The 110,756-nt window shown below is 67.5% G+C and carries 113 protein-coding genes, 1 tRNA gene and 1 pseudogene (1 of these 115 running past the window's edge); 58 read left to right on the forward strand and 57 right to left on the reverse strand.

What is annotated here, in order from left to right; translation table 11 throughout:
• The 4 genes and pseudogenes from ILT46_RS06155 to ILT46_RS06170 form a co-directional block, all read right to left on the reverse strand.
• Positions 1 to 363: pseudogene (locus tag ILT46_RS06155) on the reverse strand (hypothetical protein); the annotation flags it as partial.
• 124 nt (positions 364 to 487) lie between these two features.
• Positions 488 to 3,925 (reverse strand): TonB-dependent receptor, encoded by a 3,438-nt coding sequence (locus tag ILT46_RS06160; protein WP_199503766.1) that lies wholly within the window; start codon positions 3,923 to 3,925, stop codon positions 488 to 490.
• A 252-nt stretch (positions 3,926 to 4,177) separates the two neighbouring features.
• Positions 4,178 to 5,101, reverse strand: coding sequence for an isopenicillin N synthase family dioxygenase (locus ILT46_RS06165; protein ID WP_199503767.1), 924 nt, complete (start codon positions 5,099 to 5,101; stop codon positions 4,178 to 4,180).
• 16 nt (positions 5,102 to 5,117) lie between these two features.
• Positions 5,118 to 6,431 carry a NupC/NupG family nucleoside CNT transporter gene (locus tag ILT46_RS06170; RefSeq protein ID WP_199503768.1) on the reverse strand — a complete coding sequence of 438 codons (1,314 nt, stop codon included), beginning with the start codon at positions 6,429 to 6,431 and terminating at the stop codon, positions 5,118 to 5,120.
• A gap of 139 nt (positions 6,432 to 6,570) precedes the next feature.
• Here ILT46_RS06170 and ILT46_RS06175 point away from each other — a divergent pair, with 139 nt between their 5' ends.
• Positions 6,571 to 7,269 carry a queuosine precursor transporter gene (locus tag ILT46_RS06175; protein ID WP_199503769.1) on the forward strand — a complete coding sequence of 233 codons (699 nt, stop codon included), beginning with the start codon at positions 6,571 to 6,573 and terminating at the stop codon, positions 7,267 to 7,269.
• On the opposite strand, the gene ILT46_RS06180 is transcribed toward ILT46_RS06175, so the two are convergent.
• On the reverse strand, positions 7,189 to 8,748 hold the full coding sequence (locus ILT46_RS06180; protein WP_199503770.1) for a GTPase domain-containing protein: 1,560 nt from the start codon (positions 8,746 to 8,748) through the stop codon (positions 7,189 to 7,191). The genes ILT46_RS06175 and ILT46_RS06180 overlap by 81 nt on opposite strands.
• Positions 8,745 to 10,229, reverse strand: a complete 1,485-nt coding sequence (locus ILT46_RS06185) for a DUF2868 domain-containing protein (protein WP_199503771.1) — start codon at positions 10,227 to 10,229, stop codon at positions 8,745 to 8,747. The genes ILT46_RS06180 and ILT46_RS06185 overlap by 4 nt, the downstream gene beginning before the upstream one ends.
• Positions 10,230 to 10,381: 152 nt before the next feature.
• Here ILT46_RS06185 and ILT46_RS06190 point away from each other — a divergent pair, with 152 nt between their 5' ends.
• Both ILT46_RS06190 and ILT46_RS06195 read left to right on the forward strand, forming a co-directional pair.
• Positions 10,382 to 11,626 (forward strand): putative DNA modification/repair radical SAM protein, encoded by a 1,245-nt coding sequence (locus ILT46_RS06190; RefSeq protein WP_199503772.1) that lies wholly within the window; start codon positions 10,382 to 10,384, stop codon positions 11,624 to 11,626.
• On the forward strand, positions 11,623 to 13,083 hold the full coding sequence (locus ILT46_RS06195; RefSeq protein WP_199503773.1) for a UdgX family uracil-DNA binding protein: 1,461 nt from the start codon (positions 11,623 to 11,625) through the stop codon (positions 13,081 to 13,083). The genes ILT46_RS06190 and ILT46_RS06195 overlap by 4 nt, the downstream gene beginning before the upstream one ends.
• 1 nt (position 13,084) lies before the next feature.
• On the opposite strand, the gene ILT46_RS06200 is transcribed toward ILT46_RS06195, so the two are convergent.
• The 4 genes from ILT46_RS06200 to ILT46_RS06215 all read right to left on the reverse strand — a co-directional run bounded on the left by ILT46_RS06200 (position 13,085) and on the right by ILT46_RS06215 (position 15,407).
• Positions 13,085 to 13,160: transfer RNA gene (locus ILT46_RS06200), tRNA-Lys, on the reverse strand.
• A 14-nt stretch (positions 13,161 to 13,174) separates the two neighbouring features.
• Entirely contained in the window at positions 13,175 to 13,594 is a 420-nt protein-coding gene (gene folK, locus ILT46_RS06205) for a 2-amino-4-hydroxy-6-hydroxymethyldihydropteridine diphosphokinase (RefSeq protein WP_370592360.1), read from the reverse strand.
• A 74-nt stretch (positions 13,595 to 13,668) separates the two neighbouring features.
• On the reverse strand, positions 13,669 to 14,532 hold the full coding sequence (aguB, locus tag ILT46_RS06210) for an N-carbamoylputrescine amidase (RefSeq protein ID WP_199503774.1): 864 nt from the start codon (positions 14,530 to 14,532) through the stop codon (positions 13,669 to 13,671).
• Positions 14,529 to 15,407, reverse strand: a complete 879-nt coding sequence (locus ILT46_RS06215) for a class I SAM-dependent methyltransferase (RefSeq protein WP_199503775.1) — start codon at positions 15,405 to 15,407, stop codon at positions 14,529 to 14,531. Before ILT46_RS06215 ends, aguB begins: the two co-directional genes overlap by 4 nt.
• Positions 15,408 to 15,482: 75 nt before the next feature.
• On the opposite strand from ILT46_RS06215, the gene msrA reads away from it, so the two are divergent.
• Complete coding sequence (gene msrA, locus ILT46_RS06220; RefSeq protein WP_233397060.1) at positions 15,483 to 16,061, forward strand: peptide-methionine (S)-S-oxide reductase MsrA; 579 nt, start codon at positions 15,483 to 15,485, stop codon at positions 16,059 to 16,061.
• 17 nt (positions 16,062 to 16,078) lie between these two features.
• On the opposite strand, the gene ILT46_RS06225 is transcribed toward msrA, so the two are convergent.
• The gene (locus ILT46_RS06225; protein ID WP_199503776.1) at positions 16,079 to 17,311 is read right to left on the reverse strand and encodes an RsmB/NOP family class I SAM-dependent RNA methyltransferase; all 1,233 of its coding nucleotides are present in this window, start codon (positions 17,309 to 17,311) and stop codon (positions 16,079 to 16,081) included.
• Positions 17,312 to 17,357: 46 nt separating this feature from the next.
• On the opposite strand from ILT46_RS06225, the gene ILT46_RS06230 reads away from it, so the two are divergent.
• On the forward strand, positions 17,358 to 17,528 hold the full coding sequence (locus tag ILT46_RS06230; RefSeq protein WP_199503777.1) for a DUF1674 domain-containing protein: 171 nt from the start codon (positions 17,358 to 17,360) through the stop codon (positions 17,526 to 17,528).
• Here the strand turns inward: ILT46_RS06230 and hemH are convergent.
• The 3 genes from hemH to ILT46_RS06245 are packed head-to-tail and all read right to left on the reverse strand — an operon-like array spanning position 17,525 to position 21,758.
• Entirely contained in the window at positions 17,525 to 18,547 is a 1,023-nt protein-coding gene (gene hemH, locus ILT46_RS06235) for a ferrochelatase (RefSeq protein ID WP_199503778.1), read from the reverse strand. The genes ILT46_RS06230 and hemH overlap by 4 nt on opposite strands.
• Complete coding sequence (locus ILT46_RS06240) at positions 18,544 to 20,793, reverse strand: molybdopterin cofactor-binding domain-containing protein (RefSeq protein WP_199503779.1); 2,250 nt, start codon at positions 20,791 to 20,793, stop codon at positions 18,544 to 18,546. The genes hemH and ILT46_RS06240 overlap by 4 nt, the downstream gene beginning before the upstream one ends.
• Before the next feature lie 2 nt (positions 20,794 to 20,795).
• Positions 20,796 to 21,758, reverse strand: a complete 963-nt coding sequence (locus ILT46_RS06245; protein WP_199503780.1) for a P-loop NTPase — start codon at positions 21,756 to 21,758, stop codon at positions 20,796 to 20,798.
• 75 nt (positions 21,759 to 21,833) lie between these two features.
• Here ILT46_RS06245 and hflK point away from each other — a divergent pair, with 75 nt between their 5' ends.
• The 3 genes from hflK to ILT46_RS06260 all read left to right on the forward strand — a co-directional run bounded on the left by hflK (position 21,834) and on the right by ILT46_RS06260 (position 25,522).
• On the forward strand, positions 21,834 to 23,003 hold the full coding sequence (gene hflK, locus ILT46_RS06250; protein WP_233397061.1) for a protease modulator HflK: 1,170 nt from the start codon (positions 21,834 to 21,836) through the stop codon (positions 23,001 to 23,003).
• A 1-nt stretch (position 23,004) separates the two neighbouring features.
• The gene (hflC, locus tag ILT46_RS06255) at positions 23,005 to 23,850 is read left to right on the forward strand and encodes a protease modulator HflC (RefSeq protein ID WP_199503781.1); all 846 of its coding nucleotides are present in this window, start codon (positions 23,005 to 23,007) and stop codon (positions 23,848 to 23,850) included.
• A gap of 130 nt (positions 23,851 to 23,980) precedes the next feature.
• Entirely contained in the window at positions 23,981 to 25,522 is a 1,542-nt protein-coding gene (locus ILT46_RS06260; RefSeq protein WP_199503782.1) for a Do family serine endopeptidase, read from the forward strand.
• 55 nt (positions 25,523 to 25,577) lie between these two features.
• Here ILT46_RS06260 and ILT46_RS06265 read toward each other — a convergent pair whose 3' ends face one another.
• From ILT46_RS06265 to ILT46_RS06285, 5 genes are all read right to left on the reverse strand, one after another.
• Positions 25,578 to 27,785 (reverse strand): transglycosylase domain-containing protein, encoded by a 2,208-nt coding sequence (locus ILT46_RS06265; protein ID WP_199503783.1) that lies wholly within the window; start codon positions 27,783 to 27,785, stop codon positions 25,578 to 25,580.
• A 2-nt stretch (positions 27,786 to 27,787) separates the two neighbouring features.
• A complete protein-coding gene (msrB, locus tag ILT46_RS06270) occupies positions 27,788 to 28,192 on the reverse strand; it encodes a peptide-methionine (R)-S-oxide reductase MsrB (protein WP_199503784.1) in 405 nt (134 codons plus the stop codon).
• Positions 28,193 to 28,210: 18 nt separating this feature from the next.
• Positions 28,211 to 28,882, reverse strand: a complete 672-nt coding sequence (locus ILT46_RS06275) for a glutathione S-transferase family protein (RefSeq protein WP_199503785.1) — start codon at positions 28,880 to 28,882, stop codon at positions 28,211 to 28,213.
• A gap of 73 nt (positions 28,883 to 28,955) precedes the next feature.
• On the reverse strand, positions 28,956 to 29,429 hold the full coding sequence (locus ILT46_RS06280) for a hypothetical protein (protein ID WP_199503786.1): 474 nt from the start codon (positions 29,427 to 29,429) through the stop codon (positions 28,956 to 28,958).
• A gap of 82 nt (positions 29,430 to 29,511) precedes the next feature.
• Complete coding sequence (locus ILT46_RS06285; RefSeq protein ID WP_199503787.1) at positions 29,512 to 29,913, reverse strand: hypothetical protein; 402 nt, start codon at positions 29,911 to 29,913, stop codon at positions 29,512 to 29,514.
• A 107-nt stretch (positions 29,914 to 30,020) separates the two neighbouring features.
• Here ILT46_RS06285 and ILT46_RS06290 point away from each other — a divergent pair, with 107 nt between their 5' ends.
• The 5 genes from ILT46_RS06290 to ILT46_RS06310 all read left to right on the forward strand — a co-directional run bounded on the left by ILT46_RS06290 (position 30,021) and on the right by ILT46_RS06310 (position 35,197).
• On the forward strand, positions 30,021 to 31,451 hold the full coding sequence (locus ILT46_RS06290; RefSeq protein ID WP_199503788.1) for an NAD-dependent succinate-semialdehyde dehydrogenase: 1,431 nt from the start codon (positions 30,021 to 30,023) through the stop codon (positions 31,449 to 31,451).
• 16 nt (positions 31,452 to 31,467) lie between these two features.
• Entirely contained in the window at positions 31,468 to 32,580 is a 1,113-nt protein-coding gene (locus ILT46_RS06295) for an S-(hydroxymethyl)glutathione dehydrogenase/class III alcohol dehydrogenase (protein ID WP_199503789.1), read from the forward strand.
• 16 nt (positions 32,581 to 32,596) lie between these two features.
• A complete protein-coding gene (locus tag ILT46_RS06300; RefSeq protein ID WP_199503790.1) occupies positions 32,597 to 32,977 on the forward strand; it encodes a VOC family protein in 381 nt (126 codons plus the stop codon).
• A 5-nt stretch (positions 32,978 to 32,982) separates the two neighbouring features.
• Positions 32,983 to 33,813: an S-formylglutathione hydrolase gene (gene fghA / locus ILT46_RS06305; RefSeq protein ID WP_199503948.1), complete on the forward strand. Its 831-nt coding sequence runs from the start codon at positions 32,983 to 32,985 to the stop codon at positions 33,811 to 33,813.
• Between the two features lie 112 nt (positions 33,814 to 33,925).
• Positions 33,926 to 35,197, forward strand: a complete 1,272-nt coding sequence (locus ILT46_RS06310) for a methyl-accepting chemotaxis protein (protein ID WP_199503791.1) — start codon at positions 33,926 to 33,928, stop codon at positions 35,195 to 35,197.
• Positions 35,198 to 35,403: 206 nt separating this feature from the next.
• Here the strand turns inward: ILT46_RS06310 and kynU are convergent, their stop codons facing one another.
• The 7 genes from kynU to dksA all read right to left on the reverse strand — a co-directional run bounded on the left by kynU (position 35,404) and on the right by dksA (position 41,090).
• Positions 35,404 to 36,621 carry a kynureninase gene (kynU, locus tag ILT46_RS06315; protein WP_199503949.1) on the reverse strand — a complete coding sequence of 406 codons (1,218 nt, stop codon included), beginning with the start codon at positions 36,619 to 36,621 and terminating at the stop codon, positions 35,404 to 35,406.
• A gap of 2 nt (positions 36,622 to 36,623) precedes the next feature.
• Positions 36,624 to 37,256, reverse strand: a complete 633-nt coding sequence (gene kynB, locus ILT46_RS06320; RefSeq protein WP_199503792.1) for an arylformamidase — start codon at positions 37,254 to 37,256, stop codon at positions 36,624 to 36,626.
• Complete coding sequence (locus ILT46_RS06325) at positions 37,253 to 38,044, reverse strand: tryptophan 2,3-dioxygenase (protein ID WP_199503793.1); 792 nt, start codon at positions 38,042 to 38,044, stop codon at positions 37,253 to 37,255. Before ILT46_RS06325 ends, kynB begins: the two co-directional genes overlap by 4 nt.
• Positions 38,045 to 38,081: 37 nt before the next feature.
• On the reverse strand, positions 38,082 to 38,504 hold the full coding sequence (locus ILT46_RS06330; RefSeq protein ID WP_370592373.1) for a DUF4112 domain-containing protein: 423 nt from the start codon (positions 38,502 to 38,504) through the stop codon (positions 38,082 to 38,084).
• A gap of 81 nt (positions 38,505 to 38,585) precedes the next feature.
• Entirely contained in the window at positions 38,586 to 39,989 is a 1,404-nt protein-coding gene (locus tag ILT46_RS06335; RefSeq protein ID WP_370592361.1) for an ABC transporter substrate-binding protein, read from the reverse strand.
• Between the two features lie 147 nt (positions 39,990 to 40,136).
• Positions 40,137 to 40,553, reverse strand: a complete 417-nt coding sequence (locus tag ILT46_RS06340; protein WP_370592362.1) for a PilZ domain-containing protein — start codon at positions 40,551 to 40,553, stop codon at positions 40,137 to 40,139.
• Positions 40,554 to 40,631: 78 nt separating this feature from the next.
• Positions 40,632 to 41,090, reverse strand: coding sequence for an RNA polymerase-binding protein DksA (gene dksA / locus ILT46_RS06345; protein ID WP_199503794.1), 459 nt, complete (start codon positions 41,088 to 41,090; stop codon positions 40,632 to 40,634).
• A 278-nt stretch (positions 41,091 to 41,368) separates the two neighbouring features.
• Between dksA and ILT46_RS06350 the strand changes: the two genes are divergently transcribed.
• The gene (locus ILT46_RS06350) at positions 41,369 to 41,701 is read left to right on the forward strand and encodes an SEL1-like repeat protein (RefSeq protein ID WP_199503795.1); all 333 of its coding nucleotides are present in this window, start codon (positions 41,369 to 41,371) and stop codon (positions 41,699 to 41,701) included.
• Here the strand turns inward: ILT46_RS06350 and ILT46_RS06355 are convergent, their stop codons facing one another.
• From ILT46_RS06355 to ILT46_RS06375, 5 genes are read right to left on the reverse strand one after another with little or no spacing between them, the layout of a single operon-like run.
• A complete protein-coding gene (locus ILT46_RS06355) occupies positions 41,702 to 42,841 on the reverse strand; it encodes a GNAT family N-acetyltransferase (protein ID WP_199503796.1) in 1,140 nt (379 codons plus the stop codon).
• A complete protein-coding gene (locus tag ILT46_RS06360; protein ID WP_233397063.1) occupies positions 42,838 to 43,614 on the reverse strand; it encodes a glycerophosphodiester phosphodiesterase family protein in 777 nt (258 codons plus the stop codon). The genes ILT46_RS06355 and ILT46_RS06360 overlap by 4 nt, the downstream gene beginning before the upstream one ends.
• The gene (locus ILT46_RS06365) at positions 43,595 to 44,056 is read right to left on the reverse strand and encodes a RidA family protein (protein ID WP_199503798.1); all 462 of its coding nucleotides are present in this window, start codon (positions 44,054 to 44,056) and stop codon (positions 43,595 to 43,597) included. Before ILT46_RS06365 ends, ILT46_RS06360 begins: the two co-directional genes overlap by 20 nt.
• A complete protein-coding gene (locus tag ILT46_RS06370; protein ID WP_199503799.1) occupies positions 44,053 to 44,682 on the reverse strand; it encodes an HAD family hydrolase in 630 nt (209 codons plus the stop codon). Before ILT46_RS06370 ends, ILT46_RS06365 begins: the two co-directional genes overlap by 4 nt.
• Positions 44,679 to 44,987, reverse strand: a complete 309-nt coding sequence (locus ILT46_RS06375; RefSeq protein ID WP_370592363.1) for a DUF3572 family protein — start codon at positions 44,985 to 44,987, stop codon at positions 44,679 to 44,681. The genes ILT46_RS06370 and ILT46_RS06375 overlap by 4 nt, the downstream gene beginning before the upstream one ends.
• Positions 44,988 to 45,031: 44 nt before the next feature.
• On the opposite strand from ILT46_RS06375, the gene ILT46_RS06380 reads away from it, so the two are divergent.
• The 23 genes from ILT46_RS06380 (at position 45,032) to ILT46_RS06490 (ending at position 63,744) form a co-directional block, all read left to right on the forward strand.
• Complete coding sequence (locus ILT46_RS06380; RefSeq protein ID WP_199503800.1) at positions 45,032 to 45,421, forward strand: response regulator; 390 nt, start codon at positions 45,032 to 45,034, stop codon at positions 45,419 to 45,421.
• A gap of 72 nt (positions 45,422 to 45,493) precedes the next feature.
• On the forward strand, positions 45,494 to 45,733 hold the full coding sequence (locus ILT46_RS06385; RefSeq protein ID WP_199503801.1) for an acyl carrier protein: 240 nt from the start codon (positions 45,494 to 45,496) through the stop codon (positions 45,731 to 45,733).
• A gap of 4 nt (positions 45,734 to 45,737) precedes the next feature.
• Positions 45,738 to 46,994: a serine palmitoyltransferase gene (gene spt / locus ILT46_RS06390; RefSeq protein WP_199503802.1), complete on the forward strand. Its 1,257-nt coding sequence runs from the start codon at positions 45,738 to 45,740 to the stop codon at positions 46,992 to 46,994.
• 193 nt (positions 46,995 to 47,187) lie between these two features.
• Positions 47,188 to 47,979 carry a hypothetical protein gene (locus tag ILT46_RS06395; RefSeq protein WP_199503803.1) on the forward strand — a complete coding sequence of 264 codons (792 nt, stop codon included), beginning with the start codon at positions 47,188 to 47,190 and terminating at the stop codon, positions 47,977 to 47,979.
• Entirely contained in the window at positions 47,963 to 49,300 is a 1,338-nt protein-coding gene (locus ILT46_RS06400) for a DNA-packaging protein (RefSeq protein WP_199503804.1), read from the forward strand. The genes ILT46_RS06395 and ILT46_RS06400 overlap by 17 nt, the downstream gene beginning before the upstream one ends.
• A 250-nt stretch (positions 49,301 to 49,550) precedes the next feature.
• Positions 49,551 to 50,717, forward strand: a complete 1,167-nt coding sequence (locus tag ILT46_RS06405; protein WP_199503805.1) for a phage portal protein — start codon at positions 49,551 to 49,553, stop codon at positions 50,715 to 50,717.
• Positions 50,714 to 51,019 carry a DUF6127 family protein gene (locus ILT46_RS06410; protein ID WP_199503806.1) on the forward strand — a complete coding sequence of 102 codons (306 nt, stop codon included), beginning with the start codon at positions 50,714 to 50,716 and terminating at the stop codon, positions 51,017 to 51,019. Before ILT46_RS06405 ends, ILT46_RS06410 begins: the two co-directional genes overlap by 4 nt.
• A complete protein-coding gene (locus tag ILT46_RS06415; protein ID WP_199503807.1) occupies positions 51,016 to 51,441 on the forward strand; it encodes an HK97 family phage prohead protease in 426 nt (141 codons plus the stop codon). Before ILT46_RS06410 ends, ILT46_RS06415 begins: the two co-directional genes overlap by 4 nt.
• A gap of 108 nt (positions 51,442 to 51,549) precedes the next feature.
• Positions 51,550 to 52,713, forward strand: coding sequence for a phage major capsid protein (locus ILT46_RS06420; RefSeq protein WP_199503808.1), 1,164 nt, complete (start codon positions 51,550 to 51,552; stop codon positions 52,711 to 52,713).
• A 114-nt stretch (positions 52,714 to 52,827) separates the two neighbouring features.
• Positions 52,828 to 53,373, forward strand: coding sequence for a head-tail connector protein (locus ILT46_RS06425; protein ID WP_199503809.1), 546 nt, complete (start codon positions 52,828 to 52,830; stop codon positions 53,371 to 53,373).
• On the forward strand, positions 53,370 to 53,540 hold the full coding sequence (locus tag ILT46_RS06430; protein ID WP_199503810.1) for a hypothetical protein: 171 nt from the start codon (positions 53,370 to 53,372) through the stop codon (positions 53,538 to 53,540). Before ILT46_RS06425 ends, ILT46_RS06430 begins: the two co-directional genes overlap by 4 nt.
• A gap of 5 nt (positions 53,541 to 53,545) precedes the next feature.
• Complete coding sequence (gp17, locus tag ILT46_RS06435) at positions 53,546 to 53,938, forward strand: tail completion protein gp17 (protein ID WP_199503811.1); 393 nt, start codon at positions 53,546 to 53,548, stop codon at positions 53,936 to 53,938.
• A 127-nt stretch (positions 53,939 to 54,065) separates the two neighbouring features.
• Entirely contained in the window at positions 54,066 to 54,473 is a 408-nt protein-coding gene (locus ILT46_RS06440; protein ID WP_199503812.1) for a phage major tail protein, TP901-1 family, read from the forward strand.
• Positions 54,470 to 54,793 (forward strand): gene transfer agent family protein, encoded by a 324-nt coding sequence (locus ILT46_RS06445; protein ID WP_199503813.1) that lies wholly within the window; start codon positions 54,470 to 54,472, stop codon positions 54,791 to 54,793. Before ILT46_RS06440 ends, ILT46_RS06445 begins: the two co-directional genes overlap by 4 nt.
• The gene (locus ILT46_RS06450) at positions 54,790 to 54,990 is read left to right on the forward strand and encodes a phage tail assembly chaperone (RefSeq protein WP_370592364.1); all 201 of its coding nucleotides are present in this window, start codon (positions 54,790 to 54,792) and stop codon (positions 54,988 to 54,990) included. The genes ILT46_RS06445 and ILT46_RS06450 overlap by 4 nt, the downstream gene beginning before the upstream one ends.
• On the forward strand, positions 54,977 to 55,579 hold the full coding sequence (locus ILT46_RS06455) for a tail tape measure protein (protein ID WP_370592365.1): 603 nt from the start codon (positions 54,977 to 54,979) through the stop codon (positions 55,577 to 55,579). The genes ILT46_RS06450 and ILT46_RS06455 overlap by 14 nt, the downstream gene beginning before the upstream one ends.
• A 4-nt stretch (positions 55,580 to 55,583) precedes the next feature.
• The gene (locus ILT46_RS06460; RefSeq protein WP_199503814.1) at positions 55,584 to 57,923 is read left to right on the forward strand and encodes a DUF2460 domain-containing protein; all 2,340 of its coding nucleotides are present in this window, start codon (positions 55,584 to 55,586) and stop codon (positions 57,921 to 57,923) included.
• Positions 57,920 to 58,738: a DUF2163 domain-containing protein gene (locus tag ILT46_RS06465; protein ID WP_199503815.1), complete on the forward strand. Its 819-nt coding sequence runs from the start codon at positions 57,920 to 57,922 to the stop codon at positions 58,736 to 58,738. The genes ILT46_RS06460 and ILT46_RS06465 overlap by 4 nt, the downstream gene beginning before the upstream one ends.
• Complete coding sequence (locus ILT46_RS06470) at positions 58,735 to 59,157, forward strand: peptidoglycan endopeptidase (protein WP_199503816.1); 423 nt, start codon at positions 58,735 to 58,737, stop codon at positions 59,155 to 59,157. Before ILT46_RS06465 ends, ILT46_RS06470 begins: the two co-directional genes overlap by 4 nt.
• Complete coding sequence (locus ILT46_RS06475) at positions 59,157 to 61,328, forward strand: phage tail protein (protein WP_199503817.1); 2,172 nt, start codon at positions 59,157 to 59,159, stop codon at positions 61,326 to 61,328. The genes ILT46_RS06470 and ILT46_RS06475 overlap by 1 nt, the downstream gene beginning before the upstream one ends.
• A 13-nt stretch (positions 61,329 to 61,341) precedes the next feature.
• On the forward strand, positions 61,342 to 61,794 hold the full coding sequence (locus ILT46_RS06480) for a DUF2793 domain-containing protein (protein ID WP_199503818.1): 453 nt from the start codon (positions 61,342 to 61,344) through the stop codon (positions 61,792 to 61,794).
• A 209-nt stretch (positions 61,795 to 62,003) separates the two neighbouring features.
• Complete coding sequence (locus ILT46_RS06485) at positions 62,004 to 63,113, forward strand: OmpA family protein (protein WP_199503819.1); 1,110 nt, start codon at positions 62,004 to 62,006, stop codon at positions 63,111 to 63,113.
• Positions 63,114 to 63,207: 94 nt separating this feature from the next.
• On the forward strand, positions 63,208 to 63,744 hold the full coding sequence (locus ILT46_RS06490; protein ID WP_199503820.1) for a superoxide dismutase family protein: 537 nt from the start codon (positions 63,208 to 63,210) through the stop codon (positions 63,742 to 63,744).
• On the opposite strand, the gene ILT46_RS06495 is transcribed toward ILT46_RS06490, so the two are convergent.
• The 7 genes from ILT46_RS06495 to ILT46_RS12335 form a co-directional block, all read right to left on the reverse strand.
• Positions 63,741 to 65,306, reverse strand: coding sequence for a spinster family MFS transporter (locus tag ILT46_RS06495; RefSeq protein WP_199503821.1), 1,566 nt, complete (start codon positions 65,304 to 65,306; stop codon positions 63,741 to 63,743). The two genes, ILT46_RS06490 and ILT46_RS06495, sit on opposite strands and share 4 nt — an antisense overlap.
• Before the next feature lie 8 nt (positions 65,307 to 65,314).
• The gene (queC, locus tag ILT46_RS06500; RefSeq protein ID WP_199503822.1) at positions 65,315 to 66,019 is read right to left on the reverse strand and encodes a 7-cyano-7-deazaguanine synthase QueC; all 705 of its coding nucleotides are present in this window, start codon (positions 66,017 to 66,019) and stop codon (positions 65,315 to 65,317) included.
• Between the two features lie 52 nt (positions 66,020 to 66,071).
• Positions 66,072 to 66,485, reverse strand: coding sequence for a hypothetical protein (locus ILT46_RS06505; protein WP_199503823.1), 414 nt, complete (start codon positions 66,483 to 66,485; stop codon positions 66,072 to 66,074).
• Positions 66,486 to 66,560: 75 nt separating this feature from the next.
• Positions 66,561 to 67,454 carry an Hsp33 family molecular chaperone HslO gene (gene hslO, locus ILT46_RS06510; RefSeq protein WP_199503824.1) on the reverse strand — a complete coding sequence of 298 codons (894 nt, stop codon included), beginning with the start codon at positions 67,452 to 67,454 and terminating at the stop codon, positions 66,561 to 66,563.
• A gap of 46 nt (positions 67,455 to 67,500) precedes the next feature.
• Positions 67,501 to 68,433: an ornithine carbamoyltransferase gene (gene argF / locus ILT46_RS06515; protein ID WP_199503825.1), complete on the reverse strand. Its 933-nt coding sequence runs from the start codon at positions 68,431 to 68,433 to the stop codon at positions 67,501 to 67,503.
• The gene (locus ILT46_RS06520; RefSeq protein WP_199503826.1) at positions 68,430 to 69,614 is read right to left on the reverse strand and encodes an aspartate aminotransferase family protein; all 1,185 of its coding nucleotides are present in this window, start codon (positions 69,612 to 69,614) and stop codon (positions 68,430 to 68,432) included. Before ILT46_RS06520 ends, argF begins: the two co-directional genes overlap by 4 nt.
• A gap of 114 nt (positions 69,615 to 69,728) precedes the next feature.
• Positions 69,729 to 70,529 (reverse strand): cold-shock protein, encoded by an 801-nt coding sequence (locus ILT46_RS12335; RefSeq protein ID WP_199503956.1) that lies wholly within the window; start codon positions 70,527 to 70,529, stop codon positions 69,729 to 69,731.
• Positions 70,530 to 70,787: 258 nt separating this feature from the next.
• On the opposite strand from ILT46_RS12335, the gene ILT46_RS06530 reads away from it, so the two are divergent.
• The 5 genes from ILT46_RS06530 to ILT46_RS06550 are packed head-to-tail and all read left to right on the forward strand — an operon-like array spanning position 70,788 to position 74,964.
• Entirely contained in the window at positions 70,788 to 71,585 is a 798-nt protein-coding gene (locus ILT46_RS06530; protein WP_199503827.1) for a TerC family protein, read from the forward strand.
• A complete protein-coding gene (locus ILT46_RS06535; RefSeq protein WP_199503828.1) occupies positions 71,582 to 72,025 on the forward strand; it encodes a TIGR01244 family sulfur transferase in 444 nt (147 codons plus the stop codon). Before ILT46_RS06530 ends, ILT46_RS06535 begins: the two co-directional genes overlap by 4 nt.
• Before the next feature lie 5 nt (positions 72,026 to 72,030).
• Positions 72,031 to 72,438 carry a hypothetical protein gene (locus ILT46_RS06540; RefSeq protein ID WP_199503829.1) on the forward strand — a complete coding sequence of 136 codons (408 nt, stop codon included), beginning with the start codon at positions 72,031 to 72,033 and terminating at the stop codon, positions 72,436 to 72,438.
• A gap of 5 nt (positions 72,439 to 72,443) precedes the next feature.
• A complete protein-coding gene (locus tag ILT46_RS06545) occupies positions 72,444 to 73,349 on the forward strand; it encodes a sterol desaturase family protein (protein ID WP_199503830.1) in 906 nt (301 codons plus the stop codon).
• 28 nt (positions 73,350 to 73,377) lie between these two features.
• Positions 73,378 to 74,964 carry a GMC family oxidoreductase gene (locus tag ILT46_RS06550; protein WP_199503957.1) on the forward strand — a complete coding sequence of 529 codons (1,587 nt, stop codon included), beginning with the start codon at positions 73,378 to 73,380 and terminating at the stop codon, positions 74,962 to 74,964.
• Between the two features lie 232 nt (positions 74,965 to 75,196).
• Here ILT46_RS06550 and ILT46_RS06555 read toward each other — a convergent pair whose 3' ends face one another.
• From ILT46_RS06555 to ILT46_RS06600, 10 genes are all read right to left on the reverse strand, one after another.
• A complete protein-coding gene (locus ILT46_RS06555) occupies positions 75,197 to 76,495 on the reverse strand; it encodes an ammonium transporter (protein ID WP_199503831.1) in 1,299 nt (432 codons plus the stop codon).
• A gap of 124 nt (positions 76,496 to 76,619) precedes the next feature.
• On the reverse strand, positions 76,620 to 77,318 hold the full coding sequence (locus ILT46_RS06560; protein WP_199503832.1) for an endonuclease/exonuclease/phosphatase family protein: 699 nt from the start codon (positions 77,316 to 77,318) through the stop codon (positions 76,620 to 76,622).
• Between the two features lie 20 nt (positions 77,319 to 77,338).
• The gene (locus ILT46_RS06565) at positions 77,339 to 78,859 is read right to left on the reverse strand and encodes a peptide chain release factor 3 (protein ID WP_199503833.1); all 1,521 of its coding nucleotides are present in this window, start codon (positions 78,857 to 78,859) and stop codon (positions 77,339 to 77,341) included.
• Between the two features lie 9 nt (positions 78,860 to 78,868).
• Entirely contained in the window at positions 78,869 to 79,642 is a 774-nt protein-coding gene (locus tag ILT46_RS06570) for an SDR family NAD(P)-dependent oxidoreductase (protein WP_199503834.1), read from the reverse strand.
• The gene (pheT, locus tag ILT46_RS06575) at positions 79,639 to 82,161 is read right to left on the reverse strand and encodes a phenylalanine--tRNA ligase subunit beta (protein ID WP_199503835.1); all 2,523 of its coding nucleotides are present in this window, start codon (positions 82,159 to 82,161) and stop codon (positions 79,639 to 79,641) included. Before pheT ends, ILT46_RS06570 begins: the two co-directional genes overlap by 4 nt.
• On the reverse strand, positions 82,158 to 83,246 hold the full coding sequence (gene pheS, locus ILT46_RS06580; RefSeq protein ID WP_199503836.1) for a phenylalanine--tRNA ligase subunit alpha: 1,089 nt from the start codon (positions 83,244 to 83,246) through the stop codon (positions 82,158 to 82,160). Before pheS ends, pheT begins: the two co-directional genes overlap by 4 nt.
• Before the next feature lie 91 nt (positions 83,247 to 83,337).
• Positions 83,338 to 83,697 carry a 50S ribosomal protein L20 gene (gene rplT, locus ILT46_RS06585; protein WP_199503837.1) on the reverse strand — a complete coding sequence of 120 codons (360 nt, stop codon included), beginning with the start codon at positions 83,695 to 83,697 and terminating at the stop codon, positions 83,338 to 83,340.
• Between the two features lie 29 nt (positions 83,698 to 83,726).
• Positions 83,727 to 83,930, reverse strand: coding sequence for a 50S ribosomal protein L35 (gene rpmI, locus ILT46_RS06590; RefSeq protein ID WP_199503838.1), 204 nt, complete (start codon positions 83,928 to 83,930; stop codon positions 83,727 to 83,729).
• Between the two features lie 123 nt (positions 83,931 to 84,053).
• Entirely contained in the window at positions 84,054 to 84,857 is an 804-nt protein-coding gene (locus tag ILT46_RS06595; RefSeq protein WP_199503839.1) for an inositol monophosphatase family protein, read from the reverse strand.
• Positions 84,858 to 84,988: 131 nt separating this feature from the next.
• Positions 84,989 to 85,924, reverse strand: coding sequence for a ribose-phosphate pyrophosphokinase (locus ILT46_RS06600; protein ID WP_199503840.1), 936 nt, complete (start codon positions 85,922 to 85,924; stop codon positions 84,989 to 84,991).
• A gap of 178 nt (positions 85,925 to 86,102) precedes the next feature.
• Between ILT46_RS06600 and ILT46_RS06605 the strand changes: the two genes are divergently transcribed.
• Positions 86,103 to 86,399, forward strand: coding sequence for a GIY-YIG nuclease family protein (locus ILT46_RS06605; protein ID WP_199503841.1), 297 nt, complete (start codon positions 86,103 to 86,105; stop codon positions 86,397 to 86,399).
• 872 nt (positions 86,400 to 87,271) lie between these two features.
• On the opposite strand, the gene glpX is transcribed toward ILT46_RS06605, so the two are convergent.
• Entirely contained in the window at positions 87,272 to 88,255 is a 984-nt protein-coding gene (gene glpX, locus ILT46_RS06610; protein ID WP_199503842.1) for a class II fructose-bisphosphatase, read from the reverse strand.
• A gap of 74 nt (positions 88,256 to 88,329) precedes the next feature.
• On the opposite strand from glpX, the gene ILT46_RS06615 reads away from it, so the two are divergent.
• Positions 88,330 to 88,833: a hypothetical protein gene (locus tag ILT46_RS06615; RefSeq protein WP_199503843.1), complete on the forward strand. Its 504-nt coding sequence runs from the start codon at positions 88,330 to 88,332 to the stop codon at positions 88,831 to 88,833.
• Here ILT46_RS06615 and ILT46_RS06620 read toward each other — a convergent pair whose 3' ends face one another.
• Both ILT46_RS06620 and ILT46_RS06625 read right to left on the reverse strand, forming a co-directional pair.
• A complete protein-coding gene (locus ILT46_RS06620) occupies positions 88,834 to 90,144 on the reverse strand; it encodes a homoserine dehydrogenase (protein ID WP_199503844.1) in 1,311 nt (436 codons plus the stop codon).
• A 108-nt stretch (positions 90,145 to 90,252) separates the two neighbouring features.
• Positions 90,253 to 91,104, reverse strand: coding sequence for a hypothetical protein (locus ILT46_RS06625; protein ID WP_199503845.1), 852 nt, complete (start codon positions 91,102 to 91,104; stop codon positions 90,253 to 90,255).
• Positions 91,105 to 91,436: 332 nt separating this feature from the next.
• Here ILT46_RS06625 and ILT46_RS06630 point away from each other — a divergent pair, with 332 nt between their 5' ends.
• The 4 genes from ILT46_RS06630 (at position 91,437) to ILT46_RS06645 (ending at position 94,151) form a co-directional block, all read left to right on the forward strand.
• Positions 91,437 to 92,132, forward strand: a complete 696-nt coding sequence (locus tag ILT46_RS06630; protein WP_199503846.1) for an energy transducer TonB — start codon at positions 91,437 to 91,439, stop codon at positions 92,130 to 92,132.
• Between the two features lie 62 nt (positions 92,133 to 92,194).
• Positions 92,195 to 93,061 (forward strand): MotA/TolQ/ExbB proton channel family protein, encoded by an 867-nt coding sequence (locus tag ILT46_RS06635; RefSeq protein WP_199503847.1) that lies wholly within the window; start codon positions 92,195 to 92,197, stop codon positions 93,059 to 93,061.
• 82 nt (positions 93,062 to 93,143) lie between these two features.
• Entirely contained in the window at positions 93,144 to 93,677 is a 534-nt protein-coding gene (locus ILT46_RS06640) for an ExbD/TolR family protein (RefSeq protein WP_199503848.1), read from the forward strand.
• 36 nt (positions 93,678 to 93,713) lie between these two features.
• On the forward strand, positions 93,714 to 94,151 hold the full coding sequence (locus tag ILT46_RS06645; protein ID WP_199503849.1) for an ExbD/TolR family protein: 438 nt from the start codon (positions 93,714 to 93,716) through the stop codon (positions 94,149 to 94,151).
• Between the two features lie 64 nt (positions 94,152 to 94,215).
• On the opposite strand, the gene ILT46_RS06650 is transcribed toward ILT46_RS06645, so the two are convergent.
• The 4 genes from ILT46_RS06650 to ILT46_RS06665 are packed head-to-tail and all read right to left on the reverse strand — an operon-like array spanning position 94,216 to position 99,259.
• A complete protein-coding gene (locus ILT46_RS06650) occupies positions 94,216 to 96,684 on the reverse strand; it encodes a ligase-associated DNA damage response DEXH box helicase (RefSeq protein WP_199503850.1) in 2,469 nt (822 codons plus the stop codon).
• A 38-nt stretch (positions 96,685 to 96,722) separates the two neighbouring features.
• Positions 96,723 to 98,126 (reverse strand): phosphoglucomutase/phosphomannomutase PgmG, encoded by a 1,404-nt coding sequence (gene pgmG / locus ILT46_RS06655; protein WP_199503851.1) that lies wholly within the window; start codon positions 98,124 to 98,126, stop codon positions 96,723 to 96,725.
• Positions 98,123 to 98,428 (reverse strand): molecular chaperone DnaJ, encoded by a 306-nt coding sequence (locus ILT46_RS06660; protein ID WP_233397064.1) that lies wholly within the window; start codon positions 98,426 to 98,428, stop codon positions 98,123 to 98,125. Before ILT46_RS06660 ends, pgmG begins: the two co-directional genes overlap by 4 nt.
• 12 nt (positions 98,429 to 98,440) lie before the next feature.
• Positions 98,441 to 99,259 (reverse strand): division plane positioning ATPase MipZ, encoded by an 819-nt coding sequence (locus ILT46_RS06665; RefSeq protein ID WP_199503852.1) that lies wholly within the window; start codon positions 99,257 to 99,259, stop codon positions 98,441 to 98,443.
• A gap of 64 nt (positions 99,260 to 99,323) precedes the next feature.
• Here ILT46_RS06665 and panC point away from each other — a divergent pair, with 64 nt between their 5' ends.
• From panC to ILT46_RS06715, 10 genes are all read left to right on the forward strand, one after another.
• On the forward strand, positions 99,324 to 100,184 hold the full coding sequence (gene panC / locus ILT46_RS06670) for a pantoate--beta-alanine ligase (RefSeq protein ID WP_199503853.1): 861 nt from the start codon (positions 99,324 to 99,326) through the stop codon (positions 100,182 to 100,184).
• A 37-nt stretch (positions 100,185 to 100,221) separates the two neighbouring features.
• A complete protein-coding gene (locus ILT46_RS06675; RefSeq protein ID WP_199503854.1) occupies positions 100,222 to 100,980 on the forward strand; it encodes a class I SAM-dependent methyltransferase in 759 nt (252 codons plus the stop codon).
• Positions 100,981 to 100,991: 11 nt separating this feature from the next.
• Positions 100,992 to 101,330 (forward strand): hypothetical protein, encoded by a 339-nt coding sequence (locus ILT46_RS12135; RefSeq protein WP_233397065.1) that lies wholly within the window; start codon positions 100,992 to 100,994, stop codon positions 101,328 to 101,330.
• 1 nt (position 101,331) lies between these two features.
• Positions 101,332 to 103,605 carry a catalase gene (locus ILT46_RS06685; protein WP_199503855.1) on the forward strand — a complete coding sequence of 758 codons (2,274 nt, stop codon included), beginning with the start codon at positions 101,332 to 101,334 and terminating at the stop codon, positions 103,603 to 103,605.
• A gap of 117 nt (positions 103,606 to 103,722) precedes the next feature.
• Complete coding sequence (locus tag ILT46_RS06690; protein WP_199503856.1) at positions 103,723 to 104,133, forward strand: CBS domain-containing protein; 411 nt, start codon at positions 103,723 to 103,725, stop codon at positions 104,131 to 104,133.
• A 40-nt stretch (positions 104,134 to 104,173) separates the two neighbouring features.
• Positions 104,174 to 105,238, forward strand: coding sequence for an HWE histidine kinase domain-containing protein (locus ILT46_RS06695; protein ID WP_199503857.1), 1,065 nt, complete (start codon positions 104,174 to 104,176; stop codon positions 105,236 to 105,238).
• Positions 105,231 to 105,626, forward strand: a complete 396-nt coding sequence (locus ILT46_RS06700) for a response regulator (protein ID WP_199503858.1) — start codon at positions 105,231 to 105,233, stop codon at positions 105,624 to 105,626. Before ILT46_RS06695 ends, ILT46_RS06700 begins: the two co-directional genes overlap by 8 nt.
• A gap of 67 nt (positions 105,627 to 105,693) precedes the next feature.
• Positions 105,694 to 106,599, forward strand: a complete 906-nt coding sequence (gene cysD, locus ILT46_RS06705) for a sulfate adenylyltransferase subunit CysD (RefSeq protein WP_199503859.1) — start codon at positions 105,694 to 105,696, stop codon at positions 106,597 to 106,599.
• A complete protein-coding gene (cysN, locus tag ILT46_RS06710) occupies positions 106,599 to 108,521 on the forward strand; it encodes a sulfate adenylyltransferase subunit CysN (protein ID WP_199503860.1) in 1,923 nt (640 codons plus the stop codon). The genes cysD and cysN overlap by 1 nt, the downstream gene beginning before the upstream one ends.
• Positions 108,518 to 109,267, forward strand: coding sequence for a 3'(2'),5'-bisphosphate nucleotidase CysQ (locus ILT46_RS06715; protein ID WP_199503861.1), 750 nt, complete (start codon positions 108,518 to 108,520; stop codon positions 109,265 to 109,267). Before cysN ends, ILT46_RS06715 begins: the two co-directional genes overlap by 4 nt.
• Here the strand turns inward: ILT46_RS06715 and ILT46_RS06720 are convergent.
• Positions 109,259 to 110,191 (reverse strand): bifunctional riboflavin kinase/FAD synthetase, encoded by a 933-nt coding sequence (locus tag ILT46_RS06720; RefSeq protein ID WP_199503862.1) that lies wholly within the window; start codon positions 110,189 to 110,191, stop codon positions 109,259 to 109,261. The genes ILT46_RS06715 and ILT46_RS06720 overlap by 9 nt on opposite strands.
• On the reverse strand, positions 110,188 to 110,756 hold the end of the coding sequence (locus ILT46_RS06725; protein ID WP_199503863.1) for a dipeptidase. The gene runs 598 nt beyond the window's last position; only the last 569 of its 1,167 coding nucleotides appear in the window; its start codon lies off the right edge, out of view; its stop codon occupies positions 110,188 to 110,190. The genes ILT46_RS06720 and ILT46_RS06725 overlap by 4 nt, the downstream gene beginning before the upstream one ends.

The following is a 110,756-nucleotide window of genomic DNA, read 5'->3' on the forward strand; positions in this document are numbered from 1 at the left end:
CGCCGCGCCCGAGCGGTCGGCCCGCCCGGTCGAGGCGGCGCGCGGGGCGGCGCTGGGCCGCGGCACCGGCACGCGCGGGGTGGGCGCGGCTACTTCGCGCGGGGTCGCTTTGGGCGCAGGCGCGCCGGCGGCCCCTTCATCGGGCGCGCTGTTCTCTTGTGCCGGCGGCGGGGGTGGCGGTGGGGGGGCAGTGACGGTGACGCTGAAGGTGGACAGCACGCTGTCCTCCACGCTGCGGGTGATGTCGGGCGCGAACGCCCGCACGAGCCCGTAGAACACCGCGAGGTGGAACAGCGCGATCAGCACCAGCGTGCCCGGCTTCAGCCGGCGCCTCCCGTCGGTAAACCTACCCTGTTCGCTCATTCGCGCTGCCCGCCCTCGCCAGTTACGCGTTATCCCTACCCCGCTTCGCCGCGCGACAAAAGAGAACGGCGGCAACCCCGCAGGGCTGCCGCCGTTGCTGAACCCTCGCGGGTGGTGTTGGCGCTTAGAATTCGTAGCTGACGCCAACCTTCAAACGCCATGCCGACGAGCTGACATTGACGAAATTGTCGCCCGCAATGTCGTCCGCCCCGTTGAACGCGGTAAAGATATAGCGACCCTGCGGATCAACCCCGCTGACGCGCGCCACATCCTGCAAACCGCTGAAGTTCCGCCGACGCTGGAGGTTCCAGCTATTGTCGAGGAAGTTCAGGAAGTTGTCCATCGTTGCATATAGCTTCAGCTTGTCGTCGCGGCCGAACAGCCGGCCCGGGCCGGGGATTTCCTGCGAAAGCGACAGATCGAGGTCGTAGTACCAGTCGTTGTCGCACGTGTTGCGCTCGATCGTGCGGCCAGCATATCCGGCGGCGCAGCTCTCGGTCGCGGCCCAGGCGGCGAAGGCATCCGCCACGCCGGCAGTCGACAGCGGCGAGACATTGGGATCGCCCGCCCCGGTCGGGATATAGGCCAGCGCGTTGTCGCTGCCCGACGCGTCATCGTTGAAGATGCCGCTGCCACCGAACGTCAAGCTGTACGGACGGCCCGAACGCGCCACGAAGGTGAAGGCCAGCCGGGTCGAGAGGTCTTCAAAGAACTCCTCGCGGAAGGCGAGACGGCCGGTGATGTTGTGCTTGCTCGAATAGAAGCCGCGGCTCGGCGCCGGGTTCTGCCGGTCGAACGCGGCCGAAAGGTCGTAGTTCGAGCCCGCAGTCGAGCTGTACATGTTCCGCCGGTCCTGCGCGTCGGAATAGGAATAACCGATGTTGAAATCGACATTTCCGCCCGGCGTCAGCAGGCCGCCTTCGAAGCTCTTCGACAGGATGATCGATGCGATGTGGCTTTCATACCCATCGGCGTTGGTCAGCTGCAACTCGTCATCGCGGCTGGTCGCGAAACACGGCGCGTTGACGCCCTGGAACACCGGTGCCGGATTCAGATCGACCAGCTGCGCCGTACATCCGACATTGTTGGCATCGATCGCGCGATAGATCGGGCGCCCGTCGATGGTATACCCATTGAGGCCCAGCGCCGGGTTCACCACCTGCGACAGGTCGACGATGGTGAACGGATTGCGATACTTGCTGTAGATGTAATCGAGGTTGAGGTTCCAGCCGTTGAAGAACCCGCCCTCGCCGGTGCCGAGCAGCGCCTGGAAGCCGACATTGGCCCGCAGTACCGAAGGCTGCTGGATGTTCGGGCTGATTGACTGGGTATCACCCAGCCCGCGCGCGGCCGAGGCCGAGGCGGATTGCTGGAAACAGGTCGGCAGGCCGGTAAAGCGGCCGTTCTGGACCACGTCGATCCGCGCAGTGCCGCAAGCGGCGTCCTGCGTGGTGCCGGTGGCAAAGCCGCGGCCATCGTTCTGGAAGGCATTGCCGAACCACACCAGCGGGTCACCGCCCGAGAAAATGCCGACGCCGGCGCGCAGCTTGGCAAAATCCATGAAGCCGAGCTGGCCGACATCATAAGTCAGCGCGAGGCGCGGCATCACCAACGGATCGAGGTTGCTGAACCCGGCATTGTTGTTGATACCGTACCGATCGACGAACACCGTGTTGAGCGCCGGGCGGCCACCATCGTACCAGTCGACGCGCACGCCGAACACCGCCTCGAGCCGGTCGCTGACCTGCCATTCATCCTGCGCGAAGATTGAGAAGATCGTGCGCGTGAACTTGGCCGCGGCGTCGTTGACATCGCCCGTCGCCGAGAAGTTGCCGAAGGCCCCTTCGGTAGCGCCCGAAACAACGTTGGCCGGCGTCGTGCTGGTCTGGAAGTTGCCCGTGCCGGGCGACAGCAGCCCTTCGCGCAGGTCAGCGATGTTGCGGAAGACCAGCGTGCCGGTAGCGTTCTGGACGAACAGGTTGAACAGATCGGCGTGGTTCACTTCCGCGCCGATCTTGAACTTGTGATTGCCGGCAAAGATTGTCGCCGCGGCGCGGAACTGGTCGATCGTGGTGCGCAGATCGTTGCCCGAACGCGAGATACCGGGGCCGGCGAGGACGGTGCCGTCGCGGCCGGTCGGGTTGTCGATACCGACAATAATGCGCGGGATCGGATTGTCCGACTGCGCTTCACCGCCTCCGATCGGATCCTGCAGATCCTGCACCTCGGCCCGCGAATAGCGCAGCTCGGTGTTGAACCGGTCGCTCCAGGTGGAATAGAGGCGCGCCGAATAATAATCCGACTTCGTGCCGCTGATCCGGAAGGTGTTCTGGCCGATAGCCTGGGGCGAGGTGCCGGTGAACAGATCGTCCGGCAGGGTCGAGCTTTCCTCGAGCCGCTGATACGTCCCTTCAAGACGGTGATCATCGGTGATCTGCAAGTCGCCGCGCACGAAATAGCGGTCGTTCTTAAACGGGCGACTGGTCACCAGCGGGCCGGTGTCGATCCCGTACACGGTACGCAGCACATCGGAGATTTCGTTGAACTGCTGGACCGTGATGCCCAGCTGTTCGTTAGCATAGCCGGCGCCGACCGGGCCATCGTCCTGCGACTGGCCGGCTTCCTGATGTTCATATGCGCCGAACAGGAACAGGCGGTCGCGAATGATTGGGCCACCAATCCACGCACCCCAGTTCTTTTCCGGTTCGATCGGCGCGACGGGAATGATGGTGCCATTGTTGTCGAGCGTATCGCCACGCATCCCGCTGTCGGAATATTCGAAGAACCCGCCGAAGCGGATGTCGTTCGAGCCCGACTTGGTAACCACGTTGATCGCGCAACCGGTAAAGTTGCCGTAATCGACATCGAACGGGGCGAACTGGACCTGCGTTTCGCGCACCGCGTCATACGGCAGAGGGGTCGACGAGCGCGAAGAGAAGCCGGTGTCGTTAAGGCCGAACACGTCGCCCTGGCTGATCCCGTCAACGGTGAAGGCGTTGCCGCGGTCATTGCCGCCAAGGCACGAGATGCGGTCCTGGCCCGAACCACCATCGTCACGGTCGAGGCTGACGCGCGGGTCGAGGCGGATGATATCGCGGATATCGCGGCGGAAGCTCGGCGCGCTGACCAGCGTTTCGGTGGTGAAATTGGTGCCCGGGCCAACGGCGAGCTGGGTGACCCGCACCCGCGCGGCGGTCACGACGATTTCACCGCCGCCAGCCGTCAGGTTGAAGGTGAGGTTGGTCGCACCCTGGAGCGAGGTGTAGATATCGTTGATCGTCTGGCCTTCGAAGCCGTCAGCATTGGCGGCAACGGTGTACGGGCCGCCGGTGACGAGGCCCGTGGCGTTGAAGGTGCCGCCCGCGCCCGTGGTGATGGTGCGCGCTGCGCCTGTACGGGTATCGGTGATGGTCACCGTCGCGCCGCTGACCGGGTTGCCAGCGTCGTCATAGACAGTGCCCTGAACAGCCGAGGTGATCTGCTGCGCCATAACAGGCGCAGGCATGATGGCCGTGGCGGAGAGGCTGACAACGCTCGCGGCGAGGAGGTATTTGAGCTTCATCGCAAAGTCCCTGTGTTTGCCGTTTGCCATAGCTGGCCGGCCGGATCAGAAATCTGTGGCCCCGTTAGGAGCGATGCGCGACGCACAGAAGTATGTTTTGTTACCGCCGCGTGACAAAACGCTGCCAAAATGCGGCTGCGCCCATAGACGCATATTTTGCGTTACACTTCAACGGTTTACCGCTGTTGCGTCAAAGCCACAGTGGATAAGATTTTCGCGCAGGCGAAAGGCATGCCGCGCACCGCGTCGCGATCAGGTCAGATTGATCTCGCGCAGGCGCTGCATCAGGAAATCGTGGCTGGAAATCGGGGCCGGATGCGATTCGCCCTTCGCGATGCACGAAGGCAGCGTCTCGATCGTATAATCGGGCCGGAAATGGAGGAAGAAGGGCATCGAATAGCGCGCCCGCCGCGCCGCCTCACCGCGCGGATTGACCACCCGGTGCGTGGTCGAGCGCAGCCGGCCGTTGGTCAGCCGGTCGAGCATGTCGCCGATATTGACCACCAGCGCGCCCTCCGGCGGGTCGATCGCCAGCCATTCGCCCTGCCGGGTCAGCAGCTCCAGCCCGGCCTCCTCGGCCCCGAGCAGCAGGGTGATGGTGTTGATGTCGCCATGCGCGGCGGCGCGGATCGCGCCCTCGGCATCGGCGCCGGTCAGCGGCGGATAATGCAGCAGACGCATCACCGAATTGCCATCGGCCACCGTGGGCGCGAAGAAGGTCTGCGGCAGGCCCAGATGCAGGGCCACGCCTTCCAGTACGCGGCCCCCGGCAGCGTCGAACGCGGCGTAGAGCGCCTCGAATGTCTCGCGGAATCCCGCCACCTCATCGGGCCAGACATTGGCCGGCATATATTCGCCGAGCGGGTGGCCCGCCGGCAGCGAACGGCCGATATGCCAGAACTCCTTGAGGTCGTGGACCTCGGCGTCCTTGGCCTTCTCGGTGCCGAACGGCGTATAACCGCGCGCACCGCCGCCACCGGCGATGTGATAGGTGCGCTTGGCATCATCGGGCAGCGCGAAGAACTGGCGCGACAGGGCCTCGGCGCGGGCAATCAGGTCGGCCGGGATGCCGTGGTCGCGGATCACCGCAAAGCCGTATTCCGCGAAAGAGCGGCCAAGCTCCGCTGAAACCTCCTCCAGCGGGCGGGCGAGCGAGACGGTGGCGATGGTGTCCATGAGAGATACTCGAAGGTCAGGCGGGGAGGAACAGGCCGGCGAGCGCGGCGCTCATCAGATTGGCGAGGCTGCCCGCCGCCAGCGCGCGCAGGCCGAGGCGCGCGATCACCGGGCGCTGGTTGGGCGCAAGGCCGCCCGTCACCGCCATCTGGATCGCGATCGAGGAGAAATTGGCAAAGCCGCACAGCGCGAAAGTGACGATCGCCCGGCTCCGTTCGCTGAGCGCCGCCGCATCTAGTGCGCCCAGATCGATGAAGGCGACGAATTCGTTGAGCACGATCTTGGTGCCGAACAGCCCGCCGGCCGTGCCCGCTTCGGTCCACGGTACGCCGATCAGGAACATCACCGGCGCGAATACCCAGCCAAGGATGCGCTGGAACGACAGGTCGGGATAGCCCGCCAACCCGCCGGCCCAGCCGAGCAGGCCATTGGCGAGCGCAACCAGTGCGACAAAGGCGAGCACCATCGCGCCCACGGCAACCGCCAGCTTGACGCCGGTCTGCGCGCCCTGCGCGGCGGCTTCGATCACATTGGCCGGCTTGTGTCCGTCCTCGAACGTCTCGGCGACTTCAACCTCGTGCGGGCGCCCGCTCTCGACCAGCGCCGCCGGTCCTTCGGCGCTGATCCGCGCTTCGGGCAGTTCGATCGGCCCGTCCTCGAGCGGCGCCGGGGATGCATCGTCGGGCATGATGATCTTGGCCATCAGGATCCCGCCCGGCGCAGACATGAACGCCGCGGCCAGCAGGAACGGCAGATAGCTGGGGCCGAGCAGCCCGGCATAGGCCGCCAGGATCGTGCCCGCGACGCCCGCCATGCCGACGCTCATCAGGGTGAACAGCCGCGACGGGGTGAGCGCGGCGAGATAGGGGCGCACCACCAGCGGGCTTTCCGACTGACCGACAAAGATGTTCGCCGCCGCGCCCAGCGCCTCGACCTGGCTGACCCCGGTCACCTTGCCGATCGCCCCGCCGACCCAGCGCACGATCAATTGCATGATCCCGAAATAATAGAGGATCGAAACCAGCGCCGCGAAGAACACGATCACCGGCAGCGCGCCGAAAGCAAAGGTGTTGGCGAGCGGGTTTTCCGCGCCGAACAGGAAGGCGGTGCCGGCATTGGCGTAGGACAGGAGCGCCGCCACCCCGTCGCTCATCGCGCCGATCACCCGCCGGCCGATGGCGGTGCCCAGCACCAGGAACGCCATCAGCGCCTGAAGGGCGAAAGCCGAAAACACGATCCGCGGATTGATCCGCCGCCGGGCGGTGGACAGGACGAACGCGATCAACAGGATCGCGAGGATGCCGATCAGGCTCATCACTACGGGCGGCATAGATTATCCGGACAAGAGCGCGCCCCCAATCCGGCGCTGAGCCCCTTTTGCGCTTTTGGCGGAAAACTACAAGATGCGGGCGGAGGAGGCGGCCGGCGCAGGTCTTCCCTTTTGCCGCCCCGCGCAATAGGCACCGGCGATGGACCTGCCCGACCACCACGGCGCCGCCGGCGCCCCGCGCTCCTTCCCCCGTGCCCTGTTCGTCATGCTGTTGCTCTATGGCGGGATGACCGTGCTGGCCGGCTTCCTCGCCTTCAAACAGGTCGCGCTGCCGATTGCCGAACTGGCGGTCGAGGCAGGGATCTTTGCCTTCCTGTTGCTGGTGGTGATCGCCAGCACGGTGACCCAGCTTTACGGCGAGCGGATTGCCAACCGGCTCGTCTGGTGGGGCTTCCTGCCGCTTGCGGTGTCGATCTTCCTGATGACCGTGGTTCTGGCGCTGCCGCCCTCGCCCGACATGATCGCCAGTCGCCCCGGCGCGGCGGAGGCGTTTGCACTGGTGCATGGCCAGTTCTGGCGCGTGGTTGCCTCGGGCCCGGTGGCTTACCTGGTCTCGCTGCTGCTCAACATCTGGATCTTTTCGCGCCTGCGCGGCAGCGGTGCGGGGCAGAACACGCTGGGGCTGATGGTGCGCGGGGCGATTGCCAGCGCGCTCAGCCAGGCGATTGATTCGGTGATTTTCATCACGCTCGCCTTCTATGGCGAGTTTCCGATCACCAATCTCCTCATCGGTCAGGTGATGGCCAAGGTGGTGCTGTCACTGATCCTCGTGCCGCCGTTGATCGCGCTCGCCGTGCGGCTCGCCCGCCGGCTCGACCAGCGCCCGCTCGCTTTCTGAGACGGCATCGGCCGCGCGCACCAGATGCGCGGCGGCGGGATAGAGCCGGGCCAGCAACGCCTCGGCCCGCGCCTGCAGGAAGGCGGTAAAGCCGGCGGCGCTGTCGGTATCGGCCCCGCGGCTGGCGCTGCGGCGCAGCGCACGCAATTCGCTCTCGTGCGCGGCTACTTCGCGCTGGACCATCTCGGGCCAGAACGGCGGATGCTCGCCTTCCGACCAGTCACCCCGCCCGCGCCCGAAATGGGCCACCGCGAGATAGCGCAGCAGCGCCGAGACGGCGAGTTGCTCGGTAAACTCTTCGGACCAGCCGAGCGTCGAATTGTCCTCGCCGCGCGCCATGTTGACGCCCTTGGCCACCCCGGTGGCGCCCAGTGCCCCCAGAATACCGCCAACGATCATCCCGCCGCCCAGCGTCAGCCCGCCCGCGGCAAGATCGGCCGCCAGCCCGCCGACCGCGCCCGAGACCAGCCCGCCCAAAGCCGCCGCCGGCCCTTCGGGCGTGGGCGCGGCATGGGCATAATCGCTCGCCACCCGGTCCATCACCTTTCGCGCGGCATTGCCGGTCAGCGCATGGAGGCGGATCAATTCCTCGGTCGAACGGGCGGTCTCGTCGCTCAGGCGGCCGGCCAGCGCCTTCATCGCGCGGCGCACCTCGCCGCTGCCACCACGCGCACCGGCCAGGCTCTGCACTAGCTTGTCGCGCCAGCCGGGTTCGTCCACCGGCTCGCGGTCGGCAGTGGCCTGCGCCATGAAGCGGCCCAGCACCGCCATCGATTTGGCAAAGCGCGCAGCGTTGAGCGCGTGCCAGCGCGCCGTCAGCCCGGCCATCGCCGGCGCCTTGGCAGGCGGCAGCAGCGGGGCGATCGTTTCGAGCAGCACACCTTCCTGCACCCAGCAGCGGGCAAAGGCATCGAGCGGCAGCACCGCGCGAACCAGCTCGCTCCCCACCGCATCGCGCCACAGATCGATCTCGCGCGCATTGTCGGCCCGCGGCGCGCCCATCTGGTTGAGCAGCAGCACCACCGGCTTGCCGATCCAGCCGAGCACCTCCATCTCGAGCTGGACATAACGCGCCGCCGCCGGGTCTTCGGCGGCATTGACCATATAGAGGATGACGTCGGCTTCCTCGCGCGCGTTCTTCACCGCCTGCTGGCTCGACCATAGCGGGCGCTCGCGAAAGCGGTCCCACACCTGGCTGAGGAACCAGCCGGTCGGATTGCCCGCCATGCGCAGCCGCGACAGCAGCCGCGCCGTATCGCCGAAGCCGGGCGTATCCCACAGCATCAGCGTATCGGCGCCGTCCTGCACCAGCACATAGCCGGTGGAGATATCGGTCACATGCGCCTCGTCGCGGACTTCGCCGATATCGCGCCCTAGCAAGGTGCGCGCCAGTGTCGTCTTGCCGACATTGGTGTGCGATATCAGGCTGAGATTGACCGTTGTGCCGCCCGCCGCGGGCACGGTTTCATAATCGCTCATCGGCCGGCCCCCATCAGCGCATCGGCGGCGAGCGCGCCTTCCATCTGGCGCAGCAGCGCATCGCCCTCGCCGGCAAGGTCGGTGGTCAACTGCTCGACGCCGGCTTCGGCGAGCACCGCCGCCCAGGCGCGCTGGCGGCTGGCGAGCCGCTCGGCCAGCTCGTCCTGCCCGGCGAAATGGCGGCGGAAAGCGCTGTCATCGACCAGCGCGACGACCCGCGTGCCGGGCGTGCGTTCGGCGCGCAAGCGGGCGAGGCGGGCCGCCATCTCGCCGTGATTTTCCGCCTCGGGAGTGGCTGAAAGGCTGAACAGGAGCAAATGATAATCCTCGTCCGGGTCGAGCGTCACTGTGCCCGCCCACGCCTCTTCCTCGCCATAGCCGACCGGCGGGTCGATCCGCACCTCGGCCCGGTCGCCCAGCGCCCCGCGCAAGGCGGCGGCGAGCGCGGCGCGGATATCCGCCGCCGGGGTATAGGCATAGGGCGTCACGCGGATCGCCGGCGCCGTGCCGCCGGCATCGCGCAGCAACCGGCGGACATAGAAATCCTCGCGCCCCGGCACGGGAAAACGGCGCGCCATACGCCAGGCGCTGAGGCCGTGCCATGTGCTGAGGAGCAGGCGCGGCACCGCCACCGCGCCCAGCAGCGTCACCACCCACAGATGAATCCACGGCGCGGCATTGACCCCGCCGCCCGCCGCGCCCGTCAGCGGGCCAAGCCAGCGCATCGCGGCAATCTCGGCCACTGGCGGGATCGCCACCCCGGTCAACAGGCTCGCCGGGCCGAGCACCGCGGCCAGGATCGCGTGGACCGCCTCCGGCCCCAGAAAGGTGCTTTCCCACCCGGCGCGATATTCGATCACCAGCGCGCGCAGATAGATACCGCCCGCCAGCCCCAACGCGAACAGGGCCGCGCCCAGATGCAGCGTGCGGGCATAAAGATGCGCGGTCAGCGGCGCGCTCGCCGCCAGCCAGTCGCGCCGGAACCGGGCGACCCCGCGCTGGACCACACTGCCTTCGCCCGGATCGATCGCGCCCGCCAGCCGGCGCAGCACGAAGTGCGGCATCGCCGGCTGCCGCGGCAGCGCGCCGATCAGCGTCCACAGATAGACCGCGAGGTTCCATGCAATCGTGCCGAGCAGCGGCACCGCCAGCAGATCGAGCCGCCGGCTGTTGCCGAACTCGTTGGCGGCAAACCCCGCGGCCAGCGCCAGCACAGGGAGGACAATGCCCAGCCAGCGCGGGAAGCTGCGCCCGGCGAGCAGCCGCTCGATCCCCGGATGCCGCGTGGCGAGGCGCCCGGCGGCAAAGTCGGCGCGCCGCGCCAGCCAGCCCTCGGCCGCCCGCGCGCCGCTGCCGCCGCGATATTCGCCAGCATGGCGCACCGCCTGTGCGCGGTCTTCGGCCGTGAACAGCGTGCCCTCGCGGTCCTCGATCTCGACCGCGCGCACCAGCAGCATCTTGCGGGCTTCGTTCTCGTTCAACTTCAAGCGTCCCCGTGTCCGCGCGCTGCGCTGTAGCCGCCTAACGCGCCGGGCGGCAATGTGGCACCGGCGGCGCGGGCCATTGTTGGAAACAACGCTGCCGATGCGCGTTCGTTCTCGACAGCGGTATCAGCGGAACATATAGCGAACCAATGCGTGATGCGCCGATTCTCGAACGGTTGGAAGTGCTCGCCGATGCGGCGAAATATGATGCGTCCTGCGCGTCATCGGGCACTGCGAAGAAGAATTCGCTCGGCGGGAAAGGCATTGGCTCCACAGAGGGAATGGGCATCTGCCATGCCTATGCGCCCGATGGCCGCTGTATCTCGCTGCTCAAGATCCTGCTCACCAACCAGTGCATTTTCGACTGCCATTATTGCATCAACCGCAAAAGCTCGCACGTACGCCGCGCGCGGTTCACTCCTCAAGAGGTCGCCGACCTCACCATCGCATTCTATCGGCGCAATTATATCGAGGGGCTGTTTCTCTCCTCGGGGATCGTCAAAAGCTCGAATCACACGATGGAGCAGCTGATCGAAACCGCGCGCATCCTGCGCGAGGATTACGATTTTCGCGGCTATATCCATCTCAAGACCATCCCCGAAGCCGACGCCGAGCTTGTCCATCAGGCGGGGCTTTATGCCGACCGGGTGTCGATCAATGTCGAATTGCCGACCGATGCCGGGCTGACGCGGCTCGCACCCGACAAGGATGGCCGCCAGATCGAAGGGGCGATGGGCGGGCTGAAAGAGGCGATTGTCGAGGCGAAGGATGCGCGCCGGCGTTTCCGCCATGCGCCGCGCTTTGCGCCCGCCGGGCAATCGACCCAGATGATCGTCGGCGCCGATGCGGCGAGCGATGCCGATATCGTCGGCAAGGCGAGCCGGCTGTATGACAATTTCCGCCTGCGCCGCGTGTATTATTCGGCGTTCAGCCCGATCCCCGATGCAAGCGCTGTGCTGCCGCTGAAGCGCCCGCCGCTGATCCGCGAACACCGGCTTTACCAGTCGGACTGGCTGATGCGGTTCTATGGCTACCAGCCGGGCGAGGTGATGCAGGCGACCGGGCCCGACGGCAATCTGCCGCTCGATATCGATCCTAAGCTCGCCTGGGCGCTCAAGTTTCGCGAGACCTTTCCGCTCGACGTCAACCGCGCGCCGCGCGAAATGCTGCTACGCGTACCGGGGCTGGGCGTGACGGCGGTCAACAGGCTGATCGCCGCGCGCCGCCATCGTGCGCTGAGGCTCGATGATGTCGCCCGGTTGACCGTCTCGATCACCAAGGTCCGCCCGTTCATCTGCACGATCGATTGGCGGCCGACGCTGCTGACCGACCGCGCCGATCTGCGTGCCTTGCTCGCGCCCAGGCAGGAGCAGCTCGAACTGTTCGCTGCATGAGCAGCGCGCGCCCCGCTGCCGACCTCGCGCCGCATTACGCGGTCAGCCTGCCCGCGCCCGACGATTTCGACGCCTGGCGCGATGCCGCGCGTCAGGCGATCCAGTGCGGCATCCCGCCCGAACGGCTCGCCTGGCTCGAACCCGGCACCACCAGCGATCTGTTCGGCACCGCCGGCACCCCGCTCCCCACCCCGCCACCTGACGCCCCTGCCGTGCGCGCCAGCAAGCCGTTCCTCGCTATTGCCCGCGACGCCGCGCTCCATAGCGACCCGGCGCGGTTCGACGCGCTGTATGCGCTGCTCTGGCGGCTGCAGGCCAATCCCCAGGCGATGGAGGATAAGGCCGACCCGCACGTCCGCAGAGTGGAGGAATGGGCCAAGGCTGTGCGCCGTGACAGCCACAAGATGCACGCCTTTGTCCGGTTCAGGGCCGTTTCTGTTACGGATAACGCTGCCATGGTCGATGACGGTCAGCATTATGTCGCGTGGTTCGAGCCCGATCATCACATCGTGCGCGCCAATGCCGGCTTTTTCGTTCGCCGGTTCGCCAATATGCGCTGGTCGATCCTGACCCCGCGCGGCTCGCTTCATTGGGACGGCGAGACCCTCTCGGAAGGCCCGCCCGCGCAGCGCAGCGATGCGCCCGGCGGCGATCCGACCGAGGATCTGTGGCGCAGCTATTATGCCTCGATCTTCAACCCCGCGCGGCTCAAAGTGGGCGCGATGCTCAAGGAAATGCCGCGCAAGTACTGGAAAAACCTGCCGGAAGCCGAGCTTATCCCGCAATTGATCGCCGGCGCGCAGGCGCGCGAGGCGGTGATGGTCGCGGCCGGCGAACAAAGCTTCGGCGATAGGCCGCGCAGCGCCACCGAAATCGCCGCCGGCTCAGCGCGCTGCCGCGCCTGCCCGATCGGCTCACTGGGCACGCAGGCCGTCCCCGGCGAAGGCCCGCTCGATGCGCGGTTGATGATTATTGGCGAACAGCCGGGTGACCAGGAAGACATCGCCGGGCGCCCCTTCGTTGGCCCTGCCGGGCAGGTCCTCGACCGCCATCTCGCCGCCGCCGGCATCGCGCGCGATGCGGTCTATCTGACCAATGCGGTGAAGCATTTCAAATACGTCCCGCGCGGCAAGCGGCGCCTGAACCAGACCCCGACGGCCAAGGAGATCGACATCTGCCGCTGGTGGCTTGACGCCGAGCGGTCGGTCGTGCGCCCGCCGCTGGTGCTCGCGCTGGGCGCCAGCGCGGCGCGCGGCCTGCTGGGCCGCACCGCCAGCATAGCGCGCGAACGCGGCCGCGCACATATGTTGGACGATGGCAGCGAGCTGTGGATCACCGCCCACCCCTCCTACCTCCTGCGCCTCGAAGGCGAGGCGCAGGCGCGCGAAGACGCCGCCTTCGCCGCCGATCTCGCCGCGGTGGCGCAGCGTTTGCGTACGCTGGAGAGTGCTGGGTGAATGGTGAGCCCTGCTGGGTTCGAACCAGCGACCTACTGATTAAAAGTCAGTTGCTCTACCGACTGAGCTAAGGGCCCGACCGGGTGCGCACTTAGGGAGCGGGGCGGGGCCGGTCAAGGCGCGTGGCGAGGTGCCGGAGGGTCAGCCCGGTAACCCGATCGCGCCAGCGCGGGGCAATGCGCGCTGCGGGCCCCACCACGAAGCGCCGCGAGCGGAATGCCGGATGCGGGATGATCAGATGCGGCGTGGACCAGGCTCCGCCACTCCACAGCACGATGTCGAGATCGAGCACCCGGGCCTGCCAGCGTGCCCCGCGCCGCCTGCGGCCGAACGCACGTTCGAGCCCTTGCAGAATGTCAAGCAGCGCATCCGGCGCGAGCGTGCTCTCCACCAGCACCGCGCCATTGGCATAGTGCCGCCGCGAGGGGCCCAGCGGCGCGCTGGTGATGATCGGCGCAGCGGCGATAATCCGCAGGCCGGCAGCCTCGATCGACCGCATCGCTGCGCGCACCACCGCCCGGGGCGCGCCGTGGTGCGGGTGGCGGACGTTCGAGCCCAGCGCGATCAGATAGGTCTGCAGCGCGGTCAGATATCCTCGCAGATCCGGCCATAGAGCTGCGGCCGCCGGTCGCGGAAGAAGCCCATCCCGGCCCGGTGCCGCGCCGCCCGCGCGAGGTCGAGCGTGGTGACCAGCACGCCCGTTTCCCCCGCCCCGAATTCGGCCACCCGATCGCCCCATTCGTCGGTGATGAAGCTGTGGCCGTAGAAACGCTGGCCGCCTTCGTTGCCTATCCGGTTGGCGGCGATCACCGGCATACAGTTCGACACGGCATGGCCTTCCATCGCGCGGCGCCACATCCGGCTGGTGTCCAGCTCCGCATCATAGGGCTCGGAGCCGATCGCGGTCGGATAAAACAGCACTTCGGCCCCCATCAGCGCCATCACCCGCGCGCATTCGGGATACCACTGGTCCCAGCAAATGCCGACGCCGATCCGGGTGGTCCCGCCCGCATGGGGCACGTCCCACACCTTGAACCCGTCATTGCCGGGCCGGAAATAGTATTTTTCCTCATAGCCGGGCCCGTCCGGGATGTGGCTCTTGCGATAGGTGCCCATGATGGCACCATCGGGGCCGATCATCGCCAGCGTGTTGTAATAATGATGCCCGTCACGCTCGAAAAAGCTGGTCGGGATGGTGACCTTGAGCCGCGCGGCCAGCGCCTGCATCGCCAGCACCGAGGGGTGCTCAGCGGTCGGGCGGGCGAGCGCGAACAGCGCTTCGTCCTCCTCGCGGCAGAAATACGGGCCGGCAAACAGCTCAGGCGGCAGGATGATCGCCGCCCCCTCGCCCGCCGCTTCCTCCACCAAAGCGGAGACAGCGGCGATATTGGCCTGCTCGTCCGCCGCGCCGAGCGGCAATTGCAATGCAGCGACGATGATCTGGGTCATGACCGCTTGCGGAACAGCAGCGTCATGCGGTCGCTTTCGCCCACTGCGCGCAGCTCTTCGCGCTTGGTGCCCCAGGCCGGCGCCAGTTCCCACACGCCGCGCGGGTAATCGGCGGTGTCGCGCGGGTTGGCGTTGATTTCGCTGGTACCGACCAGTTCGAACCCGTGCGCTTCGACCAGCGCGATCACGTCGCGTTCGCGCATATAGCCCTTGCTGCCGTCGGTATACGCGGCGCTCGCCCAGGGCCGGGCGCGGTGCTGGACGATGCCGAGCATCCCGTCATCCTTGAGCAGACGGCGCAGGCGCGTCAGTTCGTGATGCATCACCCCGTTGCGAAACAGATTGTGCATTTCGCGGAAGATCAGCACCCGGTCGATAGTCCCGTCGAGCGCGGCAAGCTCTGCCGCATCGGACGAGGCGACGCTGAACGGCGCTCCGTTGAGCGACCAGCCGGGGGCGGCATCGGCAAAGCTCTGGTTGAGGCGCCCGGCATAGGTGCGGAACCCCTCATTATCGGCCATCGCCGGCGCAGGATTGATCCCGATATATTGCCCCTGGGCGCCCAGATACGGCACCAGCACGCGGGTGTACCAGCCGCCGGCGGGCATGTAATCGACCACCTTCATCCCCGGCCAAACCTGAAAGAATGCCAGCGTTTCGACAGGATGGCGCGCGGCATCACGGGCGCGGTCAGCCTCGCGGCGCGGATCGGCCAGCGCCGCATCGAGCGCGGCGCGGGCGGCCATGTGGCGGGCGTGCATGGTGTCGGAATGGCCGGCGCTGCCCTGTGCGGGGGCGGTCTGCGCGGTGGCAGCGGCCGGCAGCGCGGCGAGCGCGCAGGTGGCGGCAAGCAGGATCGAGCGGACGGCCAGCATGATAAGCTCCTCGACGGCAAAAGGGTTCGCCCGCGTACCTTAGGCATGGCAGCGCCGATGACAAGCGGGCCGGCGATGCCTATCTCGCTGAGCGAACAAGGAGAGATCAGCGAGATGGCAAGCGAACAGGCAATTGTGGCAGGCGGATGCTTCTGGTGCACCGAAGCGGTGTTCCGCGATGTTATCGGCGTCAGCGCGGTCGAGAGCGGCTATATCGGTGGCACAGTCGCGGACCCGAGCTACAAGCAGGTGTGCAGCGGCACCACCGGCCATGCCGAGGCGGTGCGGGTGACCTACGACCCCGCCGTGCTCAGCTATGGCGATTTGCTCGACATGTTCATGGGCACGCATGACCCAAGCCAGCTCAACCGGCAGGGCAATGATGTCGGCACGCAATATCGCAGCGCGATCTTCCCGCTGGACGACGGCCAGCGTGCCGAGGCCACGGCGGCAATCGCCCGGTGGGACGCAGACCACCCCGGCCAGCGCGCCGTGACCACCATTGAGGGGCCGGCCGACTGGTATCCGGCCGAGGACTATCATCAGGAATATTGGGAGGGCGAAGGGCAGCGCAATCCCTATTGCCTGGCGGTCATCCCGCCCAAACTGGCCAAGCTGCGCAAGAGCTTCGCCGAGCGGGTCAAGGCAGGCTGAGCGACCCTCAAAGGCACTTAGCCGCGCCAGCGGGCGATGAAAAAGCCGTCGAGCGCGCCATCATCGGTCAACATCCCGGGATCGGTCCGTAGCCAGCCCTGAGCGGTGGGCGCGAGGCCCGCGGGTAGCTCCTCGGGGCGGATGGGATCTGGGGAGAGTTGCAAGCCGGCGACTTGCTCTTCGCCCTCGGCCGCTTCCAGCGAGCAGGTGGCATAGACCAGCGTGCCGCCCGGTTTCAGCCAGCCGCCGGCGCGGGCCAGCAGCGCGGCCTGCAACTCGGCCATCGCGGCGATTTGCGGGGCGTGGATGCGGTGGAGCACATCCGGGTGTCGGCGCGCGGTGCCGGTCGCGGTGCACGGCGCGTCGAGCAGGATGGCGTCGAACGGTTCGGCAGGCGCCCATTCCAGCGCATCGGCCACCACCAGTTCGGCGACAAGGCCGGTGCGGGCGAGATTTTCGGCCATCCGCTCCACCCGGCGGGCCGCCTGGTCGAGCGCGGTGACTTGCCAGCCGGCGGCGGCGAGCTGCATCGTCTTGCCGCCCGGCGCGGCGCACAGATCGAGCACGCGGCGGCCTTCTCCCGCTGCGCCGAGTAATCGTGCGGGCAGGCTGGCGGCGAGATCCTGCACCCACCAGCGCCCCTCGGCAAAGCCGGGCAGTTCCTCCACCCGGTCTCCGCGGGCCAGACGGACATGGCCGGGGGCGAGGCTGATGCCGCCAAGTTCCTCGGCCAAACCCGCCGTCTCCGCCGGCTCGCGCAAGGTGAGATCAAGCGGCGGCGGCACGGCGAGGCCGGCGGCGATTGGGTGTGCCCGTTCGCCCCAGCGCGCGGCCACCTCTGACGGCAGCGTGGGCACCGCCGGCAGCGAAGCCCCATCCCGCAACAATGCTGCGAACACCCCATGCGCCAGCCGGCGCGGCCCGCCCGACAGCAGCGGCAGCCCGGTCGCCACCACCGCATGCGGCGGGGTGCCGAGCCGCAGCCAGCCGGCCAGCATCAACCGCAGCACCGCGCGCGGCTTGGCATCATCGGGCAGAGTCTGGCGCGTGGCGCTGTCGATCAGCGCGTCGAAATCGGTCAGCCAGCGCAGCACCTCGCCCGCCAGCGCGCGGGCCAGCGCCTTGTCGGCCCCGCTCGCCAGCCCCTGCGTCGCGCCGCGCCCGGCCTGATCGAGCGTCTCGCCCCGGCGCAGCACGGCATCGACCAGCTTGAGCGCGGCGCGGCGGGCGGGGAGACCGGGAACATCCATCGCGCCGCCCCTAGCCAGCGCGGCCGGCAATGACTAGCATGGCGCAATGAACAGGCCTGCACCCGACCGGCCCGGCAGCTTCGTCAAGCCGGCCTACTGGACCGATACGCCCCCGCCTGCGCCCGCGCCGATCGATCCCGAACTGTCCGATCCCGCCGGCCCCAACCCGACCCGCTATGGCGATTGGGTGAAAAAGGGCCTGGCGATCGATTTCTAGAGCCAGCCGGACAGTTCGCGGCGGATGATGGTTTCGAGCATCGCCATGCCCGCCGCGCTATCATTGAGGCAGGTGAGCGCGGCAAAGTGCTCGCCACCGGCGGCCAGAAACTGGTCGCGCCCCTGGATCCCCAGCTCCTCCAGCGTTTCGAGGCAGTCGGCACTGAATCCCGGGGCGGCAATCGCCAGCCGCTTGGTCCCCCGGGCCGCCTCGGCAGCGATTGTCGCATCGGTCGCCGGTTCGAGCCATTTGGCCCGCCCGAAGCGCGACTGAAAACTGGTTTCGCAGCGCAGCCCCGGCCGCGCGAGCGCCGCTTCCAACAGCCGCGCGGTCTTGCGGCACTGGCAGTGATAGGGGTCGCCCAGTTCGAGCGTGCGCTGCGGCATCCCATGAAACGACAGCAGCAGCACCTCCGGCGTAAAGGGCAGCGCATCGAGCTGGCGGCCGATATCCTCGGCCAAGGCCGCGATATGCGCCGGGTCGTCATAATAGGGCGGCAGGCTGCGCAGCGCGTGCTGCCAGCGCATCGCCCGCAGCGCATCGGCGGTCTTGTCGGCCACGGTCGCGGTGGTCGCGCCCGAATATTGCGGATAGAGCGGGGCGAGCAGGATGCGGTCGCAGCCGGCGGCCTGCATCGCGCCGAGCCGCTCGGCAATCGCCGGCTGGCCATAGCGCATCGCCCAATCGACCAGCGCGCCCTCGCCCAGACGTTGTTGCAACGCGGCCGCCTGCCGGCGCGTGATCGCGGCCAGCGGCGAACCCTCTTCGGTCCACACCTGCGCGTAGGCATGGGCGGATTTCTTGGGCCGCGTGTTGAGGATCACCCCGCGCAGGATCGGCTGCCAGACCAGTCGCGGAAGCTCGACCACGCGCGGATCGGACAGGAATTCGGCCAGATAGCGCCGCACGGCTGCGGGTGTCGGCGCGTCGGGCGTGCCGAGATTGACCAGCAGCACACCGATGCGCGCCGTGGCGACGGGCGGATGGGGGGTGGGCAGACTTTGCGGCTGGTGGGTCATGCAGGGCTCATCATGAAGGGCAGGCGGCGCAGGCGGATGCCGGTCGCAGAATAGAGCGCATTGCCGAGGGCCGGCGCAGCCACCGCCACCGGCAGCTCGCCCGGATCGAAGGGCGGGGCATCGCTGGCGATGAAATCGACGCGGATGTCGGGCGAGCCGGCCAGCACCGGCAGCGCCAGTTCGCGCAATTTGCCATGCGTGGGCAGGCCGCCGGCATAATGGGTCGCGCTGCCGAGCGCGAGCGACAGGCCGTAGATCAGCCCGCCTTCGACCTGCTGCACGGCGATATCGCGATTGATGACCCGGCCGATATCCAGCGCAGCGGCGAGATGCATCACCTCGATACCGCGTGGCCCCTGCCGGGCAGTGGCGACACAGGCAATGCGCCCGCTGGTTTCGCCCAGCCGCATCCAGTGGCAGGCGAGACCCTGCCCGCTGCGATTGCCGCCGCCATCCCAAGCGCCCAGCCGCGCGGCGGCCTGCAGGCAGGCGACCATCCTCAGATCGTGCGCCAGCAGGCGGATGCGATAGGACAGGGGTTCCTGCCCCAGCCGGGCGGCGAGTTCGTCCACAGCGGTTTCGGTGACGAAGGCGGTGATGCCATGCGCCCCGCCGCGCATCCGGCCAGCCGGGACCATGCCGGCGACCGGCACATGATCGAGCACCGCATCGGGGATGCCGTATTCCGGCAGGCCGCCCTCCACCGCCAGCGCATCGGCGGTATCGGCCACGTCGGCCAACGCCTCGGCCGCGCTGCTGTCGGCAAACAGCCGCGCGCCCAGCTCCTGCGTGCTCGCCTGCGTGGCGATGCGGGTGCGCCATGCGGCGATCGCGCCGCCGGTGGCCAGCCGCACGCCGACGGTCGCCGCCGCCGGGGCGCGCGGGCGGGTCAGCAGTGTCTCCTGCCAGCGGGTGAGCGTCAGGCTGACGGGGCGCCCGGCCGCTATCGCCAGCCTGACCGCGATCCCCAGCTGATCATGCTCCAGCCGCCGGTCGAAGCTACCGCCGGCCGGCATCGGATAAAGCACCGTGCGAGCGGGGGAGATGCCGGCGGCCGCGGCGGCGGCCAGCCGGGCCTGTTCGGGGGCCTGGCTCGCCACCCACACTTCCAGCCGTCCATCGGCCAGCCGGGCGGCTGCGCTGGCATTTTCGAGCGGCGCGTGCAGCGCGGGGGCAAAATCGTAGCGCGCGCCGAAATCGACCTTGTCCAGCGCCGCATCGCCCGCGCCGCGCTCCGCAATGCGGGAGCCCGCGCCATGCCGGATCGCATAATCGAGCGTCGCGTCGATCCCGCTGGTGGCGGGAGCGCCGGTGACGATGAAGCGCGGGGCGGCGGCGGCCAGCACGCGCTCTGCGCTCCAGCTATCGGCGGCGGCAGCGGCGAGCCAGTTGTCGCCTTCGGCCAGCGCGATGAAGCCCGGCACCTTTTCGGCGGCGGTGCGGTCTAATCCGGTCAGCGCGCTTTCGCCCAGCGGACCACAGCGCACCGCGCCGAACACCATGTCGGGCAGGCGGACATCGCCGGCGAACAGATAGGATCCGTCCGACTTGCTCGGCAGGTCGAGCCGGGGGAAGACCGACAGCGCGCCATCCTCGATCGGAATCTCGGCATCACTCGGCGCCTGCGCGCGCAGCGGCGGCGGGTCGGGCGGGGGCAGGCGCGCGGCATCGTCGGCCAGCGCGCCGAAGCGCAGCGCCTTGCCCTGATGGCGGACCGTGCCGCCAATGACCTCGCACGCTTCCCAGTCGACGTCCCAGCGCTCGGCCGCGGCCATCGCCAGCATCGCCCGCGCCGCCGCGCCCGCCTCGCGGCAGGGCTGTTCATAGGCGGCGAGCGTGGTGCCGGCGGCGGTCGCGGTGAAATTGCCATTGGCCGCCCAGCGTGCCGCCCCGAAGCTGCCGCTGCCGGGCGTTGCCCACAGCGCTGACCAGTATTCGGCCAGCGCGACATTGGGATAGGCGCCGCTCGGCGGGACCGGCTCGACCGCGATCTGGCGCCAGTCCGCGCCCAGTTCCATCGCCACGATCTGCGGCAGCAGCGTCGATACGCCCTGCCCCATTTCGAGCTGCGGCAGCGCGATGGTCACGATCCCGTCGCGCCCGATCCGCAGCCACGCGCCGAACGCGCTTTCGCCCGCGCGCGGGGCCAGCGGCGCGTCATATCCGCGCGGCAGCAGTGCAAAGGCGATCAGCAGCCCGCCGCCGGCCGCCGCGCCCGCCAACAGCCCCCGGCGCGACAGATGCATCGTCAGCCGATCTCGGTCAGTCGCGCCGCCACCCGCGCGGCGATGGCGGCGAACGCCTGCCCTTCGGCGCTGTCCGTCGCCGCCGAGGGCGTGCCGGCGTCGCCGCCGGTGCGGATGGCCATAGCCAGCGGCACCCGTCCGAGGAAGGGCACCCCCATCTCGGCCGCCGCCGCCTCGACCCCGCCGGCGCCGAACGGATCGCTGATCTCGCCGCAATGCGGGCAGGCATAGCCGGCCATGTTCTCGACCAGACCAAGCAGCGGCACCTTGCCCAGTTCGAACAGAGCGGCGGCGCGGCGCGCGTCGATCAGCGCAAGGTCTTGCGGGCTCGACACGATCACCGCGCCCGCCGGCTTGTATTTCTGCAGCATGGTCAGCTGGATGTCGCCCGTGCCCGGCGGCAGATCGACCAGCAGCAATTCGACATCGCCCCAATGCGCGTCGATCAGCTGGCCCAGCGCGCCGGCAGCCATCGGCCCACGCCAGGCGATCGCCTGCCCGGCTTCGGCCAAATGGCCCATCGACAGCGCCGGGATGCCCGCCGCGCCGATCACCGGCATCAATTTGTCGTCACGGGCAATCGGTCGCTCGCCTGCCGAGGCGAGCAGTGTCGGCACCGATGGGCCGTGAATATCGGCATCGACCACGCCGACCTTGTGCCCCGCGCGGGCCAGCGCCACCGCCAGATTGACCGTCAGCGTCGATTTGCCGACCCCGCCCTTGCCCGAACCAACCGCGATGATCCGCCGCGCGGTCTTGGCGGCGAGCATCGCGATGCGCGCTTCGGCAATTGCCGGGTGCGCTTCGAGCGCGGCGCGGGCGGCCTGTTCCATCGCCTCGCGCGCGGCCGGGTCGAGCCCGGTTGCGTCGATCACCACGATTGCCCGCCCATCGGCCAGCCGCGCGCTGCTGGCGCGCGCGGCGATTGCGCCGGGGAGGAGCGCCTTGAGAGCTGCCTCGTCCATCGCCGCTGCCTCTAGCAGCAAAATTGCCGCCGCCACCCCTGTTTTTCCCGGCGCACTGTCTCTACATGGCGACGCATGGAGATGATGGACGGATGGAAACGGCGGATCGCGCTGGGGATGGCCGGCAAGAGCCCGTGGGGCGGCAAGGGCGACACGCCGTCGCCGGAACCCGGCGCTGGTGAACCGGGCCCGCCGCCTGCCGCCGACAATCGGGGCGGACCGCGCAATCCGTGGCTGCCAGGCGGCACCGGCAGCAGTGACGAGACGCCGCGCCGTTCGGCCAGTATCGAGGATATCTTCCGCCAGCGTGTGCGCGGCCCCGCGCCGGGCGGCGGTGGTGGCGGCGGAAGCAATTTCCGCCTGCCCGAACGGCCCGGCGGCAAGAGCTGGTTCCCGCTCGCCATCGCCGGCATTGCCGGGCTGTGGCTGCTGGTCTCGAGCACGCATCAGGTCGCCCCGCGCGAGGAAGGGATCGTCACCACTTTCGGCAAATACAGCCGGACGCTCGATTCCGGGCTCAATTTCACCCTCCCTTGGCCGGTCCAGCAGGTCGATGTGACCGACGTGACCTCGATCCGGTCGGAAAAGATTCCCGAAGGCGGCGAACAGAAGCTGATCCTGACCAGCGACCAGAACCTCGTCGATCTGAGCTATGTCGTGCGCTGGAATATCAAGGACTTGAAGCAGTACAAGTTCCAGCTGGCCGAGCCCGAAGAAACCGTGCGCGAGGTGGCCGAGGCAGCCATGCGCGCCTCGGTGGCAGAACAGTCGCTCGACGCGACAGTCTCGGGGGCGGGCCGCGCGGAAATCGAACAGAACGTCCGCAGCCGGATGCAGGCGGTGCTCGACGCCTATCGGTCGGGCATTGCCGTACAAGGCGTCGAAATCGAACGCACCGACCCGCCCGAACGGGTGGTCGAAGCCTTCAAGGACGTGTCTGCCGCGCAGCAGGATGCCGATGCCGAAATCAACCGCGCGCGCGCCTATGCCCAGCAGGTGCTGGCGCAGGCGCAGGGTGATGCCGCGGCGTTCGACAAGATCTACGAGGAATATCGCCTCGCCCCCGAAGTGACCCGGCGACGGCTGTATTACGAAACCATGGAAAGCGTCCTCGCCAAGACCGACAAGGTGGTGGTCGAGGCCGACGGGGTGACACCATATCTGCCGTTGCGCGAAATCCAGCGCCGGGCCCGCCCGGCGGAAGGTGCCGGCGCCGCGCCCGCCGCCCCGGCACAGGAGCAGTAAGATGACCAACCTGTGGCAGAACCACAAAGCATCGCTGCTGGCGCTGGGTGCGCTGGCCATCGCGCTGATGAGCGCGGTCGTGGTGGTCCCCGAAACCCAGCAGGCGGTGGTCGTGCGCACAGGCGATCCGGTGCGCGTGATCAACCGCTTCCGTCCCGACACGCCCTATGGCCAGACCGGCGCGGGGATGGTGTTGCGGATCCCGTTTTTCGAGCGCGTTCAGCGGATCGACAAGCGGGTGATGGACCTCGACATGGACCGCCAGCAGGTGCTGTCGAGCGATCAGCAGCGGCTCCAGGTCGATGCCTATGCGCGCTATCGGATTATCGATCCGGTGCGCATGGTCCGCACATCGGGCACGACCGACAATCTGGTCAACCAATTAAACCCGATCTTTACATCCGTCCTGCGGCAGGAACTCGGCCGTCGCCCGTTCGCCGCCATGCTGACTGCCGAGCGGGGCACCGCGATGCAGAACATCCGCGCCACGCTCGACCGGCAGGCGCGGCAATATGGCGCGCAGATCATCGACGTCAGGATTAAGCGCGCCGATCTGCCCGACGGCCGCCCGCTCGAAGCGGCCTTCACCCGGATGGAAACCGACCGCGAGGAAGAGGCGGCGACGATCCGCGCACAAGGCCGCAAGAACGCGCAGATCATCCGCGCCGAGGCCGAGGCCGAGGCCGCCCGCACCTATGCCACCGCGTTCGGCAAGGACCCGCAATTCTACGATTTTTACCGCGCGATGGAGAGCTACCGGCGGACGTTCGAACAGGGTCAGGGGGACAGCTCGTTCGTCCTCTCGCCCGACAACGAATATATGCGCCAGTTCCGCGGCCAACGCTGATCGGGCGCCGTGGCCCGTTGGTCGGACCAGCGGGCCGCCATTCAATGCCGGTTCAGGGGTGCTCGCCTGAATCCGGCACGGGCCCGGCAAGATTGGCGGGCGGGAAGGACAGGAAAAGGACGTGAGACGCGTGCGCTATGCTTATGGACTGACAACCGCGCTGCTGGTGGGCGGTGCGGCGCTTTCGCTGGTGACCGGCCATCCCGCCGGCGCTCAGGTGGCCCAGAATGACGGCAGCGAGATTGCCCGGGTGGTGCCGCGCGCCGGCGCGCCGGCGAGCTTCGCCGATCTGACCGCGCAATTGCAGCCGGCGGTGGTCAATATCTCGACCCGCCAGCGGATCGAGGTGCAGCAGAATCAGAACCCCTTTGCCGGCACGCCGTTCGAAGGGCTGTTCAACCAGCGTAACTCCCAACCCCAGCGCCCGCAGACGCAGGAAGCGCAATCGCTCGGCTCGGGCTTCATCATCTCGGCCGACGGGGTGGTGGTAACCAACAATCATGTTGTCACTGCCGGAGGGCGCGCGCGGATCGAAAGCATCACCGTGACCATGCCCGACGGTACCGAATATCCGGCCGAACTGGTCGGCGCGGATGCCGCGTCCGACCTTGCGGTGCTGAAAATCTCGCGGCGCGAGCCATTCCCGTTCGTCAATTTCGGCGATTCCAGCCGGACCCGGGTGGGCGACTGGGTGATCGCTATTGGCAATCCCTTCGGCCTCGGCGGAACGGTGACCAGCGGGATCATCTCGGCGGTTTATCGCAATACCGGCATGGGCGGCGCCTATGACCGCTATCTCCAGACCGATGCGGCGATCAACCGCGGCAATTCGGGCGGCCCGATGTTCGACATGCAGGGCAATGTCATCGGTATCAACAATGCGATCTTCTCGCCGTCCGGCGGCAGCGTGGGCATCGGCTTTGCCATTCCGGCCGAAACCGCCGCTCCGATCGTCGAGCGGCTCCGTCGCGGCCAGGCCATCGAGCGCGGCTATCTCGGCATCCGCATCGCGCCGCTGAACGAGGATCTCGCCGCATCGCTCGGCCTGCCGCGCAACCAGGGCGAATTCGTCCAGGCGGTCGAGCCCGGCCAGCCGGCCGAGCGCGCCGGCATTCGTGCGGGCGACGTGGTGCTGAGGGTCAACAACCAGCCGGTGACGCCCGAACAGTCGTTGTCGTTCCTGGTCGCCAATGTGCGGCCCGGCACCCGCATTCCGGTCGAACTGGTCCGTGACGGGCGACGGATGACCGTCACTGCCGAGGTCGCCCGTCGGCCGAGCGACGATGAATTGCGCCAGCAGCAGATGTTCAACGGTAACGAGGGCGACGATACGCCGCCGCCGGCCGAAGGCGACACCAACACGGTGATCGAAAGCGGGCTGGGCCTGAAAGTGCTGGCGCTGACTCCGCAGATTGCCGGGCAGCTTGGCGTCGGCCCCGAAACGCGCGGGGTGGTGATCGGCGCGGTGGACCAGAACTCCGATGCAGCGCGCAAGGGGCTTCAGCGCGGCGACATCATCCTCAGCGCCAATTACCGCGACGTGACCGACGCCGCGCAGCTTCAGGCGGTGATCGAGGAAGCCCGCCGCTCAGGCCGCGCGGCCGTGCTGCTGCGCGTGCAGCGGCGCGGGATGCCGGCGGCCTATGTCCCGGTGCGGCTCGGCAGCGGCTGACCTCGCATAGCCTGCCTGAAAAGCCCCTCCCGCCGGCATCGGCGTGGAGGGGTTTTTACTGCCGCGGGGCGGGTTCGATCACCACCGGCGGGCGCCCGGGCGGCAGCTTGGTGCTGCCCTGCGAGGGGATCAGCGGGCCTTGTTGGCCCTGCGGCGGCGCCCTTTCTGCCGGTACGGGGCCGCGCGGCTGTGCGCGGCCAGTCGCCCGCTCGAGGAAATCGTCGCTCGCCGCCTGCTCGGCCTCGTCCACCGCGCGCGGCCGATCAGCTGCCGGCCGCTCACCCTCCACCGGGAACGGATCGCGCCCACTACCTGGCAGATCCGGCCCGGTCGGTTCGACCAGATTGCCCTGATCGTCCATGTAATAATAATCGTCAGGATTGCCGTACTGGTATTCGTCATCGGGCTCGAGCCGCCATTCGGGCAGCTTCACCTCCGTCACGAATTGTTCGACCGGGCGATCTTTCACCGCATAGCGCATGAAGGCGGAAAACGCCTGCGCCGGCGCCCGCCCGCCCTGCAGGCCAGCCACTGGCCGCGCATCATCGCGGCCCATCCACACGCCGGTGGTGATCCCGCTCGAAAAGCCGAGGAACCAGCCATCCTTGTTCGAATTGGTCGTGCCCGTCTTGCCCGCCACCGGGCGGCCGATCTGCGCCGCCCGGCCGGTGCCGTTGTTGACCGTGGTCTGCAACAGGTCAGTGATCCCGGCGGCGACATAATCGGGCACCAGCCGCACCGCTTCCTTGGGCTGGTGCTGATAGAGCACTTCGCCGCTCGCGGCGGTGACCTTGACGATGCCATAAGGTTCGACCGAGATGCCCCCGGCCGAGATCGAGGCGAAGGCGCGGGTCATGTCGATCACCCGCACTTCGGAGGTGCCCAGCACCATCGCCGGGAAGGCGGAAACGGGCGTGGTAATCCCGAAACGGCGCGCCATCGAGGCAACGGTCCCGAAGCCGACCTCGTTACCGAGCTGCGCAGCGACCGTGTTGGTCGAATAGGCAAAGGCGGTGCGGATATCGATTTCGCCGGCATAGCCGCCGGTCGAATTGCGCGGGCTCCAGCCGTTGATCGTCACCGGCTTGTCGACCACTCGGTCTTCCGGGCGATAGCCGGCTTCGAGCGCGGCGAGATAGACGAACAGCTTCCAGGCCGAACCCGGTTGGCGCAGCGCGTTAGTGGCGCGGTTATAGCTCGTCTCGACGTAATTGGTCCCGCCGACCATCGCGAGGATCGCCCCGTCGCGGTCAAGGCTGACCAGCGCCCCTTGCGCGCCCTTGGGCACGTTGGCGCGGATCGCGGCGGTTCCGGCCTGCTGCATACCGGGGTCGAGCGTGGTCAGCACATCGATCGGCTCGAAAGTTTCGGGCAGCAGGATTTCGAGCTGCGGCAGCACCCAGTCGGTGAAATAGCGCGCCGAGTTCTGGCTGCGATCTTCCTTCAGCCGCACCGTACCCGGATCGACCGCCGCCTGGCTGGCCGAAATCATCCCCTGTTCGCGCATCAGCCGGAGCACGACATTGGCGCGGCCCACCGCGTCATCGACATCGGCGGTCGGCGAATAGCGGCTTGGCGCCTTGACCAGCCCGGCGATGATCGCCGCCTCGGCCGTGGTCAGCTCGGTCGCCGGATGGCTGAAGAACTTGCGGCTGGCCGAATCCACCCCGTAGGCCCCGCCGCCGAAATAGACCTTGTTGAGATAGAGCTCGAGGATCTGGTCCTTGGAGAACTTGGTTTCCAGCGCCATCGCCAGCACCGCCTCGCGCAGCTTGCGGTCGAGCGAGCGGTTGGAATTGAGGAACACATTGCGGGCGAGCTGCTGGGTGATGGTCGAGGTGGCGGAAATGCGGCGGTCGCCCTGCACCGCAGTATAGACCGCGCGCGCGAGGCCCAGCGGATCGACCCCCCAGTGCGAATAGAACCGCCGGTCCTCGACCGCGATCATCGCGTTCTTCATCACCTCGGGGATCTGGTCATGGTCGAGCCACTCGCCGTAATTGGGCCCGAGTTCGACAATCACCGATCCATCACGCGCGCGCACGACGATGGTCTGCGCGGTTTGCGTCGCCATCAGCGCACTGTAGCTGGGCAGGGATCGCGCCGCGAACATGACCGCAATGCCAAGAAAGATCGCGCCGAGCAGCGCCAGAAACGCGCCCCAGCCGATAATCCGCCGCAGCCACACGCCCACGCTACCCGGCGGCGCTGCGCCTTGCGCTCTGCGCGCAGAAGCAGCCCGGCGCGACCCGCGCTGCGCCATCTTCAGTCCTGCTTCTCGGGCGCAAAATCGAGCGCGGCGCTGTTGATGCAATAGCGCAGGCCATCAGGCCCCGGCCCGTCGGGGAAGACATGGCCCAGATGCCCGCTGCACCGCGCGCAGGTCACTTCGGTGCGGATCATCCCGTGCGATATATCGCGCCGCTCATCCACCGCGCCCTCGGCCGCCGGGGCGGTGAAACTGGGCCAGCCCGATCCGCTGTCATATTTGGTCGCGCTGGCAAACAGCGGCGCGCCGCAACCGGCGCAGCGATAGAGGCCGGCGGCCTTGTTGCCATCATATTTGCCGGTGAAGGCCCGCTCGGTCCCATGTTCGCGCAACACGCGATATTGTTCGGGTGTCAGCCGTTCGCGCCATTCGGCGTCGGTCAGGTCGATCCTCTCGCTCATAGACAAATCCTTCGCGGGTCAGCCGTCCATATTGGCGTAGTGCGGCGGGGGGTGAATGCCGTCCATCCGTTCGGACAGAAGCGGACGGAAGCTGGGCCGGCTCTTGAACACCGAATACCAGCCGCGCGACTGTTCGTGCCCTGACCAGTCGATCCCGCCAAGATAATCGGCCACCGAAATCTGCGCCGCGGCGGCAAGATCAGCCAGGCTCATCTGCGAGCCCGCCAACCACGGACGGTTGTCGATCAGCCAGTCGAAATAATCGAGATGTTCGTCGGCCAGCTTCATCGCCGCGCGCAGCACGCGGGAATCCGGCGGCTGGCGCAGCACGATGCGCTTCTTCATCCGTTCGTGGAGCAGCGGCAGCACGACATCCTGATAGAAATTCTCGTCGACCAGGGCGACCAGCCGGCGGATTTCCGCGCGGGTCGCGGCGGTACCGACGATCATCGGCGCCTGATCGACCGTTTCCTCGAAATATTCGCAGATCGCCCGGCTGTCGCACAGGACCATGCCCTTGCCCGCATCCTCGAGCACCGGGGTTTTCAGGGCCTGGTTGAGCAGGCCGAATTCCTCGCGCGCTTCCCACGGATTTTCGCGGACCAGATCGTAAGCGACGCCCTTCTCCGACAGCAGCAGGCGAACCTTGCGGCTGAACGGGCAGAGAGGGAACTGGTAGAGGCGCCACATGGAAGGCTGTCCATGGCGCAAGCGCGGGCCAGCGTCCACCGGATTGCTGCGCAAATGCCCCCTTAAGGCGGGGTTATTCAGCCGGTCGGGCGCGTTCCATCGCCTCGCGCATCTTCTCGGCCATGTCGCGCAAGGCGGGCATCATTGCTTCCATGCCGCGCGCCATCCCGGCCATCGCGCCCATCATCTGCGGGGTGCGCTGGGCGATCTCTTCGGGCAGACGCTCGGCATCGCGGCCGGCGGCGCGGCGCAAGGTCATGTCAGGGTCGATGTCGCGCGCGTCCTTCCCTGCAGCCTGCGCGGCCGCCCGGGCCATCGGGCCGATCGGCAGGTCGAGCATGGCTTCGCTCATTACCGCCGCCGCGGTCGCCAGTTGCTGCTGAAAGGCCGGGTCTTCCATCCGCTCGGCCATGGCGGCGGCGGCACCCGCGCCCGCATCGACTTCGGCCACCCGCCCCGGCCTGTCTTGCGCGGGCACGTCCTGCGCCCATGCCGCACCGGGTAGCGCAAGCAGCGTGGCGGCAGCGATCAGGGTGAGACGAGGCATGGCATTTCTCCATCCGCGCGGCAGGCAGCCGGCAGTGCGCGCGCGGCTATAGGCGATGTCCACTTGCGCGCGGCTGAACGGGTCAGCCGCCACTGGCTTCGAGCAGCATCGTGCACGGCGCGCGCAAAGCGGCGAGATCTTGGGGCGCCCGCACCAGCGCGACAGCCTCGCCGGCCATCAGCTCGGCCAGTTGCGCGCGGGACAGGGTCGCCTCGTCCATCGCCCGCGCGGCCGCCTGGACGAAGAATTCGCGGCCGCGTGTGCCGACCGGCGGCCAGTCACTCGCCCCGCCATCTTGCTGCTGCCGCGCAATCAGCGCGAACGCGGCCGAACAGCGCAGCGCCGTCCGGGTGGCGATGGATAATGCGGGCGGCGCTTCGGCCACCGGCGGCGCAGTCGGCGCGGCAACCTGCGCGGCGCCAGACACCGGCAGAGCGAGGAGCGCGGCACAGGCGGCCAGCGCAGCAGAGCGGATCGTGATCATCGTGCGGCCCTATAGCAGCAAAGCTGAACCAAAGCCGCAGCTTGATTGCGGCGCCGTTTGCCGCCAACGCTGGGATATCCACCCTTCCAGCTATCAGGTGCCCCGCGATGCCCGAATATCCCACCCTCCATCTCCTGATTCGCGGCGAGAAGCTGGCGGGCGATGGGCGAGATGCCGACACGGTTTGCAACCCGGCGACGGGCGAGCGGCTGGGCGATCTGCCGCGCGCGACCGCCGCCGATCTCGACCGCGCGCTAGGGATTGCCGAACAGGGTTTTTCCCGCTGGCGCACCGCGACCGCCGATGAGCGCGCCGGCGTGCTGACCAAGGCGGCCGGCCTGCTACGCGAACGGCAGGACGAGATTGCCGCGATCCTGACGCTCGAACAGGGCAAGCCGCTGCGCGAAGCGAAGGGCGAATGCCTCTATTCCGCGGCCTTGTTCGAATTCTACGCCGGCGAGGCCAAGCGCGCCTATGGCCGCACGCTGGTGCGCCCGGCGGGCAAACGGGCCGAGGTGATGTATCTGCCGGTCGGCCCGATCGCCGCCTTTGCGCCGTGGAATTTCCCGGTGCTCAATGTCGCGCGCAAAGTCGGCGGGCCGATTGCCGCGGGCTGCTCGGTTATCGTCAAGCCGTCGGAAGAAACGCCAGCGGCAGGCCTGGCGCTGGTCCAGTGCCTGCTCGACGCCGGGCTGCCGCCGGAAGTGTGCCAGGTGGTGTTCGGCGTGCCGGCGGATGTCAGCGAACATTTGCTGGCCTCGCCGATCATCCGCAAGCTGTCCTTCACCGGCTCGACCCCGGTCGGCAAGCAGCTGGTCAAGCTCGCGGCCAATGATCTGAAACGCACGACGATGGAATTGGGCGGCCACGGCCCGGTGCTGGTGTTTGCCGATAGCGATATCGACAAGGCGCTCGACACGATGGTCCCGGCCAAGTTCCGCAATGCCGGGCAGGTCTGCGTCAGCCCGACAAGGTTCATTGTCGAGGACGCCGCTTATGACCGCTTCCGCGACGGGTTTGCCGAGCGCGCCAAGGCGATCAAGGTCGGCAACGGGCTGGAGGATGGCTCGCAGATGGGCCCGATGGCCAATGAGCGCGGGCGCGACAATCTCGAACGTCGGATCAAGGCGGCGATGGCTGATGGCGCGCGGCTCGATGCCGGCGGCGAGCGGATCGGCAATGCCGGTTTCTTCTTCGCCCCCACTGTGCTGAGCGACCTGCCGCTCGATACCGAGCTGATGAACGAGGAACCGTTCGGCCCTGTCGCGCTGATCAATCGCTATGCCGGCGAGGCCGAGATGATCGCCGAGGCCAACCGCCTGCCCTATGGCCTCGCCGCTTATGCCTGGACGAACGACGCCGCGCGCCGCAGCCGGCTGGCGCACGAGGTCGAGGCCGGGATGCTGGTGATCAACGGTGCCTCGGCCAGCGCGGTCGATGCGCCGTTCGGCGGGGTCAAATGGTCCGGCCACGGCCACGAGGACGGCGCCGAAGGGGTGCTGGCCTGCATGGTCGCCAAGACCGTACACGAAGGCTGACAGGAGAGCTTTGAACATGAAAACCCGCGCCGCCGTCGCCTTCGCCGCCAAGCAGCCGCTCGAGATCGTCGAACTGGACCTCGAAGGGCCGAAGGCGGGCGAGGTGCTGGTCGAGATCATGGCCACCGGCATCTGCCACACCGATGCCTATACGCTGGACGGATTGGACAGCGAGGGGCTGTTCCCCAGCGTGCTCGGCCATGAAGGCGCCGGGATCGTGCGCGAGGTGGGCGCGGGCGTGACCAGCGTTGCGCCGGGCGACCATGTCATCCCGCTCTACACCCCGGAATGCGGCCAGTGCAAAAGCTGCCTGTCGGGCAAGACGAACCTGTGCACCGCGATCCGCGCGACGCAGGGCAAGGGGCTGATGCCCGACGGGACCACGCGGTTCAGCTACAAGGGCCAGCCGATCTTTCACTACATGGGCTGTTCGACGTTTTCGAACTTCACCGTGCTGCCCGAAATCGCGGTAGCCAAGATCCGCCCCGACGCGCCGTTCCAGTCGAGCTGCTATATCGGCTGCGGGGTGACCACCGGGGTCGGCGCGGTGCTCAACACCGCCAAGGTCCAGCCTGGCGACACCGTCGCAGTATTCGGCCTGGGCGGGATTGGCCTCAATGTCATTCAGGGCGCGAAGCTGGCGGGCGCCAGGGTGATCCTCGGCCTCGACCTCAACCCTGCGCGCGAGGAATGGGGCCGCCGCTTCGGGATGACCCATTTCCTCAACACCGCCGGCCTGAGCCGCGAGGAGACCATCGCCCGCATTGCCGAGATCACCGATGGCGGGGCCGATTACAGCTTCGACTGCACCGGCAATACCGAAGTGATGCGCACCGCGCTCGAATGCTGCCACCGCGGCTGGGGTACCTCGGTGATTATCGGCGTTGCCGAAGCGGGCAAGGAAATCAGCACCCGCCCGTTCCAGCTGGTGACCGGTCGCAACTGGCGCGGCACCGCGTTCGGCGGCGCCAAGGGGCGGACCGACGTGCCCAAGATCGTCGACATGTATATGGACGGCAGGATCGAGATCGACCCGATGATCACGCATGTGCTGACGCTCGACGAGATCAATCACGGATTCGATCTGATGCATCAGGGTGCCAGCATCCGCAGCGTGGTGGTTTATTAAAACAAGGGAGAGAGGAATGTTCAGTCACGTGATGGTGGGGTCGAACGATATCGACCGGTCGAAGACCTTTTACGATGCGACCTTCAAGGCATTCGGCGGGCGCGAGGCGATCAAGGATCCCAAGGGCCGGCTGATCTATATGCATAATGGCGGGCTGTTCCTCGTCACCCCGCCGATCGACGGGCAGCCGGCAACGCATGGCAATGGCTCGACCATCGGTTTTGCCATGACGCCCGAACAGGCCGATGCCTGGTACAAGGCGGGCACCGAAAACGGCGGCACCGCGATCGAGGATCCGCCGGGCGTGCGCGATCCCGAAGGGTTCAACTTCTACCTCGCCTATCTGCGCGATCCCGACGGCAACAAGCTGTGCGCGATGCACCGCATGGGCAGCTGAGCGCGATGGAGCAGGTGACGGCCTGGCGGGCCCATGGCGGTACGCAAGGGGTCTATCGGCACGCGTCGGCGGAAACGAAGACGGAGATGACCTTCTCCGTCTTTGTCCCTGACCATCCGCCGGGCGCCCGGCTGCCGGTGCTATGGTATCTCTCGGGCCTCACCTGCACGCACGCCAACGTCACCGAAAAAGGAGAGTTCCGCGCCGCCTGCGCACGGGCCGGGATCATGTTCGTCGCTCCCGATACCAGCCCGCGCGGCGACGACGTGCCGGACGAGGAAGGCTGGGATTTTGGCAAGGGCGCGGGGTTCTATGTCGATGCGAGCGAGGCGCCGTGGGACCGGCATTACCGGATGCGGTCCTACATCGAGCGCGAATTGCCGGCGCTGGTTGCAGGCCGTTTCCCGGCCGATATGGCGCGGCAGGGGATTACCGGCCATTCGATGGGCGGCCACGGCGCGCTGACCATCGCCTTGCGCGATCCGGCACGGTTCGGGTCGGTCAGCGCCTTTGCCCCCATCTGCGCGCCGTCGCGGGTGCCGTGGGGCGAAAAAGCGTTGGGCCGCTATCTCGGCCCCGACCGCGCGGCGTGGCGCGATTATGACGCGGTGGCGCTGATCGAGGATGGCGCGCGGGTGCCCCAAATCCTCGTCGATCAGGGCGGCGCGGACGAGTTTCTCGAAGGCCAGCTGCGCCCCGACCTGCTGGCGGCTGCCTGCACCGATGCCGGGATCGACCTGACATTGCGGATCCAGCCCGGCTACGACCATTCCTATTATTTCATCTCCAGCTTCATGGCCGACCATATCGCCTGGCACGCCGCGCGCCTTGGCTAAGGCAAAAGCCGCGCTCTTCCCGCCCGCAGCCGGAGCCCCGTCCTACAAAAGCGGCAGGACAGGATGGGCCCCTGCGCGCCGCGCGCGGCCCGAGCGAGGGAAAGCGCACATTATGGACTGGTTCGTACAGAACGCGCCAATCCGGCAGAAAATGCTCATCGTGGTGTGGACATTCGTGGGCTTGATCGCCCTTGCCGCTGCCTCATCGCGGGTCGGCGGGACGGCCGGCATGATCATGGCTGGCGGCGCGATCCTTGCCGGGGCGGCCATCGGCCTCTGGTTTCGCAAGGGCATCTGCGACCCCTATGTCACCACGGTCGTGCGGATGGAGGCGCTGGCCGCGGGCGATCTTGAAAGCCCGATCCAGTTCACCGACTATAAGGATTGTGTCGGCCGGATGACCCGCGCGATGTTCACCTTCCGCGATACGGCGGTCGAGGTGCAGACCAATTCGGCCAATCTGCGCGACATCATCCAGTCGGTGAACGAAGGCGCGCAGGGCATCCGCACCGGCAGCCACGAAATCGCGCAGGCATCGGAAGATCTCGCCCGCCGGACCGAAACCAACGCAGCGACCTTGCAGGAAACCTCGGCTGCGCTGAGCCAGATCGACGAGCGGCTGCGGGCCACCGCCAGTGCCGCCAGCCGCACAGTGACGCGTGCCGATGAAGCGATCGGATCGGTCCGCTCCGGCCGCTCGGTGGCGGACGATGCGGTGCAGGCGATGGGCCGCGTGTCGGAAAGCGCCAAGGGCATCGATAGCGTGATCGAAGGGCTCGACAAGATTGCCTTCCAGACCCGCGTACTGGCGATGAACGCCGCGGTCGAGGCGGGACGCGCGGGCGAAGCGGGGCGGGGCTTCGCGGTGGTCGCCGATCTCGTCTCGGCGCTCGCCATGCGAGCCGAGGAAGAGGCGCAGACCGCGCGTGACCAGCTGACGCTGACGCAGGCCGATATCGGCACCGCGGTCGAGGCGGTAACCAAAGTCGACAGCGCACTTGAATCCATCAACGAAGGCGTTGGCGAGGTGCATACGCTGCTGTCGAGCATGGCGGCGGACAATCAGGCGCAATCGGCGGCCGTGACCCAGATCAGCGGGGCGATCTCGACGATGGATCAGGCGACCCAGCAGAACGCCGCGATGGTCGAGGAAACCAGCGCCGCAGCGCGCAACCTGCTGACCGAGGTCGATGCGCTGTCCGGCAATGCCGCGAAGTTCGACATGGGGGGCAGCGCGAGCGCCAGCCGGCCGCGCGCGGTTACCCCCGCGCCCGTCGCGCTCGCCAAGCCGGCGCGCAAGCAGGTTTATGTCTCGCCCGTGGCGGCGCTCGCCAATGGCAATGGCGCGGCGAACGGCCATGCGGCCGACTGGAGCGATTTCTGACCGCGGTCTCCCCGTGATCGGCCGGTCGGGCGGGCCGTCGCCCCTGCAAAGGGATCGGCGGCCCGCCTTGTCCTCCCACCCTTCGACAAGCTCAGGCTGAGCGGGGAAGCCGATGCTTCGACAAGCTCAGCATGAGCGGTGATTAGGGAGTTTATAACCCCCCGCTCACCCTGAGCCTGTCGAAGGGTCGTGTAGGCTAGAACTACTCACGTCACCGCATTGCGCGCGTGAAACTCGGGCCGATCCCACGCGCCGCTGGCAAGCAATTCGGCCAACAGCTCTGCCGCCCGCGCCACATCGGCGAACCGCAGATAGGCAGGGGCGAAGCCGAGGCGCAGGATGTCGGGGTCGCGGAAATCGCCGATCACCCCTTGCGCAATCAGCGCCTGGCTGAGCGCATAGGCGTGCGGGTGCCGGAAAGAGAGCTGACTGCCGCGTTGATGCGGGTCGGCTGGGCTGACGAGTTCCAGCTGCGGGGCCAGCGCGCCGATCGCCGCGCGGAAAAATTCGGACAGCGCGCGTGATTTCTCCGCCAGCGGCGCCATCCCAATGCGCCCGATCAGCTCCACCCCAACCTCAAGCGCGGCGAGGCCGAGGATCGGCGGTGTGCCCGCCAGCAGGCGATTCATCCCCGGCGCGGGCGCGTAATCATCGGCAAAGGCGAATGGCGCGGCGTGCCCCATCCACCCGGTCAGCGGCTGCGCCAGCGCATCCTGATGCCTAGCCGCGACATAGGCAAAGGCCGGCGCGCCCGGCCCGCCATTGAGATATTTGTACCCGCATCCAACCGCGAAATCCGCCGCGCACGCATCCAGCGCGACCTCCACCGCCCCTGCACTGTGCGACAGATCCCACAGCACCAGCGCGCCCGCACGGTGCGCCGCGCGGGTCAGCGCCGCCATATCGTGCAGCCGCCCGCTCTTGTAGTGGGCATGGGTCAAGAGGAGCAGCGCCACGTCGTCGTCCAGTGCAGCAGCCAGATCGCCCGGCGCCGCCAGCCGCCGCGTCGCCAGCCCCTGTGCTTCCAGCCCGGCAATCATGTAAAGGTCGGTCGGGAAATTGCCCGGCTCGGACAGTACCACCGTGCGCCCGGGCCGCATGGCCAGCGCCGCGGCGATCAGCTTGTAGAGGTTCACCGAGGTGGAATCGCAGGCGATCACCTGCCCCGATGCAGCGCCGATCAGCGGGGCGATTTTCTCGCCCACGGAAACCGGCCAGTCGATCCAGCCCGCCTCGTTCCAGCTGCGAATCAGCCGTTCGCCCCATTGGCGTTCGACCACCTCGGCCAGCCGCTGGGGGGTGGCGGCGGGCAGCGGGCCCAGGGAATTGCCATCGAGATAGATGACCCCTTCGGGCAGGCGGAACGCCTCGTGCCAGCGGGCCAGCGGATCGGCGGCATCACGCGCGCGGGCTTGGTCGATCAGGCTCATGGCAGTTCCCGCAATACCGCGCGTACTGGCGAGGCATCGGCGCCCGCAATCGGCAGCGGCAGGGCAATCAGTTCGTAGGGGCCGGGCGGCACATCATCGAGCACCAACCCCTCCAGGATCCGCATATCGGCCGCCAGCACCGCCTGATGCGCGGCCATCTCCTGCGAGTTTTCCGGGTCGAGCGAGGGCGCATCGGTGCCGATCAGCACTACGCCTGCCGCTGCCAGATGGGCGATGGTGGCCGGCGCGATAGCGGTGAAGTCGCTGACCCAGCGATCATGCGGGAAGCGGTCGAATGTCCGCAACAGCACGCGCCGCGCGCCGCCCAGCGGCGGCAGATCGCCCGGCTCGACCCTGCCAGCGGCATGGCGAGCATCGACCACCAGACATTCGCCCAGATACGGCTCCAGCGTGCACGCCGCGCTGTCCGCCGCGCCGGGCGCATAATGCAGCGGTGCATCGCCATGCGTGCCCGCGTGAGTGGACATCGTTGCCCGCGCGACATTGACCGGCGTACCCCTCGCCATGTCCCACACCCGTTCGAGCGCAAATGGCGTATCCCCCGGCCAGACCGGCAGGCCTGGGCGCAGCACCTGCGAAATGTCCCAAATGCGCCTTGTGCCGCTCACAGCGCGGTCCGCACCGAGAGCAGTTCGGGAAAGAAGCTCTGTTCGAGCACCTTGGCGAGATAGGGCACGACCGCCGTGCCGCCAGTGCCGGTCTTGAAACCGATGATCCGTTCGACCGTCTTCAGATGGCCGAAGCGCCAGCGCTGGAAATGATATTCGAGATCGACCAGCTTTTCGGCCAACTCGTAGAGATCCCAATGCGCCGCCGGATCGAGGTAGATCGCGGCCCAGGCGGCCTCCACCTCGGCGCTGGCCTGCCACGGCGCGCGGCTGCCGGCATGGGCGACATCCGCCGGAATGGCGAAGCCGCGCCGTTCGAGCAGGCGGACGACCTCTTCATAAAGGCTCGGCCGGTCTAATTCGGCGCGCAGCATGGCGGCAATGTCGGGCGTCGCCTCGTGCAGCGTCACCATGTCGGGATTGCGCCCGCCCATGATGAATTCCATCAGCCGGTATTGCGCCGACTGGAACCCGCTCGAACTGCCCAGATGCGGACGCACCTGCGAGTAATCGTGCGGGGTCATGGTCGAGAGCACGTCCCAGCTCGAAATCAGCTGCCCCTGCGCGCGGGCAACGCGGGCGAGCATCTTGAACGCCGGGCGCAGATTGTCGGCGATGATCGCCTCGCGCGCGGCCATCAACTCGTGCAGACACAGCTTGAGCCACAATTCGCTCGCCTGGTGAATGATGATGAACAGCAATTCGTCATGCGCGCCCGACACCGGGTGCTGCGCAGCGAGCAGCCGGTCGAGATCGAGATAGGAGCTGTAAGTCACATCGTTCGCCATGCGCCCATTCATGGCGCAAAAGCGGCGCGCGGTGAACCTATTGCTCGATCAGCCGGGTTTCCGGATGATGCTTGTCGAGATAGCGGCGGATGATCTTCAGATTCCGGCTGTTGGAACGGTAGAAGAAGTCGAACGCATCGCCCAGCAGCGGGATCGCGCCGATCGCGCTGTCGAAGGCGACATTGCCGCCCATCCGCACCAGATGCCAGCGGCTCATGCCCAGATTGCGCGCTTCCCAGACGATATAGGCACCCATCGCGGCGGTGATCAGGTCGCCGACGACCGGGACCAGCCCGGCGATCGCATCGAGGCCCACCTTGCGCCCCACCCCCGGCACCACCAGACTGCCCTCGAGCAGACGCTCCATCTGTTCGATCCGGCGGCGGCACGAGGCGATATCGCGCCCCAAGGGCAGATCGAACCCCATTACCGCCGCGCGCAACGGCGGGGGCGGCTCCATCCGGGTGGGGGTTACAGCCGTCGGATCGGGCTGGGCCATCGGCGTCTCCATGCGCGGCGCGAAAGCCGTCCGGCGCGCGCTCTAGATGGGGCGCTCGGCCAGCGGCGGCAAGGGGTGGATGCCCCAGCCATTCTCGGCAAAGCCGGTCAAATCGCCGCGCACCAGCGACCAGCGGATCGGCGGGCCCAGCGGAATGTAGATTTCCTCGGACGTCAGGCGCACCTCGGCCTCGCGCAGCAGCGTCGCCCGATTGCCTTCGGCCGCCGGCCCGAGCGCCGCCCGGACCAGCGCATCGGCCTCGGGCGAACAGGGGCCGCGCCGCAGGACGCAGGCAAACTGGTTCAGATACCAGCTCGGCCCGGCATGGCGCGCCAGCGTGTCCACCAGGGCGAGATCGGCTGCCTCGCCCGTGCGCGCGCGGCGCAGCGTCACCCCAACCGGGACAAGATTCTCGTTGAGCCGGGCGAGCAGCGTATCCATCCCCGGCCCGGCGGGCAGATTGATGGTCAGCACCGCGCCTGTGCTGCCGGCAACCCCGCGCAGCCGCCGTGCGGCCTCGGCGCGGCGCGCCTCGATGGTCGACCCGCTCCAGCGGCCCGGTGCAACCGCCTCCCCGCCAGTACGCGCACCGGCGTCGCGACCCAAGCCGACAGGAACAATCTGCGTCTGCGGCTGCCACCCGCCGATGTTGAACGGTTCGAGCAGCGTGTCGCGGTCGATCGCCATTGCCAGCGCCTCGCGCCGGGACGCTTCGGCCAGCACCCCTTGCTTGCGCAGCACGCGCAGGCCGAACAACCCCTGCGCCGGGTCGAGCCGGATGGTTCCGCGCGATAGCGGCCCGGTATCAGCCAGCGGCAGATCTGCCAGCCGCCCACCGAATACCGCATCCACGCTATTGTCCCGAAACGCGGCGACCGCGCCCTTGGCCGGCATCACCCGCAATTCGACCGGGCGGATGCGCGCGCGCCATTCCGCCTCCAGCTCCTCGCTGCCCAGATCGGGTGGGACCAGGCTGAGCAGCGCGGCATTGCCCTTGCGCTCGGCGCGCATAGCCCCGACCACGCGGCCGTCGATCGGCACGGCGAGTTCGGGCTGGGCGAGCAGTTGCAGGAAGCCGGGCATCGGCGCGTGGAGGCGGATTTCGACCACTCGCCCGGTCATTGCGCGGATGTCGCGAATGGCGCCGAGATCGAGCGCCAGCGACGTACCGCCGAGCCCGTTGATGGCGGATTGCAAGGCGCGCTGGACCGCGCGGCCATCGGCGGGCTTGCCGCCCGGCCAGCCGGATGTGCGCAGGCGGAAGATATAGCTCAGCCCGTCATCGGTGACGATCCACCGTTCGGCAAGGGCCGGCACCACTTCGCCATGCTGGTCGAGTGCCACCAGCCCCGCGACGGTTGCCGCGCGCAGGTGCTGGGCCGGAGGTGAGAGCCGCGCGCCGCGTTCGAACTGGCTGCCCGGCTCGCCGATAAAGGCTGCGCGCACCGGTCCATCCTTGTTGCGACCGCACGACCCGGCGATCAATGCGAGCGCCGCCAGTACAAGGAGGCGCGCCGGGCGCAGTTTTCTCGCAGCATGTCGCATCACTGCCTGTCTAGCAGAACAGCGCGGCGCGGTCAGCCTCTCGCCCGGTCAGATCTTGCGAAGATTGCGGGGGTCCACCTCGGCGTCGGGCGGCAGGATCGAGGCCGGGCGGACATAGCGCGGGGCGTGGGCATCGCTTTGGGCCGGGGTGGACTGCCGACGGGGAGCCACGGGGTCGATTTCGTGATCGAACGCAATCCCGAACCGGTTGCCCTGAACCCAGGCCACAGAACCTTCGACCAGGCCGACATTGCGCAAATCAACCGCCAGCCGCGTGCCGCGTTCGACCGCCAGCCCGTCCACTTCGGCCATCATTCCGCCGGTGGACAGATTGCGCACCTTGACCCGGTGCGTGGCGACTTCGCCAGCGACACGCAAGTCCGCCAGCAGGAACAGGCTGTCCCTCTGCTCGTGGCGGGTATCGACATTGCCCATTGAACCGCAACCCTCGGTGAAAAGGCCCACTCTCTCACCCGTGGCATAAATCCAGGGTGCATAAGGAACGATTAACCCGCCGATGCGGGCCGGATCCGCAGGCCCGCGTCAATCGTCGCGCGAAATTTTTTCTTTGCGTTCATGCGCTTCCTGCGCCTCGACGGTCATGGTGGCGACCGGGCGGGCGATCAGCCGGCCCAGCCCGATCGGGTCGCCCGTCACTTCGCAATAACCATATTCGCCTTCGTCGATGCGGCGCAGCGCCGAGTCGATCTTGGCGATCAGCTTGCGCTGCCGGTCGCGGGTGCGCAGTTCGATGCCCCAATCGGTTTCGCTCGACGCGCGGTCGTTGAGGTCGGGTTCGCGGATCGGCCCGTCCTGCAGTGATTGCAGCGTCGTGCTGGCCGCCTGATGGATCGAGCGTTTCCATTCCAGCAGCAGCATCCGGAAATAGGCCTGCTGGCGCTCGTTCATATAAGGCTCGTCGCTGGTCGGGGCGTAATCGGGGTCAAGGCCCCGCCTGACCTCCTCGAGCTTCTCGGACACCTCTGCCGCAGCACTGGCCATAAATCGCATCTCACCCAAGTCGAGGCCACGGTCAGCAATGGGGCCCGATATTGTGGCCTGACACCAGACGCCGGGTTTTCCCGGTCGCGCGCAGCCGACCCGTGGCGCGCCTATAAGCGGGTGGCTAAAGCCGCACAAGCGACCATTCGCGCGGCCCTTTCCCCTGCGGATTGCGCGCGCTGCCTCCGCCCGAAGCGGCGTTAACCCTTTGTTGACCATGTTGGCCGACATTTGCCTGGCAGGGCGGCTGGGGGGTCGCCCATCGGATGGGGGCAAGGATGGAACTTTCGCATATTGATCTGGCGCAGGCTGCTGCGGCGGACGCACTGATCATCAACGATCTGGTGCTGGCGGGCTGCCTGGCCGCCGCCGCGGCCGGCGATACCAGCGCGCTGTATGATCTGGGCGTGGTTTATTCGACCGGCAGCCACGGGGTCGCCTGCGATCTGGTCGAGGCGCATAAATGGTTTAACCTCGCCGCCGCCCGCGGGCACGAGGAGGCGCATTGGTGCCGGGCCGACATTTCGGACGAAATGAGCGCGCGCGACATCGCCGAAGCCCAGCGCCGCGCGCGCCAGTGGCTCGCCGAAGGGCACTTGCGCGCCGCCTGATCATCCCCCGCGCCGGAACGGGCCGGCGCGTTCGAGATAGAGCCGATCGGCGGCGATGCCCTGCCGCTCGCGCTCGAGGAACTCAGCCACCGCCCGGCGAAAGCCCGGATCGGCGATGAAATGGGCCGAGCGCGTTTCCACCGGCTCGTAGCCGCGCGCCAGCTTGTGACCGCCCTGCGCGCCTGCCTCCACCCGGCCAAGGCCGAGCGCGATGGCAGCATCGATCGCCTGGTAATAGCACAGCTCGAAATGGAGGAACGGCACGTCCCGCGTGCAGCCCCAATACCGCCCGTAGAGCGCATCGCCGCCGATGAAATTGAGCGCGCCGGCGATCGGCTCCCCCTCCTGATAGGCCAGCACCAGCAGGATCTGGTCGGCCATGGTTTCGCCGACGAGGTCAAAGAAGCTGCGGGTCAGGTAGGGCGTGCCCCATTTGCGCGCACCGGTATCCTGATAGAATTCCCAGAACGCATCCCAATGTTCGGGCCGCAGATCGCTGCCGGTGAGGTGCCGGATGGTCACCGCGCTCTGGGCAGCGGCGCGTTCCTTGCGCAGCGCCTTGCGCTTCCTCGATGCCAGCGTGCCGAGAAAATCGTCGAAGCTGGCGAAACCGCGATTGTGCCAGTGGAACTGGATATCGCGCCGCGCAAGCCAGCCGGCGGCGGCGAAATGGCCGGCGTCGCCTTCGGTGAGGAAAGTCGCGTGGGCGCTGGAAAAACCGCTCGCCAGCGTCACCTGCTCGGCCGCCGCAATCAGCGCCGGGGCGTGCGCCGGATCGGCCAGCAGCAGGCGCGGGCCGGTCGCGGGGGTAAATGGTGCGGCGATCTGCAGCTTGGGGTAATAGGCCCCGCCCGCCCGCTCCCAGGCATCGGCCCAGCCGTGATCGAACACATATTCGCCCTGGCTGTGCCCCTTGGCATAGGCTGGCAACAGGCCAAGCAGCGCGCCGCCTTCATCTTCAAGCGCGATCGGCGCGCTCTGCCAGCCGGTGCCCGGCCCGACGCTGCCCGATTGTTCGAGCGCGGCGAGAAAGGCGTGGCGGGTGAACGGGTTGGCAGTGCCCGCCAGCGCATCCCATTCTTGAAGGGCAAAGTCGCTTACCGCGCTACCCACCCGCGCGCTGAGCGGCGATGCGCTCATCCGAGGCCATCGCCTTCGGCAATCGGCGCGTCGGCATGTAAAGCCGCACGTTGCGCCAGTTCCTGGGTCCGCACTGTCCAGGTCAGCACCGGGAGCCCCCGCGCGCGCTGGCTGGCGGCAAAGCGCGACGGAAGATCGCGGACGTCGTAGGCCAGGAATTCGGGTTTCGCCTGCCACAGCGCCAGATGCCGGCGTGCGCGCCCGCCAAAGCCGCGCGCACGTTCCTCGGTCACGACCAGCCCGCGCACGATATGTGGAGCGTGGCGCGCGAACCAGGCGCTTACGCGGGGATCGAAGCTCATCACCGCATGTGGGCCGTAATACCCTTCTAGCGCGCGGCGCACCGCGAGGCACGCGGTCGATACCGGCCGCCCTGCCCGCGACTTGATCTCGATCAGCAGCGCGACCTTGCCACCGATCAGGCGCAGCAGCATCTCGAGCGTGGGGATCGTCGCTTCTGTCCCGGACAGCGTCATCCGGGCAAGCGCGTCGGCCGTGTGCGCGACGACCGGTCCCGTTTGGGCGGTCAACCGGTCAAGCTCCCAATCGTGGAACACCATCGCCCGGCCATCGGCGCTGCGCTGGATGTCGCATTCGATGCCGAGCCCGCGGCGCATCGCCTCGGCAAAGGCGGGTAGCGAATTTTCCGCCAGCGTCCCGCCCGCCCCTCGATCGTGCACCCCGCGATGGGCATATTGCCAATCGCACAGCCATCCGACCCGCGCCGCAGCGGGCGGCGGTGCCGCAAACCCGTCAATCAGGCGTAACAGCAAGGATCGCGTCCACCTCGACTGCGGCGCCGAGCGGCAGCGCGGGCACGCCGACCGCCGCGCGCGCGTGCTTGCCCGCATCGCCGAACAGGTCGGCCATCAGATCCGACGCGCCATTGGCGACCTTGGGCTGGTCGGTGAAGGTGCCCGCCGAATTGACGAACACGCCCAGTTTTACCACCCGTTCCACCCGGTCGAGCGAGCCGAGCGCCGCCCTGACCTGCGCCAGCACCATCAACCCGCAGGCGCGTGCGGCGGCGGTGCCGTCCTCGAGGCTGACATCTTCGCCCAGCCGCCCGGTGACCAGCTGGCCGCCGACGAAGGGCAATTGGCCCGAGACATGGGCCAGCCCGCCGGCGACCACCACCGGGACATAGCTGGCGACCGGGGCGGCAGGCTCGGGCAGGGTGATGCCGCGTTCGGACAGGCGTGCTTCGATGCTCATTGCGGGAATGTCTCCGTTGTCAGGCGCGCCAGCAGCCAGGGCAGCGCCTCGTTCCAAGTGTCGATCCGTGCGGCGGCGTCGCCGGCACGGTGGGCGCAATCAATCCGCCCGGCAATCAGCGGTTCGCCGCAGAAATGGAGCCGGGTGACATCGGGCGCAATTTCGCCGACCGAACGGTGATGCTGCGCCAGATCGTCGATGAACAGCGCGCGCGGCGGGGCGTATTCGTCGAGGATCGCTTTAAGCGCCGGACCTTTGGGGCCCCTATTGGTGAACACGCGCGCGTGAATGCCGTGATCGGCCAGCTGGCGCGCGCGGGCATCGCGGTGGCCGTCGGTCAGATTGGTCAGGATGACGATATCGGCGTGCCGGCCCAGTTCGGCGAGAGCAGCGGGCGCGCCGGCGATCGGCAACTGGCGCGGCATTTCGGTGTCGAAGAAGGCGCGCAGCAGCCGCCAGATTTCCGCCGGTTCGAGCGCCACCCCATCGCGCCGCAGCGCATTGGCGAAGCTGTTATCCTCCATCACGAATTCGATGCCATGCGCCTCGTCCAGCCAGTCGCGGAACGGGACGACCATGTGCAGCAGCACCTCGTCGCAATCGGAAATGATCAGCGGCCGCCTCATCGCGTGCCCGCCGCCCGCGCCAGCGCGTCCGCCGCCGCTGCCAGCGTGGCCGGGGCGACATTCAGTGCATCGGCCGCCAGCACCAGATCTGGTTCGTGCCCGGCAAGGAATTCGAGCACCGCGGCCTGCACCCCGGTATCGCCGAGGCCTGCGCGCAGCGCGTCGGGCGTCAGGCCGGTCAGCGCAAGTAGCCGCGCCGCGCGGTCATCCTCGGTCAGCACCCAGGCCAGCGCCGACAGTGCCAGCGCACCAGGATCGAGGGGTGCATCGGCCGGTTGTGCGTCTGAGGGATGGTCGATTGTCACGCGCGCTGCGGCTTTCTAGGGAGAGGCAAGGAGTAACTGGCGCAATGGCAAACCGCATCCTGGTTGTCGAGGATAACGACCTCAACCGGAAACTGTTCTGCGACGTGTTGCGCGCGAACGGGCACGAGGTGGAACCCGTCGCCGATGGCGAGCTGGTGCTGAACGGCGCGCGCGCCTTTGCCCCTGACCTCATCATCATGGACATCCAGCTGCCCCATGTCTCGGGCCTCGACCTGATCGAGGCGCTGAAACAGGATCCGGCGCTGCACGATGTGCCGGTGCTGGCCGTCACCGCCTATGCCGGTAAGGGCGATGAGGAGCGCATCCGGGCGGCCGGCGCCGCCGATTATCTGGCGAAACCGGTGTCGATCGGGCCGTTCATGGCCGCGGTCCGGCGGCTGTTGCCCGCCCCCGCGAGCGCAGGCGGCGCTTGACGCGAGCGCCGCGCCGCGCTTTGCCCGCTCGCATGGATTGCCGGCAGCGCCCGGCCGAACGAGGATGACCCAATGGACCGTGCCGCCACCGACGAGCGCATCCGCGCGCTGATCGAACCCTTCAACAAGAAGGGCATCGCCATTACCGAGGCGACCACCTTTGCCGGCGACCTCGAATTCGACAGCCTGACAGTGATGGATTTCGTCGCCGAGATCGAAGACGCATTCGACATCATCATTTCGATGAACCAGCAGGCCGAAATAGAAAGCTATGGGCAGCTGGTCGATGCTGTCAGCCAGATGGCAGACTGACGCGATGAGCGAAGGTGTCTTCCAGCCCGACCAGCCGCCCGCCGCGCTTGATGGCGAAGGCCGCGATCTATTTTCCAAGTTCGACGAACTGATCGCCACGCGCGAGAATCTGCTGGCACAAGGCGTGGAAGATCCGTTCAACCTGGTGATGGAGCAAGTCCTGTCGCCCACCCGCGCGATCTGCAACGGGCGCGATACGATCCTGCTCGGCACGTACAATTACATGGGGATGACCTTCGACCCCGAAGTGATCGCCGCGGGCAAGCAGGCGCTCGACGATTTCGGTGCGGGCACCACCGGCAGCCGCGTGCTGAACGGGACATATCAGGGCCACCGAGAGGTGGAACAGGCGCTGCGCGAATTTTATGCGATGGACCATGCGATGGTCTTTTCGACCGGCTACCAGGCCAATCTCGGGATCATCAGCACCATCGCCGGCAAGGGCGATTACATCATCCTCGACAAGGATTCGCACGCCAGCATCTGGGATGGCTGCGCGCTCGGCAATGCAGAGGTGGTGCCGTTCAGGCACAATGATATCGAGGCGATGGACAAGCGCCTCGGTCGCATCCCGGAAGGCGCGGGCAAGCTGGTCGTGCTCGAAGGGGTCTATTCGATGCTGGGCGATGTCGCCCCACTGGCCGCGATGGTTGCGGTGGCCAAGAGGCACGGCGCGATGGTGCTGGTCGATGAAGCGCATTCCATGGGCTTTATCGGCGAGTACGGCCGCGGCGTCGCCGAAGCGCAAGGGGTGCTGGGTGAGGTCGATTTCGTCATCGGCACCTTTTCCAAGAGCGTCGGGACGGTCGGCGGCTTCTGCGTGTCGAACCATCCCAAGTTCGAAATCCTGCGGCTGGTGTGCCGGCCCTACGTCTTTACCGCCAGCCTGCCGCCTTCGGTGGTGGCGACCGCCGAAACCAGCATCCGCAAGCTGATGCACGGGTCCAACAAGCGCGCGCATCTGTGGGAGAATTCCAAGCGGCTGCATGGCGGGCTCAAGGCGCTCGGCTTCCAGCTCGGCACCGAGGAGCCGCAAAGCGCGATCGTGGCAGTGATCATGCCCGATCTCGAACGCGGCGCGATGATGTGGGAGGCGCTCCTGAAGGAAGGGCTCTACGTCAACCTCGCCCGCCCGCCAGCCACGCCCGACAACATGACGCTGCTGCGCTGCTCGCTCTGCGCCGAACATTCAGCCGAAGAGGTCGAGACGATCCTCGGCATGTTCGAACGCGCCGGCGCCAGGGTGGGGATTATCGGCTGACCGACTGGAACGATGCGCGCGAGGGCACTCCCTGCGCATTTTAACCCATATGGCACTTTAAACTTGACATCGTGACGCTCTTCGGTTACATAAGAGCAACATCGCGATGGTGTGATTCTAACGGCGGCCCGGTTTTCCGGTGCCGCCTTTTTCGTGCCCGCCAGCCGCGCCCCCACATTCAAAGGAGGTGCCGATGCCCGGCCTCAACCTATCGCGTCCCGGTGCTCGCCGGCGGCGCAGCCCCGACGCGCCGAACCGGCGGATGGTCTTCACCGAAGCCCAGAAAAAGGCCGCCGGCGAAGGGCGCGTAAGCCGCAACTGGCGCACGGTTTTCCTGCTGGCGCTGGCCGAAACCTCGTGCGTCAAGCACGCCGCCAAGGCTGCCGGCGTCGCCCCGGCGCGTGCCTATTCAGGCCCGGCGCGAAGAGGCGGATTTCCGCGCCGACTGGCTCATCGCCCTGGGCGCGTGCCTATTCAGGCCCGGCGCGAAGAGGCGGATTTCCGCGCCGACTGGCTCATCGCCCTGGGCGCGTGCCTATTCAGGCCCGGCGCGAAGAGGCGGATTTCCGCGCCGACTGGCTCATCGCCCTGGGCGCGTGCCTATTCAGGCCCGGCGCGAAGAGGCGGATTTCCGCGCCGACTGGCTCATCGCCCTGGGCGCGTGCCTATTCAGGCCCGGCGCGAAGAGGCGGATTTCCGCGCCGACTGGCTCATCGCCCTGGAAGAAGGCTACGCGAATCTTGAGCAGGAAATGCTGGCACATCTGCGCGGCACGCAGACCGACCACCGGATAGACACCGGCAGCGCGCTGCGCCTGCTCGCGCATCATTCCGCCACCGTGGCCCAGCAGCGCGCGGTTCCGCAGCAGGATGCTGATCCCGAAGAGCGCGCCGCGCGCACGCTGGAGGATTTCATCCGCCGCGTCCGCCCGGCTGCATTTGCCGCGCTTCCCCGGCCGGGAGGGGAGGATGGACCGGCGGCCTGAGGACGCCATCGTCCGCGAGCAGCTCGGTTCGCTGACCGAACCGGAACGCGACGCCCTGTCTGCGCAGCTGGCGGCGGAGAACTCCGACCCCGCGCTCATCCGCCTGTGGCGCTATCTCGCGCGGCCGGCGCAGCTGGCCCCGCCGGGGAACTGGCGGCTGTGGCTGGTGATGGCCGGGCGCGGCTTTGGCAAGACGCGGGCGGGCGCCGAATGGGTTCGCGCGCTGGCCCGCCGCAACCGCTTTGCCCGGATCGCGCTGGTCGGGGCCTCGCTCGCCGAAGCGCGCGCGGTGATGGTCGAGGGGGAAAGCGGCCTGCTCAATCTCGGCCCGCCCGAACAGCGCCCGGTGTTCGAACCTTCGACCCGGCGGCTGCGCTGGCCCAATGGGGCGCTCGGCCTGCTTTACTCGGCGGCCGAGCCGGAAAGCCTGCGCGGGCCGCAGCACAGCCATGCCTGGTGCGACGAGATCGCCAAATGGGACATGGCCGGCGGAAGGGCCGATAATGCCTGGTCGAACCTCGTGCTCGGCCTGCGCCTTGGCCGGCAGCCGCAAGCCGTCTGCACCACCACGCCGCGCGCCGTGCCGCTGCTCCACCGCCTGATGGCGCGCGAGGGCACCGTGCTTTCGGGCGGCACCACGCATGACAATGCCGCCAATCTGCCGGGCGATTTCCTCGCCGCGGTGGAGGCCGATTTCGGCGGCACCGCGCTCGGCCGGCAGGAACTGGGCGGCGAATTGCTGACCGAGGTCGACGGCGCACTGTGGAGCCGCGCGCTGCTCGAACGCTGCCGCATGGGCGATCCCGAGGATGCGCCCGAACGGGTGGTGATCGGCGTCGATCCGCCCGCTTCGGCGCGCGGCGATGAATGCGGCATCGTGGTCTGCGCGGCCTATCCCGGCGGGCACGCGGCGGTGCTGGCGGATTGTTCGATCCGCGGGGCCAGCCCCGAAGGCTGGGCGCGCGCGGTGGCCGAAGCCGCCTCGGCGTTCGGCGCCGACCGCGTAGTCGCCGAAGCCAATCAGGGCGGCGAGATGGTCCGCGCGGTGCTGTCCGCCGCCGATCAGACGCTGCCGGTGCGGCTGGTCCATGCACGGCGCGGCAAGATCGCCCGCGCCGAGCCGGTCGCCGCGCTCTACGAAGCGGGGCGGGTGCGCCATGCCGGCCAGTTCGCCCGGCTGGAGGATCAGCTGTGCGGGATGATGGCCGGTGGCACCTATGAAGGCCCCGGCCGCAGCCCCGACCGCGCCGACGCGCTGGTCTGGGCGCTGACCGAGCTACTGCTCACCCGCCGCCGCGCCCCCAGCGTGCGGCGGATCTGAGGCGGGGGACAAGCTGGACCCCGGGTCAAGCCCGGGGTGACGGAACCTTACGCTCTGTCGCCCCGGACCCGATCCGGGCCCCGCTTCTTCTGCCACCGCCGCGCTGCACCGCCTGGATTGCCGCGTCGGCTCCGCCTCCTCGCAATGACGAGAATTACAACGACCCTTCGTCATTGCGAGCGGAGCGATAGCGGAGCGCGGCAATCCAGTTCCGCCGCCTAACCCCTCCCTCCCAACCCGGAGAACCCCCATGTCTTTCCTCGATAGTCTGGCCGCCGCCTTCAAGGGCGGGGGCGCGGCGGCGCGTGTGCCGTTGGCGCGGCCCTATATCTCGCCCTGGGCGGCCGCCTTTGCCGCCGCGCCGCAGGGGCGTGTGCCGTTCGATTACCAGACCGCGCTGCCCCGCGCCTTTGCCGAAAACCCGGTCGCCCAGCGGGCGGTGCGGATCGTCGCCGAGGGCGTGGGCAGCGCGCCGCTCGCCGCCAGCGATCCGGCGCTCGCCACGCTGGTGCAGGCGACCAGCGCCGGGCAGGCCCTGCTCGAAACGCTGGCCGCGCATCTGACGCTGCACGGCAATGGCTATGTCCAGATCGTCAAGGACGCGGCTGGCCGCCCGGCGGAACTGGTCGCCTTGCGCCCCGAACGGGTCAGCGTGATCCCCGGCGATGATGGCTGGCCCGCCGCCTATGCCTATCGCGCAGGCGAGCGCACGCTGACCCTGCCGGTCGAGGATGAGCAGGGCTGGCCGGTGCTGATCCATCTGAAGGCGCTCGACCCGGCGTCCGATCATTATGGTGGCGGCTGCCTGTCGGCCGCGGCGCAGGCGGTGGCGGTTCATAACGAGGCCGCCCGCTGGAACCTCGCGCTGCTCGAAAACGCCGCCCGTCCGTCGGGCGCGCTGGTCCATGATAGCGGCGATGCCCCGCCATTGTCGTCCGATCAGTTCGAGCGGCTGAAGATCGAACTGGACGCTGCCTTTGCCGGTGCCGCCCATGCCGGGCGGCCGATGGTGCTCGACGGCGGGCTTCGCTGGCAGAGCATGGCGCTGACCCCGGCGGACATGGATTTCGCCACGCTGAAGGCTGCCGCCGCGCGCGACATCGCGCTCGCTTTCGGGGTGCCGCCGATGCTGCTCGGCCTGCCGGGCGACAATACCTATGCCAATTACCGCGAGGCCAATCGCGCGCTGTGGCGGCTGACGCTGCTGCCGCTGGCGGGCAAGATCCTGGGCGGCATCGCCGAAGGGCTGCGGCCGTGGTTCGCCGGCGCGACGCTCGGCGTTGATCTCGACCAGGTGCCGGCGCTCGCCGAAGATCGCGAGCGGTTGTGGGGCCAGGTCAGCGCGGCCGAGTTTCTGTCGCCAGCCGAGAAGCGCGCCCTGCTCGGCCTCGCCCCCGCAGAAGGGAATTCGCCATGACCCGCGACGAAAAGCTCGCCCGGCTGGTCGCCGATGCGGCCGAGGGGCGCTCGATCCCGGTGCTGCTGGGGCTGGTCGAGGAAGCCAGCGAACAGGGCGCCGAGCGCGCACTCCACCGGCTGGGCCTGTCGGACGACAATGCCAGCGCCGACATCGCCGATTTGCGCGAATTGCTGACCGCCTGGCGCACCGCCAAGACCAGCGCGTGGAAGGCGGTGGTTGACTGGCTGGTGCGCGGTGTGCTGGCGCTGCTGCTGGTCGGTATCGCGATGCGGATGGGCGTGGCGGAGCTGCTCAAATGAGCGCGCCTGCCCCATTCCATTCAGCCCCGATCCGTTTCGCCGGCTATGCCGCATTGTTCGGCAGCGCCGATGCAGCGCGCGACACGATCCGCCCCGGAGCCTTTGCCGCGACGCTGGCGGCGGTGCGCGATGGACCGTTGCCGCTGTGCTGGCAGCATAATCCGCGTCAGGTGATCGGCCGGGTCGAGCGCGCGTTCGAGGATGCACGCGGGCTGGCGGTGATCGGCCTGGTCGATCCGGCAGCCCGCGCCGCGCGGCTGCTGCTCGCCGGCGCGCTCGACGGTCTCAGCTTCGGCTACCGCGCGCGGCATTGGCGTCGCTCGGCCACAGGGCGCGAGTTGATCGCGCTCGACCTCATCGAAGTCAGCCTGGTCGCCCAGCCGCTCCACCCAGACGCGCGGGTCCACTGGATCGCGCCCTAACCTGTCGCCCCGGACGTGATCCGGGGCCCAGCTCACCTTTTACCGCAAACAGCGGGACCCCGGGTCGAACCCGGGGTGACGATTTCCCCCCAACCCGAAAGGCCCTTTATGGATATTCCCGTTTCCACCCCCTCGCCCGTCACCGATCCGGCGGCGGCGAGCTTTGATATTGTCGCCCGGCAGGACAAGGCCGAGGCCGATATCACCGCGCTTTCGGCCGAGGTCGAGGAGGTCAAGACCCGCCTCGACCGCGTGGCCCGCGCCGCCACCCGCCCGGCCATCGGCGGGGCCGCCGGCGACATGGCCGCGCCCGAGGTCAAGGGCTTTGTCGACCGCTATTTGCGGCGCGGCGATACCTCGCTCTTCGAGGTGAAGGCGATGAACACGCTCGTCCCGGCCGAAGGCGGCTACGCCGTGCCGCGGCAGATCGACGCGCTGATCGCCCGCCAGCTCGTCGAGATCAGCCCGATCCGCGCGCTCGCCCAAGTGGTCCAGACCGGCACTGCCGGCTACCGCAAGCTGGTCGCCCGCGGCGGCACCGCCAGCGGCTGGGTGTCGGAAACCGCACCGCGCCCCGAAACCGGCGCGCCCCTGTTTGCCGAAATCGCCCCGCCGACGGGCGAGCTCTACGCCAATCCGGCGGCGAGCCAGGCGATGCTCGATGATGCCGGGTTCGACCTCGAAAGCTGGCTGGCGAGCGAGATCGCGATGGAGTTCGCCCGCGCCGAAGGGGCCGCCTTCATCCACGGCAGCGGCATCAATCAGCCCGACGGCTTCCTCAACGCGCCCGCCACCGCGCAGGCGGACAGCGCGCGCGCCTTCGGCACGCTGCAATATGTCGGCAGCGGGGCGGCCGCCGGGTTCGGCAGCAACCCCGAAGCGCGGCTGATCGACCTTGTCCACACGCTCAAGGCCGGGCACCGGCAGGGGGCGAGCTGGGTGATGAATTCGGCGACGCTGGCCGAGGTCCGCAAACTCAAGACCGCCGACGGCGCATTCCTGTGGCAGCCGGGCCTGGTCGAAGGCCAGCCCGACCGGCTGCTCGGCTATCCGGTGGTCGAGGCCGAGGATATGCCCGACATCGCCGCCGGCGCCTATCCGGTGGCGTTCGGCAATTTCCGCCACGGCTATCTGATCGCGGAGCGCAGCGCGACGCAGATCCTGCGCGATCCTTACACAAACAAGCCGTTCGTGCACTTCTACGCCACCCGCCGGGTGGGCGGGCAGGTGCTCGATTCCGCCGCGATCAAGCTGCTCAAGATCGAGGAATAACCGGGCCCGCCGGCCTGCTCTCGCCGGCTGCCTGACGCCGCGCCCCGCCGCCTGCCCCCTTCGGGCGGCGGGGCGCGGTTCTTTTTTGCCCCTCGCGCCAAGGATACCGCCTTCATGGACCGCATGCCGATTTCCCCCACCGCGCCGCCCGCGCCTGCGTTGAGCCAGCTCAAGCACTGGCTGGCGATCAGGAGCCCTGACGAGGACGCGCCGCTTGCCGCGCTCATCGCCGCCGCGCTCGAAGCGTGCGAGGCGTTCACCGGGCTGGTCCCGCTGATCGCCGATTACGAGGCGCTGCTGCCCGCATCGGGCGCGTGGCAGCGCGTGCCGGCGCGGCCGGTCCACGCGATCACCAGGGTGGAAGCGATCCCGGCCGAAGGCGCCCAGCGGGTGCTGGCGGGCGAAGCCTACGAGATCGAGCTCGACGCCGATGGCAGCGGGCGGGTGCGGCTGCTGCGGCAGGGCGATGCCGGGCGGATCGCGGTCCGCTTCACCGCCGGCCTTGCGGGCGAATGGGCGGCGCTCCCCGCCAGCCTCGCCCATGGGATCATCCGCCACGCCGCCGCGCTCTATCGCCAGCGCGATGCGGGCGAGGACAGCCCTGCGCCCGCGCCGGCCATCGCCGCCTTGTGGCGGCCATACCGGCAGGTGCGGCTGTGATCGCCGCCCGGCTGATCCCCGCGCCAGAACGGCTGACGGGCGCGCTGGCCCGCAAGGCCGCGCGGCTTGCCGCCGCGCACGCCGCGCAGGCCCTTGCCCAAGCGCGCGATGACCCGGCGCGCTGGCGGCAGGCCGACCTCCTCTGGCCGCTCTTCACGAAAGGCTGACCCCGATGGAACTGCCCTTGCGCGCAGCCCTGCTGCGCTGGCTGGCAACCGGCCCCACGCCGCTCACCACGCTCAACCTGCTGGCCGAGGAAGCGCCGCTCGCCGCCAGCCCGCCCTGGCTCGGCATTGTCGCCAGCGCGGCGGTCGAATGGGGCGCGAAGGAGGCGCCGGGGCGCGAAATCCGCGTCGCGCTCGAACTGCATACGCGTGGCGACGATCCGGAAGGCGATGGCGCGCTGGTGCGGGCGATCGACACACGGATCGAGGATTTTCCGCGCCGCCACGATGGCTGGCAGGTCGCCTCGATCGCCTTCCTGCGCTCACGCGCCGAACGCCGCCCGCGCAATCTGCGCGCGATGCTGATGGAATACCGCTTCCGCTGCCTCGCGCTCGCCTAGACCGACACGGTTGAGCTGAACCAGCTGGACCCCGGGTCAAGCCCCGGGGTGACAGCAAAACCCTGTCGCCCCGGACCTGATCCGGGGCCCGGCTACCTTGCGGAAAATCCCCACGAAAGGACACACCATGACCCCCCAGAAAGGCGCCGCCTTCCTGCTCAAGATCGGCGACGGCGCACAGCCGCCGGCCTACGACACTGTTGCCGGCCTCCGGACCACGCAGATGGCGATCAATGGCGACCCGGTGGTCGTCACGCACAAGCAATCGGGCGGCTGGCGCGCGCTGCTGTCGGGCGCGGGGACGCGCTCGGTTTCGGTCAGCGCGGCGGGCATCTTCCTCGGCAGCGCGGCGGAAGACCGCGTGCGCGGCCATGCGCTCGCCGGCACCATCGCCGAATACGAACTGAGCTTCGAGGATGGCGCGAAGATGCGCGGGCCCTTCCTCGTCCAGCGGCTCGACTATTCCGGCGATTTCAATGCCGAGCGGACCTATACGCTGCAGCTCGAAAGTGCCGGGCCGGTGGTGCCCGTATGAGCGCGCCTGCCGATAGCTTCGCCAACCCGCATCGCGGCGAGGCCAGCCTGATCGTCGCCGGGGCCCCGTGCACCTTGCGCCCGAGCTTCACCGCGCTGGTCGCGGCCGAAGAAGAGCTGGGGCCGCTGTTCGCGCTGGTCGAACGCGCCGGGGCCGGGCAGCTCAAACTGGCCGAGATCGCCGCGCTGTTCTTTCATTGCCAGCACGGCGCCGGCCACACACGCGAAGCTGTGGGCGAGGCCGTGCTTGCCGCAGGCCTCGCCGCCTGCACCGCGCCGCTGCGCGTTCTGCTCGGCCAGATCCTACGCGGGAACGCGTGACAGACGGCAGTTTCGGCGCCGAAGCCGCGCGGATGGCGGGCCTTGCCGCGCGCGCTTTGGGCTGGGCGCCCGCCACCTTCTGGGCCGCCACCCCGGCCGAACTCGCCGCCGCGCTGGCGCCCGCCGACCCCACCCCGCCGGCGCTGACCCGCGCCGAACTCGCCCGCCTGATGGAGCATGATGATGACCATGACTGACGACACGCTCGAACCGCTGCTGGTCGAGGTGCGCGCCGGCACCAATGGCTTTGCCGCCGACATGGCACGGATGCGCAGCGCGCTCGACACGACGCTGGTGGACGGCTTTGCCGGGGCCGGCGCGGTGCTCGAACGCGGGCTGCTGGCGGCGCTCAAGAAAGGCAGCATCGGGTTCGAGGATCTGGGGCGGATGGCGCTGCAGATCATCGACCGCATCGCCAGCCACGCGATCCAGGCCGGGCTCGAAACGCTGCTCGGGGGTCTCGGTGGCGGCGGGAAAGGCAGCGGGGATGGAGGGGGTATCGGCGGCCTGCTGGCCGGCGGGTTCGGTGCGCTGCTCGGCCTGCCGGGCCGCGCCACGGGCGGGCCGGTTGCGCCCGGTCGTGGCTACCTGGTGGGCGAGCGCGGACCCGAACTGTTCGTCCCGACCAGCGCCGGCCGGGTCGAGGTCGCCGCCCCGTCCCGCCGCAGCGATGTGCGCGTGGCGATCAACCTGGCCGCCCCGCGCGACACCACCACGCCGACCGCGCTCGCCCGCTCGAGCCGGCAGGTGGCGAGCGCGGTCCGCCGCGCGCTGATGGAGCATTGAGCCGATGACCTACTGGCTTTGCCGCGAACGCCGCGGCCAACATGGCGACTGGCTCCAGCGGTTCGACCCGCGCTTCTGGACGGTCAATTTCCCCCGCCCGATGATGGCCTCGGTCGTCACCACCGGGCCCGATGCCTTGCGGGTGGACTGCGAGTTTCACCATGCCGGCGAGCTCGCCGGGCTGATCTGGGACAGCGTGGACCGGCTGGACCACCCGCTGCTGGCCTATGCCACCGACCGCAATTATGCGCGCACCACCCTGCGTTTCCGCTGGCGATCAGGCGGGCTGGTGCCGCTCGACGCGCCGCACGGGCCGACGCTGACGATCGAGGGCCAGGATGCCGCCGGCAACGCCCGCAGCTGGTACGTCCGGCTGTGGAATTACGCGCAAGGCACGCCCGAAGATGCGGTGATCACGCTGCCCTTCTCAGGCCTGGCCGACGGCTTTGCCCCCGGCGGCGAGGCGGTGCACCCGTCGCGGATTGCGCGGATGTTCATCTCGCTGTGCCCGCCCGGTTATGTCGAAGGCAGCACCGCACCGCTCACGACACGCGCCGATGGCTGGGCGGAATTGAGCGACATAAGCTGCGACGGCGAACGCGCGATGCTGGCGCTGGGCGATGTGCTGCTACCGCCGCATGGCGAACAGCTCGCCACCGCCTATGACGATTGCTTCAACCAGACCCCGGCGCGGCTGCTGCGGCAGGTGCGCGGCCTCGGCTATCGCGGGCGGATCGTCCATTATCTCGGGATGAGCCATTTCTTCCGGCTGGTGCCGGGCGAAGGGCGATTGCTGGCGGCGGGCGACGGCGCGCTGGCCGGCCCGGCGCTCGCATGGCACCGCGCGTTCTTCGCCGAATGCGCCGCGCGCGGGTTCGAGGCCATCGCCTCGCTCTCCTACGAACTGCTCGCCCAGCATTGCCCCGATGCCTGGCAGCAGCGCGCCGCCGATGGCACGCCCGCGCGCACCGGGTGGGAACCGCCCTCCGCGCTGCCGAGCCCGGCCCATGCGGGCGCGATGGACTGGCTGAAACAGGTCGCCGCACGTTTCGTCGCCTTGATCGAGGAGGCTGGCCTGCCGGTCCGTTTCCAGATCGGCGAGCCGTGGTGGTGGGTCACCGCCGATGGCCATATCTGCCTTTACGATGCGGCGGCCAAGGCGGCGCTGGGCGGCAATCCGCGGGTGATTGCCGATATGCGCGCGCCGCAAGGGCCGCAGGCCCGCGCCCTGCTCGGCATGGCCGGCAGCCTGCTCGCTGCTTCCACCGCCGGCCTGACCACAGCTATCCGCGAGGCCGCCAGTGGCCCGGCCGAAGTGCTGCTGCTGGCCTTCACCCCGACTGTGCTCGACCCCGCCATGCCCGACCTGAAGCGTGCCAATCTGCCGCTCGAATGGGCGCACCCCGCCTTCGACCGGCTGCAGCTGGAAGATTACGACTGGCTGACGGCGGGCAAGCAGGCGCTGCGCCGAGCGGCGCTGGCCGAGGTCGATGCCCGACTCGGCTACCCGCCGGAAAAACAGGATTACTTCGCCGGTTTCGTCCTCCGCGGCGAGGATGCTGAAACCTACTGGCCGCGGATCGACGCCGCGCTGGACGAAGCGCGTGCGCGCGGCATCGGCCAGCGTTTCGTCTGGGCGCTGCCGCAGATCGCGCGCGATGGCTACACCCGCCTCGCGCCCCCGCCACAGGAGAGCGCGGTGCAACCCTTCGACGATGTCCCCTATCCGCTCGCGCTGGGCCGCGACACCGCGGTCAGCCCCGAATTCTCGACCATGGTCGCCACCACCGCTTCGGGCCATGAGCGGCGCAACGCGCTGTGGTCGGATGCGCGGCTGCGTTTCGATGTCGGCCCCGGCATCCGCGCCGAAAGCGAGCTGGGTACGCTGATCGCCTTCTTCCGCGCCCGCCGCGGACCGGCACGCGGGTTCCGGCTCCGCGACCCGTTCGACCATTCCTCGGCCGGGATGACCGGCGTGCCGGGCGCAACCGATCAGCTGCTCGGCACGGGCGACGGTGCGCGGGCCGATTTCCCACTGGTCAAACGCTATGGCGAAGGCGGCGAGCCGCAGATCCGCCCGATCACCCGCCCCGCCCCTGGCAGCGTGCTGGTGGCGGTGGATGGCATCGCGACGACCGCCTTCGCGCTGCGCGAGGGCGGAATCATCGCCCTCGCCGCCGCGCCGCCCGCCGGCGCCGAAGTGACCGCCGGTTTCCTGTTCGACGTGCCCGTGCGCTTTGCCGAAGACCGGCTGGATGTCGCCGGCGTCAATTTCGCCGCCGGCGAGGCGCCTTCGGTGCCGCTGGTCGAATTGCGCGAAACCACCGCCGAGCCTGCGCCATGAGCCGCGTGTTCCTGCGCCGCGAGCTGGAAGGGGTGGCGACTTTCTGGCGCGTCCACCGCCGCGACGGGGTGACGCTGGGCTTCACCAGCCACGACCGCGATCTGGCGTTCGGCGGCGTCACCCACCGCGCCGCGCCTGGCATGGTTCCGGCCGCGATCCGCCGCACCGCCGACTTCACCGATGACAGCGCCGAGGCCGACGGCATTCTCGCGCATGACAGCATCAGCGAGGGCGACCTTGCCGCCGGCCGCTTCGACCAGGCGGCGATCGAAATGGGCGCGGTCGATTGGGAAACGGGGGAGCACGCGGTGCTCTATACCGGCACGCTCGGCGCCATCACGACGCAGAGCGGCGGTTTCTCGGCCGAATTGCGTTCGGCCAAGGCGGCGCTGGAGCGCGACCCGGTCCCGCGCACCAGCCCGACCTGCCGCGCCGAGTTCTGCGGGCCGGGCTGCAACCTGTCTCCCGCGCGGTTCACCCGCGAGGCGGTGTTGGCCGAGGTCGAGCCGACGAGCGGTGGGCTGATCTTCGCTGGAATCGACCCCGCCCTCTACGCCGGCGGCGAGCTTCGCTGGCTCGACGGCCCGGAGTGCGGCCGCACCTTCGGCATTTGCGGCGTGGCAGGCGCGGCGCTGCTGATCGACGACGGCGACACGCCACCCCCGTCCGGCACTCGCGCGCTGCTGCGCGAAGGCTGCGACCGCACAATCGCCACCTGCGCCGCGCGGTTCGGCAATGCGCTCAACTTTCAGGGCGAGCCGTTCCTGCCCGGCAACGATCTTCTGGCACGCTATCCGCAAGGGGGCGGGGCATGACCGGCGCGGCCATCGCTGCCGCTGCCGCCGCGCTGGTCGGCACGCCCTACCGCGCCGAAGGCCGCGCGCCGGGCCACGGGCTCGATTGTCTCGGTGTGGTGCTGGCCGCGCTGCGGGGCGCGGGCATTGCCGCCGCCGAGATGCCGTCGCCGCCGGGCTGGCGGCAGACCGCGATCGACGAGTGGCTGGGCCGCGCCGCGCAGGTCGGCCTGCGCCCGGCCAGCGGGGCGCCAATCCCTGGCGACGTGCTGCTCGTCGCCAGTGGCCCGGGGCAGCATCATTTGCTGATCGTCGGCCCGGCGGGCGACAGCTGCATCAGCGCCCATGCCGGGCTCGGCCAGGTGGTGGCGAGCCCGCTGCCGGCCCCCGCCACGCTCCGGCGCCACTGGCGCATGGCAGACAACAAGGATTCCGGCTGATGGCTACTCTGGTACTCACCGCGCTCGGCACCGCGCTGGGCGGCCCGATCGGTGGTGCGCTCGGCGCAATGGTCGGCGGGCGGATCGACGGCAAGCTGATGGGGACCCGGTACGGCCCGCGGGTCAAGGAGCTGGCGGTCACCACCTCCAGCTACGGCGCGCCGATCCCGCTCCATTTCGGGCGAATGCGCGCCGCCGGGACGATCATCTGGGCGACCGACCTTGTCGAACACCGCGAGAAGAGCGGTGGCAAGGGCCGGCCCGCCACCGCAACCTACAGCTACAGCGCCTCCTTCGCGGTGGCGCTGTCGGCGCGGCCGATCCGCCGGGTCGGGCGCATCTGGGCCGACGGCAATCTGCTGCGCGGCGCGGCGGGCGATCTCAAGGTCGGCGGCGCGTTGCGCGTCCATGACGGGCATGGCGACCAGCCGCCCGATCCGCTGCTGGCGGCTGCACTGGGGGCGCAATGCCCGGCCTTTCGCGGCCGCGCCTACGCGGTGTTCGAGGATCTGCAACTCGCCGATTTCGGCAACCGCATCCCCGCATTGACCTTCGAGATCATTGCCGATGAAGGCGAGGTGGCGCTGGGCGATCTGATGGGCGCGCCAAATAGCGAGCAGCCCTTTGCGGGTCTCGCCGGCTACGCGCTCGAACAGGGCGCGCTGGGTGGCGAACTGGCAGCCATCAACCAACTCTATCCGCTCACCTGCCTCAGCGAAGCGGGCGCTCTGGCCGTGCAGGCGCGCATCGAACCGGCCAATGCGGAGGCGGCGCTGGCGCCGGTGTTGGGCGAACCGGCGGTGTCGGGCGAGCCGGAGGATTTCGGTGGCCCCGCCGGCCAGCGCAGCCAGCGCGACAGCGGGCCGCGCGCATGGATCGAAAGCCTGCGCTATTATGACCCGGCCCGCGATTACCAGCCCGGCGCGCAGCGGCCCGGCGGCCGGCCCGGCATGGGTGCCGGGCGGCGGCTCGATCTGCCCGGGGTTATTGAAGCCGGTGTTGCAAGGCAGCTGGTCGAGGGTGCCGCGCGGCGAGCGGAGCAGGACGGTCCGGTCGTTTCGTGGCGGGTGGCGGAACTCGACCCCTCGCTTGCCCCCGGCCGCGTCGTGCGGCTGCCCGACCGATCCGGTCTGTGGCGGATCGAGGAATGGGAATGGCGCACGCCTGGGGTCGAATTGACCCTCAGCCCCCTGTCCGGTCCGCGCGCCACACCGGTTGCGGCCGGGCCCGGCGACCCCGGCGCCATCGTTGCGCCGCTCGATTCCGCAACCGGCCCGACACTGCTTCGCGCCTACCGCCTGCCACCCCAAGGCAGCACCGTGCCTGGGCTCGCGATCGCCGCGTCGTCGGCGCAGGCAGGTTGGCGCGGCGCGGCACTGTATCAGGTCGAAAGCGACGCGCTGCTCCCCGTGGCGGCGAGCGGTCGCAGGCGCGCAGCGCTCGGCGCGCTTGTCAGTCCGCTGCCCCCGTCACCTGCAATGCTGTTCGAAGCTGCCGGCGAGATTATCTTGCAGCTGGTTTCCGACGAGTTCATCCTGTCTTCCGCCAGCCGAGCCGCGCTTGATACCGGGCACAACCTCGCGGCGATCGGCGCGGAACTGGTGCAGTTCGCGCAGGCCCAGCGCACCGCGCCGGGGTTGTGGCGATTGACAGGCCTGCTGCGCGGTCGCGGTGGAACCGAACCGGACAGCCGCCGCGGACACATTGTGGGCGCGCCGTTTACACTGCTCGACGAGGCCGTAACCACGCTCCTGCCGAGCGAAAGCGGGATGGCGCCTGGCCGCATTGCCGCCATTGGCCTGGCCGATGAGGCACCGGTGATTTGCGACATCGAAGAGCTTGGGACGGGCCCGTTGCCGCCCGCGCCGGTGCATCTGCGGTTCGGCGGTTCCGCCGCGACGGGACTGACCCTCTCATGGGTGCGCCGCGCACGCGGATGTTGGCAATGGCCTGACCGCGTCGAAGTCCCCCTGGTCGAAGAGCAGGAACGGTATCTGGTCGGTGCCGGCACTGCCGACCGACCGGAGGCGCAATGGCTCACAACCCAGCCGCATCTGCTGCTCGCCCCCGGATCGTTGCCGGCAGAGGTGCAGGGACCGCTGTGGGTGCGCCAGATCGGCACGCACGGATTGTCACTACCGGCATTTTTCCCCGACCTGCCCCTGAACTGACAAAGGAATTGTCATGAGTGATCTGAACTGCGCCACTGAGCGCACCGCGCGCGTCGGCTTCCCGTTGCTCCATGTTGGGCAGGCCCAGAAAGAAGTGACGATCAACGAAGCCTTCGCCTTGGCCGATGCCCTGGCTCAACCGCGCGTAAACGGTATAGCCGACACCCCGCCCGCTTCGCCTGCCGAGGGCGAGTGCTGGATAATTGCGGCCGGGCCGAGCGGTGCGTGGACCGGCCGTGCAGCGTCGCTCGCGATCTTTCAGGCCGGTACATGGATTTTTGGCTCCGCGTTCGAAGGCCTCACTGTGTTCGATGCGGGTGCCGGCGTTCGCAGGATCTATCGCGACGGCGCGTGGCAAACCGTCCCGCTCCCGAGCAATGCGACGGGCGGCGCCGTGGTCGATCAGCAGGCGCGTGACCAAATTGCCACACTGTGCGCGGCACTGCGCATGGCAGGCGTTTTATAGGCTGCGCAACGGGAACAAGCCTTACAGAGTGTCGTTAGGCCGGCACAAGGGGCGATTACGCTGTTTTTGTGGCGGACTTCCGGCGAGTAAATCTTTCCGGACGCTCTGCAACTGAACAAAAGTATTGTCTGCTTGCCTGCCCATCGGGGAACCGGTACATCATCGGCCACTCGGTGGCTTTGAAGTTCGCAAAGAAGGGGAATCTCATAATGCGGAAACTCGTCATTGGTATGGCGATGGCCTCAACGGCCCTTGCCTCGCCCGCCCTGGCCCGTGACGGCCAGTGGTATGTTGAACTCGACGGCGGTGTGATGATCGTCGAAGATCTGGAATTCGATGTCGGTGCTGTCGAAAACGGCGTGTCGATCGATTCGGACTACGGCTCGGATTTTGGCGGCATTGTCGGTTACGATTTCGGCGCCTTCCGTCTCGAAGCGGAAGCTTCGTACAAGGAAGCCGACTTCGACAGCATCGTCAGCACGACGACGCTGGCCTCTCGTACCGTTGCGGCGCCTGCCGGCACCTACGTCACCGATGGTGACGTCAATGTGCTGAGCTTTATGCTGAACGGTATGTTCGACTTCGGTCCGGATGACGGGCTGCAGGGCTTCATCGGTGGCGGTGCGGGCGTTGCCCGGGTTGACACCAATGCAGGCATCCAGGTCGGCTCGACCGCGTTCGACGATTCGGACACGGGCCTCGCCTGGCAGCTTCTCGCCGGCGTGCGCGCTCCGCTGACCGACAACATGGATGTCGGCATCAAGTACCGCATGTTCACCGCCGAAGACGTCGGCCTGGTGGATACGCTGGGTCGCGACTTCGACGGCAAGCTGCGTTCGCACTCGCTGCTGGGGACGTTTACCTTTAACTTCGGCGCTCCGGAAGTTGTGCCGGTGCCGGCGCCGGTGGCTCCGCCCCCGCCGCCCCCGCCGCCCCCGCCGCCCCCGCCGCCCGCGCCGGTGGTCCAGTGCAACACGGGTCCGTACATCGTGTTCTTCGACTGGGATCGTTCGGACATCACCGCGGAAGCTGCGACCGTGCTCGACAACGCTGTCAGCTCGTATCGCAACTGCGGCAATGCCTCGGTCATGCTGGCTGGTCACACCGACCGTTCGGGTTCGGCGCAGTACAACATGGGCCTCGCCCAGCGCCGCAACGCTTCGGTTCGCGACTACCTCACCGGTCGCGGTGTCCCGGGTGGGCGGATCTCGAGCGAAGCGTTCGGCGAATCGCAGCCGCGCGTTCCGACTGCCGACGGTGTGCGCGAGCCGCAGAACCGCCGCGTCGAAATCACTTACGGTCCGGGTTCGGGCATGTAAGTTTCGCGCAAGCGAATGTTACGCGAAAGGGGCCGGAGCAATCCGGCCCCTTTTTCGTTGGTTTAAGGATCGCCGCTTCCATAGGATCCTTCACATGACGCGCTACCACACTGCTTTCGCTTTTGCCGCCGCTGCCTCGTTGGCCGGCTGCGCCTCGCATTACGACGCCGCCCCGCGTACCGTGGCCAGTTCAACCATCGCCAACGCTGCCGGCATGCCGATCGGCACCGCGCAATTCGTCGACACCGCCGGCCGCTTGCACGTGAATGTGAGTGTCACGGGATTGCCCGCCGGGACGCACGCGGTTCACCTGCACCAGATCGGCCGCTGCCAGGCGCCCGATTTCACCTCTGCCGGGGGGCACCTCAATCCGGCCGGAAATACGCACGGCACCCTGTCGCCCACCGGTCAGCATCTGGGCGATCTGCCGAATATCGAGATTGGCGCCTCGCGCACCGGATCGGTGACGGCCGAACTCGGCGCGGCCTCCACGCAAGCGTTGGCGCATCTTTTCGATGACGATGGCACCGCAATCGTGGTTCATGCCCAGGCTGACGACTACCGTACCGACCCGACCGGGAATGCCGGCGGAAGGATCGCGTGCGGCGTGGTCGGGCGCCTCAGCGGCTAGTTCGCCGGTTCACCCGCCTGCGCGGCGCGCGCTGCGATGGTCGCCTCCGCGCCGGGGAGCGCGCGATAGGCGTAGATCAGCAGGACCATCGATACCGGCACCACCGCCAGGATCGAGAGCACACCAGTGCGCATACTGCCGGTGAGGTCCGAAATCTGCCCGACCATATACGGGCCAAGGGCGAGCCCCACCAGCGTGGTAGAGAGGAAGAAGGCCGCAGTCGCCGTTCCTCGCATCCGGGGCAGCACGAGATCCTGCGTGGTCGCGGCGGCAGCGCCGAGGGCTGCGGCGGCGAACATCCCGGCGAGAAAATTCATCAGGTAAAAGGTAAATGGATCCACGGTAGTAAAGCCGACCCAGATCGGCAGCGCAGGCGCAATGATGCCGAACATGATCACCAGAATGCGGCCCGCCGGCAACCGTGCGCGCAGCGCATCGCTGAGCCTGCCGCCAATGATGACGCCGAGGAAGCCCGCCACTGCGCTGTTGGCGCCGAGGATGAAGGCGAGTTCATCTTTGGGCAGTTTCAGCACCGTTTCGGCATAGGGCGCGGCCCAGAAGGCCAGCGCATAGGCGCCGAGTGATACCAGGCCATACCCCAGCGCCGTGCAGATAAAGGCCGGTGTGCCCCAGATCAGCCTGAACGTCGCCGGATCGTGCTGGCGAAGAGTCGATGCCCACGAAAACACCGCGTAATAGCCGAACGTGATCGCAGTCCATTGGGGGATGTTGCCGGTCAGGGCGATCATCCACCAGGCAAAGCCCACCATCGCCGCGCCCACGGCAAGATTGACCAGCACAGCGCCTGCACCGCGCCGCGCCGCGTGAGCCAAGGTGAAGGGCGGCAGCAGCATTGATAGGTCGACGAAAAACTCACGCAAAGGATGCTTGCCATCGGCAGCGTTGTTGATCCCCCCGGCATGATGACGCGGCTCGCGCAGGCTGGCGACCCACAAGGCGACCAACAGGCCGGGCAGACCAACTGCCAAGAACGCCGCCTGCCAGCCGACCAGCCCGAACGCACCCCCGCCGGGGTTGGCCGCATCCCACCACTGCGAAATCTTGGCCCCGAGCAGCAGGGACACCCCGCCGCCGATATACAGCCCGGAGGAATAGATCGCGAGCGCGGTCCCGCGCTTCTTCGCCGGGAAGTAGTCGGAAATGAGCGAGTAGGCGGTCGGGCTGGCGGTCGCCTCGCCGATGCCGACGCCCATGCGCGCCAGCGATAGCGTCAGGAAATTGCGCGCGAGGCCCGACGCGGCCGTCATCGCCGACCATAGTGCCAAGCCGATGGTAAGCAGCCGCACCCGGTGCCACCGATCGGCCAGCCGCCCGAGTGGTACTCCGAATAACGCATAAAAAGTGGCGAACGCCGCGCCCCCGAGAAAGCCGAGCTGGCTGTCGTTCAAACCCAGATCGCGCTTGATTTCGACTGCCAGGATACTGAGGATTTGGCGGTCGATGAAATTGAGAACGTAGACCACCACCAGCACAAACAGGACATACCAGCTATAGGCCGGGACTTTCTCGTCGGTCAGCTCATCGGGTTTCAGCGCGGCCACATATCCTCTCAATCCCCCGGCGCATCGGCCGCGTAGCGTGTAGTATCGACCAGCGCGGCTTCCGCAAACCCCTTTCTCCGCAGGCGACACGAATCGCACAGCCCGCAGGCAAGTCCTTCGGGCGTCGGGTCGTAGCAGGACCAGCTCCACGCCGGGTCGAGCCCCAGGCGATAGGCTTCGCGGGCAATGTCGGCCTTGGTCATGTGTTGAAGCGGCGCATGAATCGTTACTGGGTCGCCCTCGGCGCCGATGCGCGTGGCCAGCCGGGCCGTTTCAGCGAAGCTGGCAATGAACTCGGGACGACAGTCGGGGTAGCCGGAATAGTCGAGCGCGTTGACCCCGATGAAGATATCGCGCGCACCGCTGGCCTCGGCAAATCCCGTGGTCAGCGAGAGGAAGATGAGGTTGCGTGCGGGGACGTAAGTAACCGGGATCGCTCTGTCGACGCCCTCTTTGGGCACCGCGATATCGTCAGTGAGCGCCGAACCGCCGAATTGCCGGAGATCGAGTGATAGGAACACGTGTCGTTCGGCTTCCAGACGCGCGCCGATCGCGCGCGCGGCGTCGAGTTCCCGGCGATGGCGCTGACCGTAATCAACGGTCAGTGCGTGGAGCCCCAGGCCGCGCTCTCGTGCAAGCGCTCCGACGACCATGCTGTCGAGCCCGCCGGACAGCAACACCACCGCCGCCCCAGGCTTGTCATGATTATCCATGCACCGCCGCTAGCGCTGGTGGCCGACAGGGGCAATGCCGCGCGTCGAGCGCTCAGCCGCAGGTACGGACCCGGCGCGCTTCGGCCTGAAATTCGAACGGCAGGTCCGCTTCGATGCCTTGGCCGCTGATCTGGACCAACGTATCGGATTCGCGGCGAATGCTGGTCCGGCCATAACCATTGCCGCGGCAGGTATATTGCACTGTCACCTGATCCCGGCTGTCCTCAACGACATAGCGGCGACAGGTCGATCCCGCGTGTCGCAACTGCACCAGTTCCTGCCCATTGCGGAGGCATAGCCGGCGCGGCGCGGCGCCATCGCGAAAGCGCAATTCCCACAGGCCCGGATCAAGCTGCCCGAGCATGGCAAGCCCGGGCGCCTGCGCTGTTGCCGGTGCTGCGAATAGCGTCAGCGCGGTAGCAAGCGCCGCCGCAGCCTCGAGGGTGAAAAGTGCGTCTTTGGTCATGACAATTACCTGGTCGAACCTTCGCCTACACTAATCCTAGCGCGATGAACCGTTCCCTACCAATGACAAGCCGTGTCACAGTGCGAGACAGAATTGGCGCGAGCAGAAGGCGCAATCCACCACGATCTGTCCGTTCGCATCGCGCATTTCTGCCTGTTCGCTGGCAGGGAAGCGACGAATGATCTGCTCGTAATGCGCGGCCGTGCAGCGACAGCCACGAACGATCACTGGACCGGCAGCGACGCGCACCGCATCCTCCTCGTGGAACAATCGCCAAACCAGTGCTTCGAGCGGAAGGTCGGTATCCAGCAGTTCCTCGTGGCGCACGCTTCCCGCCAGCACCGCGACATGGTCCCATGACGGGTCCTCAACCCGCGCTGCCAGCCGCTCACGCCCCTCCTCGCCGTCTGGCATATGCTGCACCAGCATTCCCCCGGCCCGGCAACGATCCCCGTCGAGCCGGGTCGCCACGCGGATCAATGTCGGCACCTGCTCCGACTGCGCGAAATAGCTTTCGCACGCTTCAGCCAGGGATGCGCCTTCGAGCGGCACAATCCCCTGCCAGCGACCGTCCTCGCCGCTTCGATCGAAAGTGATCGCCAGATAGCCCTGCCCGAACAGCGCGTAGAGGGACGGATTTGCCCCCAGCGCCGCCAACCGTTCGCCGTCGAAATCGACATAGCCACGCAGTTCCCCCTCGCGCCAGTCGCACACCAGGAGGCGCACAGTGCCACCGTCGGTCTGCGCCTGCATGGTCATCTGCCCGCCATCCTGCTTGATCAGCGAGCCAATCAGCGCCGTCACCACCAGCGCCTCGGCCAGCAGATGCGTGATCGCCGGGGGATAGGCGTGGGCGGCTAGTATTTCGTCCAGCACCCGGTCGAGCCGCACCGCCCGGCCGCGCACATCGCGCGCGGGGATGGTGAAGGTCAGCGGGCGATCGGAACGGATTTCGGCGGTGTCAGTCATCGGCGCAGATATGGGCGTGCCCGCAGCGATTCCAACGTGAGCGGCGCTATATTTGCCTGAAACACCAGCGCAAGATCGCTTTCTGCGCGTGGATCCGGTTTTCCGCCTCGTCGAATACCACCGATTGCGGCCCCTCGAACACCTCGGCGCTGACCTCCTCGCCGACATGGGCCGGCAGGCAATGGAGGAACAGCGCATCGGGCTTCGCCCGGGCCATCAGCGCCGCATCAACCTGGTAAGGCTGCATCGCGGCGAGCTTCGCCTCCGCGTGCTCTTGCCCCATCGAAATCCACGTATCGGTGACCAGGACGTCCGCGCCGGTTGCCGCTTCGCCCGCGTCGCGGGTGAGGGTGACGCCCGCGCCCGCAGCGCGCGCCCGGTCGATAAACCCCTTATCCGGCTCGAACCCCGCGGGCGTCGCGATGCGCAGGTTGAACTTCATCAATCCCGCCGCCTCGATCAGCGAGTGCAGCACATTATTGCCGTCGCCCAGCCAGGCAATCTCCAGCCCGGGCAGCGCCTTGCCCCGCTCGATCAGCGTGACGAGATCGGCGACGATCTGGCAGGGATGCGACAGGTCGGTCAGGCCGTTAATCACCGGCACGCTGGCGTGATGCGCCAGTTCCTCCAGCTTGGCATGATCATCGGTGCGGATCATGATCGCATCGACCATCCGGCTGAGCACGCGCGCAGTGTCGGCGATGCTCTCGCCGCGGCCAAGCTGGCTGGTGCCGGAATCGAGGATCAGCGCGCTGCCGCCCAACTGCCGCATGGCAATGTCGAAGCTGACGCGCGTGCGGGTCGAGCTTTTCTCGAAGATCATCCCCAGCACATGCCCGGCGAGCGGCGCATCCTCATCGGCCCGGCCGCGCGGCTGGCCGCTGCGCGCTGCCTTGCGATCCAGCGCATCGCCGATCATCGCCGCGATTGCGTCACCGCCCGCATCGCCGAGCGCGAGGAAATGCCGCAGCCCCGTCATGCAGCGGGCTCGTAATCTGCCGTGCCGGCGGACAGGCGATCGAAGAACTCGTCGATCTCGGCATCGCCAGCGACCAGCGGCGGCAGGATGCGCAGCGTGTTGTCGCCCGCCGCCACGGTCAGCAAGTGATGCTTGTCGCGCAAATGGACATAGAACGGGCGGCTTTCGCTCTTGAGCTTGAGGCCGATCATCAGCCCCTTGCCGCGCACGCTGTCGAACACATCGGGATAGTTGCCGATGAACTGTTCGAGCCGGGTGCGGATGCGTTCACCCTTCTCGCTCACTTCAGCCAGGAAAGCGTCATTGGCCACCGCATCCAGCACCGCATTGCCCGCCGCCATCGCCAGCGGATTGCCGCCATAGGTCGATCCGTGGGTGCCAAGGCCCATCCCGCGCGCGGCTTTCTCGGTCGCGAGGCACGCGCCCAGCGGGAACCCGCCGCCAATGCCCTTGGCGGTGGCGAGGATGTCGGGCGCGATCCCGTAATGTTCGTAAGCATAGAGCTTGCCCGTGCGGGCGACGCCGCACTGCACCTCGTCGAACACCAGCATCAGATCATGCTCGTCGGCCAATGCGCGCAGGCCGCTGATGAACTCGTGGCTGGCCGGCCGAATGCCACCTTCGCCCTGGATCGGTTCTACCAGGAAGCCGGCGGTATTCGGCTCCATCAGCGCCTTGGCGCTCGCCAGATCGTCGAATTCGGCATATTTGAACCCGGCGAGCAGGGGCATGAAACCCTTGTGCATCTTGTCCTGATTGGACGCGCTGATCGTCGCCATCGTCCGCCCGTGGAACGCGTTGGTGAAGGTGATCAGCTCGAACCGCCGATCGTTGCCGCCATGCTGGTGATAGGCGCGCGCGGTCTTGATCGCGCATTCGACCGCCTCGGCGCCGGAGTTGGTGAAGAACACGGTGTCGGCAAAAGTCAGATCGACCAGCCGCTGGGCCAGCGCCTCGCCCTGCGGGCTGCCATAGAGGTTGGACACGTGCATCAGCGTTTCCGCCTGGCGCTGGATCGCGCCGATCAGGCCGGGGTGCGAGTGCCCGAGAAGATTGACCGCAATGCCGCTCGCAAAATCGAGATAGCGCGTGCCGTCCTCGTCGATCAGATGGCAATGTTCGCCGCGCACCGGGCGCACGCCGCAACGCGGATAAACGGGCATCAGGGGGGTGATCGACATCTGAAAACCTCGGCGGTCTGGATGAAAGAAAGAGAAATGGCGGCCAGTGCGGCCGCCATTTCGGTGCTTCTAGGCAGTCTGAAATGCCCGGTCAAACACCGGGCCGCTCCGGGCTCAGCCTTGGGCCGGGACCAGATTGACCGCCGAATATTTGCCGCGTCGATCGACCTCGAGGTCGAACTCGTAGCGTTCGCCTTCGTTGATCGCCGACAGGCCCGAGCGTTCGACCGCGCTGATATGCACAAAGGCATCGGGCTGGCCGTCATCGCGCACGATGAAGCCAAAACCCTTCATCGCGTTGAAGAACTTGACCGTGCCGGTGGCACGTTCGCCGGTCAGTTCGCGCTGCGGGGCCGCCGGCCGGTCACCGCGATCGCCCCGATCGCCGCCGGGACGGTCGCCGCGCGACTGCACGGGAATGACATCGCCGACGATCTGGAGATCCTGCGCCGATACCTTGCCGCCGCGATCGACCAGGTTGAATTCGAGTTCCTGCCCCTCGGCCAGCCCTTCGAGCCCGGCGCGTTCAACCGCGCTGATGTGCACGAACACGTCTTCACCGCCGGTTTCCTGCTGGATGAAGCCGAAACCCTTCTGGCCGTTGAAGAACTTGACCGTGCCCTTGCCCGTGCCGACGACCTGCGGGGGCATGCGGTTAAACCCGCCGCCGCCACCGCCACCAGGACGCGGCCCACCGGGGCCGCGCGGACCGCCGCCGAAACCGCCGCCGCCGCCACCGAAACGATCACCACCACCGCCGAACCGGTCGCCGCCACCACCGAAACGATCGCCGCCGCCGCCGAAGCGGTCACCACCGCCGAAATCGCCGCCACCGCCGAACGGATCGAAACCTTCTTCACCAAAACCGTCGCGCTTGTCCTTGCCGCGGCCCCGGCGCCCTCTGTCGTAACCCATAATCCCGCAATTACCTTCGTCTGCCGTCTTGCGTCGTGCTGCCGGAACCGTGAACGGCCCGATCCCGGCAAAAGCGGCCGCGCGCAAGGATTCCCCCGAGCCCCCAACCGACAAAGCCCGACCATAGCGCGCAATCGCCTGTCATGCGAATACTTTAACACCGCGCCGCCCAATGACGCATCTTTGTGACATTTTCGCATGGGCCGAACCTCGCCAGCCGGCTTGTCATCGCGCGGGGGCTTAGGCAAGGAACCGACGATGGAACTGATCGAACTGCTCTCCAGCCCGGCGGCGTGGGCTGCCCTCCTCACCCTCATTGCGCTCGAGGTGGTGCTGGGGGTCGACAATCTGATTTTCATCGCGATTCTGTCCAACAAGCTCCCCGTCCATCAGCAGCAGAAGGCGCGGCGGATCGGCCTGATGCTGGCGCTGGTGTTCCGCATCATGCTGTTGATGCTGATCGGCTGGCTGGTCACGCTACAAACGCCGATTTTCGACCTTGGCATCGAGGGTGCGCTGAATGAATACGGCAAGCCCAGCTTCGAAACCGCGTTTTCGGGGCGCGACCTGATCCTGCTGGCCGGCGGTCTGTTCCTGCTGTGGAAGGCGACCAAGGAAATCCACCACTCGATGGAGCCGGCCGATGATTCGGGCGAGCTGCTCGACAAGACACCCGGCAAGCTCAAGGCCGGCGCTGCCACCTTTGGCGCGGTGATCGCGCAAATAGTCGCCATCGACATCGTCTTTTCGGTCGATTCGATCCTCACCGCGGTTGGTATGACCGACGACATTCCGATCATGGTCACGGCGGTGGTAATCACCGTCGGGATCATGCTGATCGCCGCCGATCCGCTGGCCCGGTTCATCGAAAAGAACCCGACGCTGGTGATGCTGGCGCTGGCCTTCCTGGTGATGATCGGTCTGGTGCTGATCGCTGACGGCTTCGGCTTCCACGTGCCCAAGGGCTATATCTACGCCGCGATGGGCTTTTCGGTGGGGGTCGAGATCCTCAACATCATCCAGCGCAACCGGCGCCAGAGGGAGAAGGCCGCATGAGCCAGTTCCGCCAATTGACGCCCGATATGGCGGTCAGTCCGCAATTGGCCCCGTCCGACGTCGCCGCCGCGGCCGAGCAGGGCTTCGTGCTGATCGTCAACAACCGCCCCGACGGCGAGGAGGAAGGCCAGCCGGCCGGCGCCGAGATTGCCGCTGCCGCGCGGGCCGCCGGGCTTGGCTATGTCGCAATTCCCGTTGCTGGCGGCGGTTTCGGCGCGCCGCAGGTTGACGCGCTGACCGAGGCCCTCGCCGCAGCAGATGGGCCGGTGCTGGGGTTCTGCCGCACCGGGACCCGCTCGACACTGCTGTGGGCACTCGCCCGCGCCCGCGCCGGCGACGATCCGGCGGTGCTGGCGCAGCAGGCGGCCGCTGCCGGCTATGACCTTGCCCCGGTGCGGCAGGCAATGGACGTGCTTGCCGCGCAGGCGCGCCCGGCCTGACCCGCATGGCGGGGCAGGCGCTCCAGTTTCTCGGTTCGCTCGCCGCCATCAGCGCACTGGTGGCGATCGCGGCCTGGCTGAAGCTCGGCACGCCGGACGAAGCCGAACGGCTCGATACGGCCGAGCGGATCGCGGCTGCGGCGCTCGCCGCGGTGCCCTGCTTCACCGCTGTCGCAACCGCACCCGACCCCACCGGAGAGGCAGCCTTGGCCCGCGACGGTGACGGTCGCGTTGTCCTGCTGCGCCGACACGGTGCACACTATGCCGGCCGCCTGCTGACCCGCGGGGCAGCAACTGTGCTGGAACCCGACGGGCGGCTCAGGATCGTGCCCGACGACCCGCGCTTCGGCCCTGTCACCCTCAAGCTCGATAATCCTGACACTTGGGCCACGGTCATCGCTGCGCTAGGTTGAGCGCCATGGCCGATTTCAACCCCACGCAATATGCCGTGCCGCTGTTCGTCGGCCTCGTGCTGGCCGAAATGCTGTGGGCCAAGCGGCGGCGGGCGTCAGCCTACGAGCCCCGCGACACTGCGGTCAGCCTCGCCTTCGGCCTGGGCAGCACGCTCGCCGGGGTGCTGTTTGGCGGATTGGTGCTGGCGGCATCCATGTGGCTCTACCAGTTCCGCCTGCTCGACATCGGCTGGCAATGGTGGGTCTGGCCGATCGCCTTCGTGCTCGACGATCTGGCCTATTACTGGTTCCACCGCACCGCGCACCGCGTGCGCTGGTTCTGGGCCAGCCACGTCAATCACCATTCCAGCCAGCATTACAACCTGTCGACCGCGCTCCGGCAGACCTGGACGGGGTTCTTCGCCGGATCGTTCCTGTTCCGCCTGCCGCTTGTGCTGATCGGCTTTCACCCGGCGATGCTGGCGATCTGCGCCGGCTTCAACCTGATCTACCAGTTCTGGATCCATACCGAGGCGATCGGGCGGATGCCGCGCTGGTTCGAGGCGGTGATGAACACGCCCAGCCATCACCGGGTCCATCACGCGACCAACCCGCGCTATCTCGACCGCAATTATGCCGGCGTCTTCATCATCTGGGATCGCTGGTTCGGCACGTTCGAGCCGGAAGTCGATGACGAGCCGATCCGCTATGGCATTGTCAGACAGCTCGGCAGCTTCAATCTCGTCTGGGCGGTGTTTCACGAATGGGTCGGCATAGCCCGCGATGTCGCCGCCGCGCCGTGGCGGCACAAGCTGTCCTACCTGTGGCGCGAACCTGGCTGGAGCCATGATGGCAGCCGCGAAACCTCCGACATGATCCGCGCCCGGTGCGCCGCGCAAAGGCAAGTTGCAGAAGGCAACCCGTCGCCCTAGCATCCCGCCAATGCGGGAGAGCGGGATGATGGACGAATTCGACGTGATCGTGATCGGCGGGGGCAGCGCCGGCAGCGCGGTGGCCGGGCGGCTGGCCGAAGATGGCCGCCGCCGGGTGTGCCTGCTCGAAGCGGGCGGGCGCAACAACGATATGCTGGTGACGACGCCCGGCTTCATGCCGTTCCTGCGCGGCAAGCACAATTACCGCTACGAAACCGCGCCGATGAAGGGGCTGGGCGGGCGCACCGGCTATCAGCCGCGCGGGCGCGGACTGGGCGGTTCCTCGGCGATCAACGCGATGCTCTATATTCGCGGCAACCCATGGGATTATGACAATTGGGCCGCGCTCGGCTGCACCGGCTGGGCCTATGACGATGTGCTGCCCTACTTCAAACGCGCCGAGCGTAACGAGCGCGGTGCGAGCGAATATCACGGCGGCAGCGGGCCGCTCTATGTGTCGGACCAGCATTGGGCCCATCCGGCGAGCCGCGAGTTCATCGATAGCGCCGCCGCATTGCAACTGCCGCGCAATACCGATTTTAACGGCCCAAAGCAGGCCGGGTTCGGCCTCTATCAGGTGACCCAGAAGGACGGCGAGCGCTGGTCCGCCGCACGCGCCTATCTCGATCCGCTGAAGAAGGCCCGCAATCTCGACATCCGCATCGGGGTGATGGTCGAACGGCTGGAAATCAGCGAAGGACGGGTCACCGGCGTCACCTATCGCGCAGGCAATCGTCGCCGCACCATCACCGCGCGCGGCGGCGTGGTGCTGAGCGGCGGGGCGTTCAACTCGCCGCAGATCCTGATGCTCTCGGGCATCGGCCCGGCCGAGCATTTGCGCGAGCACGGGGTGGCTGTCATCCTCGACAAGCCGGCGGTCGGCAGCGATCTGCAGGACCATATCGATTACGTCTCGAGCTGGGAGACCGAGAACCGCAGCTTCATCGGCACCAGTTTCGAAGGCAATATGCGGATGCTGCGCGCGATTGCCGAACACCGCCGCCGCCGTACCGGCATCATGACCAGCCCCTATGCCGAAGCAGGCGGGTTCTGGACCGTGATGCCCGACGCCCCGGCGCCCGATGTGCAATGGCATTTCATCCCGGCGATGCTGGAAGATCACGGCCGCGCCAAGATCAAGGGGCACGGCTTCTCGCTCCACGCCTGTGTCCTGCGGCCCGAAAGCCGGGGCACGGTGCGGCTGGGCAGCGCGGACATTGCCGATGCGCCGGTGATCGACCCCAACTTCCTTGATGACGAACGCGACATGGCAACCTTGCGCGCGGGGGTGCGGCTCTCGCACCGGATCGTCGATGCGCCGCCGCTGGCCGATTACCAGCCGCGCGACCGGCACCCCGTCAACCTCGACAATGATGCCGAACTTGACGCGATGATCCGCAGCCGGGCGGACACCGTCTATCACCCGGTCGGCACCTGCCGCATGGGCGCCGATGACGGCGCGGTGGTCGATCCGACGCTGAAGGCGCGCGGGGTGGATGGGCTGTGGGTGGCCGACGCATCGATCATGCCGCAGCTGGTGTCGGGCAACACCAATGCGCCGAGCATCATGATCGGCGAACGCTGCGCCGATTTCGTGAAGGCTGCGCTGGGATGATGCTCGGCCGCCGGTGGCCACCATTCCGGGAGCAAAAGTGCGCACACTTTTGCTGAAGGGTGACGGCATCATGATCGACGAACGCTGCGCTGATTTCGTGAAAACCGCGCTGGCCTAGCGAAAAAAACGGGCCGGAGATTGCGCTCCGGCCCGACAAGGCGTGTGTTCGCAGGCGGAACACAGGAAGGGCAAGGCCGGCCGGAGAGGAGACGCCGGCCCTGCCCAAGCGCAATCAATTGTAAGCCCGCTCCCCATGCTCGCCGAGATCGAGGCCTTCATATTCGGTTTCGGGATCGACCCTCAGGCCCATCACCGCCTTCAGCAGCGCGGCAATCAGCGCAGTGCCGCAGGCGGCCCAGCCGATCGCGATGGCCACCGCCAGCGCCTGGATGCCGAGCTGCGCGACCAGCGCGGTGCTGCCATCGCCCGGCCCGCCCAGCGCCGGCTGATAGACGATCGCCGTGCCCAGCGCGCCGACGATACCCGCGACCCCGTGGATGCCGAACACATCGAGCGCGTCGTCATAGCCCAGCCGGTGCTTGAGCTTGGCAACCGCGAGATAGGCGGCGATGGTCGCGACAATACCCAGCGCAATGGCGCCCAGCGGGCCGCTATTGCCGGCCGCCGGCGTCACCGCGACCAGCCCGGCGATCACCCCCGAACAGAAGCCCAGCGCGCTGGGCCGGTGTCCGGCGAGCCGCTCCAGCGCCATCCACGCCAGCGCGCCGGCGGCAGTGGCGACAAAGGTGTTGATCATCGCCAGCGCCGCGGTGCCATTCGCTTCCAGCGCCGAGCCGGCATTGAAGCCGAACCAGCCGACCCACAGCAGCCCGGTGCCGAGCATCGTCAGCGTCAGGCTGTGCGGCGGCATCGGCTCCGCCGGATAGCCGCGCCTCTTGCCGAGGAACAGCGCCAGCACCAGCGCCGATATCCCGGCATTGATATGCACCACCGTCCCGCCGGCAAAATCGAGCGCGCCCAATTCGAACAGGAGCCCGCCGGTTGCCCACACCATATGCGCGAGCGGCAGATAGACCAGCGTCAGCCACAGCACGGTAAAGGCCATTGCGGCGGAGAATTTCAGCCGCTCGACCGTCGCCCCCAGCACCAGCGCGGCGGTGATCGCGGCAAAGGTCATCTGGAAGGCGATAAACGCATACTCGCTAATCACCGCCTCGCTGAAGGTCGCTGCCGTACTGTCGGGCGTCACCCCGGCGAGGAAGAACTTGCCCCAAGCGATGAACGCATTGCCTTCCGGTCCGAAGGCCAGCGCATAGCCCCAGGCGACCCAGACGAGCATCGCCAGCGCGGCGGCGCCGCCGACCTGCGTCATGGTCGACAGCATGTTCTTGGCCCGCGTCAGCCCGCCATAGAACAATGCGAGGCCGGGCAGGATCATCAGCAGCACCAGCGCGGTCGAGATCATCATCCAGGCGTTGTTGCCCGGATCGGGCACCGCCGCCGCCGCCTCGGCCAGGGGCGCAGCGGTTGCCAGAAGGTCCTGCGCCAGTGAAATGCTGCCCTGCTCCATACGTCCCCCTGCAATTGCGGCGGAGGGAGCGATGCAAGCCGCGTGCCATTTCCCTAATCCGCGCTGCAACGCAACATAAGGGCAAGACACGCGGCCTTAGGGTGCTGAAAATTTCGGCAGCGGATTAAATGGTGGGCAGTTCCAGCCGCGCCCAGATCGGCAGATGGTCGGATGCGACCGCGGCCAGCGCCGAATGGTGGACCCCGCTGTCGGTGCAGACCCATTCGGGCGAGGCGACAATCCGGTCGAGCTTGGCCACCGGCTGGCGGCTGGGGAAGGAACGGCCGCATTCGGCCACCTGCCACCCGCCGACAAACTCGCGCATCGCGCCCTTCTGCCCCCATTGGTTGAAATCGCCCATCAGCACCGCCGGCCGCGCATCGGCATAGGCTTCGAGATGGGCCAGCAGCGCACGGATCTGGTCGCGGCGGCGCAGGCCCGACAGGTCGAGATGGGTGCCGATGATCCGCAGATGGCGCCCCTCCAGCGCCAGTTCACCGACCACAGCGCCGCGCGGCTCCAGCGTCGGCAGGTCAATCGCGGTCGCCCCGACCACCTCGATCCCCCGCCGCACCAGCAGCGCATTGCCGTGCCAGCCGAGCGAGCGCGGGCGGCGATTGACGGCGATCGCCCGCCACGGCGTGTCGTCGAGCGCCGCGCGCGGCAGCACCGAGGCGCGCTCGCCCAGCCGCATATCGACCTCCTGCAGCGCGATGATGTCGGCATCCACTTCGCGCAGGACCGCCAGGATGCGGTCGGGATCGCGCCGCCGGTCGAGGCCGACGGCCTTGTGGATGTTGTAACTGGCAAAGGTCAGCTGCATCCCCGCGCGCCGCTCGCTTCTCAGCGTTCCTTGGTCGCGCCAAAGGCGATGTCGGGATTCTTTTCCTGCTGGTAATTCACGTCCCACGCGCTCTTGGCCATGAACACCAGATCCCCGTCGCGGTCGCGCGCCAGATGGGCGCGGTTGATCGCCTCGAAGCCGCGCAGATCGGCCTCGCTCCCCTTGAGCCAGCGGGCAGTGGCGAACGGCGCCGGTTCGAGCCCCGCCTCGACCTTGTATTCCGCCGCCAGCCGCGAAACCAGCACGTCGAGCTGCAACTGGCCGACCACGCCGACGATCCATTGCCCGCCGATTTCGGGATAGAATACCTGGATCACCCCCTCTTCCGACAGATCGTCGAGCGCCTTTCTCAGCTGCTTGGTCTTGGTCGGATCGCGCAGCACCACGCGGCGCAGGATTTCGGGCGCGAAATTAGGCAGGCCGGTGAAGCGGACCTGGTTCTTTTCGCTCAGCGTGTCGCCCACGCGCAGCGTGCCGTGATTGGGAATGCCGATGATGTCGCCCGCCTCGGCGGTGTCGGCAATCTCGCGATCCTGCGCGAAGAACAGGATCGGCGAATGGACCGCGACCGGCTTGCCGAGACCCGACGGCACCAGCTTCATACCGCGTTTGAAGGTGCCCGAAACCATCCGCATGAAGGCGATCCGGTCGCGGTGCATCGGATCCATATTGGCCTGCACCTTGAACACAAATCCGGTCACTTCCGGGTTGTCGGGCGCGATCGGCCCGGCCTCGCTCGGCTGCGGGCGCGGCGGCGGGGCATAGCGGGCGAGCGCGTCGATCAGTTCGCCGACCCCGAAATTCTTCAGCGCCGAGCCGAAATAGACCGGCGTCAGATCGCCATTGCGGTAGGCCTTGAGGTCGAACGCCGGATAGCCGCCCTCCGCCAGTTCGGCCTCTTCGGCGATCTCGGCCGGCAGCTCGGCCGCTTCGCGCAGACCGAGAAATTCGCGGCTGTCGCCTTCGGGCCGGCTGACCAGGCGGGTGGCGAAATCGAGCACGCCCTGAAACGTGCCGCCCATCCCCACCGGCCAGCTCATCGGCACCACGTCGAGCGCCAGCGCATCGGCCACCTCGTCGAGCGTCTCGAACGGGCTGCGCCCCTCGCGGTCGACCTTGTTGACGAAGGTGATGATCGGCACCGAGCGCAGCCGGCACACCTCGAACAGCTTGCGCGTCTGCGGCTCGATCCCCTTGGCCGCGTCGATCACCATGATCGCCGAATCGACCGCGGTGAGCGTGCGGTAGGTATCTTCGGAAAAATCCTCGTGCCCCGGCGTGTCGAGCAGGTTGAACACCACGCCCTCGCGCTCGAAGGTCATCACGCTGGAGGTGACCGAGATCCCGCGCTGCTGCTCGATCTTCATCCAGTCGCTGCGCGCCCGCCGCGCCTGCCCCCGTGCCTTGACCTCGCCGGCGAGATGGATCGCCCCGCCCTGCAGCAGCAGCTTTTCGGTCAGCGTGGTCTTGCCCGCGTCAGGGTGCGAAATGATCGCAAAGGTACGGCGGTTGGCGGTCATGGGATCGGGTCAGGCCTCGCGCGCGATCTGGAAGCCGGCGAAGCTCTGGCTCACCGGCATCAGTTCGAGCGTGTTGATGTTCACATGCGGCGGCAGTTCGGCCACCCAGCGGACGGTTTCGGCAATGTCTTCGGCGGTCATCGGGCTGGCCCCGCCATAGAGCGCGGCGTGCGCCGCTTCATTGCCGCCGGTGCGGACCAGGGTGAATTCGGTTTCGACCATGCCCGGTTCGATGCTGGTCACCCGCACCCCGGTGCCATACAGATCCGAGCGCAGGCCGAGCGCGAACTGGCGGATGAACGCCTTGGTCCCGCCATACACATTGCTGCCGGGATACGGATAAGTCGCCGCGACCGAGGACAGCATGATGATCGCCCCGCGCCGCGCGATCAACCCCGGCAGCAGCGCGTGCGTGAGGGCCACCTGAGCGCTGATATTGGTGTCGATCATCACCTGCCACTGGGCCGGATCGCTCGCCTGCGCGGGCGCGGTGCCGAGGGCGAGGCCGGCATTGTTGACCAAAAGGTCGATCCCGGCAAACGCCTCTGGCAGCGCGGCCAGTTCGGCATCGCGGGCGGCGACATCGCGGATATCGAAAGCGAGCGGGTGGAAGCGATCGGCCCCCAACTGCTCCGCCAGTGCGGCCAATCGCTCGGCCCGGCGGCCAGTGCCGACCACGCGCCAGCCCGCTGCGACCAGCGCGCGCGCCGTCGCCGCGCCGATCCCCGCACTGGCGCCGGTGACGAGCGCAACCCTTTCGACCGGGCGCACGGCAGGCGTCATCCGCGCAGCTCCGCGCCCAGCTTCGCCGCGGCGGCGACGATGCGGTCGCTGATCGCCTTCAACTCGGCATCGGTGAAGCTCTTGTCGATCGGTTGCAGCACCACTTCAATCGCCAGCGATTTGCGTCCCTCGGGCACGCCAGCCCCACGGAAATCGTCGAAAACGCGCGCGGCGACGATGCTGGCCTTGTCCGCGCCCTTGACCGCCCTCACCATATCGCCCGCCGGCGTTTCAGCCGGAACGAGGAAAGCGAAGTCGCGCGTCACCGCCTGCAATGCCGGCGGGGCATAGGCTGCGCGGGCAAAGCTTGTCCTGAGCCCAGTCGAAGGGCCGCCTGCCGCTTTCCTGACCGGGATGGCGTCAAGGAACAGTTCGACCGCCGCCACCGGCGCGTCGATATCGAACGCCTTGAGCGTTGCCGGGTGAAGCATCCCGAACCGCGCCAGCACGGTCTTGGGCCCCAGCCGCAGCGTGGCCGACTGGCCGGGGTGGAACTGCGGCCCGGCCTCTTGCATCACTTGCAGATTCTCGACCGGCGCCCCGGCGGCGGCGAGCAGCGCCAGCGCCTCCGCCTTGGCGTCATAGGCGTCAAAGCTTTGCGCCTTGCCGGACGCCCACCCGCGCGGTGTCTTTTCCCCTGCCAGCACCAGGCCGAGCGTCAGCCGCTCGTCGCTCGCCCCGTCGGGCGCGCGCAAATAGCGCCGGCCCAGTTCGAACAGCCGCAAACCCGCCGCCCCGCGATCAAGATTACGCCTCGCCGCCATCAGCAGCCCCGGCAACAGCGAGGGGCGCATTATCTTCATGTCCTCGCTGATCGGATTGGCGAGGGTCCATGCCTGGGCGAGCGCTCCTGCTTCGACAGGCTCGGCGTGAGCGCTGGCGGGGTCACCCATTGCCCCGTCGGTCTGAGCGGTGGCGTTTTCCCCCATCGTCCGCCCATCCTTAGCTTGTCGAAGGATGAAATGCGCCGCCTCTGCTTGCGGAAGGAAGCTCCACGTCACCGCCTCGTGCGCGCCGCGCGCGGCGGCCGCGCGGCGGACGCGCCGTTCGAGCTTCTGCGCCGCCGTCGCGGTCGGCCGGGCAACACCAGCCGGGCGCGGCAGCGGCACGCTCTCGATCCGGTCTAGCCCGTGAATGCGGACCACCTCCTCGACGATATCGGGCGCGCCATCCACATCCGGCCGCCAGCCGGGCACGGTGACGTTCCAGTTGCGATCAACCGTGAAGCCCAGTGCCTCCAGCGTGCGCCGCTGTTCGTCTTCGGCAATCACCACCCCGCCCAGCGTGGCCGCCAGCGTGGGATCGTAGGCGACGACCTTTTTCGCCACCGGCGGGGCGCCCGCACGGACAATCTCGCTTGCCTCGCCGCCGCAGATTCGCAGCACCAGATCGGTCAGAATATCCAGCCCGGGATCGAGGAATTGGGGATCGACCCCGCGTTCGAACCGGCTGCGCGCATCGGAAGTGAGGCCGAGCTTGCGTCCGGTAGCCGCGATATGTTCGGGGTCGAAAAAGGCGACTTCCAGCAGCACGTCGCGCGTCGTCTCGGTACAGCCCGAATGTTCGCCGCCCATGATCCCGGCAATGTCGTGGACGCCCGCATCATCGGCGATCACCGTCATCGTGGGGTCGAGCGTGTATTCCTTGCCGTTCAAGGCGGTTACGCTCTCGCCATCACGCGCCTTGCGGGCAACCACCGCGCCCGACAACCTGGCCAGATCGTAAGCGTGCGCCGGGCGGCCGAAAGCGAGCATCACATAATTGGTGATGTCGACCAGCGCCGAGATCGGCCGCTGGCCCGCCGCAATCAGCCGGGACTGCATCCAGTCGGGCGAGGCACCGTTGCTGACCCCGCGAATGACCCGGCCGTAGAACGCCGGGCAGCCGGCGGGATCGTCGGTGCGGATCTCAACCGGGCAGGGGAAGCTGCCCGCCTGATGTTCGGCGCGGTGCGGCTTGAACGTGCCGATCCCCGCCGCGGCGAGATCGCGCGCGATCCCTTCGACGCCCATGCAATCGGGGCGGTTGGGGGTGATCGCGATGTCGATCACCGGGTCGGCGCCGCGATATTCGGCAAAGGGCGTGCCCACCGGCGCATCTTCGGGGAGTTCGATGATCCCGTCATGATCATCGCCCAGTTCCAGCTCGCGCGTCGAACACATCATGCCGTTCGATTCCGCGCCGCGGATGGCGGATTTCTTCAGCACCATGCCATTGGCTGGAACAACCGCGCCGGGCAGGCCGAGCACGCCGACGAGGCCCGCCCGCGCATTGGGCGCGCCGCAGACCACCTGTAGTGGGTCGCCCTCACCCGTATCGACGGTCAGCACCTGCAGCTTGTCAGCATCGGGGTGCCGCGCGGCGGTGAGCACGCGGGCGATGCGAAAACCGGCCAGCTTTTCGGCCGGGTCTTCCACCCCTTCGACCTCGAGCCCGATGGCGTTCAATGTGCGGGCAATCTCCTCCACCGAGGCATCGGTATCGAGGAAATGCTTGAGCCAGGACAGCGCGACCTTCATGCGGCCACCCCTACGCCAGCCGACAGCGTCGGCACGTCGAGCGCGGCAAAGCCGTAATGCGCCAGCCAGCGCACATCGCCGTCGAAGAAGGCGCGCAAATCGTCCATCCCGTATTTGAGCATCGCCAGCCGATCGACCCCGGTGCCGAAAGCGAAGCCCTGCCACTCATCGGGATCGAGACCGGCCGCGGCGATCACCCGGCGGTTGACCATCCCGCTGCCGAGCACTTCCATCCAGCCTTCGCTGCCGCCGATGACCCGCTTGCCATTGACCAGGCTGTACCCGACATCGACCTCGACCGAAGGCTCGGTGAAGGGGAAGTACGAAGGACGCAAGCGCAGCGTCACATCGTCGCGCTCGAAAAAGGCGCGCAGGAAAGTTTCCAGCGTCCATTTGAGGTGGCCAAGGTGAATGCCCTTGTCGATCACCAACCCTTCGATCTGGTGGAACATCGGCGTATGCGTCGCGTCGCTGTCGCTGCGATAGACGCGGCCCGGCGCAATGATCCGCAAGGGCGCGCCCTGCTCCTGCATCGCGCGGATCTGCACCGGGGAGGTGTGCGTGCGCAGCAGCATCTCCTCCCCTGCGGCGTTCCGATCCGGGAAGTAGAACGTATCGTGCATCGCCCGTGCCGGGTGGCTTTCGGGCATGTTGAGCGCGGTGAAATTGTGCCAGCCATCCTCGATCTCCGGGCCGGTGGCGACGGCAAAGCCCATGTCGGCGAAGATCTCGGCGAGTTCGTCCATCACCTGGCTGACCGGGTGGATCGTGCCGCGCGGGGCCTCGGGCGCAGGCAGCGTCAGGTCGATCGTCTCGGCGGCAAGGCGGGCGGACAGTTCGGCCGCTTCGAGCGCGTCCTTCTTGGCGGCGATCGCATCGGACAGTTCGGCCCGCAGCGCCTGGATGCGCGGGGCGGCCGCGGCGCGCGCCTCGGGGTCCATCGTGCCCAGCGTTTTCAGCGCCTGGCTGATCCAGCCCTGCTTGCCCAGCGCGTCGATCCGCACCGCCTCGACCTCGCTCACATCGCCTGCCGCATCCAGCCGGGCGAGCGCCGCTGCCAGCCTGTTCTCGTCACTCTCGCTCATCACGCCAATCCGATAGAAAGCCCAAAGAAAAAGCGCCACCCCCACTGGCGGGAGCGGCGCTTTTCACCGGCCGCGAGGGGCCGTTATCGTGTCAGGCGGGCAGCGCCTGCTTCGCCTGCGCGATGATGGCGGTAAAGGCGCCGCCTTCGTTCATCGCGAGGTCGGCCATCACCTTACGGTCGAGCTCGATCCCGGCAAGCTTGGCGCCGTGCATGAACTGCGAATAGGTGAGCCCTTCGGCGCGGACCGCGGCGTTGATCCGCTGGATCCACAGCGCGCGGAACGACCGCTTCTTCACCTTGCGGTCGCGATAGGCGTATTGCCCGGCCTTCTCGACCGCCTGGCGGGCGATGCGGATGGTGTTCTTGCGGCGACCGCGATAGCCCTTGGCCTGGTCGAGGATCCGCTTGTGCTTCTGGCGCGTGGTGACGCCGCGTTTGATACGGGACATGCTGAAATACTCCTAAATCGGAAACGCGCTCAGTCGAGCCCGTAGGGGGCCCAACGCTTGACCGCCGGCGTGTCGTGTTCGGACAGGACGGAGGTGCCGCGGTTCTGGCGGATGTATTTCGCATTGTGGCTGATCAGCCGGTGGCGCTTGCCAGCGACGCCGTGCTTGACCTTGCCGGTGGCGGTGAACTTGAAGCGTTTCTTCACACCGCTCTTGGTCTTCATCTTGGGCATTTCGGTCTCCTTCACAAGAGACACGCTCGCGCCGGCCCTGGCAGCCCTGTCAGCCAGGCAGGCGGGACAATTGCGTGTCAATGAAGCGCGCGCCTTTAGCGTGCCTGCGCAATAATGCAAGCGTCAGCTGGCGACAGGGAAGCTCGGTTCGGCAATGCCCATCGCGTCCAGCACCGCCTCCAGCCGTGCCGGATCGCCCAGCGCCAGCACCGTCCCGTCGCTGCCGGCATGGAGCGGTTCGCCCGCCCAGTCGCACATCAACCCGCCCGCGCCCTCGACCACCGGCACGAGCGCGGCGAAATCATGGAGCTTCAGCCCCGCTTCGCACACGACATCGAGGTGCCCGGCGGCCAGCAGCCCGTAATTGTAGCAATCGCCCCCATAGACGATCTTGCGCGCCGCCACCGCCTGCGCCAGCGCCATGAAGTGATCCGCCTCGCCCGCGCTGAACAGGTGCGGGCTGGTGGTGGCAAGCACCGCATCGCCAAGCTCGCGGCACGGCCGGCTGCGGACCGCCGCGCCGTTGAGCGTCGTCGCCTTGCCCGCCGCGCCCAGCCAGCGTTCGCCCAGCACCGGCTGGTCGATCACGCCGAGCACCGGCCAGCCTTCCTGCAGCAGCGCGATCAACGTGCCGAAGATCGGCCGCCCGGCGATGAAGCTGGTGGTGCCGTCAATCGGATCGAGCACCCATTGCCGCGCCGCACCTTCGCGCACCGTGCCATATTCCTCGCCGATGATGCCGTCATCCGGCGCTTCGGCCTCGAGGATGGCGCGCATCGCCGCCTCGGCCGCGCGGTCGGCTTCGGTGACGAAGGACTGATCCGCCTTGCGCTCCTCCGCCCATGCCCCGCGATAGAGCGGCACGATCGCCGCCCGCGCCGCATCGGTGAGGCGGTTGGCCAGCGCGATGTCGGAAGAACGGGCCATGCGGGGACTACCTTTCGCCGTGCTGCTGTGCCGACACCCTTCGACAGGCTCAGGGGTGAGCGGGGTTCAGCTCAGAATCTCCGTCGCTCATCCTGAGCTTGTCGAAGGATCGTCATGAGCCGCGCCTGGGATCAATCGAACAGGCTCGACACGCTGCTCTCGTCAGCAATCCGGCGCATTGCCTCGCCGATCAGCGGGGCGACCGTGAGGGTGCGGATGCGCTCGGAATCCTGCGCTGCGTCGACCGCGCGGATGGTGTCGGTGATGACCAGTTCCTTGAGCGCGGAATTGTCCACCCGCGCCACCGCCCCGCCTGACAGCACGCCGTGCGTAATATAGGCGGCAACCGACTTTGCCCCGCCATCGAGCAGCGCCTGCGCCGCATTGCACAGCGTCCCGCCCGAATCGACGATATCGTCGATCAGGATGCAGTGCCGGCCCGACACGTCGCCGATAATGTTCATCACCTCGGACTCGCCCGGCCGGTCGCGGCGCTTGTCGACGATCGCGAGCGGCGCATTGTCGAGCCGCTTGGCGAGCGCCCGGGCGCGGACCACGCCGCCGACATCGGGCGACACCACCATCAGCGCCTGATCGCCATAGCGCGCCTGGATATCGGCAGCCATGACCGGCGCGGCGAACAGATTGTCGGTCGGAATGTCGAAGAAGCCCTGGATCTGCCCGGCATGGAGGTCCACCGCCAGCACCCGGTCAGCGCCCGCTTCGGTAATCAGATTGGCCACCAGCTTGGCCGAAATCGGCGTGCGCGGGCCGGGTTTGCGATCCTGGCGGGCATAACCGAAATAGGGGATCACCGCGGTAATCCGCCGCGCCGAGGCGCGCCGCAGCGCGTCGATCCCGATCAGCAATTCCATCAGATTGTCGTTCGCCGGGTACGAGGTCGACTGAACCAGAAAGACATCCTCGCCGCGGACATTTTCGTGGATTTCGACGAAGATCTCCTCGTCCGCGAAGCGGCGCACACTGGCATCGGTCAGCGGCAGTTCGAGATAGCCGGCAATCGCCCGGGCCAGCGGAAGGTTCGAATTGCCGGACATGATCTTCATCGCAGCGCTGGTCCTCGTGGCAGGATTCGGGGTGCGCGCGCGATAGCGCAGGAGGGCGGGATTGCAATGGGCGGGGGTGGTTCCGAAGCGGGGCCCCGGATCAAGTCCGGGGCGACGAGGTTCATTATTCTGTCACCCCGGGCTTGACCCGGGGTCCAGCTACGTTTTCACCCGCACGATGGAGTGCGCAAAAACCGGCTGGGTGTATTTCATGGCCAACCGCTATCGCGGGACGCTCTATGTCGGGGTCACATCCGACCTCGCCGCGCGCGTCGACCAACACCGGCGGGGTGAGGGCTCGGCGTTTTGCGCGCAGCACGGCCTGACGCGGCTCGTCTGGGCAGACCAGGCAGGCTCGATGATCGAAGCGATCGCGCATGAGAAACGGCTGAAGCGCTGGCGCCGCCCGTGGAAGATAGCGCTGATCGAACGCGCCAATCCCGGTTGGGACGATCTGTGGGAGCGCATTGTGTAGCGCCGCCCGAACAGCGGGGCCCCGGATCAAGTCCGGGGCGACTAGATTAACTATTCGCTCACCCCGGGCTGAACCGAGGTCCAGCTGGCCACCGCACTCAACCCCCTGTCCTACACCCACGCATCTGTGGCTTATGCGCACCCATGCACGCGCCTCCCGCCCACACACAGCGCCGCCGGCCCGGCTGGTTCACCCCGGTGCCCGTCCGCGCGCGCAGCGACGGGTGGAGCGTGGCGCGCCAGTGCCGGTTTCTCGCCGCGCTCTACTGGACCGGCTCGGTGCGCGCGGCGGCGGCGGCGGTGGGGATGAGCCGGGCGAGCGCCTATCGGTTGCGCGGGCGCGCGGATGCGGCCGGGTTTGCCGCCGCGTGGGACCGGGTGCTGACCCCGCCCGGCAGCGGCCGGCTGGCGGGGCCAAGGTTCGATTATCGGAAGGTGACACAGGCCGCGCTGGCCAAGCGCGCCGGCAGCGGGTTGGTCCGGCCCGTGCTCTATCGCGGCACGCTCGTCGCGATCAGCCGAAAACCTGACAATTCCGCGCTTCTGCGGCTGCTCAGCCGCTCAGGCGCGATCCAGCGACGGGTGCTCGCCCGCGTCGCCCGACCGCGCCCGCAAAGTTTCGCAAAACCCCCGGGTCATTGTCATCCGGAGCGGCCCGCGCGGCCCGCCGCCAAGCCCCGATCACCTGATGCGGTGCTCGCCCTTGATCCACCGCGAACCCCTGTCAGGCGTGCGGAGGACCGCGGCGTAACAGGGGGCGACGGTCGTTGTCCGCGATCAGCCGATGCGGTGCTCGCCCTTGATCCACCGCGAACCCCTGTCAGGCGTGCGGAGGACCGCCGCGTAACAGGGGGCGACGGTCGTTGTCCGCGATCAGCCGATGCGGTGCTCGCCCTTGATCCACCGCACGGTGCCGCTGGAGGCGCGCATCACCACGCTTTCGGTGGTCATCGTTCCGCCGCGCAGGCGCTTCACCCCGTCGAGCAGGCTGCCGCTGGTGACCCCGGTCGCGGCAAAGATGCAGTCGCCCTTGGCGAGGTCTTCGAGCTTGTAGATGCGGTCGAAATCCTCGATCCCCCACTTGCGGGCGCGGGCGCGTTCGTCCTCGTTGCGGAACACCAGCCGGCCGTTGAACTGCCCGCCGACACAACGCAGGGCGGCCGCCGCCAGCACCCCTTCGGGGGCGCCGCCCTGGCCCATATACATGTCGATCGTGGTATCGGGATTGGTCACCGCGATCACCCCGGCGACATCGCCATCGGGGATCAGCTGGATGCCGCAGCCAAGGCCGCGCAATTCGGCGATGATCTCGGCATGGCGCGGCCGGTCGAGCACGCAGACAATGATCTCCGACGGTTTGACGCCCTTGGCCTCGGCCAGCGCATTGACATTTTCGGTCACCGAATTGTTCAGGCTGACGATCCCTTCGGGATAGCCGGGGCCGATCGCCAGCTTGTCCATATAAGTATCGGGCGCGTTGAGCAGGCAGCCCTGTTCGGCTGCGGCGAGCACGGCCAGCGCATTGGGGCCGGCCTTGGCGGTGATGGTGGTTCCTTCCAGCGGATCGAGCGCGATATCGATCCTGGGGCCGGTGCCGGGCGCGCCGCCGACCTTTTCGCCGATATACAGCATCGGTGCCTCGTCGCGCTCGCCTTCGCCGATCACCACCGTGCCGTCGATTTCGAGCGTGTCGAACGCCTTGCGCATCGCCTCCACCGCGGCGGCGTCGGCAGCTTTCTCGTCGCCCCGACCGATCAGCGACGAGGCGGCGATGGCGGCGGCTTCGGTCACGCGGACCATCTCCAGCACCAGCACGCGGTCGAGCACGCTGGAGCGCTTGGTGGCAATGTCGTTCATGGCGGATTAAGTCCCCGTGGCAAGGTTCGCGCCGCACCTAGAGAGGGAGTTGCCGGTTGTCGAGACGGGCTGGAATGATGCTGGCGCTCGTCGCTCTGTTCGCCGCTGCCGGGGCCCCGCAATTCGCGCGGGCGCAGGCCGGCTATGGCCCCGCCCAGCCGCAGGCGCGCCCGCAGCCGACCTGCGCCCGCCCGCCCGATGCCGAGCCGAACGAAATCATCGTCTGCGCGCCGTGGGACGACCCGAACCAGCACCGCATCGCCAGCCCCGAAGACGCGCAGAACCGCTATGCGCGCGAAACGATGAACCGGGGCAACCCGCCGCCGCCCGATGTCGCCGGTGAGTATATTTTCCACGGGCCGGCAACCGTCAGCGGCATCTGCGTGCCGGGCGTCACCAACTGCCCGCCGCCGCCGGCCTATATGGTGGATTTCTCGCAATTGCCCGACACGCCGCCGGGTTCGGACGCCGACCGGGTCGGGCGCGGTCTGACGCCGACCGGCAATGAGGGGCCAGCGCCGGTTGCTACGCCGACGCCGCCGCCCCCGCCTCCGCCGTCGCCAGCACCGGAGGGCTGATCAGGCGCCGAGGATCGGCAGAACCAGCGGCGGTTCGGCCAGGCTGGGCGAGCCGTCGAGCAGCGCCAGCGCCTCGTCCACGCAGCGTTGCGGGCCGTCATGGGTGACCATCGCCACCAGCACCGGGCCGCCATTGCCGGGATGGCCCTTCTGGATCAGGCTGGCGATGGAAACACCCGCATCGCGCATCGCGGCGGCGATCTCGGCCAGCACGCCGGGCCGGTCGGCGACCATGAAGCGCAGATAGGCCTGCTGGCGGCGCGCTCCCGGATCGGCGGCTGGGATGGGGGCAAGCTCGGCGACCGGCACCGAAAAGGCCGGACCCGCCTCGCCGCGGGCGATATCGATCAGGTCGGCGACCACGGCGCTGGCCGTGGGGCCGTCGCCCGCGCCGGCGCCCTGAAACAGCAGCCGGCCGGAGAAATTGCCTTCGGCCACCACCGCATTGGTCGGCCCGTCGACATGGGCCAGCGGGTGGTTGCGCGGGACAAGGCAGGGGCGGACCTGCTGGAGCAGCGCGGTGGTGCCATCGGCCTCGGCGGCGACGTCGGCCCGGCCGATCAGGCGGATGACATAACCCAGCGCCTCGGCCTGGGCGATGTCGGCGGCGCGGATCTGGCGGATGCCCTGCGCATCGAGCGCGGCCAAGTCGAGCCGGGCGCCGAAGCCGATCGCGGCAAGGATCGCCAGCTTGTGCCCGGCATCGACCCCGTCAATGTCGAAGGACGGGTCGGCCTCGGCATAGCCGAGCGCCTGCGCCTCGGCCAGCGTGGCGGCGAATTCGGCGCCGCTATCCTCCATCGTCGAGAGGATGTAATTGCAGGTGCCGTTGAGGATGCCGTAAATCCGCGACAGCGCATTGGCCGCGGCCCCTTCGCGCAAGGCTTTGACCACCGGAATGCCGCCCGCCACCGCGGCCTCGAATTTGAGCGGAACGCCGGCCGCTTCGGCGGCCTCGGCCAGTTCCAGCCCGTGATGCGCGATCATCGCCTTGTTGGCAGTGACCAGCCCCTTGCCCGCCGCGATCGTCCGGCGGGCGAGCGCTAGTGCCGGCCCGTCCGCTCCGCCGACCAGCTCGACCACCACATCGACATCGGTGCGCTCGGCCATTCCGGCCATGTCGTCTTCCCAGGCGAAGCGGCTGACATCGACCTCGCGCTGCTTGGCCCGGTCGCGCGCGCTGACCGCGACGATGGTGATCGGCCGCCCGGCACGCGCCGCGACCAGCGCGGCGTTCTCGTCGAGCAGACGGACCACGCCCGCGCCGACAGTGCCGATCCCGGCGAGCGCGATCCTGAGCGGCCTGGTCATGCGGCGGGCAATTTTCGGACGATGATCATGCCCCGCCCCCTAGCGCGGCATGGCACCGAGCGGGAGGGAGTTTGTCTTGCCCGCGCTAAATCCGGCTCCCGTCCGGGCTCAGCGCACCGGCAGCGTCCGCTCGCACGGCCCGAGCTGGTCGATCACCAGCGCAAAATCGCGCTCGGCCAGCCCGCGCGCCGCGGCATCGCCGGCCAGGTTGGCCGCTGCGGGAAGACGAGGCGGCAGGCTGCAGGCGAGGCGATACCAGCCCAGCGTGCCGCGCGCCGGGGCGGCCGCTGCCTGATCGACGATCTCGCCCCACGACACGCCCCAGCTGGGTGCCATGCCCGGCCGGCGCAGCACGGTGAGCGAGGCCGGCGCGCCCGCTTCGGTGGTGAGGAAGATCTGGCTTTCCGATTCGCCCGCCAGATTGCCGGGTACAGCCAGCGCATCCCGCACCCCGGTCACGCGGCGCGGCGCATCATGCGCGGCGAGCTCCGCCAGGATCGGGCGCAGCGCAGCTTCGAGTGCGGGGCTCCAATCGAGCTGCGCCGCCGGTGCGACCAGCTGCAATTCGCCCGGCCGGCCCGGCACGGTGCGGGCAAACAGCAGGACCTGCCGCTTGCGCAGCTTGGGTACTTTACCCCGCGCATCGAGCGGCACATCGACCAGATAGCGCAGCCCTTCACCGAGCGGCGTCGTGCCCGCGATCAGCGCCCCGGTGCGCGCCTCTACCAGCAGCCGCGCATGGCCGGGCGCGAGCGTGGCCGCGCGCTCGGCGGGGATGGTGGTCTGCCGGCGAATCTCTGCCCGCACGACCAGCGGCGCACCATCGGCCAGGGTTGCCAGATCGGCGTAGGTCGGCAGCGGGGCGGCGGGTTGCCCGCCCGCTGCGCCACTCTGTGCCCCGAGTGGCGGCGCGAACAGCAGCGTCAGCGCGAAAACCGATAAAACCTTGAGCCGCGTCATATTCTTTCCTTCGCACCGACCGGCGGGACAGCAAACCGGCTGCCAACCACACTTACGCTTTACGAAAGCCCCCGCCGTGAATCACCCCTTAACCGATAAAGCGTTTGCGCGGCCTGCCCCTTTGTGGCTAAGGGTCCGCCCATCGGGGATAGCAAAACATAACAACCCCGTATGGCCCGCGCCGGGTCTGATGGATGCGGGCGGCCAATGGAACGGTTGCCGTATTCCGGCTTCGGCAGGGTGGACAAGCAGGTTATCCGGTGCGCTTTTGCGGGCGCAGCGGGATTTGCCGGGTTCCGACCCGGCCAGTGATGACGGAGTGATGGGACTGAATGGCCTACGCTGACCAACAAATGAGCGGCAGTCGCATTGTCGCGATCATTATCGTAGCTCTCATTCATATCGCCCTTGGTTATGCGCTCGTCACCGGGCTCGCCTACAAGGCGGCGCAGCAGGTGCTTGAACGGGTGACCACGGTCGATATCGAAGAGCCGCCGCCGCCCGAAGAAGAGCCGCCGCCACCCGAACCGGTGCCGGAAACCGCTCCGCCGCCGCCGGTTGCGCCGCCGCCGCCGATCAATATCGCGCCGGCTCCGCCGCAGATCCGCACGCAGACGGAAATCCCGCCGCCGGCTCCGCCTGCGCGGATCATTCCGCCGTCGGCGCCGGTCGGCCCGCCGCCTCCGCCCGCGCCTCCGCCGCCGCCGCCTCCGCCGCCGCCACCTGCGGCGCCGGCCAAGGCCGTGTCACCGCGCGGAGCGCCGGGCTCGTGGATCACGCCGGACGATTACCGCTCGCAGTGGGTCAGCGCCGAATATACCGGCACAGTCTCATTCACGCTGGAAGTGGGTGCCGATGGCCGCGTCACCGGTTGCTCGATCACGGGCGGCTCCGCGCCGCAGCCGCTCAAGGATGCCTCGTGCAGTTTGCTGCAGCGCAGGGCCCGGTTCAATCCGGCCGAGGCCGTCGGCGGCACTAAGATCGCCTCGACCTATCGCGGAACGGTTCGCTGGCAATTGCCTGAATAAACGCCTGGCCGGGGCGCTGCTCCGGCCGCCAAGAGCTTAAATTTCGAAAGAGGATATTCGCAATGATCATCGAAACCCTTGCAGTGGCGGCTGGCGAAGCGGCCCCGCAGAATCAGTTCGGCTTCATGGAAGCGATGGAACAGGGCGGTGTGATCGCCTGGACCATTTTCGGCGTCCTGGTCATCATGTCGGTCGGCTCGTTCTACATCCTGATCACCAAGTGGCTGGAACAGCAGAAGATTCTCAACCAATACAAGGACGTTCGGTCGAACTTTTGGCGGGCCAACTCGCTGCGCGACGGCGCCGCCAAGCTCGAGAAGAACAGCGCCTGGCGCCAGCTGGTCGATGACGGCCTCGCCGCCGAAGCTTCGCACGACAAGATGCCCAACAGCCTCGAAGCGCATGACTGGCTGCACGGCTCGCTCGCCCGTTCGGAAGCGGCGATCAATTCGAAGCTGTCGGGCGGCCTCTCGTTCCTCGCCACCGTGGGCGCTACCGCGCCGTTCGTCGGGCTGCTCGGGACGGTTATCGGGATCTACCGCGCGCTGATCAACATCGGTCTTGCCGGTTCGGCCTCGATCGACAAGGTCGCCGGCCCCGTCGGTGAAGCGCTGATCATGACCGCCATCGGTCTGCTTGTCGCGGTTCCCGCCGTGCTCGCCTATAACTGGCTGCAGGCGCGCAACAAGAAGATCGCCGAGCTGCTGTCGGGCTTCTCGACTGACCTGCTGGCGAACATCACCTCGAAGGGTGCCGTTCGTCCGCAGGTGATGACGGCGACGTCGACCCAGCAGGCTGGCAAGGTCGCCGCCACGGCAGCACCCGCCGCCCGTCCGGGCACCGCAGGCACGACCGCGACTGGCACGACGGCTGCCCCGGTCGCCGGAACGACCACTAGCACCACTACGACGACGCCGAAGCGTCCGTAACAGCGCCATGGTGCCGGGCGGGCCTAGGAGCTCTGCCCGGCACACGCTGCCCGACACGTGATTTATGGATAGGATGTAAACAATGGCGATTTCGACAGGAGGCGGCGGCGCTGATACGCCGATGTCGGAGATCAACACGACCCCGCTGGTCGACGTGATGCTCGTGCTGCTGATCATCTTCCTCATCGCCGTCCCGGTCGCCATCCAGACGATCGAGAAGCTGCGTATTCCGATCATCGAATCGACCGAATCCAAGGATAAGGTCGAAAACCTGCTGCTGACGGTCTCGACCACGGACAGCGCCGGCCGCAGCGCCGGTGAACCGGGCTTCGAAGGCGCGGCACGCGAGGGCGAATGCCGGGTGTATTTCAACAACACCACGCCCGTCACCTCGCAGGAACTGTATGATCAGGCGTTCGAGCGGCTCGACGCGATCGTGCAGCGCGCCGGCGGGCCCGAGCAAATCATGAAGGATCCCGACAAGATCCCGCAGGTCCATATCCGCGGCGACGTGAACGCGCCGTGGCGCTGTGTTGCCGGTACCATCTACAACGTCCAGGCGGCGGGCTACCCGACTGTCGGGTTCATTTCGAACCCGGTCGATCCCAACGGCTGATCCGCGCCAGCGCGAATTTTTGAGGAGTAACGCATCATGGCAATGTCAGGCGGCAAGGACGATGGCAGCCCGATGATGGAAATGAACACGACGCCGCTTATCGACGTCATGCTCGTTCTGCTCATCATGTTCATCATTACCATCCCGGTGGCGACCCATGCGGTGAACATCGACCTGCCGGCACCTAACAACAATCCCGACACACCTGATGTGGAGCCGGACAAGAACAAGATCGTGCTCACGCAGGCTGATCAGATCTTGTGGAACGGCACGCCCATCTCGGATGGCGAGTTAGTCAACAATCTCAATATCTCGAAGAACATGGCGGTCGAGCCCGAGTTGCAGTTCGAGCCCGAGGCACAGGCGAGCTACGATCTGTCGGCCCGGGTGCTCAACATCATCAAGGGTTCGGGCGTGACGCGCTTCGGCTTCGTCGGCAACGAACAATACCGGACATTCGGCACCGCACAGTAAGCGGGCTTCAGCCGATAGTTGATCAGGGGGCGGAGTGATCCGCCCCCTTTTTCATGCGCGTCCCTCAATCGAGCGGATCAGCCACGTCTACCCGCATCGCCGCGCCCGCCAGCGTGTCAGCCTCAAGCAGCAGCAACTCGTCGTCCACCGCGCCTTCGGGCGTGCGTTCGCGGCCAATCAGCGTCATCACCGGCACCGCCAGCGGGCTGACCCGGTCGAGCACGACATGATGCAATTGCTCCTCCGCCTGATCGAGCAGCGCGCCCAACCGGCCGATATCAGTCATCCTCTCGCGCGCATCGGCCCACGCCGCCTGCAGCAGCAGATGATCGGGTTCATATTTGCGCAGCACGTCATAAATCAGGTCGGTCGAGAAGGTGACCTGCTTGCCCGTCTTGCGCTTGCCCGGATGCTGGCGTTCGACCAGTCCGCCAATCACTGCCACTTCACGAAACGCGCGGCGCAGAAGGTGCGAGTTCTGCACCCATTCGACGAATTCATCGGTCAGGATGTCGGGCGACAGCAGCGGTGCCGGATCGTCCACCGGCTTCAGGCTCCACACCGCGAGGCAGTAATCGTTGGCGTTGAACCCCAGCGGCAGAAGCCCGCGATCCTGCATCCGCTTGGTGATCAGCATCCCCAGGCTCTGGTTCGCATTCCAGCCGATGAAGGTGTAATAGACCTGATAATGCTTGCGCCCGTGCGGGAAGCTTTCGACCAGCAGCGTGCCCGGCCCGGGAAATTCGGAGCGCCAGTCCTGCACCTCCAGCCATTCGCGGACATCGTCGGGGAAGCGCGCCCAGCCCGCGCGGTCGACCAGCAACGCACGCACGCGGTCGGCCAGATGCGTCGTCAGCGGCAACCGCTGTCCGCCATAGGACGGGATCATCGCTGACCCTTTCGCTGCGCGGACGCGGATTTCGGTATCCTTGATCTGCTCCACCTCGAGGCTCATCCCGGCAAAGGCGAAGGTATCGCCCGCCGACAAGGTCGCGCCGAACCGTTCCTCGACCTTGCCCAGCGAGCGGCCGTTACGGAAGCGGACCTCCATCATCTCGCTGTCGACGATGATCCCGGCATTGAGCCGGTGGCGCGCCGCCTGCTCGGGGTGCGCAAGCCGCCAGTGCGGGTCGCCTTCCGCCGCGCCGTCCCGCACGATCCGGCGGAACCGGTCATAGGCTTTGAGCGCGTAACCGCCGGTGGCGACGAATTCGAGCACCCGCTGCCACAGCGCCTCGTCAACCTGGGCATAGGACCAGGTCGAGCGCACTTCGGCCAGCAGCGCCTGTTCGCCGAATGGCGCGGCGCAGGCGCAGGCCATGACGTGCTGGGCCAGCACGTCGAGCCCGCCGGCGCGGAAGTCCTCGCCATCGCGCTGCCCCTCGTCCACCGCGTCGCGCGCGGCCATAGCCTCGAGGAATTCGAACCGGTTGCCCGGCACCAGCAGCGCCCGGCTCGCCTGATCGAGCCGGTGATTGGCCCGGCCGATCCGCTGCAGCAGCCGGCTCGACCCCTTGGGCGCGCCCATCTGCACGACGAGGTCGATATCGCCCCAGTCGACCCCGAGGTCGAGGCTGGCTGTCGCCACCAGCGCGCGCAGCTCGCCCCGCGCCATCGCCCCTTCGACCTTGCGCCGCGCCTCGACCGAGAGCGAGCCGTGATGAACGCCGATCGGCAGCTTGTCCTCGTTCACGTCCCACAGGTTCTGGAAGATATATTCGGCGAGAAAGCGGGTATTGGTGAAGACCAGCACCGTCCGGTTGCGGCGAATCTCCTCGTATAGCTGCGGGATCGACCAGGTCGCCGCATGACCGCCCCAAGGAACGCGGCTCTCGTCGGGCAGCAGGATTTCGACCTCGGCGGGCGCGCCCTCTTCTCCTTCCACCAGCGCCACGCTGTCGATCTCGCCCCATGGCGCCAGCCAAGCGCGAAACGCCTCGGGATCGGCCACCGTCGCCGACAGCGCGACGCGCTGCATCGCCGACGCAATCGCCTGTAGGCGGCTGAGGCACAGCGCCAGCAGATCGCCCCGCTTGCCTGTGGCGAAAGCGTGGATTTCGTCGATCACCACCCGTTTGAGCCCGGCAAACAACGTGAAGCTGTCGGGATAGGACAGCAGCAGCGAGAGGCTTTCGGGCGTCGTCAGCAGGATATGCGGCGGCTTGTCACGCTGGCGCCGTTTGCGGTCGGACGGGGTATCGCCGCTGCGCGTCTCGATGCGGATGTCAAGGCCCATCTCGTCCGCCGGGGCGATGAGATTGCGCTGCACATCATGCGCCAGCGCCTTCAGCGGCGATACGTAGAGCGTGTGGATGCCCTCAGGCGCAGGCGCGCCGGCCAGCCGCGACGGGGCGAAATCGGCCAGCGTCGGCAGGAACCCCGCCAGCGTCTTGCCGGCGCCGGTATCGGCCACCAGCAGCGCGTGCTGCCCGCGCGCGGCAACTGCCAGCATCTCGGCCTGATGGCGCCGCACACGCCAGCCGCGCGCATCGAACCATCCGGCAATCTCGGGGGGCAGCGCGGTGTCGGTCACGCGTTAACAGCGAAGCAGGGGGGCGGGCGTTCCCCCGCTCAGTGCCCGACGCTTTCGCCGCGTTCGATGCCGCTCGCGGCAAGCTGCGCATCCACCTCGGCGACAAGGCGCGCAAGGCCCGCTTCGCTGTCGCTTTCGGCCCGGGCGACGAGCACGTCCTGCGTGTTCGACGCGCGCAGCAGCCACCAGCCGTCTGCCGTCGACACACGCACGCCATCCGTCGCATCGACATTCGCGCCGGCGTCGGCCAGCCGCGCGCGCACTTCCTCGACCGCAGGGAACTTGCGGCTCTCGTCCACCTGGAAGCGCAGTTCCGGCGTGTTGATCATCGCCGGCATGGCGCCGCGCAGTTCGGTCACGCTGCGGCCCAGCCGCGCGCTGGCCGCCATCAGCCGGACGCCGGCATAGAGCGCATCGTCATAGCCGTAATACGCGTCCTTGAAGAACACGTGCCCGCTCATCTCGCCGGCCAGCGGGGCGCCGGTTTCCTTCATTCTGGACTTGATCAGCGAATGGCCGGTCTTCCACATTTCGGGCCGCCCGCCCAATTGCGCCACCCGGTCGAACAGCGCGCGGCTTGCCTTCACATCGGCGATCACCGTCGCACCAGGTAGTTTCCCGAGGACGTCCTCGGCATAGATCATCAGTAATTGATCCCCCCAGATGACCCGGCCTTCGCCGTCGATCGCGCCGATCCGGTCGCCATCGCCGTCGAAAGCTACTCCGAAGTCGAGCTTCTTCTCGGCGACGAGCGCGCGAAGGTCGGCCAGATTGGCTTCGACAGTGGGATCGGGATGATGGTTGGGAAAATGCCCGTCGACATCAGTGTAGAGGCAGACATGCTCGCCCGGCAGGCGCGCAACCAGTTTCTCGAGCGCGGGGCCAGCGGCGCCGTTGCCCGCGTCCCAGCCGATCCGCATGGCACCCAGCCGCGCTTCATCCGCGCCCGCAAGCCCCTCCAGCAGCCGCTCGACATATTCGTCCAGCACGGCCCGATCGCTGACGGCGCCGGCCCCGCTGCTCCAGCGCCCCTCCGCCGCGACCCGGCCGAGTTCCTGGATGTCCGCCCCGAAGAACGGACGCCCCTGAAAGACCATCTTGAAGCCGTTATAATTGGGGGGGTTGTGGCTGCCGGTTATCTGAATGCCGCCATCCACCTCTTCGGCTGACGCTTCGGCATAATAGAGCATCGGCGTCGGCCCGAGGCCGATCCGCACCACATCGCAGCCGCTCGCGCGCAGCCCTTCGACCAGTGCATGTTCGAGCATCGGGCTGCTGACGCGGCCATCATAGCCGACCGCCACCGTGCGGCCGCCGGCCGCGCGCAGCATCGCGCCAAAGCTGCGGCCGATTGCACGAGCATCCTCGGCACCGAGCGTTTCGCCAATGACCCCGCGAATGTCATATTCGCGTAGGATGGTCCGTTCGAACTGATGAGTCATGGCAGGCGGTCTCCTTTGGCGGCTCGGATGTCGCCAAGCAGCAGGTCGCGCGCAGCGTCAAGCGCGTGGACGGCCTCGGCACTGCCGCCGCGATCGGGGTGCGCGGCCGCGATCTGCCGGCGATGCGCGGCGATGATGTCGGCGCTGCTTGCCCCCGGTACCACACCCAGCAAGTTACAGGCGGCGGCAATTTCGCGCGTGGCAGCGCGGCTTCGTGCGTGGCCACGGCCGGGCCAGCGCCCCGTCGCCCAGCGCCACAGCACCGCGCCGACGATCACCAGCAGGGCGAGCCGCAGCAGCATCAGCCGGCCGCGTCAGGCCAGTTCGAGCTGTTTCGGCCGCTGGCGCACCGGCAGATTGAGCCCGGCAATCAGCGCGCGCAGTTCCTGCCGCGCGACCAGATGGCTGGTGCCAAGCTCGCCCAGGTGCCCCTTGTCGAGCAGCGTCAGCCCCGAAGGAAACAGCTCGCGGTAGATCACCCGTTCGGACAGGCCATTGGCGATGCGGAAGCCGACGCGCTTGGACAATTCGGTCAGTGCGCGCTCGATGCGGACCATGTTGCGCGCTTCGGTATGGCCGGTGCGGTTGCGCACCACCACCCAGTCCATTTCGCGCCGCTGCTGTTCAATCGTCGCCCGGCTGCGCTTCAGCCGCGCTTCCCAGATCAGCTCGGCATAAAAGGACAGTTTGCGCACTTTGAAGGTTTCGGCATCGACCTGCCCGATCAGGTCGAAATCGACGAAGGAATCGTTGAGCGGGGTGACCAGCGTGTCCGCCTGAGTGGCGACATGGCGGGCGAATTCATCGTCGCGGCCGGGCGTGTCGAACACCACAAAATCGCACCCCTCGCCGACTTCGGCGGCCAGCGCCTCAAGCTCGGCGAGGGTCTCGCCGCGAAACACCTCGGCCCGCGCGCCGGGGAGAGTGATGCCGCGCCGGCTTTCGGTTTCGGCGCGGTTCTCGAAATAGCGGTGCAGCGTGCGCTGGCGCGGGTCGAGGTCGATCGCTGCCACGCGCGCGCCCTGATAGGCCAGCGCGACCGCGACGTGGACCGCCGTGGTCGATTTGCCGGTGCCGCCCTTTTCGTTGGCAAACACGATACGGTGCGGGCTGGCGGCGGCAGCGTCGGGCACGAAGAGCTTGTCCTTGTCGCAGGAAATGGCAGAAGCGCCCCTGCTTTATCGGTGAGGGGGCCGCGTGCAAACCGCAGACCGGCTGGAAGTGTTGAGAACTATCGTCTCCGGCTGGCGCGCCGGCGGCGAGCGCATTGCGCTGGTGCCGACGATGGGCGCGCTGCACGAAGGGCATTTGACGTTGGTGCGCGAGGCGCGCGCGCGGGCGGACCGGGTGGTGGTGTCGATCTTCGTCAATCCGGCGCAGTTCGGGCCAGGCGAGGACCTCGCCGCCTATCCCCGCCGGCTGGCGGCTGACAGCGCGCTGCTGGTGGCCGAGAGGGTGGACCTGCTGTGGGCGCCTCCGGTCGAGGAGGTGTATCCGCAGGGCTTTGCCACCACGACATCGGTCGCCGTGCTGACGGCCGATTTCTGCGGCGCGGCGCGGCCCGGTCATTTCGACGGGGTGGCGACCGTCGTCGCTAAGCTGTTCAACCAGGTCCAGCCCGATTGCGCCTTGTTCGGGGAAAAGGATTTCCAGCAACTCGCGATGATCCGCCGGATGGCGCGCGATCTCGATCTGGTACGGCCTCATGCCGATGCGATCATCGGCGTGCCCACCGTGCGCGAGCCCGATGGCCTCGCACTATCAAGCCGCAATCAATACCTGACGGCGGAAGAACGCGCCGCCGCCGCCGCGCTGCCGCGCGAGATGCAGGCGGCGACCGCGCAGATCGCCGCCGGCGCGCCGGTTGCCGAGGCCCTGGCGACATTGGAACAGGCCTTGATTGACGCCGGATTCGCCAGTGTGGATTATGCCGCGCTGGCCGATGCCGAAACGCTCGCACAACTGCACGAGCAGCCGCACCACCCTGCGCGGCTGCTCGTTGCCGCACGGATGGGCCGAACTCGATTGATCGATAATCTGCCGGTTCCTGCCGTCTGATGCTATCGCGGCGCGCAAGGCGCTCGTAAGGGGGCCCATGACCACCCGAAATCCGACCGGACTGCTGTCCAAGGACGCGTCAGCGCCTCAACGCGGCGAGCTGACCTGGGGCGAGACGCTGTTCAAGCTGGCTTTCGGCGCCATCCAGTTGCCCTGGCTGTTGCGCAGCCTCTATGGCGGAAAGCTGGAAGAGAAGGATCGGCTGCTCGACCGGATCGGCCTGCCGCGCGACGCGCTGCCGCATCTCGGCAGTTGGAAGGCAGACACGTATCTGCTTCACCGGATCGTTGACGTGATCGAACAGACCCGCCCCGCGCAGGTGGTCGAGCTTGGGTCCGGCGCATCGTCGCTGGTGATGGCGCAGGCACTATCGCGCAATGGCGGGGGGCAGCTGATCAGCTACGACCAGCATCAGCCGTTCAGCGAAGAAATGGGCCGGTGGCTGGCCGAACACGGCCTCAGCGCCGATTTCCGCCATGCCCCGCTGACCCGCCGCGACCCAGCCTGGCCTGGCTTGTGGTACGCACTGGATGACGTTCCGGCCCGCATTGACCTTATGGTTATCGACGGACCGCCATGGACGGTGCACCCCTACGTTCGCGGTACGGCCGAGTGCCTCTTTACGCGGCTTTCTCCCGGCGCCGTGGTCATGCTTGACGACGCCGCACGCCCGGGCGAGCGGGTGGTCGCGCGGCGCTGGCGGCGAAACTGGCCCGACATGACGTTCGTCCTCGAAACCGCGGGTTCCAAGGGGCTGCTGATGGGGCGCACGCCCGGCAAAGATAAATTTGTTTAAGCACGGATAATTTGCCCCGCTGCGACGTTCTGAATGCGAGGCTGGCAATACTGGCCGAGGAGGCCTGCCCGATGATCGCCCAGCTCAACCCTTCCCTACCGCTCACGGTAGAGGGTAGAGATGGCGGGCTGGCCAGTACGATGATCGATTATGGGGCCGAACACAACCTGCTGTGGGTCACCGCGCTCGACGCCAATGGCGAGATCTGGTGCGCGCCCGACCCCAAGGCGCGCGTTCAGAAAAACTGGAGCATGGGTCGCACCGCGATCGATTGGAGCCGTGACAAGGACGCGTCCGCCGACGCTGCCGGGCCAGCGGACTCCACTGATGATCTCAAGCATGGAGCATGATATGAGTAAGAAGAACCTCGACAGCGCGCCCGCACTTAATCCGGTCAACCCGCCGAAGCTGCAGGTTGACGCGCCCCCTGCTCCGCGGCCCGATGGACCCCCGGCCGGCCGCTTGCTCGATAAGGCTGCCCGCCCGGAACAGCCCGCGCTCGATAACTCGCTTCATCACCATGCTCCTGGTTTTGGCGACAAGGTACCTGCAGAAGCGCTGGGGAATGCCGGCGAAACGCACCAGCAGGTTCCGCATGACAGCGATCATGGCGATTCGATCGCGCATCTCACCGATAATTTCGGTCATCGCATTTCGGACAATCAGAACAGCTTGAAGGCGGGTGCACGCGGCCCCACCCTGCTGGAAGACTTCGTCCTGCGTGAAAAAATCTTCCATTTCGACCATGAGCGCATCCCCGAGCGGATCGTCCACGCGCGCGGTTCAGGCGCGCATGGCGTGTTCGAAGTGACCGCCGACCTCTCGGCCGTGACCAAGGCCCAGCTGTTCCAGAAGGTGGGCAATAGCTGCCCGGTGTTCGTCCGTTTCTCGACCGTCGCGGGGTCCAAGGGTTCGAAGGATACGCCGCGCGACGTTCGCGGCTTTGCCGTCAAGCTCTATACCGAGGCCGGCAACTGGGATCTTGTTGGCAACAACATCGCGCCCTTCTTCATCCAGGATGCGATCAAGTTCCCCGACCTGGTGCATTCGGTGAAACCCGAAGCCGATCGCATGTTCCCCCAGGCGGCGAGCGCGCATGACACGTTCTGGGATTTCATCAGCCTGATGCCCGAAACCATGCACATGGTGATGTGGCAGATGTCCGACCGGGCAATCCCGCGCACCTTGCGCAACATGGAAGGTTTCGGCGTCCATACGTTCCGCTTCGTCAACGCGGCGGGCGAGGGCACCTTCGTCAAGTTTCACTGGAAGCCGGTGCTGGGGCTCGCCTCGACGACCTGGGACGAAGCGGTCAAGATTTCGGGCGCCGACCCGGATTTCCACCGTCGCGACCTGTGGGAAGCGATCGACAGCGGCAATTTCCCGCAATGGGACCTTGGCGTGCAGCTGTTCGACGAGGAATTTGCGGCCAAGCAGCCTTACGACGTTCTCGATGCGACCAAGATCATCCCGGAAGAAGACGTGCCGGTTCAGATCGTCGGGCGCATGACGCTCAATCGCAATCCGGACAATTTCTTCGCGGAAACCGAACAGGTCGCCTTCCTCCCGTCGAATATCGTGCCGGGAATCGATTTTTCGAACGACCCGCTGCTGCAGGGACGGCTGTTCTCGTATCTCGATACGCAGAAATCTCGCCTTGGCACGACCAACTTCCACCAGATCCCGATCAACGCGCCCAAATGTCCGTTCCATAACTTCCAGCGTGACGGCCTCATGCAGACGCTGGTGCCCAAGGGGCGGGCGAATTACGAACCCAACAGCCTCGCCGAGGCTGGCGAGGATGGCGGCCCGCGCGAATGCCCGGAAACCGGCTTTACCTCGTTCCGCGAGAACGGCGAGCGCAACGATCCGAGCGAAAAGGTCCGCGTCCGAGCCGAACTTTTTGCCGATCACTACAGCCAGGCGCGGCTGTTCTACCGGTCGCAGACCGAGAACGAGCAGGCGCATCTCATCGCGGCGCTGGTGTTCGAATTGTCCAAGGTAACAATCGAACACGTCCAAGTCCGGGTACTCTCGCGTTTGCGCAACATTGACGAAGATCTCGCCAAGCGCACCGCTGCCGGATTGGGCATCGATCTGCCGACCAAGGCCAAAGCGGCGCGCGAGCCTGTCGACCTGCCGCTTTCCGATGCGCTTTCCATTCAGAAAAACGCGAAGGATATGTTGAAAGGCCGCTGCGTCGGGATTCTGTTCGCCGAAGGCTCGGACAAGTCGGCGATCACCAAGCTGAAGGGCGAGATCGAAGATGCAGGCGGCATGGTGAAGCTGGTCGCGCCCAAGGTCGGCGGTATTCCCGTCAAGGGCGGCACGCTCAAGGCCGACGAAAAACTGGAAGGTGCACCGTCGGTCGTGTTCGATGCGGTGGTGGCCATGTTGATGCCGGAACAGGCGGCCAAGCTGGCCAAGGATGTGGCCGCTGTCCAGTGGTTTGCCGATGCCTGGTACCATTGCAAGACCATCGGCGCTTGCAAGGGGACCCGCGAACATCTGCTACCCAAAGCCAACATCGAACCAGATGCGGGCGTGTGTATGCCCGAAGAGTTCATGCAGGTCGGAGCCAAGCGCCACTGGGACCGCGAACCTCAGGTCCGCGACCTGCCCTGAGCAATCGTGCGCCCTGACAGTGATATGACGAGCGCCCGCCCGGGAACGGCGGGCGCTTTTCATTCGTAGGAAGCGCATACCCCGCCTGCGGGCCGGCACGATGCAGAGGTAACCAATATGACCACTGTTTCCGAAGTGATGACCGCCAATCCCGTCGCTGCACAGGGCGACGACACGATCCAACAAGTCGCCAGCCAGATGCAACAGGGCGACTTCGGTTCAATGCCAATCGTCGATGCGGGCAAGGTGGTGGGCGTCGTGACCGATCGCGACATCGCCGTGCGCGCCGTTGCCAAGGGGATCTCAGGCGATCAGCCGGTGCGCGAAATCATGTCGGCCGATCCGGTGTGTGTGGCGCTGGACTGTACCGTTCAGCAAGCAACTCAGCTGATGCAGGAACGGCAGCTCCGGCGGCTCTATGTACAGGACGGCGATAAGCTTGCCGGGGTGGTCGCTCTCAAGGACGTGGCGCTCGAAGTGGGCGACCAGCTCAGCGGCCAGACGCTCGAGGAAATTTCCCGCCGCTGACGCGCGCGGGCTCGCAGCATCAGAACATAAAGGAAAACGGGTGCCCAACAGAACCAATGCGGAACTGGTTGCCGAAATTACCCGGCTTACGGATGCCCTAACGACCGAACGTGCCCGTCCGACGATGGCCGAGCTCGAGCGCCGCCTGCTGGTTTATAACGCGATGCTCGACACCGTGCCGATCGGTGTCGTCATGGCCGACCATCAGGGCCGGATCATCTACGGCAACAGCCATGTCGAAGAAATGCTCCGCCATCCGGTGCTGTTCTCGGACGATTATGATTCGTACCACCAATGGACCTCGTTCCACGCCGACGGCCGGCAGGTCGAAAGCCACGAATACCCGCTCGCCCGCATCCTGCGCGATGGCGAGACGCAGGCGGAGCTGGTCGTAAATTACCAGCGCGGGGACGGAACCATGATGTGGATGCGGATCATCGGCCGCGAGATTGTCGACGAAACCGGCGAGCGGATCGGCGCGACAGTCGCGCTGGTCGATATGCAGAACCAGAAGGAACTGGAGCAGACGCAGCAATTGCTGATCCGGGAACTCAACCACCGTGTAAAAAACGCTTTTGCCGTGGTGCAGTCGATCATCGCGCAAAGCGCCCGCAAGAGCGAATTGCCGGAAGACGTCACCAATGCGCTAATCGGCCGCGTCGGTGCCTATGCCACGGCGCATGCACGCCTCTTGGGCATACGCGACGAACGTATTGGCCTGGCCGGGGTGGTCTCCGATACGGTGACCCCGATTGCGGGCGAGCGGCTGATCACCAACGGCCCCGCCGTTGCGCTGCCCGAAAAGGCGATGACGCTGATGGCGCTCGTTTTTTATGAACTCGCCACCAACGCGACCAAATACGGCGCGCTCGCGGTGCCCGGTGGGACGGTGACGGTTAGTTGGGACATAATCGATGACGAACTTCATATAGATTGGGTGGAACGTGGTGGACCAATGGTCGTTCCTCCTACAAGAAAGGGCTTTGGCTCGACTATTATTGACCGTGCCTTGACTGCTGAGACCGGGGGTCGGGTGAACCTCGACTATGCCCCGGCAGGTTTCGAGTGGCATTTCGTGATGAACTGGAACAATAGCAATGACTGACCGTGCCCGGATCCTCGTCCTCGATGATGAAGTGCTCGTCGGGATCGAGATCAGCGATTACATCGAAGAGCTGGGGCACGAGGTGAGCGGTCCGTTCACCTCGGACAAGGCAGCGGCTCAGGCGATTGCCCGCGACAATCCTGACTTGGCGCTGCTCGATGTCAATCTGGGCGATGGCAAGACCTCCGAACCCGTCGCCAAGGCGCTGCGCGACGCGGACATTCCGATCATCTATGTAACCGCAACCAATCCGCGGGAAATCGAATATCGCGACGAAAATGACCGCGTCGTCGGCAAACCGTTCAGCCGCACGGCGCTGATCGGGGCGATCCGCCAGGCATTGTCGCGGCTGGAAGCCGAAGAGCGCCGGTCGATGGACAACCTTTAGCAGAGCGTTGATTTCCTCGATTTACCCAAACCCCCCGCCCAGATAACGCCCCACGGACGGAGGGCGCATGACGGTTCGGCTGACACATCTCGAACGGCTGGAAGCTGAAAGCATCCACATCATGCGAGAGGTGGTGGCCGAAGCGCAGCGACCGGTGATGCTCTATTCGGTGGGCAAGGATTCGGCCGTCATGCTGCATCTGGCGCGCAAGGCATTTCACCCCGCGCCGCCGCCCTTCCCGCTGCTACACGTCGATACTACCTGGAAATTCCGGGCGATGTACGATCTTCGCGATCACGCGGCCAAGGCGGCGGGGATGGAATTGCTGGTCTGGCACAATCCCGAAGCGGCCGAACGCGGCATCAACCCGTTCGATCACGGCGCGCTCCACACCGATATGTGGAAGACGCAGGGGCTGAAGCAGGGGCTCGACCATTACGGGTTCGATGCGGCATTCGGCGGCGCGCGGCGGGACGAGGAAAAGAGCCGGGCGAAGGAGCGCGTGTTCTCGTTCCGCTCGGCGAGCCATGGCTGGGATCCGAAGAACCAGCGGCCCGAATTGTGGAACCTCTACAACGCCCGCAAGGGCAAGGGCGAGAGCATCAGGGTGTTTCCGCTGTCCAACTGGACCGAGCTCGACATCTGGCAATATATCATGGCCGAGGGGATCGAGATCGTCCCGCTCTATCTCGCCGCCCCGCGCCCCGTGGTGGAGCGCGACGGGATGCTGCTGATGGTCGATGATGACCGCTTCCGGCTCGCGGCGGGGGAGGAACCCACGATGCGCTCGATCCGCTTCCGCACGCTCGGCTGCTACCCGCTCACCGGCGCCGTCGAGAGCGAAGCGGCCACCCTGGAAGAGGTCGTGCGCGAAATGCTTCTCACCACCACCAGCGAACGGCAGGGCCGCGCGATCGACCGCGAGGAGGGCGCTGCCTCGATGGAGAAGAAGAAGCAGGAGGGGTATTTCTGATGGGCACCCCGTCCTACGAGGCCGACGGGCTGATTGCCGAGGATATCGGCGCCTATCTCGCCCAGCACCAGAACAAGGACCTGCTGCGCTTCATCACCTGCGGCAGCGTCGATGATGGCAAGAGCACGCTGATCGGCCGGCTGCTCTATGATTCCAAGATGATCTTCGAAGATCACCTTGCCGCGCTGGAGGAAGACAGCCGGCGGATCGGCACGCATGGGCAGGAGATCGATTTCGCGCTGCTCGTCGACGGGCTCGCCGCCGAGCGCGAACAGGGCATCACGATCGACGTTGCCTATCGCTTCTTCGCGACCGAGAAACGCAAGTTCATCGTCGCCGATACGCCCGGGCACGAGCAGTATACCCGCAACATGATCACCGGCGCGTCCACCGCCGATGCGGCCGTGATCCTGGTCGATGCGCGCAAGGGAATCCTGACGCAGACCCGGCGGCATTCCTTCCTCGCCCACCTGATCGGCGTGCAGCACATGGTGCTGGCGGTGAACAAGATGGACCTGGTCGGTTACGACGAGGAGAGCTTCGCCGCGATCGTTGCCGATTACCGCGCCTTTGCCGCCGCAATCGGGATTACCGAGTTCACCGCGATCCCGATCTCGGGCTTTCGCGGCGACAATATCACCGCCGCCCCGTCCGCCAACACGCCGTGGTATAGCGGGCCCAGCCTCATCGCCCATCTCGAAAGCCTGCCGCTCGCCAGCGAGGCCGCGCAGAGCCGCCCCCTCAGGATGCCGGTGCAGTGGGTCAACCGCCCCAATCTCGACTTTCGCGGCTTTGCCGGGCTGATCGCCGCCGGCACCGCGCAGCCGGGCGACCGGGTGCGGATCGTCCCTTCGGGCAAGACCAGCACCATCGCCAGCATCGAGACTTTCGCCGGCGCGCAGCCCAGCGCGGTCGCCGGGCAGGCGGTGACGCTGACGCTGGCGGACGAGGTCGATTGCAGCCGCGGCGATGTGATCGCCAGCGCCGACGACCCGCCGCAGAGCGCCGATCAGTTCGAGGGGACATTGGTCTGGCTGGCCGACGACGCGCTGATCCCCGGGCGCGGTTACTGGCTGAAGCTGGCGACGCAGACCGTGACCGCAACCATTGCCGAGCCGAAATACGAGATCGACGTCAACACGCTCGACCATCTTGCCGCCAAGACACTCGGCCTCAACGCGATCGGCGTTGCCGAAGTGACGACCGAGCGGCCGATCACCTTCGAACCCTATGCCGACAGCCGCACGCTGGGCGGGTTCATCCTGATCGACAAGCTGACCAATGCGACCGTCGCTGCCGGGATGATTCATTTCAGCCTGCGGCGGGCGCAGAATGTCCACTGGCAGGCGGTCGATATCGCGCCGGGCCAGCGTGCGGCGATGAAGAACCAGCGCCCGGCCGTACTGTGGTTCACCGGCCTGTCCGGCTCGGGCAAATCGACGATCGCCAATCTGGTCGACAAGCGGCTGTTCCGGATGAACCGGCATACCTATCTGCTCGATGGCGACAATGTCCGTCACGGGCTCAACAAGGATCTGGGCTTCACCGAAGCCGACCGGATCGAGAATATCCGCCGCGTGGGCGAAGTGGCCCGGCTGATGGCCGATGCCGGCCTCATCGTCATAACCGCCTTCATCAGCCCGTTCCGCGCCGAACGCGACATGGTCCGAGCGCTGATCCCCGAAGGCGATTTCATCGAGGTCCATATCGACACGCCGCTGGCCGTCGCCGAAGCGCGCGACGAGAAGGGCCTCTATGCCAAGGCGCGCATCGGGGAATTGAAGAATTTCACCGGGATCGACAGCCCATATGAGGAACCCGAGCGGCCGGAAATCCGCATCGACACCACCGCGATGAGCGCCGACGAGGCTGCCGCGCTGATCGTCGATCATCTGCTCGACCGGAGGGGCCGGCTGGCATGAGCGGGGCAGAGAGCGACGCCGCACTGGCCGCGCGGCTGGCGGGCGAGGCAGGGCGGCTGCTGCTGGCGCTGCGCGAACGGGGCGAGTTTTCCGGCAAGGCGCTGGGCGCGGAAGGTGACCGGCAGGCCAATGCGCTGCTGCTCGATGCGCTCGCCACCGCCCGGCCCGATGATGCGGTGCTGTCGGAAGAGAGCGCCGATGACGGCACCCGGCTGGCGCAGCAACGCGTGTGGATCATCGACCCGCTCGACGGGACGCGCGAATATGGCGAGGGGCGCAGCGACTGGGCAGTCCATGTCGGGCTGGCGGTTGACGGCACCGCGCAGACCGGCGCCGTGGCGCTTCCGGGGCTGGGCGGGCTGGTGCTGGCGAGCGCTCCGGTAACGCCCTTGCCGCCGCCGCATGGCGGGCCGCCGCGCATGCTGGTCAGCCGCACGCGCCCTGCGGCCGAAGCAGTCGCGGTGGCCGAGCGGCTGGGCGCCGAACTGGTGCCGATGGGCAGCGCCGGGGCCAAGGCGATGGCGGTCGTCCGCGGCGAAGCGGACATCTACCTTCATTCGGGCGGGCAATATGAATGGGACAATTGCGCGCCCGTAGCGGTCGCGGCGGCGCATGGCCTCCATTGTTCGCGGATCGACGGGTCGCCGCTTATCTACAACCAGCGCGATGTGTCGCTGCCCGATCTGCTGATCTGCCGCCCTGAATTCTCGGCTGAGGTGCTGGCGCTGGTGCGCGAGCTAGGCTGACGCCAGCAGCCGGCGCGCTTCGGCGCAATCGGCATCCATCTGCCGGGTCAGCGCCTCCAGCGTGTCGAACTTCGCCTCGGACCGCAGGAAGTGGCGGAAGGCGATCTCGATTTCCTGCCCGTAAAGGTCGCCCGCAAAGTCGAAGAAAAAGGGTTCGAGCAACTCGCGCGGCGGGTCGAAGCTGGGGCGGATGCCGATATTCGCCGCGCCCGCCAGCTGCTGCCGGGTGGCGAGCACCGTGCCCGTAACGGCGTAGATCCCGTAATGCGGGCGCAGATAATCCTCGAGCTCGAGATTGGCGGTGGGATAGCCGATGGTCCGCCCGCGCTTGTCGCCATGGACCACGATCCCGCGCACCGCATAGGGCCGCGTCAGCAGCCGTGCGGCCTCCACCGGGTCGCCGTCGCGCAGTGCCTGGCGGATGCGACTCGACGAGATCGGCGCACCGCAATCCATCACCGGGGCCACCGCGCGGGTGGCGATGCCGTTTTGCGATGCCAGATCGGCGAGCACCTGCCGGTTGCCCGCGCGCCCCTTGCCGAAAGTGAAATCCTCGCCGGTAACGATCCCGGCCACGCCTAGATGGCGGTGCATCAGCTGGCTGACGAAATCCTCGGCCGTGGTCCCGGCGAGCGCGGCGTCGAAATGCAGCACCAGCATCGCGCTCGCCCCAGCGGCGAGATAGAGTTCCTGGCGCTGTTCCAGCGTCGTCAGCGTGAACGGGGCCGCATCGGGCTGGAAATATCGCACCGGGTGCGGGTCGAAGGTGGCGATGATCGCGGGGCGCCCTTCGGCTCGTGCCCAGGCGATCGCCTCGCCCGCGACTGCCTGATGGCCGAGGTGAAAGCCGTCGAAATTGCCCAGTGCGATGATCGCCCCGCGCAAGGGTTCGGGCAGCGGCTCGCGGTGGTCGAGCCACCTCATAGCGGTGCGATCCCGGCGCGGATCACCCGCAGCGCGTTCAGCCCCATTGCCTGGCGGATGTCCGCTTCGCTGAACCCTTCATCGAGCAGGGCCTGCGTCACTTGGGTTAGCTGGCTGGTATCGAAACGCGCGGTGATTGCCCCGTCATAATCGCTCCCCAGCGCGACATGATCGATGCCGACCAGATCGCGGATATGGCGCATCGCGCGCGCCGTATCGCGCGGGCTGGTGCCGCACACCGCGCCTTCCCAATAGCCGACACCGATGACCCCGCCCGTCGCCGCAACGCCGCGGATTTCCTCATCGCTGAGGTTGCGATTGACCTTGCAGGTTGCCTGCACCCCGCCATGGCTGGAGACGACCGGGCGGCGCGCGGCGGCGAGAATGTCGGCAACGCATGGATGGCTGCAATGGGCGATGTCGACGATCATCCCCAGCTGCTCCATCCGCGCCAGCACCTGCCGCCCTTTGGGGGTCAGGCCATAGCGCCGCTCGCCATGCATTGAGCCGGCAAGGTCGGTGTCGAAGAAATGCGTGAAGCCGGCCATGCGGAAGCCGGCGGCGT

The organism is Qipengyuania sp. YIM B01966, from assembly GCF_016461955.1.
Classification (GTDB): Bacteria; Pseudomonadota; Alphaproteobacteria; order Sphingomonadales; family Sphingomonadaceae; genus QFOP01.

Excerpts from the sequence above, each read along its gene's own strand:
- ILT46_RS06160 (WP_199503766.1), bottom strand. The coding sequence starts at position 3,925 with ATGAAGCTCAAATACCTCCTCGCCGCGAGCGTTGTCAGCCTCTCCGCC.
- ILT46_RS06165 (WP_199503767.1), bottom strand. The coding sequence starts at position 5,101 with ATGGACACCATCGCCACCGTCTCGCTCGCCCGCCCGCTGGAGGAGGTT.
- ILT46_RS06170 (WP_199503768.1), bottom strand. The coding sequence starts at position 6,431 with ATGCCGCCCGTAGTGATGAGCCTGATCGGCATCCTCGCGATCCTGTTG.
- ILT46_RS06175 (WP_199503769.1), top strand. The coding sequence starts at position 6,571 with ATGGACCTGCCCGACCACCACGGCGCCGCCGGCGCCCCGCGCTCCTTC.
- ILT46_RS06180 (WP_199503770.1), bottom strand. The coding sequence starts at position 8,748 with ATGAGCGATTATGAAACCGTGCCCGCGGCGGGCGGCACAACGGTCAAT.
- ILT46_RS06190 (WP_199503772.1), top strand. The coding sequence starts at position 10,382 with ATGCGTGATGCGCCGATTCTCGAACGGTTGGAAGTGCTCGCCGATGCG.
- ILT46_RS06195 (WP_199503773.1), top strand. The coding sequence starts at position 11,623 with ATGAGCAGCGCGCGCCCCGCTGCCGACCTCGCGCCGCATTACGCGGTC.
- aguB (WP_199503774.1), bottom strand. The coding sequence starts at position 14,532 with ATGACCCAGATCATCGTCGCTGCATTGCAATTGCCGCTCGGCGCGGCG.
- ILT46_RS06215 (WP_199503775.1), bottom strand. The coding sequence starts at position 15,407 with ATGCTGGCCGTCCGCTCGATCCTGCTTGCCGCCACCTGCGCGCTCGCC.
- msrA (WP_233397060.1), top strand. The coding sequence starts at position 15,483 with ATGCCTATCTCGCTGAGCGAACAAGGAGAGATCAGCGAGATGGCAAGC.
- ILT46_RS06225 (WP_199503776.1), bottom strand. The coding sequence starts at position 17,311 with ATGGATGTTCCCGGTCTCCCCGCCCGCCGCGCCGCGCTCAAGCTGGTC.
- ILT46_RS06230 (WP_199503777.1), top strand. The coding sequence starts at position 17,358 with ATGAACAGGCCTGCACCCGACCGGCCCGGCAGCTTCGTCAAGCCGGCC.
- hemH (WP_199503778.1), bottom strand. The coding sequence starts at position 18,547 with ATGACCCACCAGCCGCAAAGTCTGCCCACCCCCCATCCGCCCGTCGCC.
- ILT46_RS06240 (WP_199503779.1), bottom strand. The coding sequence starts at position 20,793 with ATGCATCTGTCGCGCCGGGGGCTGTTGGCGGGCGCGGCGGCCGGCGGC.
- ILT46_RS06245 (WP_199503780.1), bottom strand. The coding sequence starts at position 21,758 with ATGGACGAGGCAGCTCTCAAGGCGCTCCTCCCCGGCGCAATCGCCGCG.
- hflK (WP_233397061.1), top strand. The coding sequence starts at position 21,834 with ATGGAGATGATGGACGGATGGAAACGGCGGATCGCGCTGGGGATGGCC.
- hflC (WP_199503781.1), top strand. The coding sequence starts at position 23,005 with ATGACCAACCTGTGGCAGAACCACAAAGCATCGCTGCTGGCGCTGGGT.
- ILT46_RS06265 (WP_199503783.1), bottom strand. The coding sequence starts at position 27,785 with ATGGCGCAGCGCGGGTCGCGCCGGGCTGCTTCTGCGCGCAGAGCGCAA.
- msrB (WP_199503784.1), bottom strand. The coding sequence starts at position 28,192 with ATGAGCGAGAGGATCGACCTGACCGACGCCGAATGGCGCGAACGGCTG.
- ILT46_RS06275 (WP_199503785.1), bottom strand. The coding sequence starts at position 28,882 with ATGTGGCGCCTCTACCAGTTCCCTCTCTGCCCGTTCAGCCGCAAGGTT.
- ILT46_RS06280 (WP_199503786.1), bottom strand. The coding sequence starts at position 29,429 with ATGCCTCGTCTCACCCTGATCGCTGCCGCCACGCTGCTTGCGCTACCC.
- ILT46_RS06285 (WP_199503787.1), bottom strand. The coding sequence starts at position 29,913 with ATGATCACGATCCGCTCTGCTGCGCTGGCCGCCTGTGCCGCGCTCCTC.
- ILT46_RS06290 (WP_199503788.1), top strand. The coding sequence starts at position 30,021 with ATGCCCGAATATCCCACCCTCCATCTCCTGATTCGCGGCGAGAAGCTG.
- ILT46_RS06295 (WP_199503789.1), top strand. The coding sequence starts at position 31,468 with ATGAAAACCCGCGCCGCCGTCGCCTTCGCCGCCAAGCAGCCGCTCGAG.
- ILT46_RS06300 (WP_199503790.1), top strand. The coding sequence starts at position 32,597 with ATGTTCAGTCACGTGATGGTGGGGTCGAACGATATCGACCGGTCGAAG.
- fghA (WP_199503948.1), top strand. The coding sequence starts at position 32,983 with ATGGAGCAGGTGACGGCCTGGCGGGCCCATGGCGGTACGCAAGGGGTC.
- ILT46_RS06310 (WP_199503791.1), top strand. The coding sequence starts at position 33,926 with ATGGACTGGTTCGTACAGAACGCGCCAATCCGGCAGAAAATGCTCATC.
- ILT46_RS06325 (WP_199503793.1), bottom strand. The coding sequence starts at position 38,044 with ATGGCGAACGATGTGACTTACAGCTCCTATCTCGATCTCGACCGGCTG.
- ILT46_RS06330 (WP_370592373.1), bottom strand. The coding sequence starts at position 38,504 with ATGGAGCCGCCCCCGCCGTTGCGCGCGGCGGTAATGGGGTTCGATCTG.
- dksA (WP_199503794.1), bottom strand. The coding sequence starts at position 41,090 with ATGGCCAGTGCTGCGGCAGAGGTGTCCGAGAAGCTCGAGGAGGTCAGG.
- ILT46_RS06350 (WP_199503795.1), top strand. The coding sequence starts at position 41,369 with ATGGAACTTTCGCATATTGATCTGGCGCAGGCTGCTGCGGCGGACGCA.
- ILT46_RS06355 (WP_199503796.1), bottom strand. The coding sequence starts at position 42,841 with ATGAGCGCATCGCCGCTCAGCGCGCGGGTGGGTAGCGCGGTAAGCGAC.
- ILT46_RS06365 (WP_199503798.1), bottom strand. The coding sequence starts at position 44,056 with ATGAGCATCGAAGCACGCCTGTCCGAACGCGGCATCACCCTGCCCGAG.
- ILT46_RS06370 (WP_199503799.1), bottom strand. The coding sequence starts at position 44,682 with ATGAGGCGGCCGCTGATCATTTCCGATTGCGACGAGGTGCTGCTGCAC.
- ILT46_RS06380 (WP_199503800.1), top strand. The coding sequence starts at position 45,032 with ATGGCAAACCGCATCCTGGTTGTCGAGGATAACGACCTCAACCGGAAA.
- ILT46_RS06385 (WP_199503801.1), top strand. The coding sequence starts at position 45,494 with ATGGACCGTGCCGCCACCGACGAGCGCATCCGCGCGCTGATCGAACCC.
- spt (WP_199503802.1), top strand. The coding sequence starts at position 45,738 with ATGAGCGAAGGTGTCTTCCAGCCCGACCAGCCGCCCGCCGCGCTTGAT.
- ILT46_RS06395 (WP_199503803.1), top strand. The coding sequence starts at position 47,188 with ATGCCCGGCCTCAACCTATCGCGTCCCGGTGCTCGCCGGCGGCGCAGC.
- ILT46_RS06400 (WP_199503804.1), top strand. The coding sequence starts at position 47,963 with ATGGACCGGCGGCCTGAGGACGCCATCGTCCGCGAGCAGCTCGGTTCG.
- ILT46_RS06405 (WP_199503805.1), top strand. The coding sequence starts at position 49,551 with ATGTCTTTCCTCGATAGTCTGGCCGCCGCCTTCAAGGGCGGGGGCGCG.
- ILT46_RS06410 (WP_199503806.1), top strand. The coding sequence starts at position 50,714 with ATGACCCGCGACGAAAAGCTCGCCCGGCTGGTCGCCGATGCGGCCGAG.
- ILT46_RS06415 (WP_199503807.1), top strand. The coding sequence starts at position 51,016 with ATGAGCGCGCCTGCCCCATTCCATTCAGCCCCGATCCGTTTCGCCGGC.
- ILT46_RS06420 (WP_199503808.1), top strand. The coding sequence starts at position 51,550 with ATGGATATTCCCGTTTCCACCCCCTCGCCCGTCACCGATCCGGCGGCG.
- ILT46_RS06425 (WP_199503809.1), top strand. The coding sequence starts at position 52,828 with ATGGACCGCATGCCGATTTCCCCCACCGCGCCGCCCGCGCCTGCGTTG.
- gp17 (WP_199503811.1), top strand. The coding sequence starts at position 53,546 with ATGGAACTGCCCTTGCGCGCAGCCCTGCTGCGCTGGCTGGCAACCGGC.
- ILT46_RS06440 (WP_199503812.1), top strand. The coding sequence starts at position 54,066 with ATGACCCCCCAGAAAGGCGCCGCCTTCCTGCTCAAGATCGGCGACGGC.
- ILT46_RS06445 (WP_199503813.1), top strand. The coding sequence starts at position 54,470 with ATGAGCGCGCCTGCCGATAGCTTCGCCAACCCGCATCGCGGCGAGGCC.
- ILT46_RS06455 (WP_370592365.1), top strand. The coding sequence starts at position 54,977 with ATGACCATGACTGACGACACGCTCGAACCGCTGCTGGTCGAGGTGCGC.
- ILT46_RS06460 (WP_199503814.1), top strand. The coding sequence starts at position 55,584 with ATGACCTACTGGCTTTGCCGCGAACGCCGCGGCCAACATGGCGACTGG.
- ILT46_RS06465 (WP_199503815.1), top strand. The coding sequence starts at position 57,920 with ATGAGCCGCGTGTTCCTGCGCCGCGAGCTGGAAGGGGTGGCGACTTTC.
- ILT46_RS06470 (WP_199503816.1), top strand. The coding sequence starts at position 58,735 with ATGACCGGCGCGGCCATCGCTGCCGCTGCCGCCGCGCTGGTCGGCACG.
- ILT46_RS06475 (WP_199503817.1), top strand. The coding sequence starts at position 59,157 with ATGGCTACTCTGGTACTCACCGCGCTCGGCACCGCGCTGGGCGGCCCG.
- ILT46_RS06480 (WP_199503818.1), top strand. The coding sequence starts at position 61,342 with ATGAGTGATCTGAACTGCGCCACTGAGCGCACCGCGCGCGTCGGCTTC.
- ILT46_RS06485 (WP_199503819.1), top strand. The coding sequence starts at position 62,004 with ATGCGGAAACTCGTCATTGGTATGGCGATGGCCTCAACGGCCCTTGCC.
- ILT46_RS06490 (WP_199503820.1), top strand. The coding sequence starts at position 63,208 with ATGACGCGCTACCACACTGCTTTCGCTTTTGCCGCCGCTGCCTCGTTG.
- queC (WP_199503822.1), bottom strand. The coding sequence starts at position 66,019 with ATGGATAATCATGACAAGCCTGGGGCGGCGGTGGTGTTGCTGTCCGGC.
- ILT46_RS06505 (WP_199503823.1), bottom strand. The coding sequence starts at position 66,485 with ATGACCAAAGACGCACTTTTCACCCTCGAGGCTGCGGCGGCGCTTGCT.
- hslO (WP_199503824.1), bottom strand. The coding sequence starts at position 67,454 with ATGACTGACACCGCCGAAATCCGTTCCGATCGCCCGCTGACCTTCACC.
- argF (WP_199503825.1), bottom strand. The coding sequence starts at position 68,433 with ATGACGGGGCTGCGGCATTTCCTCGCGCTCGGCGATGCGGGCGGTGAC.
- ILT46_RS06520 (WP_199503826.1), bottom strand. The coding sequence starts at position 69,614 with ATGTCGATCACCCCCCTGATGCCCGTTTATCCGCGTTGCGGCGTGCGC.
- ILT46_RS12335 (WP_199503956.1), bottom strand. The coding sequence starts at position 70,529 with ATGGGTTACGACAGAGGGCGCCGGGGCCGCGGCAAGGACAAGCGCGAC.
- ILT46_RS06530 (WP_199503827.1), top strand. The coding sequence starts at position 70,788 with ATGGAACTGATCGAACTGCTCTCCAGCCCGGCGGCGTGGGCTGCCCTC.
- ILT46_RS06535 (WP_199503828.1), top strand. The coding sequence starts at position 71,582 with ATGAGCCAGTTCCGCCAATTGACGCCCGATATGGCGGTCAGTCCGCAA.
- ILT46_RS06540 (WP_199503829.1), top strand. The coding sequence starts at position 72,031 with ATGGCGGGGCAGGCGCTCCAGTTTCTCGGTTCGCTCGCCGCCATCAGC.
- ILT46_RS06545 (WP_199503830.1), top strand. The coding sequence starts at position 72,444 with ATGGCCGATTTCAACCCCACGCAATATGCCGTGCCGCTGTTCGTCGGC.
- ILT46_RS06550 (WP_199503957.1), top strand. The coding sequence starts at position 73,378 with ATGGACGAATTCGACGTGATCGTGATCGGCGGGGGCAGCGCCGGCAGC.
- ILT46_RS06555 (WP_199503831.1), bottom strand. The coding sequence starts at position 76,495 with ATGGAGCAGGGCAGCATTTCACTGGCGCAGGACCTTCTGGCAACCGCT.
- ILT46_RS06560 (WP_199503832.1), bottom strand. The coding sequence starts at position 77,318 with ATGCAGCTGACCTTTGCCAGTTACAACATCCACAAGGCCGTCGGCCTC.
- ILT46_RS06565 (WP_199503833.1), bottom strand. The coding sequence starts at position 78,859 with ATGACCGCCAACCGCCGTACCTTTGCGATCATTTCGCACCCTGACGCG.
- ILT46_RS06570 (WP_199503834.1), bottom strand. The coding sequence starts at position 79,642 with ATGACGCCTGCCGTGCGCCCGGTCGAAAGGGTTGCGCTCGTCACCGGC.
- pheT (WP_199503835.1), bottom strand. The coding sequence starts at position 82,161 with ATGAAGGTCGCGCTGTCCTGGCTCAAGCATTTCCTCGATACCGATGCC.
- pheS (WP_199503836.1), bottom strand. The coding sequence starts at position 83,246 with ATGAGCGAGAGTGACGAGAACAGGCTGGCAGCGGCGCTCGCCCGGCTG.
- rplT (WP_199503837.1), bottom strand. The coding sequence starts at position 83,697 with ATGTCCCGTATCAAACGCGGCGTCACCACGCGCCAGAAGCACAAGCGG.
- rpmI (WP_199503838.1), bottom strand. The coding sequence starts at position 83,930 with ATGCCCAAGATGAAGACCAAGAGCGGTGTGAAGAAACGCTTCAAGTTC.
- ILT46_RS06595 (WP_199503839.1), bottom strand. The coding sequence starts at position 84,857 with ATGGCCCGTTCTTCCGACATCGCGCTGGCCAACCGCCTCACCGATGCG.
- ILT46_RS06600 (WP_199503840.1), bottom strand. The coding sequence starts at position 85,924 with ATGAAGATCATGTCCGGCAATTCGAACCTTCCGCTGGCCCGGGCGATT.
- ILT46_RS06605 (WP_199503841.1), top strand. The coding sequence starts at position 86,103 with ATGGAGTGCGCAAAAACCGGCTGGGTGTATTTCATGGCCAACCGCTAT.
- glpX (WP_199503842.1), bottom strand. The coding sequence starts at position 88,255 with ATGAACGACATTGCCACCAAGCGCTCCAGCGTGCTCGACCGCGTGCTG.
- ILT46_RS06615 (WP_199503843.1), top strand. The coding sequence starts at position 88,330 with ATGATGCTGGCGCTCGTCGCTCTGTTCGCCGCTGCCGGGGCCCCGCAA.
- ILT46_RS06620 (WP_199503844.1), bottom strand. The coding sequence starts at position 90,144 with ATGACCAGGCCGCTCAGGATCGCGCTCGCCGGGATCGGCACTGTCGGC.
- ILT46_RS06625 (WP_199503845.1), bottom strand. The coding sequence starts at position 91,104 with ATGACGCGGCTCAAGGTTTTATCGGTTTTCGCGCTGACGCTGCTGTTC.
- ILT46_RS06630 (WP_199503846.1), top strand. The coding sequence starts at position 91,437 with ATGGCCTACGCTGACCAACAAATGAGCGGCAGTCGCATTGTCGCGATC.
- ILT46_RS06635 (WP_199503847.1), top strand. The coding sequence starts at position 92,195 with ATGATCATCGAAACCCTTGCAGTGGCGGCTGGCGAAGCGGCCCCGCAG.
- ILT46_RS06640 (WP_199503848.1), top strand. The coding sequence starts at position 93,144 with ATGGCGATTTCGACAGGAGGCGGCGGCGCTGATACGCCGATGTCGGAG.
- ILT46_RS06645 (WP_199503849.1), top strand. The coding sequence starts at position 93,714 with ATGGCAATGTCAGGCGGCAAGGACGATGGCAGCCCGATGATGGAAATG.
- pgmG (WP_199503851.1), bottom strand. The coding sequence starts at position 98,126 with ATGACTCATCAGTTCGAACGGACCATCCTACGCGAATATGACATTCGC.
- ILT46_RS06660 (WP_233397064.1), bottom strand. The coding sequence starts at position 98,428 with ATGCTGCTGCGGCTCGCCCTGCTGGTGATCGTCGGCGCGGTGCTGTGG.
- ILT46_RS06675 (WP_199503854.1), top strand. The coding sequence starts at position 100,222 with ATGACCACCCGAAATCCGACCGGACTGCTGTCCAAGGACGCGTCAGCG.
- ILT46_RS06685 (WP_199503855.1), top strand. The coding sequence starts at position 101,332 with ATGAGTAAGAAGAACCTCGACAGCGCGCCCGCACTTAATCCGGTCAAC.
- ILT46_RS06690 (WP_199503856.1), top strand. The coding sequence starts at position 103,723 with ATGACCACTGTTTCCGAAGTGATGACCGCCAATCCCGTCGCTGCACAG.
- ILT46_RS06700 (WP_199503858.1), top strand. The coding sequence starts at position 105,231 with ATGACTGACCGTGCCCGGATCCTCGTCCTCGATGATGAAGTGCTCGTC.
- cysD (WP_199503859.1), top strand. The coding sequence starts at position 105,694 with ATGACGGTTCGGCTGACACATCTCGAACGGCTGGAAGCTGAAAGCATC.
- cysN (WP_199503860.1), top strand. The coding sequence starts at position 106,599 with ATGGGCACCCCGTCCTACGAGGCCGACGGGCTGATTGCCGAGGATATC.
- ILT46_RS06715 (WP_199503861.1), top strand. The coding sequence starts at position 108,518 with ATGAGCGGGGCAGAGAGCGACGCCGCACTGGCCGCGCGGCTGGCGGGC.
- ILT46_RS06720 (WP_199503862.1), bottom strand. The coding sequence starts at position 110,191 with ATGAGGTGGCTCGACCACCGCGAGCCGCTGCCCGAACCCTTGCGCGGG.